General features: G+C 70.8%; 94 protein-coding genes. 37 read left to right on the top strand and 57 right to left on the bottom strand.

Going from position 1 to position 100,708, the window contains the following annotated elements; all coding sequences use genetic code 11:
• Positions 1-353 precede the first annotated feature (353 nt).
• Genes ABH927_RS14430 through ABH927_RS14420 form a run of 3 tightly spaced genes read right to left on the bottom strand, consistent with a single transcriptional unit; the run spans position 354 to position 2,680 of the window.
• A complete protein-coding gene (locus ABH927_RS14430) occupies positions 354-1,283 on the bottom strand; it encodes a RecB family exonuclease (protein WP_370021664.1) in 930 nt (309 codons plus the stop codon).
• Between the two features lie 6 nt (positions 1,284-1,289).
• Positions 1,290-1,997 (bottom strand): MBL fold metallo-hydrolase, encoded by a 708-nt coding sequence (locus ABH927_RS14425; protein WP_370021662.1) that lies wholly within the window; start codon positions 1,995-1,997, stop codon positions 1,290-1,292.
• A gap of 41 nt (positions 1,998-2,038) precedes the next feature.
• Entirely contained in the window at positions 2,039-2,680 is a 642-nt protein-coding gene (locus ABH927_RS14420; RefSeq protein WP_370021661.1) for a DUF6758 family protein, read from the bottom strand.
• Between the two features lie 71 nt (positions 2,681-2,751).
• Between ABH927_RS14420 and ABH927_RS14415 the strand changes: the two genes are divergently transcribed.
• The gene (locus tag ABH927_RS14415; protein ID WP_370021659.1) at positions 2,752-3,156 is read left to right on the top strand and encodes an NUDIX hydrolase; all 405 of its coding nucleotides are present in this window, start codon (positions 2,752-2,754) and stop codon (positions 3,154-3,156) included.
• Positions 3,157-3,427: 271 nt separating this feature from the next.
• On the opposite strand, the gene ABH927_RS14410 is transcribed toward ABH927_RS14415, so the two are convergent.
• Positions 3,428-6,043, bottom strand: coding sequence for a hypothetical protein (locus tag ABH927_RS14410; RefSeq protein WP_370021657.1), 2,616 nt, complete (start codon positions 6,041-6,043; stop codon positions 3,428-3,430).
• A gap of 1,194 nt (positions 6,044-7,237) precedes the next feature.
• The gene (locus ABH927_RS14405; RefSeq protein WP_370021656.1) at positions 7,238-8,449 is read right to left on the bottom strand and encodes a type II CAAX prenyl endopeptidase Rce1 family protein; all 1,212 of its coding nucleotides are present in this window, start codon (positions 8,447-8,449) and stop codon (positions 7,238-7,240) included.
• Between the two features lie 170 nt (positions 8,450-8,619).
• Here ABH927_RS14405 and ABH927_RS14400 point away from each other — a divergent pair, with 170 nt between their 5' ends.
• Together ABH927_RS14400 and ABH927_RS14395 are read left to right on the top strand one after the other, a co-directional pair.
• Complete coding sequence (locus ABH927_RS14400; protein WP_370021654.1) at positions 8,620-9,342, top strand: hypothetical protein; 723 nt, start codon at positions 8,620-8,622, stop codon at positions 9,340-9,342.
• A 16-nt stretch (positions 9,343-9,358) separates the two neighbouring features.
• A complete protein-coding gene (locus tag ABH927_RS14395; RefSeq protein WP_370021652.1) occupies positions 9,359-9,910 on the top strand; it encodes a DUF6529 family protein in 552 nt (183 codons plus the stop codon).
• Positions 9,911-9,935: 25 nt separating this feature from the next.
• Here the strand turns inward: ABH927_RS14395 and ABH927_RS14390 are convergent, their stop codons facing one another.
• The gene (locus ABH927_RS14390; protein WP_370021651.1) at positions 9,936-10,877 is read right to left on the bottom strand and encodes a CoA ester lyase; all 942 of its coding nucleotides are present in this window, start codon (positions 10,875-10,877) and stop codon (positions 9,936-9,938) included.
• 322 nt (positions 10,878-11,199) lie between these two features.
• Here ABH927_RS14390 and ABH927_RS14385 point away from each other — a divergent pair, with 322 nt between their 5' ends.
• On the top strand, positions 11,200-11,817 hold the full coding sequence (locus tag ABH927_RS14385) for a biotin transporter BioY (protein WP_370021650.1): 618 nt from the start codon (positions 11,200-11,202) through the stop codon (positions 11,815-11,817).
• Positions 11,818-11,998: 181 nt separating this feature from the next.
• Positions 11,999-12,367 carry a hypothetical protein gene (locus ABH927_RS14380; protein WP_370021649.1) on the top strand — a complete coding sequence of 123 codons (369 nt, stop codon included), beginning with the start codon at positions 11,999-12,001 and terminating at the stop codon, positions 12,365-12,367.
• On the opposite strand, the gene ABH927_RS14375 is transcribed toward ABH927_RS14380, so the two are convergent.
• Positions 12,312-13,268: a DMT family transporter gene (locus ABH927_RS14375; protein WP_370021647.1), complete on the bottom strand. Its 957-nt coding sequence runs from the start codon at positions 13,266-13,268 to the stop codon at positions 12,312-12,314. The genes ABH927_RS14380 and ABH927_RS14375 overlap by 56 nt on opposite strands.
• A gap of 87 nt (positions 13,269-13,355) precedes the next feature.
• Here ABH927_RS14375 and ABH927_RS14370 point away from each other — a divergent pair, with 87 nt between their 5' ends.
• The 3 genes from ABH927_RS14370 (at position 13,356) to ABH927_RS14360 (ending at position 16,230) form a co-directional block, all read left to right on the top strand.
• On the top strand, positions 13,356-14,561 hold the full coding sequence (locus ABH927_RS14370; protein ID WP_370021646.1) for a magnesium transporter MgtE N-terminal domain-containing protein: 1,206 nt from the start codon (positions 13,356-13,358) through the stop codon (positions 14,559-14,561).
• Positions 14,558-15,025 carry a DUF1003 domain-containing protein gene (locus tag ABH927_RS14365; protein WP_370021644.1) on the top strand — a complete coding sequence of 156 codons (468 nt, stop codon included), beginning with the start codon at positions 14,558-14,560 and terminating at the stop codon, positions 15,023-15,025. Before ABH927_RS14370 ends, ABH927_RS14365 begins: the two co-directional genes overlap by 4 nt.
• Before the next feature lie 65 nt (positions 15,026-15,090).
• Positions 15,091-16,230 carry an Mrp/NBP35 family ATP-binding protein gene (locus ABH927_RS14360; RefSeq protein WP_370021643.1) on the top strand — a complete coding sequence of 380 codons (1,140 nt, stop codon included), beginning with the start codon at positions 15,091-15,093 and terminating at the stop codon, positions 16,228-16,230.
• A 62-nt stretch (positions 16,231-16,292) separates the two neighbouring features.
• On the opposite strand, the gene ABH927_RS14355 is transcribed toward ABH927_RS14360, so the two are convergent.
• The 4 genes from ABH927_RS14355 to sigE form a co-directional block, all read right to left on the bottom strand.
• Positions 16,293-16,655: a sec-independent translocase gene (locus ABH927_RS14355; RefSeq protein ID WP_370021641.1), complete on the bottom strand. Its 363-nt coding sequence runs from the start codon at positions 16,653-16,655 to the stop codon at positions 16,293-16,295.
• A 42-nt stretch (positions 16,656-16,697) separates the two neighbouring features.
• The gene (locus tag ABH927_RS14350) at positions 16,698-17,948 is read right to left on the bottom strand and encodes a S1C family serine protease (protein WP_370021640.1); all 1,251 of its coding nucleotides are present in this window, start codon (positions 17,946-17,948) and stop codon (positions 16,698-16,700) included.
• Between the two features lie 61 nt (positions 17,949-18,009).
• The gene (locus ABH927_RS14345) at positions 18,010-18,552 is read right to left on the bottom strand and encodes an anti-sigma factor (RefSeq protein ID WP_370021639.1); all 543 of its coding nucleotides are present in this window, start codon (positions 18,550-18,552) and stop codon (positions 18,010-18,012) included.
• The gene (gene sigE / locus ABH927_RS14340; RefSeq protein ID WP_370021683.1) at positions 18,549-19,157 is read right to left on the bottom strand and encodes an RNA polymerase sigma factor SigE; all 609 of its coding nucleotides are present in this window, start codon (positions 19,155-19,157) and stop codon (positions 18,549-18,551) included. The genes ABH927_RS14345 and sigE overlap by 4 nt, the downstream gene beginning before the upstream one ends.
• Positions 19,158-19,342: 185 nt before the next feature.
• Between sigE and ABH927_RS14335 the strand changes: the two genes are divergently transcribed.
• Entirely contained in the window at positions 19,343-19,978 is a 636-nt protein-coding gene (locus ABH927_RS14335; protein ID WP_370021638.1) for an O-methyltransferase, read from the top strand.
• 14 nt (positions 19,979-19,992) lie between these two features.
• On the opposite strand, the gene ABH927_RS14330 is transcribed toward ABH927_RS14335, so the two are convergent.
• Together ABH927_RS14330 and ABH927_RS14325 are read right to left on the bottom strand one after the other, a co-directional pair.
• A complete protein-coding gene (locus tag ABH927_RS14330; RefSeq protein ID WP_370021637.1) occupies positions 19,993-21,432 on the bottom strand; it encodes a leucyl aminopeptidase in 1,440 nt (479 codons plus the stop codon).
• A gap of 75 nt (positions 21,433-21,507) precedes the next feature.
• Complete coding sequence (locus ABH927_RS14325) at positions 21,508-21,675, bottom strand: DUF3117 domain-containing protein (protein ID WP_076433904.1); 168 nt, start codon at positions 21,673-21,675, stop codon at positions 21,508-21,510.
• Between the two features lie 180 nt (positions 21,676-21,855).
• Between ABH927_RS14325 and ABH927_RS14320 the strand changes: the two genes are divergently transcribed.
• Complete coding sequence (locus ABH927_RS14320) at positions 21,856-22,629, top strand: PaaX family transcriptional regulator C-terminal domain-containing protein (protein ID WP_370021634.1); 774 nt, start codon at positions 21,856-21,858, stop codon at positions 22,627-22,629.
• Between the two features lie 67 nt (positions 22,630-22,696).
• Here ABH927_RS14320 and ABH927_RS14315 read toward each other — a convergent pair whose 3' ends face one another.
• Positions 22,697-23,296 carry a DNA-3-methyladenine glycosylase I gene (locus ABH927_RS14315; RefSeq protein WP_370021633.1) on the bottom strand — a complete coding sequence of 200 codons (600 nt, stop codon included), beginning with the start codon at positions 23,294-23,296 and terminating at the stop codon, positions 22,697-22,699.
• A 62-nt stretch (positions 23,297-23,358) separates the two neighbouring features.
• On the bottom strand, positions 23,359-23,784 hold the full coding sequence (locus tag ABH927_RS14310) for a hypothetical protein (protein WP_370021631.1): 426 nt from the start codon (positions 23,782-23,784) through the stop codon (positions 23,359-23,361).
• 44 nt (positions 23,785-23,828) lie between these two features.
• Between ABH927_RS14310 and ABH927_RS14305 the strand changes: the two genes are divergently transcribed.
• Positions 23,829-24,101 carry a hypothetical protein gene (locus ABH927_RS14305; protein ID WP_370021630.1) on the top strand — a complete coding sequence of 91 codons (273 nt, stop codon included), beginning with the start codon at positions 23,829-23,831 and terminating at the stop codon, positions 24,099-24,101.
• A gap of 244 nt (positions 24,102-24,345) precedes the next feature.
• Here ABH927_RS14305 and ABH927_RS14300 read toward each other — a convergent pair whose 3' ends face one another.
• Both ABH927_RS14300 and ABH927_RS14295 read right to left on the bottom strand, forming a co-directional pair.
• Entirely contained in the window at positions 24,346-24,924 is a 579-nt protein-coding gene (locus tag ABH927_RS14300) for a TIGR00730 family Rossman fold protein (RefSeq protein WP_370021629.1), read from the bottom strand.
• Positions 24,925-24,933: 9 nt separating this feature from the next.
• Positions 24,934-25,683, bottom strand: coding sequence for a TIGR00730 family Rossman fold protein (locus tag ABH927_RS14295; RefSeq protein WP_370021627.1), 750 nt, complete (start codon positions 25,681-25,683; stop codon positions 24,934-24,936).
• A gap of 173 nt (positions 25,684-25,856) precedes the next feature.
• On the opposite strand from ABH927_RS14295, the gene ABH927_RS14290 reads away from it, so the two are divergent.
• Positions 25,857-26,246 (top strand): pyridoxamine 5'-phosphate oxidase family protein, encoded by a 390-nt coding sequence (locus ABH927_RS14290; protein ID WP_370021626.1) that lies wholly within the window; start codon positions 25,857-25,859, stop codon positions 26,244-26,246.
• A 135-nt stretch (positions 26,247-26,381) separates the two neighbouring features.
• On the opposite strand, the gene ABH927_RS14285 is transcribed toward ABH927_RS14290, so the two are convergent.
• A complete protein-coding gene (locus ABH927_RS14285) occupies positions 26,382-27,290 on the bottom strand; it encodes an MBL fold metallo-hydrolase (RefSeq protein ID WP_370021625.1) in 909 nt (302 codons plus the stop codon).
• An 82-nt stretch (positions 27,291-27,372) separates the two neighbouring features.
• Between ABH927_RS14285 and ABH927_RS14280 the strand changes: the two genes are divergently transcribed.
• Positions 27,373-28,224: a LysR substrate-binding domain-containing protein gene (locus tag ABH927_RS14280; RefSeq protein WP_370021623.1), complete on the top strand. Its 852-nt coding sequence runs from the start codon at positions 27,373-27,375 to the stop codon at positions 28,222-28,224.
• Positions 28,225-28,632: 408 nt separating this feature from the next.
• Here the strand turns inward: ABH927_RS14280 and dapE are convergent, their stop codons facing one another.
• From dapE to fdxA, 6 genes are read right to left on the bottom strand one after another with little or no spacing between them, the layout of a single operon-like run.
• Positions 28,633-29,685 carry a succinyl-diaminopimelate desuccinylase gene (dapE, locus tag ABH927_RS14275; protein ID WP_370021621.1) on the bottom strand — a complete coding sequence of 351 codons (1,053 nt, stop codon included), beginning with the start codon at positions 29,683-29,685 and terminating at the stop codon, positions 28,633-28,635.
• Between the two features lie 11 nt (positions 29,686-29,696).
• Complete coding sequence (locus ABH927_RS14270) at positions 29,697-30,515, bottom strand: 2,3,4,5-tetrahydropyridine-2,6-dicarboxylate N-succinyltransferase (protein ID WP_370021619.1); 819 nt, start codon at positions 30,513-30,515, stop codon at positions 29,697-29,699.
• Between the two features lie 32 nt (positions 30,516-30,547).
• Entirely contained in the window at positions 30,548-31,348 is an 801-nt protein-coding gene (locus tag ABH927_RS14265; RefSeq protein WP_370021617.1) for a hypothetical protein, read from the bottom strand.
• A 21-nt stretch (positions 31,349-31,369) separates the two neighbouring features.
• The gene (locus ABH927_RS14260) at positions 31,370-32,017 is read right to left on the bottom strand and encodes a DUF4178 domain-containing protein (protein ID WP_370021615.1); all 648 of its coding nucleotides are present in this window, start codon (positions 32,015-32,017) and stop codon (positions 31,370-31,372) included.
• A gap of 11 nt (positions 32,018-32,028) precedes the next feature.
• A complete protein-coding gene (dapC, locus tag ABH927_RS14255; protein ID WP_370021614.1) occupies positions 32,029-33,108 on the bottom strand; it encodes a succinyldiaminopimelate transaminase in 1,080 nt (359 codons plus the stop codon).
• Between the two features lie 34 nt (positions 33,109-33,142).
• Positions 33,143-33,469, bottom strand: a complete 327-nt coding sequence (gene fdxA, locus ABH927_RS14250) for a ferredoxin (protein ID WP_261585591.1) — start codon at positions 33,467-33,469, stop codon at positions 33,143-33,145.
• 98 nt (positions 33,470-33,567) lie between these two features.
• Here fdxA and ABH927_RS14245 point away from each other — a divergent pair, with 98 nt between their 5' ends.
• From ABH927_RS14245 to cysS, 7 genes are all read left to right on the top strand, one after another.
• Entirely contained in the window at positions 33,568-33,822 is a 255-nt protein-coding gene (locus ABH927_RS14245; protein ID WP_370021613.1) for a hypothetical protein, read from the top strand.
• Positions 33,823-33,833: 11 nt separating this feature from the next.
• Complete coding sequence (locus ABH927_RS14240) at positions 33,834-34,925, top strand: ABC transporter substrate-binding protein (protein WP_370021611.1); 1,092 nt, start codon at positions 33,834-33,836, stop codon at positions 34,923-34,925.
• Between the two features lie 80 nt (positions 34,926-35,005).
• Positions 35,006-35,782: a trans-aconitate 2-methyltransferase gene (locus ABH927_RS14235; protein WP_370021610.1), complete on the top strand. Its 777-nt coding sequence runs from the start codon at positions 35,006-35,008 to the stop codon at positions 35,780-35,782.
• Between the two features lie 69 nt (positions 35,783-35,851).
• Positions 35,852-37,714 carry a hypothetical protein gene (locus tag ABH927_RS14230; RefSeq protein ID WP_370021608.1) on the top strand — a complete coding sequence of 621 codons (1,863 nt, stop codon included), beginning with the start codon at positions 35,852-35,854 and terminating at the stop codon, positions 37,712-37,714.
• Positions 37,715-37,718: 4 nt separating this feature from the next.
• Positions 37,719-39,779, top strand: a complete 2,061-nt coding sequence (locus ABH927_RS14225) for a UvrD-helicase domain-containing protein (RefSeq protein WP_370021607.1) — start codon at positions 37,719-37,721, stop codon at positions 39,777-39,779.
• A 49-nt stretch (positions 39,780-39,828) separates the two neighbouring features.
• On the top strand, positions 39,829-41,688 hold the full coding sequence (locus ABH927_RS14220; RefSeq protein WP_370021606.1) for a sigma factor-like helix-turn-helix DNA-binding protein: 1,860 nt from the start codon (positions 39,829-39,831) through the stop codon (positions 41,686-41,688).
• Between the two features lie 9 nt (positions 41,689-41,697).
• Positions 41,698-43,089, top strand: a complete 1,392-nt coding sequence (gene cysS / locus ABH927_RS14215; RefSeq protein ID WP_370021604.1) for a cysteine--tRNA ligase — start codon at positions 41,698-41,700, stop codon at positions 43,087-43,089.
• A gap of 196 nt (positions 43,090-43,285) precedes the next feature.
• Here the strand turns inward: cysS and rraA are convergent, their stop codons facing one another.
• From rraA to mshB, 4 genes are read right to left on the bottom strand one after another with little or no spacing between them, the layout of a single operon-like run.
• Positions 43,286-43,777: a ribonuclease E activity regulator RraA gene (gene rraA / locus ABH927_RS14210; RefSeq protein ID WP_370021602.1), complete on the bottom strand. Its 492-nt coding sequence runs from the start codon at positions 43,775-43,777 to the stop codon at positions 43,286-43,288.
• A gap of 43 nt (positions 43,778-43,820) precedes the next feature.
• Complete coding sequence (locus ABH927_RS14205) at positions 43,821-44,237, bottom strand: hypothetical protein (RefSeq protein WP_370021601.1); 417 nt, start codon at positions 44,235-44,237, stop codon at positions 43,821-43,823.
• Positions 44,238-44,265: 28 nt separating this feature from the next.
• On the bottom strand, positions 44,266-44,676 hold the full coding sequence (locus ABH927_RS14200; protein ID WP_370021600.1) for a DUF6113 family protein: 411 nt from the start codon (positions 44,674-44,676) through the stop codon (positions 44,266-44,268).
• Between the two features lie 10 nt (positions 44,677-44,686).
• A complete protein-coding gene (mshB, locus tag ABH927_RS14195; protein WP_370021598.1) occupies positions 44,687-45,607 on the bottom strand; it encodes an N-acetyl-1-D-myo-inositol-2-amino-2-deoxy-alpha-D-glucopyranoside deacetylase in 921 nt (306 codons plus the stop codon).
• Between the two features lie 58 nt (positions 45,608-45,665).
• On the opposite strand from mshB, the gene ABH927_RS14190 reads away from it, so the two are divergent.
• Entirely contained in the window at positions 45,666-47,756 is a 2,091-nt protein-coding gene (locus ABH927_RS14190) for a DPP IV N-terminal domain-containing protein (RefSeq protein ID WP_370021596.1), read from the top strand.
• Positions 47,757-48,752, top strand: a complete 996-nt coding sequence (locus tag ABH927_RS14185) for a 1-aminocyclopropane-1-carboxylate deaminase/D-cysteine desulfhydrase (protein ID WP_370021594.1) — start codon at positions 47,757-47,759, stop codon at positions 48,750-48,752.
• On the opposite strand, the gene ABH927_RS14180 is transcribed toward ABH927_RS14185, so the two are convergent.
• The 3 genes from ABH927_RS14180 to ABH927_RS14170 form a co-directional block, all read right to left on the bottom strand.
• On the bottom strand, positions 48,681-50,438 hold the full coding sequence (locus ABH927_RS14180; RefSeq protein ID WP_370021593.1) for an ABC transporter ATP-binding protein: 1,758 nt from the start codon (positions 50,436-50,438) through the stop codon (positions 48,681-48,683). The two genes, ABH927_RS14185 and ABH927_RS14180, sit on opposite strands and share 72 nt — an antisense overlap.
• 2 nt (positions 50,439-50,440) lie before the next feature.
• Positions 50,441-52,144, bottom strand: coding sequence for an ABC transporter ATP-binding protein (locus ABH927_RS14175; RefSeq protein WP_370021591.1), 1,704 nt, complete (start codon positions 52,142-52,144; stop codon positions 50,441-50,443).
• 156 nt (positions 52,145-52,300) lie between these two features.
• On the bottom strand, positions 52,301-53,173 hold the full coding sequence (locus tag ABH927_RS14170; RefSeq protein WP_370021590.1) for a hypothetical protein: 873 nt from the start codon (positions 53,171-53,173) through the stop codon (positions 52,301-52,303).
• Between the two features lie 407 nt (positions 53,174-53,580).
• Here ABH927_RS14170 and ABH927_RS14165 point away from each other — a divergent pair, with 407 nt between their 5' ends.
• Positions 53,581-54,126, top strand: coding sequence for a hypothetical protein (locus tag ABH927_RS14165; RefSeq protein WP_370021588.1), 546 nt, complete (start codon positions 53,581-53,583; stop codon positions 54,124-54,126).
• A gap of 306 nt (positions 54,127-54,432) precedes the next feature.
• Here the strand turns inward: ABH927_RS14165 and ABH927_RS14160 are convergent, their stop codons facing one another.
• The 3 genes from ABH927_RS14160 to ABH927_RS14150 are packed head-to-tail and all read right to left on the bottom strand — an operon-like array spanning position 54,433 to position 57,838.
• Entirely contained in the window at positions 54,433-55,176 is a 744-nt protein-coding gene (locus ABH927_RS14160) for a succinate dehydrogenase/fumarate reductase iron-sulfur subunit (RefSeq protein ID WP_370021586.1), read from the bottom strand.
• Positions 55,173-57,110, bottom strand: coding sequence for a fumarate reductase/succinate dehydrogenase flavoprotein subunit (locus ABH927_RS14155; RefSeq protein WP_370021584.1), 1,938 nt, complete (start codon positions 57,108-57,110; stop codon positions 55,173-55,175). The genes ABH927_RS14160 and ABH927_RS14155 overlap by 4 nt, the downstream gene beginning before the upstream one ends.
• Positions 57,107-57,838, bottom strand: a complete 732-nt coding sequence (locus ABH927_RS14150; protein ID WP_370021582.1) for a succinate dehydrogenase cytochrome b subunit — start codon at positions 57,836-57,838, stop codon at positions 57,107-57,109. The genes ABH927_RS14155 and ABH927_RS14150 overlap by 4 nt, the downstream gene beginning before the upstream one ends.
• Positions 57,839-58,013: 175 nt before the next feature.
• Between ABH927_RS14150 and ABH927_RS14145 the strand changes: the two genes are divergently transcribed.
• The 7 genes from ABH927_RS14145 to ABH927_RS14115 all read left to right on the top strand — a co-directional run bounded on the left by ABH927_RS14145 (position 58,014) and on the right by ABH927_RS14115 (position 65,695).
• Positions 58,014-58,931 (top strand): LysR family transcriptional regulator, encoded by a 918-nt coding sequence (locus ABH927_RS14145; RefSeq protein WP_370021681.1) that lies wholly within the window; start codon positions 58,014-58,016, stop codon positions 58,929-58,931.
• A gap of 47 nt (positions 58,932-58,978) precedes the next feature.
• The gene (locus ABH927_RS14140) at positions 58,979-60,133 is read left to right on the top strand and encodes a PP2C family protein-serine/threonine phosphatase (RefSeq protein ID WP_370021580.1); all 1,155 of its coding nucleotides are present in this window, start codon (positions 58,979-58,981) and stop codon (positions 60,131-60,133) included.
• Positions 60,130-61,707 carry an ATP-binding protein gene (locus ABH927_RS14135; protein WP_370021579.1) on the top strand — a complete coding sequence of 526 codons (1,578 nt, stop codon included), beginning with the start codon at positions 60,130-60,132 and terminating at the stop codon, positions 61,705-61,707. Before ABH927_RS14140 ends, ABH927_RS14135 begins: the two co-directional genes overlap by 4 nt.
• Positions 61,700-62,137, top strand: coding sequence for a response regulator (locus ABH927_RS14130; RefSeq protein ID WP_370021577.1), 438 nt, complete (start codon positions 61,700-61,702; stop codon positions 62,135-62,137). Before ABH927_RS14135 ends, ABH927_RS14130 begins: the two co-directional genes overlap by 8 nt.
• A gap of 96 nt (positions 62,138-62,233) precedes the next feature.
• Complete coding sequence (locus tag ABH927_RS14125) at positions 62,234-63,034, top strand: hypothetical protein (RefSeq protein ID WP_370021575.1); 801 nt, start codon at positions 62,234-62,236, stop codon at positions 63,032-63,034.
• 10 nt (positions 63,035-63,044) lie between these two features.
• Positions 63,045-64,943: a fumarate reductase/succinate dehydrogenase flavoprotein subunit gene (locus ABH927_RS14120; protein WP_370021573.1), complete on the top strand. Its 1,899-nt coding sequence runs from the start codon at positions 63,045-63,047 to the stop codon at positions 64,941-64,943.
• Complete coding sequence (locus ABH927_RS14115; RefSeq protein ID WP_370021571.1) at positions 64,943-65,695, top strand: succinate dehydrogenase/fumarate reductase iron-sulfur subunit; 753 nt, start codon at positions 64,943-64,945, stop codon at positions 65,693-65,695. Before ABH927_RS14120 ends, ABH927_RS14115 begins: the two co-directional genes overlap by 1 nt.
• Before the next feature lie 58 nt (positions 65,696-65,753).
• On the opposite strand, the gene ABH927_RS14110 is transcribed toward ABH927_RS14115, so the two are convergent.
• The 12 genes from ABH927_RS14110 to ychF all read right to left on the bottom strand — a co-directional run bounded on the left by ABH927_RS14110 (position 65,754) and on the right by ychF (position 82,052).
• A complete protein-coding gene (locus ABH927_RS14110) occupies positions 65,754-66,572 on the bottom strand; it encodes a hypothetical protein (RefSeq protein ID WP_370021569.1) in 819 nt (272 codons plus the stop codon).
• Between the two features lie 154 nt (positions 66,573-66,726).
• On the bottom strand, positions 66,727-67,140 hold the full coding sequence (locus ABH927_RS14105) for a (deoxy)nucleoside triphosphate pyrophosphohydrolase (protein ID WP_370021567.1): 414 nt from the start codon (positions 67,138-67,140) through the stop codon (positions 66,727-66,729).
• Positions 67,141-67,146: 6 nt separating this feature from the next.
• On the bottom strand, positions 67,147-68,277 hold the full coding sequence (locus ABH927_RS14100; protein ID WP_370021565.1) for an NlpC/P60 family protein: 1,131 nt from the start codon (positions 68,275-68,277) through the stop codon (positions 67,147-67,149).
• Positions 68,274-68,918 (bottom strand): hypothetical protein, encoded by a 645-nt coding sequence (locus tag ABH927_RS14095; RefSeq protein ID WP_370021563.1) that lies wholly within the window; start codon positions 68,916-68,918, stop codon positions 68,274-68,276. The genes ABH927_RS14100 and ABH927_RS14095 overlap by 4 nt, the downstream gene beginning before the upstream one ends.
• Positions 68,919-68,945: 27 nt before the next feature.
• Positions 68,946-71,327 (bottom strand): type IV secretion system protein, encoded by a 2,382-nt coding sequence (locus ABH927_RS14090; protein ID WP_370021561.1) that lies wholly within the window; start codon positions 71,325-71,327, stop codon positions 68,946-68,948.
• The gene (locus ABH927_RS14085) at positions 71,324-73,801 is read right to left on the bottom strand and encodes an ATP-binding protein (protein ID WP_370021559.1); all 2,478 of its coding nucleotides are present in this window, start codon (positions 73,799-73,801) and stop codon (positions 71,324-71,326) included. Before ABH927_RS14085 ends, ABH927_RS14090 begins: the two co-directional genes overlap by 4 nt.
• Complete coding sequence (locus tag ABH927_RS14080) at positions 73,801-76,440, bottom strand: TcpE family conjugal transfer membrane protein (RefSeq protein WP_370021557.1); 2,640 nt, start codon at positions 76,438-76,440, stop codon at positions 73,801-73,803. Before ABH927_RS14080 ends, ABH927_RS14085 begins: the two co-directional genes overlap by 1 nt.
• A gap of 21 nt (positions 76,441-76,461) precedes the next feature.
• Entirely contained in the window at positions 76,462-76,734 is a 273-nt protein-coding gene (locus tag ABH927_RS14075) for a hypothetical protein (RefSeq protein ID WP_370021679.1), read from the bottom strand.
• Between the two features lie 65 nt (positions 76,735-76,799).
• The gene (locus ABH927_RS14070) at positions 76,800-77,810 is read right to left on the bottom strand and encodes a conjugal transfer protein (RefSeq protein ID WP_370021555.1); all 1,011 of its coding nucleotides are present in this window, start codon (positions 77,808-77,810) and stop codon (positions 76,800-76,802) included.
• 575 nt (positions 77,811-78,385) lie between these two features.
• Complete coding sequence (locus ABH927_RS14065; protein ID WP_370021553.1) at positions 78,386-79,015, bottom strand: hypothetical protein; 630 nt, start codon at positions 79,013-79,015, stop codon at positions 78,386-78,388.
• A gap of 395 nt (positions 79,016-79,410) precedes the next feature.
• A complete protein-coding gene (locus ABH927_RS14060; RefSeq protein ID WP_370021551.1) occupies positions 79,411-80,820 on the bottom strand; it encodes a hypothetical protein in 1,410 nt (469 codons plus the stop codon).
• A gap of 143 nt (positions 80,821-80,963) precedes the next feature.
• Entirely contained in the window at positions 80,964-82,052 is a 1,089-nt protein-coding gene (ychF, locus tag ABH927_RS14055) for a redox-regulated ATPase YchF (RefSeq protein WP_370021549.1), read from the bottom strand.
• 120 nt (positions 82,053-82,172) lie between these two features.
• On the opposite strand from ychF, the gene ABH927_RS14050 reads away from it, so the two are divergent.
• Both ABH927_RS14050 and ABH927_RS14045 read left to right on the top strand, forming a co-directional pair.
• The gene (locus tag ABH927_RS14050) at positions 82,173-83,468 is read left to right on the top strand and encodes a DNA recombination protein RmuC (protein WP_370021677.1); all 1,296 of its coding nucleotides are present in this window, start codon (positions 82,173-82,175) and stop codon (positions 83,466-83,468) included.
• 10 nt (positions 83,469-83,478) lie between these two features.
• Positions 83,479-84,006 (top strand): DUF6542 domain-containing protein, encoded by a 528-nt coding sequence (locus tag ABH927_RS14045; RefSeq protein WP_370021547.1) that lies wholly within the window; start codon positions 83,479-83,481, stop codon positions 84,004-84,006.
• A 54-nt stretch (positions 84,007-84,060) separates the two neighbouring features.
• Here ABH927_RS14045 and ABH927_RS14040 read toward each other — a convergent pair whose 3' ends face one another.
• Positions 84,061-85,026 (bottom strand): 4-hydroxy-3-methylbut-2-enyl diphosphate reductase, encoded by a 966-nt coding sequence (locus ABH927_RS14040; RefSeq protein ID WP_370021545.1) that lies wholly within the window; start codon positions 85,024-85,026, stop codon positions 84,061-84,063.
• A gap of 89 nt (positions 85,027-85,115) precedes the next feature.
• On the opposite strand from ABH927_RS14040, the gene ABH927_RS14035 reads away from it, so the two are divergent.
• Together ABH927_RS14035 and xseA are read left to right on the top strand one after the other, a co-directional pair.
• Complete coding sequence (locus ABH927_RS14035) at positions 85,116-86,000, top strand: hypothetical protein (protein WP_370021543.1); 885 nt, start codon at positions 85,116-85,118, stop codon at positions 85,998-86,000.
• Positions 86,001-86,077: 77 nt separating this feature from the next.
• Positions 86,078-87,286, top strand: coding sequence for an exodeoxyribonuclease VII large subunit (gene xseA / locus ABH927_RS14030; RefSeq protein ID WP_370021541.1), 1,209 nt, complete (start codon positions 86,078-86,080; stop codon positions 87,284-87,286).
• 7 nt (positions 87,287-87,293) lie between these two features.
• Here the strand turns inward: xseA and asnB are convergent, their stop codons facing one another.
• Complete coding sequence (asnB, locus tag ABH927_RS14025; RefSeq protein ID WP_370021539.1) at positions 87,294-89,141, bottom strand: asparagine synthase (glutamine-hydrolyzing); 1,848 nt, start codon at positions 89,139-89,141, stop codon at positions 87,294-87,296.
• A 155-nt stretch (positions 89,142-89,296) separates the two neighbouring features.
• Here asnB and ABH927_RS14020 point away from each other — a divergent pair, with 155 nt between their 5' ends.
• Positions 89,297-89,536 carry an exodeoxyribonuclease VII small subunit gene (locus ABH927_RS14020; protein WP_370021675.1) on the top strand — a complete coding sequence of 80 codons (240 nt, stop codon included), beginning with the start codon at positions 89,297-89,299 and terminating at the stop codon, positions 89,534-89,536.
• Between the two features lie 51 nt (positions 89,537-89,587).
• On the opposite strand, the gene ABH927_RS14015 is transcribed toward ABH927_RS14020, so the two are convergent.
• Complete coding sequence (locus ABH927_RS14015) at positions 89,588-90,121, bottom strand: DUF4245 domain-containing protein (RefSeq protein ID WP_370021537.1); 534 nt, start codon at positions 90,119-90,121, stop codon at positions 89,588-89,590.
• Positions 90,122-90,158: 37 nt separating this feature from the next.
• The gene (locus ABH927_RS14010) at positions 90,159-90,752 is read right to left on the bottom strand and encodes a TetR/AcrR family transcriptional regulator (RefSeq protein ID WP_370021535.1); all 594 of its coding nucleotides are present in this window, start codon (positions 90,750-90,752) and stop codon (positions 90,159-90,161) included.
• Positions 90,753-90,890: 138 nt separating this feature from the next.
• On the opposite strand from ABH927_RS14010, the gene glpX reads away from it, so the two are divergent.
• Positions 90,891-91,919: a class II fructose-bisphosphatase gene (gene glpX, locus ABH927_RS14005; RefSeq protein WP_370021533.1), complete on the top strand. Its 1,029-nt coding sequence runs from the start codon at positions 90,891-90,893 to the stop codon at positions 91,917-91,919.
• 3 nt (positions 91,920-91,922) lie between these two features.
• Here glpX and ABH927_RS14000 read toward each other — a convergent pair whose 3' ends face one another.
• Positions 91,923-92,570, bottom strand: a complete 648-nt coding sequence (locus ABH927_RS14000) for a DUF1707 domain-containing protein (RefSeq protein ID WP_370021531.1) — start codon at positions 92,568-92,570, stop codon at positions 91,923-91,925.
• Positions 92,571-92,689: 119 nt separating this feature from the next.
• Here ABH927_RS14000 and ABH927_RS13995 point away from each other — a divergent pair, with 119 nt between their 5' ends.
• Positions 92,690-93,877 (top strand): MFS transporter, encoded by a 1,188-nt coding sequence (locus ABH927_RS13995; RefSeq protein ID WP_370021529.1) that lies wholly within the window; start codon positions 92,690-92,692, stop codon positions 93,875-93,877.
• Here the strand turns inward: ABH927_RS13995 and iolD are convergent.
• The 6 genes from iolD to ABH927_RS13965 all read right to left on the bottom strand — a co-directional run bounded on the left by iolD (position 93,855) and on the right by ABH927_RS13965 (position 100,705).
• Positions 93,855-95,702: a 3D-(3,5/4)-trihydroxycyclohexane-1,2-dione acylhydrolase (decyclizing) gene (iolD, locus tag ABH927_RS13990; RefSeq protein WP_370021527.1), complete on the bottom strand. Its 1,848-nt coding sequence runs from the start codon at positions 95,700-95,702 to the stop codon at positions 93,855-93,857. The two genes, ABH927_RS13995 and iolD, sit on opposite strands and share 23 nt — an antisense overlap.
• Before the next feature lie 14 nt (positions 95,703-95,716).
• Positions 95,717-96,532: a 5-deoxy-glucuronate isomerase gene (gene iolB, locus ABH927_RS13985; RefSeq protein WP_370021525.1), complete on the bottom strand. Its 816-nt coding sequence runs from the start codon at positions 96,530-96,532 to the stop codon at positions 95,717-95,719.
• On the bottom strand, positions 96,529-97,416 hold the full coding sequence (locus ABH927_RS13980) for a class I fructose-bisphosphate aldolase (RefSeq protein ID WP_370021523.1): 888 nt from the start codon (positions 97,414-97,416) through the stop codon (positions 96,529-96,531). The genes iolB and ABH927_RS13980 overlap by 4 nt, the downstream gene beginning before the upstream one ends.
• Complete coding sequence (iolC, locus tag ABH927_RS13975; protein WP_370021521.1) at positions 97,409-98,356, bottom strand: 5-dehydro-2-deoxygluconokinase; 948 nt, start codon at positions 98,354-98,356, stop codon at positions 97,409-97,411. The genes ABH927_RS13980 and iolC overlap by 8 nt, the downstream gene beginning before the upstream one ends.
• Complete coding sequence (locus ABH927_RS13970) at positions 98,349-99,218, bottom strand: sugar phosphate isomerase/epimerase family protein (protein ID WP_370021519.1); 870 nt, start codon at positions 99,216-99,218, stop codon at positions 98,349-98,351. The genes iolC and ABH927_RS13970 overlap by 8 nt, the downstream gene beginning before the upstream one ends.
• A 98-nt stretch (positions 99,219-99,316) precedes the next feature.
• A complete protein-coding gene (locus ABH927_RS13965) occupies positions 99,317-100,705 on the bottom strand; it encodes a PLP-dependent aminotransferase family protein (RefSeq protein WP_370021517.1) in 1,389 nt (462 codons plus the stop codon).
• Between the last annotated feature and the right edge of the window lie 3 nt (positions 100,706-100,708).

The following is a 100,708-nucleotide window of genomic DNA, read 5'->3' as shown; positions in this document are numbered from 1 at the left end:
AGACTTCTCCCGCAACGGGACTCCTGATGATCTTCTGGCTTGGTCGCAAGATGATCTATCAGAAGTCCCGTTGCTTCGTCATCAGGGCTTGACGGCCGGCCGATCAGTTAAATGCAACGGCGTTGTGGGGTTCCCCAGATCGTGATCATGCATGGATTCCGCCGTATGCGGTCTGATCAGGGCCGGCACCGTTTGTGATCATGCGGCGTCTGTCCGCCGGGCGCACCCTCGTCGTGCATGATCACGCCGCACAAAGCGCCAGGTAAGACGGCGCGCGCGGGAACACGTGCATGATCACGCGGCAAGGTTGGGGGGAAGGGGCTTATACCTTCTTTTCTTGCTTGACCGGCGCTCTAGACGGAGCCGGCCGTGTCGAGCTCGGCGGCGAGGCCGTCCCACGGGAGGCGGTCGGGGGCGGCCGCCCGCCCCTCCGGGCAGTGGCGCCGGAAGTCGCACCAGGAGCACACCGGCCCCGGGCTGGGCGGGAAGAGCGCGTCGATCTCCGGCGGGACCTGTGCCGGACCCTGTGCTGGATTCCGCTTCGGGACCTGCGCTGCCGTACGGCTTCCGCTGCGGCCGGCCCAGGCGCGGTAGGCCTCGTCGGCGGCGGACGCCTCCAGGGCGATCTCCTCGGCCCTGCGGAGATGGCGGCCGAGCGACTCGTCGGTGTGCTCCCACTCGATGACGGCCCCGGTGGGCAGGTGGTGGAGCTCCACCCGGTGGGAGGCCCGGTGCATCATGCGTGACGCCGCGATGGCGTAGATGGCGAGGGCGATCGAGGACCGGGCGTCGTCGGTCGTCAACGGCCGGCGGCCGGTCTTGTAGTCCACCACGACGAGCTCGTCGCCGCGCCGGTCGAGCCGGTCCACCCGGCCGGAGACCGCGATGACCGCCGTCCGCGTGGCCACCGTGCGCTCGACGCCGACCGGGTCGTCCGAGGGATCAAGAGTCTTGACATATCCGGACACCATCTCGCGGGCGCGGTCGCGCCATAAGGCCGACTGCTCCTCGTCCCGGTAACCCTCGGTGATCCAGCCGTTCGTCACCAGGATCGCCGCCATCAGCGGCGTGCGGCGCTCGTACGGCTCCCGCCACCATCCCGCCAGGGCGTTGTGAACCGACGCTCCAAGGCTGTTGTGGGCCCACGCGGGGCCCTTCTGCGGGGCCGGGCGGTCGAGGTAGGTGAAGCGATACCGCCGGGCGCAGTCGAGCCACGAGTTGAGGCGTGACGGCGTGCACGTGTAGAGCCGCCTCGGCATGCCGTCGAGGCCGAGCTGCTCCATCGTCCCCTACTCGTCGAGGTCCAGCTTGATGCCCGACACACCGGTGCCGTCCACCAGCGGCGGCGGCTCGGGCGTGACGGTCCCGGTGAGCGACCCGGCGAGCCAGCTGTCGAACTGCGGCTCCAGATCGCCGATGAGGCCCTCCTCGCCGTGGGCCGGCAGCACCCGGGTCTCGTGCGGCAGCGTGAACAGCCGCTCGCCGATGGAGGTGAGCTGGTCGGCGAGCGCGGGATACTCCCCGCCGAGCTTGCCGGGGCCGTCCATCAGCAGCGTCTTGCCGGTGAAGACCGCGCCGAGCTCCTCGCAGTAGAGGGAGACGCCGCCCTGGGTGACGCCCGGGGTCGCCAGGACCTCCAGCTCGACGTCGGCGACCGCGAACAGGCCCTCGTCCTCCATGTCGATGTCGGGCCAGGTGTCCTCCCAGGTCTGCCGCCACAGGCGCTTGTCCTTGGGGTGAACGGCGATCACGGCCTCGTCCTTGGCGGCCACCTCGATGGCGGCGCCCACGTGGTCGGGCAGGCCGTGGGTGCAGATGACGGCGAGGATCTCGCGGTCGCCCACCTTCTCCAGGATCTTCTCGGCGTCCCGCGCCGGGTCGATGACGATCACCTCGTCGTCGTCGCCCACGATCCAGGTGTTGTTCTCGACCTTGTGCTCGGCGTCGTCGATCTCGACGAGGCCGGAGGTCACCACTCGTTCGATACGCGCTGTCACGGCTCAGAACCCTACTATCCTCAGCGGATCAGCCGGGCCATCTAGCTCTCCCCGTTCAGGCGGGGGGAGAACGCGCCGAACGGCAGGTCCAGTGCCTGGTCCTGGTCGCGCAGGTCACGGAGCGAGAGATGGGCCAGTGCGATGAAGCACCCGGCCTCGGCGGGCCACGCGATCGTCCAGAGCCAGTTGCCGAGAGCCTCCCCGACGTAGACCGCCCGGTCGCCCGGCACGCTCCCCGCGCACCACAGGGCCGTCGGGTGGCCACGAGCGTCGATCTTCGCGTGCGGCGGTCCGGCGTCGAACCCGGCGCCGGGATCCGGGCCGTGAAGCCCCGCGAGGGCGGCTCCGAGCCCGACTCCGGGCTCCTCGGCGACGAGCAGCATGTCGGCGGGACCATGGGTGACCGACGGGCCGGTCAGGGCGACGACGCTGGCCCTGGCCCCGCTGCGCTCGTCCCCCACCTCGGCGAAGCCCGTCACCAGCCAGCCCGGCGGCAGCGGCCACGGGATCCACACGGGGACCCGGGCGGCCTGGCACAGGGCGTCGGCGGCGGCCTGGGAAGGGCGCCGGGGAGGCTGGAAGGGCAGGACGTCCCCGTGCTGGTCACAGCGCCAGGCACTCGACCAGACGCTCGGCTCGTGCAGCGGCCCGAAACACCGCGGACACGTGGGCGCGGTTCTCACAACTACTCACGGTGCTGCGGGGAGCCGCCCACGTCAAGGACATACTCGTTATCGAGCCGTAATCTTGGCATGTGCGGGTCATCAGATGTGTCGGGGCGATCGTCGCGGACGGGGACGGCAGGCTCCTGCTGGTCCGCCGGGGACGCCCTCCGGGAGAGGGGCTCTGGTCGCTGCCCGGCGGCAGAGTGGAGGCGGGCGAGACCGACGCGGAGGCCGTGCGCCGCGAGCTACGCGAGGAGACCGGGCTCGACGTGGCCGTCGGCCCCCTCGCGGGGACCGTCGAGCGTCCCGGGCCCGGCGGCGTGACCTACGAGATTCACGACTACCTGGCCACCGCCCCAGACGGGCCGCTCCGCGCCGGTGACGACGCCGCGGACGCCCGCTGGTGTCACCCCTCCGATCTCGTACGGCTCCCGCTGACCGACGGCCTCCTCGACGCCCTGTCGAGCTGGGGGATCATCGATCCCCCGGGCTAGCGAGCCGGCCAGCCAACCGTCGCCGTGATCATGCAGGGTTTCCCGGGAAGCCCAGGGACGTGGGATTTCCCAGGTCGTGATCATGTATCGATTCCGCGGCAGGCGGTCTGATCAGGGCCGACACTGTTTGCGATCATGCAGTGTCTGTCCGCCGGGCACACCCGACCTCGGCCGCGCGGATCGTCGTGCATGATCACGCTACACAAAGCGCCAGGTGGGACGGCACGCACGGGAACATGAATATGATCACGCGGCAGGTCTGGGCGAGGATTCATCGATCTCCGGTCGTGACCGAGCTGCGCCAGATCGTGAGGTGATCGTCGGCATAGGTCGTCGAGCGGCCGATCGCGAGCACGCGGCTCCCCGAGACGGCCACCGTGCCGAGCCACTGGGCGCCCGGGCCGCCCAGGCCGTCCTGGGTGAGCGTCTGCCGCGTCCAGTCGAGGCCGTCCTCGGAGATCCACGCGGCGCTGTCGCCCTCGCCCGCCGGCCCGTGGGACCCGACGGCGACCAGTCCCTGGCCCGTGACGGTCAGGTCCAGCACCACCGCGGCCTCCTCGGCGGGCAGCCAGCCGTACTCCCAGTGCGCGCCGTTGTCCGTGGAGACGGCGGAGAACGGACGGACGCCGTCGTCGGTCATGGCGGTGCCGACCGCCACGACGCCCGACTTGGTCGACACGACGTGCCGCAGGCCCGCCGAGCGCGCGTCCGCGGGGACGACCCGGCTCTTCGACGTCCAGTTGAGGCCGTCGGGCGAGACCCATACGACGCCGGTCTCCCGGTCGGCCGTGCCCGACCCGCCGACCGCCATGAAGCCGGACGGCGTGGCGGTGACATCGCTGATGCGCACGCCCGCTCCCCCGGCGGGCATGCTGCCGGGCGCCGAGCGGGTGAAGCGCTTGAGGTCCGGGCTGAACCAGAGGGCCGGCAGCGTTCCGGTCGCGCCGCGGTCCTCACCCGCGAGGACGTAGCCCTTCCGCCCGGCCGTGACGACATGGGGCGCCAGCAGGAAGTGCCCGGCGGGGACGTCCATGGCCGGGCCCGGCCTCCAGGTCCTGCCGTCCGCCGAGGTCACGAGCAGCGGCCGGGTGACCGCCGGGTCGGTCATCGTGCCGCCGACCGCCAGCCACCCCTTGGAGCCGTGCGCCACTCCGCTCAGCGCCTGCCGGCCGGGGCCGCCGAGCAGGTCGGGGAAACCGGCGTCCTTCCAGTTGGCCCCGTTGTTGCCGCTGGTCCAGATCGCGGCGTCGCCGTTGGCCGAGCCGACCGCGACGAACGCGCCATCCGCGGCCGCGACGTCGGCGGTGTCCCTGGCGAGGCGGTTCAGCCCCGCGATGGCCTCCAGTGGTACGGCCCTGGCCGACTTGCCCTTCTCCGCCGCCATGAGAACCGGCAGGTTCTCCACGTCACCCGGGCCGCGCTTGTCACCGCCCGCCACGAGCACGCCGGCGTCGGTGATGGTGAGCCCCCGCAACGTGCCCGGGATCTCGCCCAGGTCCGCGCTCTTGGTCCACTTGTGACCGTCGTCGCTGGTGAAGACGGCGTACTTCTCCCAGGCCGACTCGGTGACGGCCGCGATCCCCGCCGCCGACGACGCGAGCCCGCGGACGCCCGTGCCTTCCGTGCTGAGGTGCCCGATGACCCCGCACTGGCTCCAATGGGCGCCCTCGGGCGAGCAGTACACGCTCACATCCCCGGCCGCCGACTTCTGCCGCGTCGGGACCAGGACGAATCCGCTCTTGGTCGCCACGAGCGCGCCCGGCTCCGGCCGCACGTCAGCGAGCGCCGCGGCCGCGCGCAGCCAGCTCCGGCCTCCGTCGTCCGACCGCAGGATCACCGAGACCGTGTCGCCCGATCCGGGATCGGCCAGCGCCACCACCTGGTTTCCGCGCGCGACCACCGCCCGCATTCCCCGCACCTTGTCCGGCGTGCCGATCTGGTCGGTGTCCACCCTCGACCAGCTCTTGCCGTCGGGCGAGACCCAGGCCACCGGGCCCGCCGTGCCGTCCCCCAGAATCGTGGAGCCCACGGCGACGAAGCCGGTGGAGGTCCTGGCGAGATCGGCGATCCGGTCCTGGCTCCAGAAGGCGGTGAGCCCGGCCGGGTCGACCGCGGTCCATGATCTGCCGTCCGTGGACACCCACATCCCCCGGGCGGCCGGACCGGCCGACCCGGGTGCGTCGGTCCCGACGGCCAGCCAGCGTCCGCCGCCCCCGGTGACCCGGCCGACGGCGCCCGCGCTCGGCTCGTAGCCCGCCGGGCCCGCGACCCGGCCGAGCTGCCAGTCCTTGCCACCGTTCGGGGAGACGAGGAACAGCGGCCTCGGAAGAGGGCTTGTGGTGTCGCTTCCCACCGCGACGACCGTCGAGCCGACCGACGTGATCGCGTTGAGCACCTGGCTGGAGCCGTTGCCGGGCAGGCCGGGCGCGGCGAACGCGGCGTCGCCCGACTGGCCGTCCCCGGCCGCCAGCCGAAGGCCCGTCGTAGACGGGGTTTTGGCCCAGTTGACGACCCCCACGCCCAACAGGCCGGCCGCGACCAGCACCAGCGCGATGAGGACCGGCGTCACCAGCCTCCCCGGCCGGATGCGGCGCGGCGGGAGGACCCGCCGGTGGCGGCGCGTCCCGCCCGGCGGCCCAGTGGCCACCAGCACGTCGGGTTTGGCCGGCCTGCCTCCCGGTGGACGCCCGATCCGCTGCACCGGCTCCGGAAGGGGCTCTTCCAACTCCCCCGCGGCCGGCTGGTGCGCCGATCGATCCCCCGGCTGTCCCGGCCATCCCGCACCCGGCTCGTGCCCCGGCTGGTCCGGCTGGTCCGGCCACCCGGTGCCGGGATGGTGGCCCGGCCACAGTTCCTGTTCGGGCTCGGCCGGGATCTCCGGGCGCATCCGGATGCCGCCGGAAGAGTCCTCGGCACGGTGACGCGGCCCCTGCCCCGGCGGCGGGCTGATCCAGGACTGCTCACCCCCCGATGAGCCGTGCGATGCGTCCCGGGAGGGGCCGCGTGAAGGATCGCCCCAGGACTCACGGGAGGGATCACCTGCGGAGGTGTCTCCCGGGGAGCCGTGGGAGGGGCCACTCGAAGCGTCGTCGCGTAACGGGTCGCGCGAGGGGTCGCTCGAACCGTCGTCGCGTAACGGGTCGTGCGAGGGATCGCTCGGAGGATTGCGTAAGGGGTCGCGGGAGGGGTCACGCGGCGGGTACGGCGAGCGGCGCCCCCTTTTGGAGGGCACCGTCGCCTCGGGGTCTTCGCTCGGGGCACCGGACGGCGTTCCCGGCGGGCCGGAGGCGACGAGCTTGTCCGGCCGGTTCACCAGCCGCCGCGGTCTGCCGCCGGCCGATTCGCCGGCGCCCGGCTGAGCCTCCGAAGGGCCGCCGGGCTGCTGCGCACGGCTGTGGCGAGGCTCCGACGAGCCGTACGGCGCGGAGTAGGGCCGCCGCCCGCTGCGCGGGCCGTGCTCGGTCTCAGGCCCAGGCCCGGACGAAGATCCGGAAGCGGACCCACGCGCGGCCCCCTGCCCGGAGCCGGACGCGGCCCCGGGCGCAGAGCCAGGCACAGAGCCGGGCACAGAGCCGGGCACAGAGCCGGGCACAGAGCCGGGCGCGGCACCGCCGACAGGCCCGGACACGGGCTCGGGCGCAGGATGGGGCGCGGATCCGGGGGCAGAACCGGATGCGAGACCGGGGGCGCCATCTGGCTGGGATCCGGGGGCCGGGTCTGGCTGAGGCGACCAGGTGTGCCAGGGAGCCTCAGCGTCTTCCGGCTCTTCGGAGTCGTCTGGGACGGGCGCGCCGAACGGAGGCAGGGCCCATGGGGAGGGTCCCGGTGGGGAATGGTGCAGCGCCGGAGGCGACGCGTGCTGCGGCGGGGACTCCTCCTGGCTCTGGTCGTCGGCGGCGTGCCGGCGGTCGCGCTCGTGGGGGCCCGAGGACACGCCAGTACCTCCTACCTCTGGCCCAGAGGGGTTGTTCCGGACCGTTCCACCTCTTGTACGGCAAAGCGGACGCGATCATTTTGATACCCCATCACCATCCCAGAGCAACACGGGAACGCCGACGCGAACAGACCTCTCTAGTCAGATTTATCGGGAGACCGTCTGAATTGCCCTCTTTCGGGCGATTATTACTACGGCAAAGCCGTACACGGCGAACTGCACGACCGTCCCGGCGATGGACTGCCACGGCAGCGCGCCCTGCTGGAGGGCGCTCCCGAGATCGCCGGAAGCGGCGGTGAGGCCGAACGCCACCACGTTGTTGGTCACGTGCAGCGCTATGGGCGCCTCAAGTCCTCCGGTGCGGATCGCGAGCCAGCCCATCAGGACTCCGAATCCGAAGACGTATCCGATTCCCCAGTCGGTGTAGCCGTGCAGCGCGGCGAAAGCGGCCGAGCCCAGGAGGATGCCCGGCCACGGATTCCTCAGATAGGCCCCGAAGGCCTGGAGGATCCAGCCGCGGAAGATGTACTCCTCGGCCGCCGCCTGGAAGGGGACAAGCAGGAGGATGACCACGATCGCGGGCAGGAAGCGGTCCCACCCGCCCCAGCTGTACCCGGGGTCGGCCCCGGTCAGCACGAGCGTCACCGTCTCCGCGACCTGCGCCAGCGCGACCGCCACGACGGCGACCAGGACGCACGTGCCCAGCCAGCCCCAGCGGAGCCTGAAGGCGACCGACGAGAGCGTCCCCGGCGGTCGCCGCTGGATCAGCCACGCCGCGCCGTACACGAGAGGGATGGCGAGAGCGAGCAGTCCAAGCTGGAAGCCGAGGTCCAGGAGGGGGTCGGTGAAGAACCGCGTGCCGTCCCGCGCCAAGGACAGGCGGACGATCACGGAGAGGAGCGAGGCGGCCAAGACCACCGCGAGCGACACGACCACGAATCCCGCCACGATCGCCAGTGAGCCGACGATCGGCCGCCACCAGCGATGCACCGCCGTACGGGCCAGCCGGTCATAACGGGCCCCCGGAGGCGGCGGCACCGCCCACGGCAGCCGCGCCGGCGCCTGCCACGGGTAGGCCGCCCCCGGGTACGGCGCCGGCGGATAAGACGCCCCCGGGTACGGCGCTCCCGGATGGGGGGCCCATGGATACGGCGACTGCTCCGGATACGGCTGGCCCTGCTGAGGCTGCCCGGGATACGGCTCCCCCTGAGGGGATTGCGCCCCGTAGGGCTGGCCCTCATGGGACTGGCCCCCGTACGGCTGGCCCGGCTGGGGCTCGGCCGGGTGATGAGGCCGAGCCGGATGGTGCTCCGGCGCTTGCGGGTGCGGCCAGGCCCGGTCCGGCTGTGGTTCGCTCATGGGTCCATTGTTCGCAACGGCTCCTCGGCCCAGCGCGATGCCCCTGCCATGTGCGTGGCAGCACTCCCCTCCACGTCTCCTGTCGTGTGCGTAGAAGTTCACAGACGCCAGGCGGCGAAGGGAGTTCACTCGGGACAGCACCCACCGAAATCATCCCAGGAGCACGCGAAATGAGCCGGCTAGGACCCATGTACACGCTGGCCGCGGGCGCGGTGATCGCCGTCGCCCTCGGAGCGGCCAGCTTGAAGGCGGCCCCTGTCATCCAGCAGGTGGCGGCGCAGGAGGACACGTCGCAGACGGCGTCTCCCGCCGAGGCGTCCGCGAGCGCCGCCCCCGAGGCCTCCGCGACACCCGTTCCAACACCCACCGCGACCAAAGCCGACACCGCGACGGCCGTCGCGACGCCTGCCGACACGACGCCGAAGAAGGTCGACTACGCGGGAGTCGCCCAGGGCAACGGCGGCCTCGTCGCGATCGCCGTCCGGAACGGCAAGGCGGTCGCGTACTTCTGCGACGGCCACATCGAGGCGTGGCTGAAGGGCACCGCCGAGAACAACACGATCACCCTCGAAGGCAAGGACTCGCTGATCACGGCGGCGCTGGGCGGCGGCAAGGCGCAGGGCAGGCTGCAGGTCGGTCACGCGAAGTGGCGGTTCGTCGCCCCTGTGGTGAAGAAGCCGTCCGGCCTCTACCGGGCCACTGCGATCGTCCGCGGCGCGAAGATCGTCGGCGGCTGGATCGTCCTCCCGAACGGCCAGGAGGTCGGGCGTGTGGCGATCGGCGGCAACGGCGAGCCCGCTCCCCGGTTCACGCCGGGCAGCCCGCTCGACTACTACGGGATAGCGCTACGACCGCGGGACCCCGACTCCTTCATCGACGAAGTCACCCCCTGACCGCCTGGAGCCCCCCATGAACGACACCCACGTCACCCCCAAGCAGAGCGTCGCCCCGCTCCTCGTTCCGCTGCTGGTCGGCGGCCTGGTCGCCGTCGCGCTCGGCGTGTACGGCAAGGCGCACGCCCCCACCGGGTTCGCCATTGGCGTGGCCGGGTTCTCCGGGCCGCTGGCCATGAAGGCCTGGCTCACCACCGGCGCGGCCCTCCTCGCGATCGTCCAGGTGCTGTCCGCCATGGCGATGTGGGGCAAGATCAAGGTCAGCGGAGGCTGGGTCGCGCCCCTGCACCGCTGGTCGGGCCGGATCGCGTTCCTGCTGACGATCCCCGTGGCGTTCCACTGCCTGTACTCGCTGGGCGCCCAGTACGACGTGCCGCGCGTGATGATCCACTCGCTGCTCGGCTGCTTCTTCTATGGCGTCTTCACCGCGAAGATGCTGGCACTGCCCCGGCGCGGCCTGCCGGGCTGGACGCTGCCGGTCCTCGGCGGCCTGGCCTTCACCGCGCTGATCGGCCTCTGGCTGACCTCGTCGTTCTGGTTCTTCACCACGATCGGCGTGCGGTTCTGAGGCGCTCGTGCCAGATCACGCATGATCACGCCGAGGGTGGGGTGAAGGAGGTTGTCCGGGGGAGGGCGGCGGCGCGGCCCTTGGCGGCGACCACGAGCGCCATCTTGCGCGAGGCCTCGTCGATCATCTCGTCACCGAGCATGACGGCGCCCCGCTTCTCGACCGTCGTGTAGTACTCGTACGCGTCGAGGATGAGCTCGGCGTGGTCGTAGTCCTCCTGCGACGGCGAGAACACCTCGTTGGCCGCCTCCACCTGCGAGGGGTGCAGCACCCACTTGCCGTCGAACCCGAGGGCGGCGGCCCGGCGGGCCACCCTGCGAAAGCCGTCCAGGTCGCGGATCTGCAGGTACGGCCCGTCGATCGCCTGGAGGTCATGAGCGCGGGCGGCCATCAGGATCCGCATGAGGATGTAGTGATAGGCGTCGCCCTCGCCGTACCCGGGCGGCTGCTCCCCCACCACCAGCGTCCGCATGCCGATCGAGGCCATGAAGTCGGCGGGGCCGAAGACCAGCGTCTCCAGCCGCGGCGACGCGCCCGCTATGTCGTCCACGTTGACGAGCCCCCGGGCGTTCTCGATCTGGGCCTCGATCCCGATCCGGCCCTCGGGCAGCCCGGTGGCCCGCTCGATCTGGCCCAGCAGGGTGTCGAGCCAGGCCACGTGCGAGGCGTCCTGGACCTTCGGCAGCATGACGCAGTCGAGCCGGTCCCCCGCACCCTCGACGACCTCGATGACGTCGCGGTAGGTCCACTCGGTGGTCAGGTCGTTCACCCGGACGACGACGGTCTTGCCCGTCCAGTCGCCCTCGCGGAGCGCGCCGACGACGTTCTTGCGCGCGTCCTCCTTGGCGCCGGGGGCGACGGAGTCCTCCAGGTCGAGGAACACCTCGTCGGCCGCCAGGCCCTGGGCCTTCTCCAGGAACCGGGGGTTGCTTCCGGGCACCGCGAGGCAGGAACGTCGAGCACGCATGGCCACACGCTAGCGAGGCCCGCCCGCCCGCCGCATCCGGGGTCGCGCGCGACACCGCCGTCCGCAGGCGCCCGTTCGCAGGCGCCCGTTCGCAGGCGCCGGTCGCAGGCGCCGTTCGTAGGACCGCCACAAGCGCCGCACGCGGAGCGGCCGTCTTTCGTCTGTACGGCAGGCCAGCCCCTGTCGATTCGCTACAAATCAGGCCAAGTGTTCTTGGCTCCGCCCTCGTACGGCTTTCGCCCCAGCTGCCGAACAATGGACAGCGGCAAAGGATCCTCCGCGCTGGGACAGACGGAGGCAACGAGTGAAAAGGGAGCCAGCGATGGCCAACGCCGCCACGGGGGCCCGCCCCGCCGTACTGTCCGACCTCATTCCCGCCATCCCCGGAGCCATCCCCGGAGCCATCCCCAGAACGGCGCGGGCCCGCGTCCGTGACGCCGCCCTGATCGTCGCGGGCGCCGCGTTGACCGGCCTCGCCGCGCAGCTCAGCGTGCCGGTGCCCGGCTCCCCGGTTCCGGTGAGCGGCCAGACCTTCGCCGTCGTGCTGGTCGGGGCGGCGCTGGGCCTCAACCGGGCGGCGCTGAGCATGGCGTTCTACATGATCGTGGGCGTGGCCGGGGTGCCGTGGTTCGCCGGGGGCAGCCACGGCTTCGGCGGCGCGACCTTCGGGTACGTCGTCGGGTTCATCGCGGCCGCCGCCCTGGTGGGCTGGCTCGCCGAGCGCGGCGGCGACCGCACGGTGGCCCGCACGGTCGGCACCATGGTCCTCGGCAACCTGGTGATCTACGCCTTCGGGCTGCCCGTGCTGATCGCGGTGACGCACATGGACCTCGGGACCGCCCTCATCGAGGGTGCCGGGAAGTTCCTGGTCGGCGACGCCCTGAAGATCGCCATCGCGGCCGGCCTCCTGCCCGCCGCCTGGAGGCTGACCCGTCGCTAGATCTCGTCCGGGGAGGCCGGCACGCGGTCCCACATGAGATCCGCGGCGGCCTTGTCGTAGCCGGGCAGGCCGGGCTCGGCGAAGAGGTGACCGACCGGAGCCGGGGTAGGTGTGAACGTCGCACCTCGCCCCGGCTCGCCGTACGGCGTCCATGAACTCGGCCGTGTGAAAGGCTGTCATCATGAGCCTGCCGCTGATCGAAGAGGGCGCGAAGAAGTCCGGCATCCTGTGGATCGCGCTTCCCTCCGGCAGGCGGCTGGCCTGGCACGCGTGGCACGACGGCGCGATCTACGTCGTGACGGGCGGCGGCGAGCAGGACCTGCCCGGCCTGGCGGAGGCCGCCGAGGTCGAGATCATTCTTCGCAGCAAGGACAACGGGGCCGAGCTGGTCCGGTTCCCGGCCTCCGTCGAGGTCGTCGACCAGGCGGAGGCGGCCGAGGCGGTGGCCGTCCTGGCCAAGGAGCGCCTCAACGCCCCCGACGCGGCCGGCCTGCTCAGCCGCTGGGCCGCCCACTCGGCAGTCGTACGGCTGACGCCTCGGGAGCGGTAGCCGCGGCGGGCGAGAGCCGTACGGTCACGGACTGGGCGATCAGGGCGCCGGTGAGCACGATGACCCCTCCGGCGATCTGGGCGGCGCCGAGGTGCTCACCCAGGAGGACCCAGGCGATGACGGCGCCCGCGATGACCTCCACCGACGCGACCGTGGCCCCGACGGCCGCCGACAGGCGGCGGACGGCGGTGACCCCCGTGACATACGCCGCGACGGTGGCGATCAGGATCAGCCAAACCGTGGCGCCGAGCACCGGCAGGGTGTGGCCGCCGAGGGTGGCGGCCCCGGCGAACGCGGACCAGGGGATCTGCCACGGCCGGGAGATCGGCAGGAGGACGACCGCCGAGCCGGCCATGCCCCACGTGATGAGGCCCAGCGTGTCGACGTCGTCCGAGAACGAGTCGCTCAGCAGGAAGTAACCCGCGCAGCAGGCGGACGCGATCACGGCGAGCAGGAGCCCGAGGGCGTCCAGCCGCAGCCCCTCCCAGACCTGCACGACGATCGCCAGGCCGACCACCGCGATGAGCGCGCCGAGGTAGGCCGTTCGCGGCAGCCGTACCCGCCGGACGAACCGCACCCAGAGCGCCACCATCACCGGCGAGGTGTACTCGATGAGCAGCGTGACGCCGACCGGCAGCCGTGTGATGGCGAGGAAGAACAGCGCCTGCACGGCCGCCACCGCGACCACGGCGTAGGCCGCGAAGAACAGCAGGCGGTCGCGCGGGATGCGCAGGGCGCGCGGGCGGACGATCGCGAGCACGACGAGGAGGATCAGGCCCGCTCCGGCCATCCGGACCCAGACGGCCTCCAGCGGCGTGAGTCCGGCGGCTCCGAGATATTTCGCCATCGGACCCGAGAATCCGAAGCACAGGGCCGAAACGACCGCGATCCCCAGACCCACAGCCTTCACCGTCCATGTAATTACTGTTGAAGGCTTTTGATCCTGTCATATCAGCAAGTTGCTCGCATCTCCGCGTAACCTGACAGCGTGGATCGGATCTTCGTAGCCCGGCTGGCCGGGCTCGCGGTCTTCGATCCGGCCGGAGACAAGATCGGCCGGATCCGGGACGTCGTGGTCTCGCTGCGCGGCCCGCTGCCGCCGCGGGTCCATGGTTTCGTGGTCGAGGTCCAGCCACGCCGCCGGGTGTTCCTGCCGATCACGCGCATCACGAGCATCGAGGCCGGCGCGGTCATCTTCACCGGCAAGCTCAACATGCGCCGGTTCGAGCGGCGGGACGCCGAGACGCTCGCCATCGGGGAGATGCTCGACCTCGGCGTCGAGTACAAGGGCGAGCCGGTGACCGTGCACGACCTCGCCATGGAGCAGCCGCAGCCCTCCGAGTGGCTGATCTCCAGGGTGGCCGTCCGGCGCGGGTCCCGGCGCAGGGGCGAGACGCTCATCGTCGACTGGGACGAGGTCACCGGATTCGGGGTCACCCAGAAGGACCAGGGCGCGGCCAACCTGCTCGCCGCCTTCGAGACGCTGCGCCCGGCCGACCTGGCCAACATGCTGCACGAGCTGCCGCGCAAGCGGATGGCCGAGGTCGCCTCCGCGCTCGACGACGACCGGCTCGCGGACGTGCTCGAAGAGCTCCCCGAGCGCGACCAGGTGATCGTGCTCAGCCAGCTCCACCGGGAACGCGCCGCCGACGTGCTGGAGGAGATGGCCCCCGACGACGCCGCCGACCTGCTCCAGGAGCTCCCGAGCGACCAGGCGGAGTCGCTGCTGCGGCTGATGGTGCCCGAGGAGGCCGCCCCGGTGCGGCGGCTGCTGACGTACGACGAGGACACGGCCGGCGGCATGATGACCACCGAACCCGTGGTCCTGCCGCCCAACGCCACCGTGGCGGAGGCCCTGGCGCACATCCGGCAGCGGGAGCAGACCCCGGCGGTCGCCGCCCAGGTGTACGTCACCCGGCCGCCCACGGAGACCCCGACCGGGCGCTTCCTGGGCGTCGCCCATTTCCAGCGGCTGCTCAGAGAGCCGCCGTCGACGCTGCTCGGGGCCGTGATAGACATCAGCGTGGATCCGATCAGGCCCGAGCTGACCGTCACGGAGGTGGCGGCCTACCTCGCGACGTACAACCTGGTCGCGATCTCCGTCGTGGACGAGCTCGGGCGGCTGCTCGGCGCGGTGACCGTCGACGACGTGGTCGACCACATGCTGCCGGCGGACTGGCGGGAGAGACATTGACCGAGCGCCTCGACCAGCCCCGCGAGCTGACCACCCGCTTGCGGCCGTACTACGACCCGGAGGCGTTCGGGCGGCTGTCGGAGCGGATCGCACGGTTCCTCGGCACGGCCCGCTTCATCGTCTACATGACCGTGTTCGTCGGAACCTGGATCCTGTGGAACGCCCTGGCGCCCTACAAGTTCGACCCGTACCCGTTCATCTTCCTCACGCTCATGCTGTCGCTCCAGGCGTCGTACGCCGCGCCGCTGATCCTGCTCGCGCAGGGCCGGCAGGCCGACCGCGACCGGGTCCAGTACGAGCAGGACCGGATGACGGCCGAGCGCGACCAGGCGGAGATCGAATATCTCACCAGAGAGATCGCGGGCCTGCGCATCGCCCTCGGCGAGGTCGCCACCAGGGACTACATCCGATCCGAGCTCCAGCGGCTGCAGGACGAGCTCGGCGGGAAAGCCACCTCCCCGTAACCGGGCGCGGGAACGTGCCCCACCCAGTGGTCAGAGGACCTCGCCTGAGTCCATAGCATGGATCCATGGCACCATCCCCAGAACTGGTAACGGCTGCGCTGGCGACGGTCAACGATCCCGAGATCCGCAGGCCGATCACCGACCTTGACATGGTCAAGAGCGTCGACATCTCCCCAGACGGGGTGGTGCGCGTCGGCGTGTTCCTTACCGTCGCGGGCTGCCCCATGCGGGACACCATCACGCGCGACGTCACCGCCGCGGTCTCCAAGCTCGACGGCGTCACCCGTGTCCACGTGGACATGGACGTCATGAGCGCCGAGCAGCGCAAGACCCTGCAGACCAAGCTGCGCGGCGACAGGGGGCCGGAAAAGGAGATCCCGTTCGCCAAGCCGGGGTCGCTGACCCGCGTGTTCGCGGTCGCCAGTGGAAAGGGCGGCGTGGGCAAGTCGTCCGTCACCGTCAACCTCGCCGCCTCGATGGCCGCCTCCGGTCTGAAGGTCGGCATCGTGGACGCCGACATCTACGGCCACTCGGTGCCCCGCATGCTCGGCATCAGCGATCGGCCGACCAAGGTCGAGGACATGATCATGCCGCCGGTGGCGCATGACATCAAGGTCATCTCGGTCGGCATGTTCAAGCCCGAGGGCAACACGCCGGTGGTCTGGCGCGGCCCGATGCTCGACCGGGCGCTGCACCAGTTCCTGGCCGACGTCTACTGGGGCGACCTCGACGTCCTGCTCATGGACCTGCCCCCGGGCACCGGCGACATCGCGATCTCGGTGGCGCAGCGGATGCCGTCGGCGGAGATCCTGGTCGTCACGACCCCGCAGCAGGCGGCCGCCGAGGTCGCCGAGCGGGCCGGCTCGATCGCGGCGCAGACCCACCAGCAGATCGCGGGCGTCATCGAGAACATGGCGTGGCTGCCCTGCCCGCACTGCGACGAGCGGATCGCGGTCTTCGGCGAGGGCGGCGGCCAGACGGTGGCCGACGCGCTGACCCGCACGCTGGGATCCCGGGTGCCGCTGCTCGGCCAGGTGCCGATCGACCTGCGGCTCCGCGAGGGCTCGGACGAGGGCAAGCCGCTCGTCCTGACCGACCCCGACGCGCCGGCCGCGGCCGAGTTGCGCCGGATCGCGGCGGGCCTGAGCAAGAAGTCCACCAGCCTCAAGGGCCTGAAGCTGGACATCTCACCCGCCCGGCACTGAGGACTAAGCCGCCGCTGAGACCCGGCCCCGCTGAGACCCGGCTGCGCCGTACGCGGACCGGCTTACGTCGCCTCGCTGTCGTACGGCGGAATCTCGCCGAACGACAGCTCGGGCTCGGCGTCCGCCTCGGTGGTGTAGGACCCGGCGTACGGCTCAGCGGCGGCGGGTGCGTTCCAGTCGTTCTCGAGGTCGTCGAGCAGGTGCTTGCGCACGAAGGTCTTCGGGTTCAGGTCGGCCGGGTCGAAGTTGGAGAACTCCGGCCCGAGGTTGGCCTGAAGATCCGCCTTCGCGTTGTTGGCCATCTGCCGTAGCTGCCGCAGCGTCCGGCCCGCCTGCGACGCCGCCTGCGGCAGCTTGTCGGGGCCGAAGACGAGCAGGGCGATCACCACGAGCGCCAGAAGCTCCGGCCAGCCCAGTCCGAACACGGTGATCTCCTTCTGAGGCGATGACTACTTCAGCCTAATCGGTCACGACGGCTGGGCGGTCGGGGCGGGGGCCGCTCCGATGGTCACCGCGGCGATCTTCTCCTGGCCGTCGTGCTGGAACTTGATGGTCACCCTGTCCCCGGGGGCCTTGCTCCGGATCGTGACGATCAGCTCCCGGTTGTCGCTGACCGGGTGGCCGTCGACCTCCAGGATGATGTCCCCCGCCCGCAGGCCCGCCTGGTCGGCCGGGCCGCCGGGCGTGACCGGCGTGGCCCCGCCCTCGGCCTGCGTCGCGATCCGCACTCCCGTGCCCTGGTAGCCCTGGTCGATGGTGATCCCGATCCGGGAGGTCCTGGCCGTGCCGGTGCTGATCAGCTCCTGGGCGATCCGGCGGACGTGGTTGACGGGGATCGCGAAGCCGAGGCCGATGCTCCCGGCCTGCTGGCCCGCCGGCGCGCCGCCGACCGTGGCGATCGCCGAGTTGACGCCGATCACCTCGCCGGCCGCGTTGACCAGCGGCCCACCCGAGTTGCCGGGATTGATGGCGGCGTCGGTCTGGATCGCGTTGATCAGCGCGTAGTCCGAGCCGGTCGAGCCGCCCGCCTCGACGGGACGGTTGAGCGAGCTGATGATGCCCGTGGTGACGGTGCCGGACAGGCCGAGCGGCGAGCCGATGGCGATGACCGGGTCCCCCACGACCACGCTGTCGGAATTGCCGAGAGGAAGCTCCGGGGCGGTGACCGGCGCGTCGGGCTTGACGACGGCGATGTCCGAGTTCGGGTCCCGGCCGACGACTTTGGCGCCGGTCGAGCTGCGGTCGTTGTAGCGGATCCGGATCTCGCCGCCGTCCCCGGCGACCGCGACCACGTGATTGTTGGTCACGATGTAGCCGCCCTTGATGACGAACCCCGACCCCGTGCCCGCCTCCGCGCTGCTCTTGACTTCCAGGGAGACGACGCTGGGCAGGACCTTGGCGGCCACCCCGGCGACCGACTCCGGGGCGCGGCCCGTCGAGCCGCTCGGCGGCGCGCTGAGGGTGTATCCCGGGTCGGTGCCCGAGGGGGGCCGGGTCAGCAGGAACGTGCCCCAGCTCGCGACGCCGCCCGACACGAGCGCGATGACCACAGCCAGGGCCGCGTAGAGCCCCACCCGGCGCGGGGCGGGAGCCGTACCGGGCGGTGGCGGGGGAGGCGGCGCCCAGTCCGGGCCCATGCCGTACGCGCCCTGCGGTGGGTGCGCGGGGTAGAAGTTGGGCCGGTCCGACGCGTCGTAGGGACGCGTGTGGTCGGTCATCGGGGAAACTCCTCGCACGACGGGCTGGCTGTAAGGCCCGATCGTATGCGGTCTCCCCGTATCAGCGCGAAGGCCTCCGGGTGACGCCGTCTGACGGCGTGGGGGACGTCTTCACCAGCGGCACCTGGTTGAGCAGCACCCCCGGAGACGGGTCCTGGTGGGCGGCCGAGCCGGCGACCATGAACATCGTGCCGAGCGCCACGGCCGCGGAGGCCACTCCCACCGCGACGTAGCCCGCCCGTCTCGCCCGGGCCGAACGCCCGGGCCCGGATGAACCGGACACCCGCCGTGGCCGGTTGTCCAGCGGGGCGATGCCGTGCATTCCCGGCAGCCCGTTGGAGGCGAAGGCCGGGTGGTCGGGAAAGGGCCGCATCCGCGGCGGCAGCGGCCCTCCCGGCTCCGACATGCGGAGCAACGACATCGTCAGGTCCACCGGCATGGACGGCGGGTCCATCGACCGCAGGCGGTTCTTCAGCGCCCGCAGCGCGTCGACCTCGGCACGGCAGTCCGCGCAGAAGGTCAGGTGCGCCAGCGCCCGCTCCCGGTCGTTGTGACCCAGCTCCCCGTCGATGAGCGCGGAGACGCGCTCCCCAAGATGACTCATAGCCCCTCCCTGCTGAACGAAGGGGGGAATTGATCGCCGTTCCTGTTGGCGGAGGGCGACCGGTGCTCCAGCGCCTCCCGCAGGTGCGCCCGGCCGCGGTGGATGCGGCTGCGCACGGTGCCGAGCTTCACGCCGAGTGTCGCGGCGATCTCCTCGTAGGACAGCCCCTCGATGTCGCAGAGCACCACGGCCGCCCGGAACTCGGGCGCGAGCGCGTCGAGCGCCGCCTGGATGTCGGGCTCCAGATGCGCGTCGTCGTACGCCTGCGCCGGTGAGGGCTCGCGGCCGTGCAGCCGCTCGGCGGCGTCGTCCGCCAGGCCCTCGAAGCGGATGCGCTGCTTGCGCCGCGCCATGTCGAGGAAGAGGTTAGTCGTGATCCGGTGCAACCAGCCCTCGAAGGTGCCGGGCGTGTAGCTCGACAGGGACCGGAACACCCGGACGAAGACCTCCTGCGTGAGGTCCTCCGCATCGTGCACGTTGCCGGTCAGGCGGTACGCCAGCCGGTATACCCGTGCGGAATGCGTTCGGACGACCTCCTCCCAGGTGGGAGGCGTCCAGCCGGACACCGTAGTCTCCGCCTGGTGGTCGTGGTCGTCCACCGGCATTCCTCTCTGCAGGATCGTCGCTACAGCCATAGTGCCTGGTTTCGCCCCTTCCTGCGCACCGCGGGCCGAGCGGCCTTACACAAAGACCGTTCAAAGCGTGCAACGTCCCCGTTGTGGCGTGAGTTCCCGTTCCGGGCCGACTCCCCTAGGCTGCGACCAACATGAAGCAGGGGAGGGAGAGGCCGATGGCGACACCGGCCAGCCTGGAGTACGCGGAGGACTTCGTCCCGGAGGACGACATCCTGCGGACCGCACGCCAGCGTGGCATCGAGGTGGGAGCGCCCCCGATCCTGCCCGGGTGCGGGGCGGCGCTCTGCTTCCTCGCGACCGTGGTCAACGCCCGCTCGGTGGTCGAGGTCGGCACCGGCTGCGGCGTCTCCGGGCTGTGGCTGCTTCGCGGGATGCGCCCGGACGGCACACTGACGAGCGTGGACGTGGAGCCCGAGCACCAGCGCATGGCGCGGCAGACGTTCGCGGAGGCGGGATACTCCGGCAGCCGCATCCGCCTGATCGGCGGCCGGGCCCTGGACGTGCTCCCCCGCCTCGCCGACGGCGGCTACGACATGGTCTTCTGCGACGCCGCCACCCAGGAGTACCTCGACTACCTCACCGAGTCGGTGCGGCTGCTGCGCCCCGGCGGCGTCGTGGCCTTCGACAACGCCCTCTGGCGAGACCGGGTGGCCGACCCGACGCAGCGTGACCCCGACACCGTCGCCATCCGGGAGCTGGGCCGGATGGTCCGGGCCGACGAGCGGCTCCGGCCGCTCATGCTGCCCTTGGGCGACGGTCTCCTGGTCGCCGTCAAGCTCCCGGCGTCGTAGCCTCGGACAGCGCCTCAGTCTCGGGCAGCGGCCTCCGCCAGGTAGCGCAGGAGGACGCGGACGCCGAAGCCGGTGCCGCCCTTGGTCGTCTCCCCCTCGTCGGCGGTGGACCGCGCGGGCCCGGCGATGTCCAGATGGGCCCAGGGCCGCCCGCCGGTGAACTCCCGCAGGAACAGCGCCGCGATGATCGACCCGGCGGAGCCCGACATCTTCTTGTCGACGTTGGCCAGGTCGGCGACGTCGGAGTCCAGGTCGCCGCGGTAGTCCTCGATCAGCGGCATCCGCCACAGCCGCTCCCCGCTGGCCTCCCCCGCGGCGAGCAGCGCGCGGGCCAGCGGCTCGTCGTCGGCGTAGAGAGCGCCGAGGGACACGCCGAGTGCCACCTTGGCCGCGCCGGTCAGCGTGGCCAGGTCGATCAGCACGTCCGGGTCGAGCTCGGCGTCCGCGTAGGCCAGCGCGTCGGCCAGCACGAGCCGGCCCTCGGCGTCGGTGTTCAGCACCTCGACCGTGCGCCCGCCGTACTGGGTGATGACGTCGCTGGGCCGCTGCGCGGAGCCGGAGATGGCGTTCTCGGCGCAGGCGACCAGCCCGGTGACCCTGGCGGAGATGCCGAAGCCGGCGAGCGCGCTCATCGCCGCGATCACGGCCGCGCCGCCCGCCATGTCGGTCTTCATCGTCTTCATGCCCTCGGTGGGCTTGAGCGAGATGCCGCCGGTGTCGAACGTGATCCCCTTACCGATCAGCACGACGTGCGGAGCCCGCTCCACACCCTCCGGGGTGTAGGAGAGCCGCACGAGCCGGGGCGGGCTGGCCGAGCCCCGGCCGACCGCGCGGATCCCGCCGAACTCGGCGAGCTCGTCCCCCTCCCAGACCCGTACGGCCAGGCCGGAGCGGGCGGCGACCTTCTCGGCCTGCTCCGCCAGCCAGGCGGGAGTCTTCACGGACGCGGGGGTGTTGACCAGGTCGCGCGCCAGCGCGGTGGCATGGGCCACAGCCTCACCCCGGCGCAGCGCCGTCTCGTCTCCTCGGGAGAACACGATCTGCCCGACCGCGGCGGTCCTCGCCTTGCCGATCGTGAACGTGTAGGAGGCGAGAAGCGCCCCCTCGGCGAGAGCGGCGGCGTCGCCCTGGGGCGGGACGGCGACGGTGAGGGACGGACGGCCCTTGGCCTTGCGCGCGAGGGCCGCCCCGGCCTTGCGGAGGGCGGGAGCCGTACAGTCGCCGGTGCCGTAGAGGAGGACGCGGCCCACGCCGTCGCCTCGGGGAACGGGCACCTCGAAGACCTCGCCGGGCTCGCCTTTGGCCTCGTAGTGGGCCAGCAGCGCGCCGACCGGCACGGGCAGCTCAACGGTCAGCTCGAAGGGGGGAGCCAGGTCCGCCCCGAAGGGCACGGCCGCGAGCTCCGCCTCGGCGGCGGGCCGGGCGGTGAAAGCCAGCGTGGTCTCGATCGGCACGAACACCTCCAACAGGGCGGCCCCGGCGCGGGGAGATCCGTCGCCAGGGCCGAAATCGAACAGGTCGGCTGAAATTCAGCCGACCACCTTCTTGAGCGCGTCCCCGAGAGCGCTGGCCTCGTCCGCCGAGAGCTCGACGACGAGTCGGCCGCCACCCTCGAGGGGGACCCGCATGACGATGCCCCGTCCTTCCTTGGTGACCTCCAGCGGACCGTCGCCAGTCCGCGGCTTCATCGCCGCCATGCGTGTATCCCTTCCCGCGTTGTCGGCCACCCCGAAGGGTGACCGGCGCATTCACGTTTCTGTGATGTTCTATTATCCCGCCTCCAAGCTCAAATGGGTAACGTCCAGGATCCGTTCAGCCGATCAATGAGGCCTCGGGCGCATTGTCGAGGACCGATCCCGACCCTCACACTGGAGGGGATGAACGCCCGATCCGCGCTATTCGACCTTTACGGGGACCACCTTCGCACTCGCGGCGGCCGAGCCTCGGTGGCCGCGCTCGTCCGGCTGCTCGCGCCGCTCGACGTCGCCGCCCCCGCCGTCCGGACCGCGATCTCCCGCATGGTCCGCCAGGGCTGGCTCGACCCCGTACGGCTCCCGCAGGGCCCCGGCTACGCGGTCACGCCGAAATGCGAGAGCCGCCTGGACGACGCCGCCTCACGCGTCTACCGGATCGGGGCCGTCACCTGGTCGGGGCGCTGGCACGTGCTGGTCCTGGAACCGGTCAAGGACCGGACCAGACGCGAGCGGCTCCGCGCCGACCTCGCCTTTCTCGGCTACGCGCCGCTTACCGAGACCACCTGGATCGGGCCCCGGCCCTCCCCGGAGCTGGACGCCCTGCGGCTGGCGGCCCACCGGTTCGACGCCGCGCTGGAAGGCGACCCCCGCGATCTGGTCGCCCGCGCGTGGGACCTCGACGGCGTCGCCAGGGCGTACGAGGACTGGCTGGCCAGCGCCGTGGACCTGGTGGGATCGCTGCCGGGCGACGCCCCCGACGACCGGGTCTTCGCCGTCCGCAGCAGGCTGGTGCACGGCTGGCGGAACTTCCTGTTCCGCGACCCCGGCCTGCCGGTCGAGCTGCTCCCGCCCGGCTGGCCGGGAGAGAAGGCGCGGGCCTACTTCGAGCACGAGGCCGCCCGGCTGCTGCCTCCCGCCGCGGCGTTCGTCGACCGCAATCTCGATGGCGGATCGTGATGGGAGCGTGACCCCCGGGGCTGCCACGGTCTCTCAGGAAGGACCGGCTCTCAGGAAGGACGTGCTCTCAGGAAGGACCGGCCGCTGCGCGCAGGCCGGTGACCTCCTCGCGGACGTGGCAGTCGGCCATGTGGTCGTTGACCAGGCCGATCGCCTGCATCAGCGCGTAGGCCGTGGTGGGGCCGACGAACCGGAAGCCGTGCCGCTTCAGCTCCTTGGCCAGCGCCTTCGACCCCTCGGTCTGTGCCGGGATGTCGCCGGGGCCCTTCGGCGTCGGGCTGGACCAGTCCGCGTGCTTCCAGACCAGCTCGGAAAGCCCGCCGGGCAGCTCGGCCGCCGCCCGGGCGTTGGCGATGGCCGCCTCGATCTTCGCGCGGTTGCGGATGATGCCCGCGTCGGCCATCAGCCGTTCGACGTCGGACCCGTCGAAGGCCGCCACCGCCGGAATCGAGAACCCGGCGAAGGCCGCGCGGAAGTTCTCCCGCTTGCGCAGGATGGTCAGCCACGACAGGCCGGACTGGAAGGCCTCGAGCGTGACCCGCTCGTACACACGGTCGTCGCCGACGACCGGACGGCCCCACTCGTCGTCGTGGTAGGCGATGTAGTCCGGCGCCGAGGTGGCCCAGGAACAGCGGATCACCATGTCCGCCGGCATATCCGTCACCATGCCGTCACGATATCCGCCGCCATGCCCTGGGCATGCCGGTCACGACGTCGTCGCCCTGCCCGTCACCAGGTCTCCTCCGCGTCCGAACGGTCGCCCTCCCACCCGTTGGCGGCCGCCATGGGGACCTCGGGCTCGTGCTCCGTACGCGCCGGCTCGGCGGGCTTGGCGTAGACCTCCTGCCGCGCCTGCAGACGGGTGGACAACAACTCGGCGACACGCTGCTCCAGCACCGCGATCCGGGTGTCCCGCTCGCTGAGCGCGGTCGCCGCCCTGTGCAGGGTCTCGTCCACGATCTGCGTGTGGTATCCGACCAGGCTGATGGGCAGATGCAGCGCGATGAAATCGGCGGCGGTCAGGTGGCCCGCGTCAGGCAGCTCAAGCTGCGGCACGTCAGGGGGAAACTCGGCCAGCTCGCCGCCATGGCCCAGGGAGACCATCACCACGCAGACGAGAACGGCGAGCCCGGCGATGATGAGTACGACCAGCACATACGAATCGTGCCACAAGTCGCTTGCATGCGACCATTGAAGATATGACCGTTGTGATCGGCCCAGGTGACGAGATCGAGCCCGGCTGGGTGGAGGCCGCCTCCCTGTCCGAGGTGTCCCGGCTCGCCGCGGCCGGCCGTACGGTCGTCGTGACCCTGCCCGAGGACGAGACCGAGGCGCTCGCGTCGGCGGCCGTCTACGCGTGGGCGGGCGCGCGGGTCTTCCGCACGCCCCATTCCGTACGGCAGGCGCTCGACATGACGGAGTCACTGATCGGACGGCGGCCCCCCACACTCACCCGCCGCGGCCTGGCCTAGAGAGCCGGCCAGGTAACCCATCGCCGTGATCATGCAGGGTTTCCCGGGAAACTCGGGGGACGTGGGGTTCTCCGGATCGTGATCATGCATGGATTCCGCCGCACGCGGTCCGATCGGCGCCGACACCGTTTGTGATCATGCGGTGCCCGCCCGTCGGGCGCACCCTCGTCGTGCATGATCACGCCGCACAAAGCGCCAGGCAGGACGGTGCGCGCGGGAACACGTGCATGATCACGCGGGCGCTCTAGGACTCGCCGAGTTCCTCCGCCGTGGGACGCAAGTGCGGGGCCGCCTTCTCCAGCAGCTCGAAGGCCTCCTCGACCGTGGTCGTCCAGGAGATCGCGTCGAAGACGTTCGCCCGGGTGAAGCCCTGGTCGTACATCCCGTCGACGAGCTCGCGGAGCGGCGCGTAGAGGCCCCACGGGTCGAGCACGACCAGGGGCCTCTCGTGCAGGCCGAGCACGCGCGAGGTCCAGATCTCGAACAGCTCCTCCAGCGTGCCGATGCCGCCGGGCAGCACCAGGAACGCGTCCGACCGGGCGTCCATGACGCCCTTGCGCTCGCGCATGTCCGCGGTGACGATCAGCTCGCCGGAGTCGGTGTCGGCGATCTCGATGTCCACCAGCACCTGCGGGATCACCCCCACGGTGTGGCCGCCGCCGTCCCGGACGGCCCTGGCGACCTCCCCCATGCAGGAGACGATCGCGCCTCCGCTGACCAGGCCGTGACCCCGCCGGGCGAGCTCGGCACCCACCTCCCTCGCGAGGTCGAGGTACTTCGGATCGATCTTCTGGCTGGATGAGCAGAACACGCAGACGAGCACGCTGCCACCTTACTGAGCGGCCGTCCGCTGCTGATCGGCGGCGACGATGATCCGCACCGCCTCGTCGGGGTCGTCGGTGACCTGCATCAGGTCGACGTCCCCCGGGGAGACCTTGCCCGTGGAGACCAGTGTCGTACGGACCCAGTCGATCAGCGGCGTCCAGAACTCCGAACCCATCAGGATCACGGGGAAAGAGGTGACCTTGCGAGTCTGGACCAGGGTCAGCGCCTCGAACAGCTCGTCCAGCGTGCCGAACCCTCCGGGGAGCGCGATGAAGCCGCTGGCGTACTTGACGAACATGGTCTTGCGGACGAAGAAATAGCGGAACTCCACCCCGAGGTCGACGTACTCGTTCATGCGCTGCTCATGGGGCAACTCGATGCCGAGCCCGACCGAGATCCCTCCGGCCTCCAGGGCCCCCTTGTTGGCGGCCTCCATGATTCCCGGCCCGCCGCCGGTGATGACGGCGTAGCCCGCCCTGGCCAGGCCGCGGCCGATACATTCGCCCATCTCGTAATCAGGGCTGTCCTTGGGCGTCCGGGCCGACCCGAAGACCGTGACGGCGGGGGGCAGGTCCGCGAGGGCGCCGAAGCCCTCGACGAACTCGGACTGGATGCGCAGGACCCGCCAGGGATCCATGTGCAGCCACTCGGTCGGGCCCTTCCGGTCGAGCAGCCGCTGGTCATAAGTGGAGTCGGGGACGAGGTCCCCGCGGAGCACGGAGGGGCCCCGGCGACGTTCAGGTCGGGCGTGGTTCATGCGGGTCACGCTAGCCTCACCGGAACGCTCGCGCGCCCGCTCGGCCGTGCAGGACCCCCGTCGTGCCCACGGCCCGTACGGCATGCGCCGGCGCTCTCCGGGTTCGATAAATTCGCACACCAGGTCAACGGTGGTGAGGTGAGTCGATGGCGACAGGAGCCGGAGGGCCCGATATGGCAGGGCTGGGTGAGGGGTTCGCCGCCTTCTGGCGCGAACGGCACCTGTGCACGCTCACCACGGTCCGCCCGGACGGCACGCCGCACGTCGTGCCGGTAGGCGTGACACTCGACCTCCGCACCGGCATCGCCCGGGTGATCACTTCGCGCGGGTCGCACAAGGCCCGGCTGGTCGCGGGGGCCGGCCCCGAGGGCGCGGCGGTCGCCGTCTGCCAGGTCGACGGGCGCCGCTGGTCCACACTGGAGGGCCGCGCGGTGATCCGGGACGAGCCGGAGGAGGTCGCCGACGCCGAGCGCGGATACGCGGAGCGCTACCGCCCGCCACGCCCGAACCCGCAACGCGTGGTCATCGAGATCCGGGTCACCCGGGTCCTCGGCAACGCCTGAGAACAAGGGACGACGGCGCCGAGGGCGATGCCGCCCCAGACCCCGGGTCCGCCGTTCCACACCGCCAGTGCGCTGGTGTGGCGGTGACGACGGCCATCGCGGCAACCATCATTCAGGCGTGGCGGGACGAGGGGGTCATGCGGCGTGCTCGGTGCACAGGCACCCGACGCCCCGCTCGATCCACTCCTGGCCGTCCCACTCGGGGTGCCGCTCGATCAGCAACGCCCGGACCTCGGCGACGATCTCGGCCTCGCCCATCGCGGAGTCACGCCGCCGCCAGGTCTCGTCGCGCAGCTCGCGCAGGTAGTCGCTGACGCCGGTGAGCACCTGCGGGCCGCCGAGGTCACCGTGACCTGGAACCACCACCCGGGGTCCGGTGGCGGCCAGCCGCTCCATCACCGCCAGCCAGCGCACGCCGGAGACGTCCGTGTCGTACGGCGGAAACCACGGGAAGATGGCGAACTGCCCGGTCTCGGCAAGATCCCCGGTGAACAGCACGCCGGCGTCCGGCACCTCGACCACCTGATCGCCCTTCGTGTGACCCCGGCCTGTGGGCCGCAGCCGTACGGTCCGGCCGCCGAGGTCCAGGTCGTACCCGTCGTCGTAGACCACATCAGGGGTGGGCAACCGGACGCCGTCGAGGCGGCGGGCGATCGGGCCGCCGAAGGCCCGGAACATCTCCAGGTAGCCCTGCCCCTTCGTCTTCAGGTCGTCCGCCTGGGCGCGGTTGACCAGGTACGTGGCCTGGCCGGCGAACACCTGCGCGCCGAAAGCGTGCTCGGGGTGGAAGTGCGTCGTGGTCAGGTACAACCGGCGGCCCTTCGCCACCTCGGACGCGAAGGCGAGGACCTGCTCGGCGTTGGCGGTGCCGATGCCCGTCTCGACGACCAGTACGGCCTCCGTACCGCCGATGATGCCGATGTTGGGTACCAGCGCGACCCGGTGGTTCGGGATCACCAGCAGGTCGGGGGCGATCTCCTGGGCGCCGGCAACCCGCACGGCGGGGTCGGGCATCGGTTCGTCGGGCATCGATTCGTTGGTCATGCTCCGATTCCACTGCCCGGGCACGACGGCCGTCCAAGTCCGATTAAGTGGTGTCGATACCGTACGGGTATCGTCCCCGGTCATGGAGCTACGCACGCTGCGCTATTTCGTGGCCGTCGCCGAGGAACTCCACTTCGGCCGGGCCGCCGCCCGGCTGCACATGAGCCAGCCGCCGCTGAGCCGGGCGATCAAGCAGTTGGAGACCGACGTCGGTGCCGTTCTGCTGCACCGCTCCGCCGCAGGCGTCACGCTCACCCCGGCTGGGGCGGCGCTGCTGGACGAGGCGCGTGCCCTGCTCAACCAGGCCGACCGGGTACGCGTGCGCGTGGCAGCGGCGGCCGGCGCCGCGACCATCACCGTCGGCATCCTGGGCGGCAGCGCCGACCGGGGCGCGACGCGGCTGGCCGCCGCGTACCGCCGGCGGCACCCGGGCGTCGAGGTCCGCGTCCGCGAGACCGACCTGACCGATCCGACCTGCGGCCTGCGCGCCGGACTGGTCGACGTCGCCCTGACCCGCGGGCCGTTCGACGAGACCGGCCTGACGGTGCGCGAGCTGCGTGCCGACCCGGTGGGCGCGGTGCTGCGCGCCGACGATCCGCTGGCCCGCCGCGACCGCCTGAAGCTGGCCGACCTGACCGACCGGCGCTGGTTCCAGTTCCCGGACGGCACCGACCCGATCTGGCAGTCGTACTGGAACGGCGGCGAGCCTCGCGAGGGTCCGGTGGTGCGCGCCGTCCAGGAGTGCCTGCAGGCCGTGCTCTGGAACGGCACGGTCGGGATGACCCCGCTCGGGCACGACCCACCCGAGGAGCTGGCCGTGGTGCCGCTGATCGACATGGCGCCGAGCCGCGTGGTGGCGGCGTGGAACGAGGGCGACGCGAACCCGCTGATCCGGTCGCTCGTCCAGATCGCGACGGCCGCCTACCGCGACTGAGCGCCTCGCGGCCGGCGAATGCACCGCGCGGGCTTACACACGCCCTGAACGCGGAGACGATACCTGCCGGAGCCCGTTTCGATCTGAACAACGAGCAGTGGGAGGTGCTCGCCCCGCTCCCGCCGGTCGGCAAGAAGCGCGGGCGCCCGGCGCGATCCCGGCGCGCAGGCCGAGCCGGTGCGGCGGGCCGGCAGGCAAGCCGTTTCCGCAGGTCACCGCCCGAGACACCGGCGCGCGAAAAGATTTTGAAATTCTGCCGGGACTCGCGGAACCGGTTGTCGCGGAGGGCCCGTCTAAGAGACGAGGGTGCTGCTCGGGACTGAAAGTGGCTTTCCCCGCCAAATGGCCGGCGAGGAAAGCCACTTTCTTCTTTCCGTCCCTTTCCGGAGCGCCTTTCAGCTCGGCCTTTCAGCTCAGCCAGGTGAGCAGGCGGCGCTCGGTCTCCGCGATCATGGCGAGGCTCACGTTCTCACCGGCGGTGTGGGCCAGGTTGGGGTTGCCGGGGCCGCAGTTGACGGCCGGCATGCCGAGGGCGGAGAACCGCGCCACGTCGGTCCAGCCCAGCTTGGCGCGCGGCGTGCCGCCGATGGCCTCGGCGAAGGCCGCCGCCACCGGGTGGGTCAGGCCGGGCCGGGCTCCGGGGGCGCCGTCCATGAGCCGCACCTCGAAGCCGTCGAACAGCTCGCGGACGTGGTCGAACGCCGCCTCCACGGTCAGGTCCGGGGCGAACCGGTAATTGACGCTCACCACGCACTCGTCGGGGATCACGTTTCCCGCGACCCCGCCCCGCACGGCGATGGCGTTCAGCCCCTCGTGGTATCGCAGGCCGTCCACGACGGGACGCCGGGGCTCGTAGGCGCTCAGGATGTCGATGATCGGTTTGATGCCGTGGATGGCGTTCACGCCCTCCCACGACCTCGCGCTGTGCGCGCGAACTCCACGCGCCACGACTTCGGCGCGAAGCGTGCCCTGACAGCCGCCCTCGATCAGCCCGTCCGTCGGCTCCATGACGACCGCGAAGTCGCCCGCGAGCCAGTTCGGGTGGTCGCGGGTGAGCCGCAGCAGGCCGCTCCGCTCGGCCTCGATCTCCTCGCACTCGTAGAAGACGAAGGTGAGGTCGCGGTTGGGGTTCTCCAGCAGGCAGAGCTTGAGCTGGACGGCCACGCCGCTCTTCATGTCAGAGGTGCCGCAGCCGTAGAGCAGGTCGCCCTCGACCCGGCTGGGGAGGTTGCCCGCGACCGGGACGGTGTCGAGGTGCCCGGCGATCACCACGCGCTCCGGGCGCCCGAGGTTCGTCCGGGCCACGATGTTCTCGCCGGCGCGGTCCACGGTCAGGTGGGAGAGCGGGGTGAGCGCCTCCTCGATCGCGTCGGCGAGCGCCTTCTCGCCTCCGCTCACCGACTCGATGTCCACGAGCCGCGCCGTCAGCGCTCCGACGTCCTGTGCAAGGTCAAGCCACATGCCCCCTCACACTAGTGGTCACGCAGGAAGTCGCTCAGCTCGGCCTTGTCGTGCCGGGTGCCCTCTGCGAGGCGCCTCAGCACCAGCACGCACGGGAGGCCGAAGGTTCCGCCGGGGAACTCCCTGGGCCGGGTCCCGCCCACCGCCACGCACCAGTCCGGGACGCGGCCGCGGGCGATCTCGGCGCCGGTCTGGACGTCGATCACCGGCATGGAGGCCGACAGGATCGTGCCCGCGCCGACCACCGCGCCCTTGCCGACCCGGGCGCCCTCCACGATCATCGCGCGGCTGCCGATCAGCGCGCCGTCCTCGATGACGACCGGCACCGCGTTGGGAGGGTCCAGCACACCGCCGATGCCGGCGCCGCCGGACAGGTGGACGTCCTCGCCGATCTGGGCGCAGGACCCCACCGTGACCCAGGTGTCCACCATCGTCCCCGCGCCGACATGGGCCCCGATGTTGACGAAGGACGGCATGAGGACCACCCCGGGGGCGAGGTAGGAGCCCCAGCGAGCGATGGCGCCCGGCACCACGCGTACACCGTCGAGGGTCGTCTTGAGCGGCACGCGGTCGTGGTGCTGGAAGTCCCCCACCTGCGACCTGACCATCCCGAGGACCTTGAAGGCCAGCAGGATGGCCCGCTTGGCCCGCTCGTCGACGACCACGTCGCCGGTGCTCTCGTCGACGACGGCGACCCGGGCCCTCCCGGTGTCCAGCATGTCCACCGCGGCCACCACGACACCGCGGGCCTGCGCGTCCGCCGGGCTCAGCTCCGCCCGCCGCTCCCACAGCTCGTCGACGGCCGCGGGCAGGGGACTGGTGAACGTCATGGCAGGCGAGCTTAACCGGGCGGGGGCGCGTCCTACGTGATCCGCACGGATCCGGATGCCTTCGCGTCCTTCAGCCAGCCGTCGTGGCCCGCCACGGCCGTCCAGGACACCCCGTCATAGCGCACCTCGCGCAGGCCGTACTTCTGGGCGTGCGTGACGTACCAGGCGGCGACCAGCCAGCCACGCTTGGCCGCGGCGTCCTCGCCGAGGGCGCGGATGAGCTGCTTGCGCGCCTCGCCCGGCTGCGGTGTGACGGGCTTGTCCGGCGGGGGGTACCAGCAGTGGACCGCCTTGGGAACGCGGCCCGTGAACGCCGCCGAGAGGATCTTCGCGGACGACTCGTGCTCGGCGTACGCGGAGCCGTCGGCCGAGCGCTGCACGGCCTGCGCCGCCTGGTGCAGCGGCATGGTCTTGTAGTGCTTGACCTTCTCCAGGGCGACGAAGAACTTCCTGGTCGCGTAGACCGGGTCCTGGAGTTGCTTCACCGTGCCCCAGCCCTGCGAGGGCCGCTGCTGGAAGACCCCCACCGAGTCGAGGTCGCCGTACGGCAGGTTGGCCAGCTTGGACTCCTGGATGGCGGTGACGTAGGCGATCTGCAGCGCCCGCTCGGAGAGGCCGCGCCGCGCCGCGACGGCCGCGATGGTGGCGGCGATCTGCGCCTGGTCGATGTCGAGGTCGAGCGTGCCGTCAGGGGCCTTGATGAGGCAGTGTTCGCCGAGGGCGAACGGCTGTGCCTTCTTGAGCAAATGGTAGGCGCCGTAGAAGATGCCCGCCGTCAGCAGGGCGACGATGACCATGATGGTCAGTGCCGTTCGGGAGAGGCGCCATGTCACGTTCCGAACCTACCCGGCGCCTCAGGGCAGCCGCTCCACGCGGATCGAACCGGGAGTGAGAGCCTGGGCGTAGGCCGCCTGCCACTGGCCGCCCTGCACGCGCTCGAAGGACAGCAGGCGGCCGTCGTCGGCGCGGTAGTCGGCGAAGTCCAGAAGGCCCCTGTCGGGCTGGCCGGTCATCCCCTCGGAACGGAAGGCCGCCGTGCCCCGCTCGACGGGGGAGAACTCCACGCCTTCCATGATCAGCATGTGCCGGGCGGGGACCATGCCCTGTGTCGGGACCGAGGTCCACAGCAGGACCTCCAGGTGGCGCGGATCGGCGTCCGCCAGGCCGCGGCGCTCCTCGACCGACAGCCACTGGTAACGCCGGGTGCCGTCGTCGAGGAGGTACTCCGTCCATTGCGAGCCCTGCCAGGACAGGTGGAGCGCGCCGATCGCCCGGGAGCGAACTCCCTCGACGTGCACGGTGTCGCCCACCTTGATCGTCCTGGGGTCGAAGTAGTCGGCGCGGGTCACCGTGGCCCTGGCCGCCGGCTGCTGCTCCGGCTCCGCGGGCGGGGGTGGAGCCGCCGGAACGACGGTCCGGCCTTGCCGGGCGGTCGCCACGAACGCGCCCAGCACGACGACGAGTGTCGCGACACCCAGGATGAGCACGACCGCTGCCGTCATGCCGCGCGATCCTACTGGAGGCGGAGCACCGCCGCATCGATCCGCTCGTCGGTGGCCGTGACGGCGATCCGCACATGCTCCTGACCTGCGTATCCGTAGAAATCACCCGGCGCTACCAAAATCCCTTTTTCGGCCAGAGCGCGAACCTGATCCCAGCATCCGGTGCCGTCGGTGGCCCACAGGTAGAGCCCGGCCGCGGAGTGCTCGATCCGCCATCCGGCGCGCTCCAGCGCCGGGCGGAGCGCGGCCCTGCGCCGGGCGTACCGCTCTCGCTGCTCATCGGCGTGCTCGTCGTCGTCGAGCACGGCCGCCATGGCCGCCTGGATCGGGGCCGGCACCATCATCCCCGCGTGCTTGCGCACCTCCAGGAGCCGCCGCACGAGCGCGGGGTCGCCCGCGACGAACCCGGCGCGGTATCCGGCGAAGTTGGACCGCTTGGACAGTGAGTGCACCGCGAGGAGCCCTTCATGGGAGCCGCCGCACACGTCGGGGTGGAGGATCGAGACGGGATCGTCCTCCCAGCCGAGCTCGATGTAGCACTCGTCGGACGCCACCACGGCGCCGCGCTCCCGCGCCCACGAGACGACCTTGCGCAGGTGTTCCGCGGGCAGCACCTTGCCCGTGGGGTTCGACGGCGAGTTCACCCAGACCAGCGGCACCCGCTCGGGCCCGAGCGCGAGCAGCCCGTCCGCGGCGTACGGCTCGGCACCGGCCAGCCGGGCGCCCACGTCGTAGGTCGGGTAGGCCAGCTCGGGAAGGACGACCCGGTCGCCGGGGCCGGCGCCGAGGAGCAGGGGCAGCCAGGCCACCAGTTCCTTGGAGCCGATCGTGGGGAGGATGTCGGCGGGGTCGGCGATGACCCCGTGCCGGCGGCGCAGCCAGCCCGCGGCCGCTTCACGCAGCCGCGGGGTGCCGTACGTCTGGGGGTAACCAGGGCTGTCCGCGGCCTCGGCGAGGGCGTCCCTCGCGACCAAGGGCACGGGGTCGACCGGGGTGCCGACCGAGAGGTCGGCGATCCCGTCCGGATGCGCCTGCGCCAACTCCTTGTAAGGGGCGAGCCGATCCCACGGGAAGTCCGGCAACGCGATCAAGAAGTCCCCCCAGTCGTACGAATCCGCCTGATGCTCAGTGGTCCTCACCCTGCGGCGGGAGGGCGGCCACGACGGGGTGGTCCTTGTTGATCTTTCCGACCTTCGAGGCGCCGCCGGGCGAACCGAGGTCCTCGAAGAAATCGACGTTGGCCTTGTAGAAGTCCTTCCACTGGTCGGGAAGGTCGTCCTCGTAGAAGATCGCCTCTACCGGGCAGACCGGCTCGCACGCCCCGCAGTCCACGCACTCGTCGGGGTGGATGTAGAGCATGCGGTTGCCCTCGTAGATGCAATCGACGGGGCACTCCTCGATGCACGCCTTGTCCAGGACGTCCACGCAAGGCTGCGCGATGACGTACGTCACCTCGGGCTCCTTCTGGGTTGCACGACTCTGACCGCGGTTGCTACGACCTAGTATTGCGTTGCCCGCCCAGTAGCCGGAACAGGAGGGGGGCAATCAAGATGAGCCCTCATTTCGGAGCCCGGCTGGCGGTCACCATCACCCCCGATGACGTGGGACGACGCGTGACGGTGCGACGCGCGGACTCTGGCGTGTTCCGTGACGCCGTCGGCGTGTTGGAGTCCTGGCGCGACGGCGTGCTCACCGTACGGAAGCGGGACGGCACGCTGGTGGAGATCGCCGAGGAGACGGTCGTGGCGGCCAAGATCGTGCCTCCTCCCCGCGTGCCTCCTCGACCGGCGGCCGGAGAGCGCTGAATATACGTAGCGTGACCGTACGTGCCAGCGCTGTAATGGTGATGCTCGTCTCGGTGGCCGCGTGCTCCGCGCCCGCCGCCGACAAGAACGCCGAGAAGAAGGATCTGCCTCCGGTGAACCCGAAGGCGACCACCCTGCGGGACGGGTTCGCCACCATGGACAGGCTCGTGGAGGCGGCCCGCGCCGAGGGCGCCCTGACCGTCGTGGGGCTGCCGCGCGGCTGGGTGAACTACGGCGAGATCATCGACCGCTTCTCGGACAAGTACGGCGTCAAGGTCACCGGGGTCTCGCCGGACGCGAGCAGCCAGCAGGAGATCGACGCCGCCGGCGGCCCGCAGGGCGTCCCCGACGTGTTCGACCTGAGCCTCGACGTGGCCGTCGCCAACGCCAAGCGGTTCGCGCCCTACAAGGTCACGGACTGGACGGACATCCCGGATCGGCTGAAGGATCCGAAGGGCCTCTGGTACGCGGGGTACGGCGGCTACATGTCGATCGGCTACAACCCTCGCAAGATGACGGCCCCGGCCTCCTACGCCGCGCTGCTCAAGCCGGGCAACCTGGTGGCGCTGCCCGGCGACCCGCTGCGGACCGCCTCGGCGTTCAGCGGCGTCATGGCCGCCTCGCTCAGCGGCGGCAAGCCGGACGCCGCCCGTGGGGTGGATTTCTTCGCCCAGCTCAAGAAGGCCGGCATGCTGACCCAGCCCGACCGGGCCACCTCACTGCTCGACTGGGACTACCTCAACACGGCCAGGGCCGTTCATCAACAGGCCGCCGAGCACGACAAGCAGGCCTGGCAGGTGACGATCCCCCGCGACGCGGTCCTCGCCTCCTACTACGTGCAGGCCATCAACGTGAACGCCCCCCACCCGGCCGCCGCGCGGCTGTGGGAGGAGTTCCTGCTGTCCGACGAGGGCCAGAACCTCTATCTCAAAGGGTTCGCCCGCCCGAGCCGGATGGAGGCGATGGAGATGCGGGGGACCATCGACAAGGACGCCGCGGGCAAGCTCGCTCCGGTCACCGGCACACCCGTGGTTCTCACCATCCCCGAGCAGGATCAGGCCAAGTCCTACCTCAAAGCACATTGGCCACAGACAGTGGGCTAGTAGATACACCTCGCAAGCACCGCCGAAGCCGTAAAGTGTGTCGTTATCTCATCATGTCGGCATGAGGATGCGAGCTGACCTTGCGGTACGAAACGCCCAGTCTCACGAGGTGGAACCCCCGTGCGTACGACAGCTCCTTCGGCTACGTCTCCGCGCACGGGGCTCCGCTCGTGGACCTGCTCGATCCCCGGCCGGGTGAGCGCGTTCTCGATCTCGGCTGCGGCACGGGCGTGCTCACCGCCGGCATCGCCGCGCGCGGCAGCGAGGTCCTGGGGATCGACGGCTCGCACTCCATGATCGAGACGGCCATCGCCCAGCATCCCGGCCTGGACTTCACCGTCGGCGACGCCCACGACTTCACCGTCGCCCAGCCGTACGACGCGGTCTTCTCGAACGCGGCGCTGCACTGGATGAGCCGCGACCCGGACGCGGTGATCGGATGCGTCCGGATGGCCCTGCGGCCGGGCGGCCGGTTCGTCGCCGAGCTGGGCGGCGCCGGAAACTGCGCGGCCCTGACGTCCGCGATGCTGACCGCCTGGCGGGAGCACGGCCTGCGGGAGCCCGAGCTGCCCTGGTATTTCCCCACCCCCGCCGAATACGCCCTTCGCCTGGAGAAGTGCGGCTTCACGGTGCGGCTCCTCGAATACTTCGACCGGCCCACCCCGCTCGACGAGTGCCCGAACGGCGCGGCCGACTGGGTGCGGATGTTCGCCGGCTCGCTCCTGGACGGTGTGCCGCCCGCGAACGTGGAGCCGCTGCTCCGGCGGGTCAACGAGCTCGCCGCCCCCGCGCTGCGCCGGGAGTCCGGGTGGATGGCCGACTACGTGCGCCTGCGCTTCGCCGCCGTGCGTCACTGACGGAAATGCCCGCCGCGGCTGGGGGATTTGCCAGACTATGGTCTGGTCTTATGGAGTGATGGGGAAAGCATGAACTTCTGCCTGAGTGACCTCGTGCCACCGTTGCGCTGGAGTGACGCCGCCCGCATCGGCCTCCTGGGCGACCACGCCGACCTGCCCGACGCCTGGTGGCGGAGCCTGCCGATGGAGCGCGTCCTCGGCGCCATGGATCCCGACGCGCTCGGCGAACTGCTGACGGACCTGGCGCTGGAGCACTGGCCGGCCGCGGCGGTGGGCGATGTGCTGCCCGCGCTTCACGTGCTCGATCCCGACGAGGCGGACGACCCGCAGGTCGCTATCGCGCTCGACCGGGTGGGGTCGTGGCCCGGCCTGTTAGCCCTCTCCGGCCGCGAGCTCGCCGACCAGCCGTTCATCAAGGCCCGCCCCGTGCTGACCGCGCTCTTCACCGCCGTTTTCGTACGGCTCGCACCCCAACAGGCCACCCCCGCCGAGCCGGTGGAACCGATCGAGCCCGTAGAACCCATCGAGCCCGTAGAACCCATCGAGCCCGCGGAGCCCATCGAACCGGTCCCTCTGATCGAGCCGGTGGAGCCGATCGAGCCGATCGACCCCATCGAGCCCGTCCCGCCGGTGATCCCGGCCCCGGAGCCGGCCGAAGACCCGGCCGGAGATCCGGCCCCTGCGCCCACCCCCCCGCCGGACCCCGAGCCCACCCCAGCGCCCACCCCAGCGCCCACGCCGGGACCCATCCCGGAACCGGCGCCTGCGCCGGAGCCGTCCAGGCCCGTCGACCTCGACTTCCCCACGCTCATCGACGCCGCCTTCGCCGATCTGGACGACAGGACCTGGATGGTCGCCCAGAACCGGGTGTTCACCGACGTCCCCTCGGCCGTCGAGGAGCTCGCCAAGCTGCTGGCCGTCTCCCCCGATGTCATCCAGGCGCTGGAGACCGCCCTGCGGGCCCGGCTGGCGGAGTGGCTGGCCCGCCCGGAGGCGGAGCCGTACGGCCGGCACCTGAAGTGGGTGGCCGGGCTGCTGGGGGTGGCGGCGCCCAAGTCCCGGCTGGTCACGGCGGTCGAGTGGCACGAGCGCGAGCTGCGCTCGCTCGACGTGCCGGCCTGGCAGTTCGTCCTGACCACGCTGCCCGGTTACCGGGTCTCCGGCGACTGGCTGGTGGCCGGTGACCTCGGGGAACTGCACGGCAGGACGCGCCGCCTGATCCTCGACTCCGACCGGCCTCCGACGGTCTCGCGCGCCCTGGAGCTCGTCTCCAGCCTCGGCATCCATCCCGACGTGGCCAAGGAGTGGCTGGAGAACGTGCCCCAGCTGCGAATCCAGAGCGGCAACGGCAACGGCTCACGCCCGTCCGCCCAGAACCCCCTAAAAACACAGAATCCCCCGAAGACCCAGAGCGCTCAGGGCCCGCTCAAGGACGTGGCGCTCACCCGGAGGTGCTTCCGGCAGCCGGACGGGCGCTGGTGGCTCCGGGTGGACGTCACGGGCGAGCACCTCGACGGCGCCGAGGTGCCCCTGCCGACCGGCTTCGCCGCCTACCTGGGCCTCGCGCCGGGCGGCAGCCGTACGGTCAAGAGCGCGGCCGGGGACGTCCCCCTGGCGTGGAACGGCCGCCCGGCCCTCGGCTCGCTCCGGCGGATCCTCGGCGAGGTGGCCGCCAAGGAGGGGAGCCACATCTTCCTGACGCTCTCCGACGAGGGGATGCTGCGGGTGCGGCACCTCCCGGCGGCGAGCGGCGGCGACCCGACCACCTGGGCGCTGCGCCTGGTGGGGTACACCGCGCCCGGAGGCACCCAGGACCAGGCCGTCCGGGTCATCGCGACGAGGATCGGGCTCAGCGGGCCCGCCGGGAAGCCGGAGCTCCTCACGCGGCTGCGAGAACGCGGGGACCGCGACCTGCTGTCCCTGCTGGGATAGCGCGGTGCCCCGGCTCGCGATCTCCCCGGAGTTCACCCAGGAGCTCGGCGCGCTGTCCCGGCCGGTGCGGCGGGACGCGGTCGTCGCGGTACGCCGGTTCCTGAGCAACTCGCCGGCGGCCCCCCATCCGGAGAGGGTACGCAACAGCCGCGACCCGCGCGTGGCCACCCTGCGCCTCGCCGACCGCCATCGCGGCGTCACCGTACGGCAGGGCGACGTCTACTGGCTCCTCACCGTGCTGCCCGACGCCGAGGCGTGGTCCTACGCGCAGCGGCACCGGTTCGGGGTGAACCCCGCGATCGGCGTGATCGAGACCTGGGACGCCGAGGCGCTGGAACGGATCGAGCCCGCCCTGCGGAGGGCGGCGGCGAGCACGGACCTGCGGCTGTTCGCCCACATCTGCGACGCCGACCTCCTGGGCATCGGCATCGACCACCGGCTGCTCCCCCTGCTGCGGCTGATGACCTCCGAGACGCATCTGACCGCGGTGGAGCCGTTGCTGCCGGAGAGTCAGTTCGCCCCTCTGTGGGCCCTCGCCCGGGGCGGCTCGCTGGCGGCGGCCTGGCGGGAGCTGGACCACTGCCGGGCGTCGGCCGTCGACGCGGTCGATCCCGGCGACCTGGCGGCCGCGCTGTGGCGCAGCCCCGGCCAGGCCGTGTTCGCCGCCGACTGGCACGAGCTCGACCGTATCCTCACGCTGCCGCACTGGTGCACGTTCCTCCACCCGCCGCAGCACACCTACTCCCAGTGGAAGCGGTACGACTGGCCCGTGCTCGTGACCGGCGGCGCGGGCACCGGAAAGACGATCATCGCCCTGCACCGGGCGGCCTACCTCGCGCGCGCCGGCAACGGGCCGGTCCTGCTGGTGACCTTCTCCCAGGGCCTCGCCACCGAGCTCGCCTCGCGGCTGGACATGCTCCTCGACGACGAGATGGTCCGAAAGCGCGTCGAGGTCGGCAACGTGGACCGGCTCGCCCATCGCATCGTCTCCGAGGCGGAGGGGCGCTCGCCCGCCCTCGTCGGCGCCGGAGACCTGGCCGCCTTGTGGCGGGAGGTGGCGGGCAGCCGGTTCGGGGCCGCGTTCCTGCTGCGCGAGTGGGAGCAGGTCATCCTGGCCCAGAACCTCCGCACGCTGGAGGAGTATCAGGCCGCCCACCGTCCCGGCCGGAGCGTCGAGCTGAGCGCGGAGAGCCGCGCCGGCGTGTGGGAGGCCGTCCAGCACGTCGTAAGGCGGCTGAGGGAGGGCGGCCGCCGGACGCTCCTGCAACTGGCCTCCGACGCGGCCGCGCTGCTCGGGCAGGCCACCGGCGACCTGCTCGGCGACGAGGCCCCGGGGCGGGAGCCGTACCGGCACATCGTGGTGGACGAGGGGCAGGACCTGCACCCGGCCCAGTGGCGCCTGCTGCGGGCGGCCGTGCCCACCGCCCCGAACGACCTCTTCGTGGTCGGCGACCCGCACCAGCGCATGTTCGACACCAGGGTCGCGCTGGCCGCGCTCGGCATCCCGGCCCGCAGGTTCCACCTCAAGATCTCCTACCGGCTGCCGCAGGAGATCCTGTCGTGGGGCGTGCGGCTGCGTGGCGGCGGGCCGGCCGACGGCCTCGTCGAGGGCAACGCCGAGCTGTACGGCTACCGCGCGGTGCGGCACGGGCCCCGTCCGATCGTCCTGGGATACGTCACCCCTGAAGCCGAAATTTCCGGACTCGTATCTCACATCGCCGGGTGGCTGAAGGAAGGTGTGCCCACGCGGGAGATCGCCGTCGCCGCACGCACCGCCGACCTGGTCAAGACGGCCCGTACGGCACTGCGCGAGGCGGGCATAACGGTCAAGGTGACCATGCTCCACGGAATGAAGGGGCTGGAATTCCGCCGGGTGGCCGTGATAGGCGTGGCTGACGGAATCGTGCCGGCGCCCGACGCGCTGACCCCGGCCGCGGAGGATCCGGCGGCCCGGGCGCACGATCTGCAAAGGGAACGGGGGCTGCTGTACGTGGCGTGCACGCGGGCCGGCGAGCTGCTCTACGTGTCCTATTCCGGCCGGGCGAGTCCCTTCCTGCCCGCCTGATCCCATAGTCTGAACTGCGGATATATTCCCCTTGCCGGTTGGACCTGCATTGAATCTGAGCCTGAGCGACATCGTGCCTCCGCTGCGCTGGACCGCACCCAGCCAAGTAGAGCCGATCGCGAGCGACCCCGGTCTCCCCGACGCGTGGTGGCAGGCACTCCCGCTCGACCGGGCGTGCGCGATGGTGGGCACGGCCCAAGTCGCGTCCCGGCTTGCCGACCTCACGACCGCCTGCTGGGGGCATCTGGTCCTCGGCGACATCCTGCCGCTGCTCAGGTTCACCGATCCTGAGGAGAGCCTCCAGACGCCGGGCCCGCGCGAGAGCGTGCACAAGCTGTTCATCGGGGTGATCGACAAGCTGCTGGCGACGGAGCCCTCGGAGGGCGCCTCGGACGCCCCCGTCCCGCCCGCGCTGCCCGAGCGGCCGCTGCCCGAGATCATCGACGAGGTCTTCGCCCGCCTGGACGACCGGCAGCGGGCCATCGCCAGGGACCGCCTCTACTTCGACGCCTCGGAGGAGGCCGGGCAGCGGGCCACCCTCGACGACCTGGCCCAGCGCTTCTCCGTCACCCGCGAACGCATCCGGCAGATCGAGCGCGATCTCCGCGACCACGTCGTCGCGTGGCTGGCGAGCCCCGAGGCCGCCCCTCTCACCGCCCACCTGGCCTGGCTGCGCACCCGGCTCGGCTCCGCCGTACCGGCGGACGACCTGGCCGCGGCGGTGCCCTGGCACCGCACCGAGCTGGCCACCCTCACCATCCCGGCGTGGCGCTTCGTCCGCACGCTCCTGACGGGCTACGAGCAGGTGGACGGCTGGCTGGTCGCCGGAGGGGCCGACGAGCTGAGGGAGAAGACGCGGCAGCTCTTCACGGACGGGCCGCGGCCGCTGGAGGAGGCCGTGTCCATGGTGTCCCAGCTCGGGATCCGGGAGGACATGGCCGAGCGGTGGCTCGCCTTCGTGCCGCACCTGCGGCTCCTGGAGGGACACGTCGTCCCGTGGCCGCGCAGCGTCAACGACAAGGCCGAGGCCGTGCTGGCCGTCGCCGGGACCCCGCTGACGCCCGAGGAGATCCAGACGCGGATCGGCGAGGACTACAGCCTCGTGGGGATCCGCAACCAGCTCACGGCCGACGAGCGGTTCCTCCGCCTCGACCGCAACAAGTACGGCCTGCGGCGCTGGGGCGGCGAGGAGTACCTGGGCATCCGCGAGATGATCACCCGGGAGATCGAGCGGGCCGGGGGCGAGGCCTCGGTCAGCACGGTCGTGGGCAACCTGACCTCCCGCTACGAGGTGAGCGAGAGCTCGGTCCGGGCGTACGCCGGCGGCCCCGGCTTCGAGCGCACGCAGCGGGGCTGGATCAGGGTCGCCGGGCAGGAGCACGCCGAGCCGTACCAGCCGCGCCGGGACGTGTCGATGACCCGCCGCTGCTTCCGCAGCCGCGACGGCCGCTGGTGGCACCGCGTGGACGTCAACGCCGAGCACCTGCGCGGCTCCGGCTCGCCGCTCCCGACCGGGTTCGCCGCCCACCTCGGGATGGCCCCGGGCGGGCAGCTCACCGCCTCCACGGCGTCGGGCGAGGTGGTGATCAGCTGGCACAACCAGCCGACGATGGGGTCCATCCGGCCGGTGCTCGCCGAGTACAACGCCGCGGAGGGCGACCACGTCTTCCTGACCGTCTCCGACGGCGGCGAGCTGCTCACCCGCTTCCTGCCGGCCGCGGCGGCGAGCGTTCCGGCGCTCAACCAGGCCCTGCACCTCATCGGCTACACGGCTCCCGTGGCGTCCGAGGCGGAGGGGCTGCGGCTCATCGGCGCCCGCATCGGCCTGCCGGACGGCGCTCCCCGCGAAGAGATCCTCGAGCGTCTCCGCGAAAGGGGCGATCGCGACATCCTGGGGTTCCTCTCGTAGGCTCGGAGCATGTTACGGCTCTACGACACACGCGCCAGGCAGGTGGAGCCGATCGTCCCCGCGGGGTCGCGGATCCTGCGGATGTACACCTGCGGCCCGACCGTCTACCGGCACGCCCACGTGGGGAACCTGCGGTCGTACCTGCTGTCCGACCTGATCAGGCGGGTGGCGGAGCGGCACGGGCTGCGGGCCGTCGTCTGCCAGAACATCACCGATGTGGGCCACCTGGTGGACGACGCCGAGATCGACCCCACCGGCGAGGACAAGGTCCTGGCCCAGGCCCGGCGGGAGGGCCGCTCCGCGCCGGAGATCGCGCGGTTCTACGAGGACGCGTTCCGGCGTGACACGCTGGCGCTCAACATCCACACGCCGCAGCACACGCCACGGGCCACCGAGACGATCGACCTGATGATCGAGCTGATCGCCCGGCTGATCGAGAAGGGCCACGCCTACGCCGTGGCGGACGGCTCGGTGTTCTTCGATGCGGCATCGTTTCCGACTTACGGTGAAATTTCCGGGAATCGGCTTGATCAGCTCAAGCCCGGCCACCGGGTCGAGGGCGTTGACTCGCGCAAGCGGTTCCACGCCGACTGGGCCCTCTGGAAGGCCTCCGGCCGCGAGATGACCTGGGACGCTCCCTGGGGCCGCGGCTTCCCCGGCTGGCACGTCGAGTGCTCGGCCATGTCGCTGCGCTTCCTCGGGGACCGCTTCGACGTCCACACGGGCGGCATCGACCTGCGCTTCCCCCACCACGAGGACGAGCGGGCCCAGTCGAACGCGGCCACCGGCCACGAGGTCGTCGGCCACTGGGTCCACGGCGAGCACCTGCTCTTCGACGGCCGCAAGATGGCCAAGTCGACCGGCAACGTCGTGCTCCTGTCCGACGTCGCCGAGGCAGGTCTCGACCCGCTGGCCGTACGGCTGGCCCTGATGGAGCACCGCTACCGGCAGCAGATGAACCTGACGTGGGACACCCTCCGGGCGGCCGACCGCACGCTCAGACGGTGGCGGCTGCGGGTGGCCGAGTGGGCGGAGTCACCGAGCCGCCCGATCGACGCCGGGCACTCCGCGCGGATCCAGCAGGCGCTCGACGACGACCTCGACACGCCGCTGGCCCTGCGCCTGCTGCGGGACCTCGAACGGAACGAGTCGGTGGCGCCCGGATCCCGCTTCGAGACGTTCCTCCACTTCGACCACATCCTGGGCCTGGACCTGTCCACCGAGATCGGCAAGGTCCCCGTGCTGCCGCCCGGCGCGTCCGAGCTGCTCGAACGGCGCGAGCGCGCACGGGCGGACGGCGACTGGGCCGCCTCCGACCGGCTCCGCGACGAGCTGGCCGATCTCGGAGTGCAGGTCTCGGACACCCCCGAAGGCCAAACCGCCACCCCACTCCAGCCGTGATCATGCATGGATTCCTCGGGATACCGCTTGACCTGGCGGAATGCAATTGGTGATCATGCAAGGGAGCTGCTGCGGAGCGGTGATGCATGATCACGGTCGAGATTCGCCCAGCTCGGACACCCTGCTCGGGAGCCTGTGCATGATCACGGTTGAGATATGTCCAGTTCAGGCGCCCTGCTCGGGAGCCTGTGCATGATCACGGCTCAGATTTCAGGAGGCTTTGAGCGCTGACGACCACACCGTCCTCGTCGCTGTAGAGCCACTCCCCCGGTGTGAAGGTCACGCCGCCGAAGCTCACCGGGACGCCCACCTCTCCCAGGCCGTGCTTGGCGCTCTTGCGCGGGTTCGAGCCGAGCGCCTTGACGCCGAGATCGAGCGCCGCCAGCGCGACCGTGTCCCGCACCGCGCCGTTGATGATCACACCGGACCAGCCGTTCTTCACGGCGGAGGCGGCGATCAGGTCGCCCATCAGGGCCGTCCGCAGCGAGCCGCCGCCGTCGACGACGAGCACCCGGCCCTGTCCCGGGGTCGCGAGCACCTGCTTCACGAGCGCGTTGTCCTCCAGGCAGCGGACCGTGGCGATCTGCCCGGAGAACCGGGTGCGGGAGCCGTACGAGCGGAACTGGGTGACGCAGCTGCTCAGCGCGTCGCCGTGAGCATCGAAGAGATCAGCGGTGGCGAACGTCATGGCCGCATTCTGTCAGGGCGGCCGAGAGCGTCGGCGGCATGCCTCATTCTCGCGGCCGGCGCCAGCGGGCGGACTGGCGGGCGTAGCCGCCGTCCTCCAGGTCGGCCAGCCGTTCGAAGGGGTTCCAGGAGGCGTGGTCACCGCAGACGGCGTACGACAGGCCCACTGCCAGCACGTACAGCACGAGCATCGGCAGGCCGACGCAGGCGGCCCACTGGGTGGCGTGCCGCGACTCGTGGTCGAGCAGCCGGCCCGTCAGGTAACCCTCGTCGTGCCTGGTCAGGATCACGTTGCCGACGGTGAACGCCCCCGCGACGGGGAACGGGATCCGGTAGCCGTGCGCGAGGATCAGCCCCCGCCCTCCCCTGCGCGGGCGGGCCCCGCCGATCAGGGCGATGAGCAGCCCGAGAGGCGTCGAGAGGTTGACATAGTTGATCACCTGCCGGGCCCGGTGCCACATGCTCCCAGAATCGGCGATGCGTCGCCCCCTAGGAAGACCTCAGCAGCCACGAACCCGTTGACCGGGTGGCCAGGATGGCGGCCGCGACGGCGAAGGCCCCGCCGTACAGGTACCAGAACCCCGACGAGTCGCCGGCGATGGCCAGATCGCCCGCGGGCTGCCGGGTGGCGAGCATGAACGACGAGACGAGCCAGCCCAGGGCGGGAGCGACCGCGGCCAGCTTGCCGCCCATGAGCCTGCCCATGCCGTACGGCACGGCGAACAGGACCAGGAGCCAGCCCAGCGCCGCGATCGGGACCGGCCCGGCGTACCACGAGTGCTCGAACGCGCCGACGATGCCCAGCACGAGGCCGAGCAGGAACAGCATCCCGTAGGCCGCGCCGGCCAGTGCGCCGGTCAGGGCGCCGGGCTGGGTGCTCGGGGTCTCTTCCTCCGTCATGCGGCTGAGGTTAGCCGATCGCCTGACCGACACCGGAGAACAGGTCACTCTCCCGGTTGTACGGCTCACCGATCCCACCGGCCTCGTAGGGGGCGCCGATACCGGGCCGCCCAGGCACCCCGGCCCTGAGGATGAAGTGCTCGACACCGAGCACCTGCTGGCCGACGTTGTTCGAGAGCGCGAACCAGGGGGCGTCCACGGCGATCTGGGTGACGTGCGCCCGCATCGCGTCGATCTTGGCCTCCACGTAGGCGCGGGCGTCGATCTCCGTGGTGACCGCCTCGTCGGAGCACCCGAACGGCAGGTCGTCGGCCGACTCCGGGACCCAGAACTCCACGTCCGCCTCGCGCAGGGCCTCGGTGGCCCGTCTCATCACCGACTTCGGCAACGCGGTGAGGTAGAACTTGGCGATCCGCCACGGCTCGCCGCCCGGGTGCGCGGGGTCGGCGGCCAGCGCGAAGGCCCGCCAGGCCACCCGGTGCGCCTGGATGTGGTCGGGGTGCCCGTAGAAGCCGTTCTCGTCGTAGGTGACCAGGACCTGCGGCCGGACCTCGCGGATCACCTTGACCAGCTCACCGGCCGCCTCGTCGAGGTCGGCCCGCCAGAAGCAGCCGGGACGGTCGTTGGTCAGCGCGCCCATCATCCCGGAGTCGCGCCAGCGGCCCGCACCGCCGAGGAACCGGTGGTCGGTCACGCCCAGCGCCTTGCAGGCGGCGGCCAGTTCGCCGATGCGGTACTGGCCGAGGGTGTCGTCCCGGCCGGCCGCGAGGTGGGCCAGCTCCGCCGGGATGACCTCGCCCTCCTCGCCGAGTGTGCAGGTCACCAGGGTCACGTGGGCTCCCTCGGCCACGTATTTGGCCATGGTCGCCCCGGTCCCGATCGACTCGTCGTCGGGGTGGGCGTGCACGAGCAGCAGACGCCGATCAGTCATGTCTCCGAGACTAGTGCGGAGCGGCGGAAGGCCGTGTGTCCTGGCAGTATGGGGGGCTATGACTGAGAGCTTTTCCCGGTTGAGCTTCCCGCGGTTGCATGCCAGGACCCGGCGGTTCACGCTCGGGGTTCCGCGTGGCTTCACGATTTCCCCGGACGGCGGCCGCGTCGTCTTCCTGCGGACGAAGTCCGGCACGGACCCCGTGACGTGCCTGTGGGAGTTCGACGTCGAGTCCAGGACCGAGCGGCTCGTCGTCGACCCGCTGGCGCTGGGCGTCGGTGGGGGCGCGGCCGACGAGGACCTGCCGCCGGAGGAGCGGGCACGCCGCGAGCGGTCGCGGGAGTCGGCGGGCGGCGTGGTCGCGTACGCGACGGACGCCAACGTCCACCAGGCCGTCTTCGCTCTGTCGGGTGAGCTCCACCTCGTCGATCTGGCGACGGGAGCGGTGCGGAGCCTGCCGACGCCGGGGCCGGTCATCGACCCCCGGCTGAACCCGGCCGGCACCCACGTGGCCTACGTCACCGGCGGTCACATGTACGTCCAGGACGTCGCGACGGGCGAGCAGTTCACGCTGGCCACGCCGGAGGACCAGCTGGTCGCCTACGGTCTGGCCGAGTTCATCGCCGCCGAGGAGATGGACCGCATGCGCGGCTACTGGTGGGCCCCCTCAGGCGACCGCCTCCTGGTCGCCCGGGTGGACGAGTCGCCGGTCGGGCTGTGGCACATCGCCGACCCGGCCAATCCGGACCGTCCACCGGTGCCGCAGCGCTATCCCGCGGCCGGCACGGACAACGCCGAGGTCTCGCTGTTCGTCTTGGGACTCGACGGCTCGCGCGTCGCCGTGCCGTACGAGCACGAGTATCTGGTCACCGCCTCCTGGAGCGAGCACGGCCTGAACATCGTGACGCTCTCCCGAGACCAGCGGACCATGCGCCTGCTGGACGTCGATCCCTCAACGGGGGCGGCGACGACGCTCCGCGAGGACACCGACGCCGCGTGGGTGGAGATCGTGCCCGGCGTGCCGGGACGCCTGTCCGGCGGAACCCTCGTGTGGGTGGCCGACGCCGAGGGCGGACGCCGCCTCTTCGTCGGCGACCAGCCCGTGACGCCGCCCTCATTGCAGGTCAGGGCCGTGCTGGACATCGACGGCGACACGGTCCTGTTCCAGGCCAGCGCCGAACCCACCGAGGTCCAGGTGTGGACGTTCTCCGGCGGGACCCTGAGCAAGGTCGGCCCCGAGGAGGGCGGCGTCTACACCGGCACCACGGCCGGCGGGACGACTGTGATCGTCGGCAGCACGCTGGAGAGCGAGACGCCGGTCACCCGCGTCTCGCGGGCCGACAAACCGCGCGGCCACATCGCCTCCCTCGCCGCCCGGCCGGGGCTGGACGTGCGGGTCTCGCTCGTCCGGGCCGGATCGCGGGGGCTGTCCACCGCCGTCCTGTTCCCCTCGTGGCACGTGCCGGGCTCGGCGCGGCTGCCCGTCCTCATGGACCCGTACGGCGGGCCGCACGCGCAGCGGGTCCTCACGACCCGGCGCGTCTTCCTGGAGTCCCAGTGGTGGGCCGAGCAGGGCTTCGCGGTCGTCGTCGCCGACGGGCGGGGCACCCCGGGCCGCGGTCCGGCGTTCGAGCGTGAGGTGCTGCACGACCTGTCGCTGACGCTGGAGGACCAGGTGGACGCCCTCCAGGGGGCCGCGGCGCTCTACCCCGGCGACCTCGACCTCTCGCGGGTGGGTATCCGCGGCTGGTCGTTCGGCGGCTACCTGGCCGCGCTCGCCGTCCTCCGGCGCCCCGACGTGTTCCACGCGGCCATCGCCGGCGCGCCCGTCACCGACTGGCGTCTCTACGACACGTGCTACACCGAGCGCTACCTGGGCCACCCGGACGAGGGCCACTACGAGGGGTCCTCGCTCCTGGCCGACGCCGAGAAGCTGGAGCGGCCGCTGCTGCTCGTGCACGGCCTGGCCGACGACAACGTGGTGGCCGCGCACACGCTGCGGCTGTCGTCCGCCCTGCTGGCGGCGGGCCGCCCGCACACTGTGCTGCCGCTGTCGGGGGTCACCCACATGACCCCTCAGGAGGTCGTCGCCGAGAACCTGCTGCTCCTCCAGGTGGACTTCCTCAAGAAGGCTCTCGGGGTCGAGTGAGTGCCGGTCTCGCCTCTCCAGGAGATTCACGATGAGCGCCTGAGCCGGCAAGGCGTCCAGCTCTGGCTCAAGCGCGACGATCTCATCGGGACGCACATCACCGGGACGCACATCACCGGGAACAAGTGGCGGAAGCTCAAATACAACCTCGCGGCGGCCGCCGAAGCCGGGCATGACACCCTGCTCACCTTCGGCGGCGCCTACTCCAACCACATCCGCGCGGTGGCGGCGGCCGGGCACCGTTTCGGCTTCGCGACGATCGGCGTGATCCGCGGCGAGGAACGCCTGCCGTTGAATCCGTCGCTCGCCTATGCGGCGGATCACGGCATGCGCCTCACCTACCTCGACCGGGCAACCTACCGGCGGAAGACGGACCCCCAGGTCGTGGACGCGCTTGAACGGGAGTGGGGCGGCTTCTACCTCATCCCGGAAGGAGGCAGCAACGCTCTCGCCGTTCGCGGGTGCGCGGAGCTGCCCCGTGAGATCGACCTCGATTTCGACCTGATCTGCTGCCCTTCCGGGACCGGGGGAACCCTGGCCGGCATCGCCGCAGGTCTGGCCCCAGGGCAACGTGCTGTGGGCTTCTCCGCGCTCAAGGGAGTCGATTTCCTCAGCGAGGATGTCGCCGACCTGCAAGTCAAGGCCTTCGGATGTTCGTCGGAGAATTGGGCGATCCAGACCGGCTTCCACTTCGGCGGTTTCGCGAAGAGGCCGCCGGAGCTCACCGCCTTCATCGGCGACTTCGCCGCCGGGCACGGGCTCGTTCTGGAGTGGGTCTACGTCGCCAAGATGATGTACGGGATCTTCGCGCTCGTCGAGAGCGGCGCCATTGAGCGCGGAACGCGATGCGTCGCCGTCATCACCGGACCGCCCGGCCCGGAGCAGGCGGCGTGGGAGGGGATGGGTGTGGACCCACCCATCCCCTCAGCCCTTGCCGTGCCAGCTGTCCCACAACGCGGCGTAGGCCCCGCCCGTGGCGACGAGCTGGTCGTGTGAGCCCAGCTCGCTGATGCGGCCGTCCTCCACGACGGCCACCCGGTCGGCGTCGTGCGCCGTGTAGAGCCGGTGCGCGATCGCGATAACCGTGCGGCCCTCCAGGACCGCCCCGAGCGAGCGCTCCAGATGCCGGGCCGCGCGCGGGTCGATCAGCGACGTGGCCTCGTCGAGCACCAGCGTGTGGGGGTCGGCCAGCACGAGCCTGGCCAGCGCGAGCTGCTGCGCCTGGGCCGGTGAGATGGTCGTGCCGCCCGACCCGACGGTCGTGTCCAGCCCCTCTCCGGGTTCCTCGCCGAGCGCCTCGACCCACTCCCACGCGTCCACGGCCTCCAGGGCCCGGCGGATGTCGGCGTCGGCGGCGTCCGGCCGCGCGATCAGCATGTTGTCGCGCAGGGTTCCCCGGAACACGTGGTGCTCCTGGGTGACCAGGGCGACATGCCCCCGGAGGTCGTCGAGCGGCAGTTCTACGAGCTGGACGCCGCCGACCGTGACGGAGCCCGTCCTCGGGCCGTGGATGCCCGCGAGCAGCCGTCCGAGCGTCGACTTGCCGGCGCCCGAGGGACCCACCATGGCCAGCCGCTCACCCGGACGCACGTCGAGATCGATGCCGTGCAGGACGTCATGGCCCTCGCGGTAGGCGTACCGCACGTCCGACGCCTTGAGGTCCTCGCCCTCCGGCCGGGCGCCGCCGGTGACACGGTCCTCCGGCACGTTGGCCACGCCGAGCAGCCTCGCCATCGAGGCCCCGCCGACCTGCAGCTCGTCCACCCACGAGAGCAGCCGGTCGAGCGGGTCGATGAGCTGCTGCACGTACAGCGTGGCCGCGGTCACCTGGGCCAGGGACACCCAGCCCTCGACGTAGAACAGGCCGCCCAGCGCGACCGTCGCCACGACGGGGATCACGTAGCCGATCTCCACGGCGGGAAACCACACCATCCGGAGGCCGAGGGTGTAGCGCTCCGCGGCGAAGGATCGCGAGATATCGCGATCCGTCCGCTCGCCGCGGCGCTGCTGGAGCCCCAGGGCCTCCACAGTGCGCGCGCCTTCGACGGTCTCGGCCAGCCCTTCGGTCATGTCCGCGTACGCGGCGTTCTCCCTCAGGTAGCCGTCCCTGGCCCGGCTGAGGTACCACTTCGTGGAGATCCACAGCAGCGGCACGGCGATCAGCGACGGCACGGCCATCACCGGGCCGACGAGCATCAGCGCCCCCACCATGAAGGCCCCGGTGACCACCGCGATCAGGGTCTCCGGCACGGCGTGCCGTACCGACCGGGAGAGGGCGTCGACGTCTCGGGAGGTCCGGGTGATGAGGTCACCGGAACCGGCCCGCTCGACCGTCGACAGCGGCAGGGCGAGCACCTGGTCGACGAACTCCTCCCGGAGCTCGGCCAGCACCTTTTCGCCCAGCCGTGACGAGGCGTAGATCGCGAACCGGATGAGCACGGCCTGTGCGACCACGAAGCCGCCCAGGATCAGCGCGACCGTGTCGACGTCGACGTCGCGGGACCCGTCGGCCACGGCCTGGACCAGCTCACCGAGCAGGCGCGGGGCCGCCAGCCCCGCGATCGCCGCGAGGGCGTGCAGGGACAGGGCCAGCCCCAGCTCCCGGGGATATTTCAGCGTCAGCCGCCGCGCGTAGGCGCGGACCTGCGCCGGGTCCGCGACCGGCAGGATCTGGCGGGCCATGCTCAGCCTTCCCCTCGAGTGACCGTCAACGTGTAACCGGGCTCCACCCGGAGCAACTCCCGGTGGGTGCCCTCGGCCCGGACCTTGCCGTCCTCGACGAAGAGGACCAGATCCGCCCGGTCGAGGACGAGCGGGCTGGTCGTGCAGACCAGGGTCGTACGGCCGGCCCGCGCCTTGCCGAGCCGGTCCGCGATGCGCGCCTCGGTGTGGGCGTCCACCGCGCTCGTCGGCTCGACCAGAATGAGGACCTCCGGATCCGCGGCCAGCGCCCTGACCAGGCGGAGCCGTTGCTGCTGACCGCCGGAGAACTCCCGGCCGGACTCGGCCACGTGCGCCTCCAGTCCCTCCGGCAGCGCCTCGACGATGTCCTCGGCGCAGGCCGTCTGCAGCGCGAGCCGCAGGTCGTCGTCGGTGGCCGTACCCGTGACGTCCAACTCGTCGCGGAGACGTCCGGTGAACAGCCTCGCGGCGTTGTCGGCGACCAGGATGTGTCGTCTCACCTCGGCTACCGGCAGGTCGGCGAGCGGTGCGCCGTCCAGCGTCACGTCGCCGAGGGCATACCTGCCGAGCCGGTCCGCGATGGCGATCGCCTCCTCGGGGACCGCCGCCGCCAGCGCGGTCAGCCTGCCGGGCCGTACCGCGACGCCGGACTCGCCGTCCAGCAGCAGGCCGCCGGACAGGTCGGCGTCGGCGCGGCGGAGCGGGCCGTCCCGGAACTCGGGCTCCAGCGACAGAATCCGGCACACGCGGCGGGCCGCCACGTGGCCCTTGGTGATTCTGTCGGCGGCCTCCGTGAGCGTCCTCAGCGGCGCGATCAGGAAGACCGCGTAGCCGTAGAACGTCACGAGCTGGCCCGCGCTGATGCGCCCGTCCAGCGCGAAGTGCGCCCCGAGCCACGTGACGCACGCGATGAGCACCCCGGGCAGCAGGATTTGGGCGCCTTCCAGCATCGACTCGACCGAGGCCACCCGCACGCCCGCGTGCCGGACGCGCTGCGACTCCTCGCGGTAGCGCGCCGCGAAGACGTGCTCGCCGCCGATGCCGCGCAGGACCCGCAGGCCCCCGACGATGTCCGCCGCACGCGTCGCCAGGTCGCCCTGGAGGTCACGCTGCACGTGCTGCCTGCTGTGCAGCGGCTTGAGCAACGGCCCGACGGCGGCCGCCATCAGCGGCACACCGATGAGCACGACGAGCCCGAGAGTCGGCGACGTGGTGAGGAGGATCACCGTCACGGTGGCGATGGCGAAGACGGCCCCGGCGCCGCGCAGGAGGACCTCCATCGCGCCACCGATGTTCGCGATGTCGGAGTTTCCGACGCTGACCACCTCACCGGTGGACAGGCGTTTGGGCAGCGTCGCGCCCAGCCGGGTCGCCTGCCGCGAGGTGAGCTGCACCGTGCGGTAGGCCGCCGCCAGCCAGGCGAGGACGGCGCACCGGTGCCGCAGCACACCCGCGACGGCCTGCACGACGCCCAGGGCCAGCAGTGCGGCCGACCACCGGAGGAGCAGGGGCACGTCCTTCGCGGTCAGCGCGTCGATCGCCCTTCCGATGGCCGCCGGCACCAGTGCCTGCCCCAGCCACCACAAAATGGCCAGCCCGATGCCGATCAGCATCGGGCCCTTCTGGGCACGCGCCACCCACCACAGGTACCGGAGCGGGCTGCGGGCGTCAGGAGTGCCGGGATCGGCGACAGGCAAAGAGAGCATGGTTACCCCAGGCTCGCAAGATCCCAGGTCACGGGGCAAACCATTTTCCCGCCAACCGCATCGCGTTGACCCCCGTGAGCCGGGCACACCGGCTCCACGCGACGGCGCCATGCGACGGCGCCGCGCGGGTTGTACGCCGGCTCCAGAACACGCGCACTAGTCCGAGCTGTCATCGCCGCACATGGACAGGGCGGCGCGGTCCCGCCAGCGCGCCTCTCCTCCGGAGAGCCCGGCAGGCGGGAGGACCGTCAGGTAGCCCGCGTCCGCGTCGAGTCGCAACCGCACCGTGGCCTGTCCGAAGGTTTCCGCCTCCTCCTCCCACCCGTGGGCCACCGCCACGTCGGCGGTCGAGACCACGACGTGCGCGGGCAGCGCGTGGACGCCGCCCTGTGGTCTCAAGCGGGCGTCGTCGAAGATCCGCCTGACGAGCACGCCGGCGAGACCGTTGAACAGATGCCACCATCCATGCACCTGATGTCGCTGGAGCCTCTGGGTCCGCAGCTCCGGCAGCCCGAATCTCGACAGGCCCGTCGTCCGCATGCCGTACAGACCGTCGTCGTCGGGTCCTTGGCTGACGAGCATCCAATGCACGATGGGAAAGGCCTCCGGTGCGGCCACCGGCCTCGACTGCACGGGATCCGGCAGAAGCCTGAGCGCCTGCGGGTCAAGCCGGATCCCGCCGGTCAATTCGGCGACCTCATCGGTCACCTGGGCACAGGCCTGAAGATGGGCCGGTGGCCAGCCCGGCGGTGCCGTACAGGTGATGGACAGATGGCCATCGGTGCGCTCGATGAGCACGGCGATGAGCGGATCCACGCCGGGCGAGCAGTCGGGACACGAGAGCCGGGAGACGGCCGGAGCGAGATACGGGTCGCCGCCGCCTATCTCTTCGACCCGGAGGTCGATCCCGGCGGGAAGCGAGTCCCGAAGCCGGGCGGCGACCGCCGGTGACAGCGGACGCTCAGGCGCCGCCACAACGAACGTGACACTCACCGATCCGGGGATCGGCAGGAGGATCTTGCCGGCCATCGTCTGCCTTCCGTACGAGGAAGGCACACGCTGTCAGCCGAGCCACCCCGCCAAGTGGCCCGAACTCCGTTCTGTGGATAACGCTCAAGCAGCCATTCCGGGATGACCGGGGGTCTGTCGAACGGCCAGAGCCGGGCATACGCCCAGGGAGCCAGGAGTGGCCGAGAGCGCCGAGCAGGCGGACCGGCTCGCGATGCGGTCGCCCGGGCCCGATGGCGGGGAGAGTTGCGGTATGCGCAGGATGCCCCGACGTCGCTCTGAACCCTGCTGGCAGTCGGTCACCGTGATCGTCTGAAGCTACAGTGGCAAAACTTTCGGATCCCAGCTCAGGCCGCCCCTTCGCACGTTAGCCTGCGCGGGTGTCTTCGGCGGCATTGACAGCGTGGGCCGGCCCTCGACTCCAGCGCGTGAAAATTCTGTGGGCCATATCCGGTGGACTTCAGGCCACCCCACAACGTCAGGAGAGTCAGGACGAAGTTCTGGCGATGATCGTGATGAGGCTCGCAGCGGAGTTCCAAGGCTTCTCTCGTGATCTCCATGATGAAGCCGTTGACTGCTTCGTGAGTCAAGTTGCGGGGCGAACACAGAGCGTGCAATCGATCCTTCTGGAACGCATGACAAGCGGCCGCGACCTGGGCAAGGGCAACGCTCACGCGGACGCTTTGGACCGTGACTTCGCTCGCCTCGGCTTGGCCCTCTGGCCGGCTTTGGAACAGGCGGATCCCAATGCCATCCGTTGGAGGCAAGAGCTGACCAAGCTCAACCAGATGCGGAACGCGATCGCGCACGATGATCGGTCTCGTCTGCAAGCCCTGCGACAGAGTGGGTACATGCTGACGACGGGCCTTGTTGAGACGTGGGAACAGACTCTCAACTCGCTGGCGGGCACAATGGACGATGTGGTGAGCGCGAACCTGAGCAATCTGCTGGGGTGTCAAGACCTTGGTGACTAGCGACAACCCGACCGAGATATTCAAAGTCGGAGATCGTGTAGCTGTTCCCTGGGGGTTGGACATCCTCGAAGGAACCGTGGTAAGTACGTACGGCTCTGGTGGGACTCTTCGGGTCGTCGTTAACGTTCATGCCCCCGGTGGTTGCGAGTCACCACTTGACACGGTGACGCTTCCCGCCCGCCTGTCTCCACGGACGCACGACACACAGCCTGTCATCGGGGCAGGCCCGGCCCGGCACTATGAACGGACGGGCCGTTCCCGGAGTCGCCTCGGGTCCGCCGGCCTGTCCGGCGGACCCGCGCACCGTCATTTCGCCGAGGAGGCCTTGAGGAACTCGGCGTTCATCCGGGCGATGGTGTCGAGCGGGATGCCCTTGGGGCAGACCGCGGTGCACTCGCCGGTGTTGGTGCAGCCGCCGAAGCCCTCGGCGTCCATCTGCTCCACCATGGCCTTGGCGCGGGAGGCGCGCTCCGGCTGACCCTGGGGCAGCAGGCTCAGGTGAGTGATCTTGGCGGCGGTGAACAGCGAGGCCGAGCCGTTCGGGCAGGCCGCCACGCAGGCGCCGCAGCCGATGCAGGTGGCCGCGTCGAACGCCGCGTCCGCGTCGTCCTTGGGCACCGGGATGGCGTGGGCGTCGGGGGCCGACCCGGCGGGAACGGAGATGAAGCCGCCGGCCTGGATGATCCGGTCGAAGGACGACCTGTCGACCACGAGGTCCTTCACCACCGGGAACGGCGCGGCACGCCACGGCTCGATGGTGACGACAGCGCCGTCCTCGAAGTGCCGCATGTGCAGCTGACAGGTCGTCGTCGCGCGCTGCTCGCCGTGGGCGACGCCGTTGATGACCATGCCACACATGCCGCAGATGCCCTCGCGGCAGTCGTGGTCGAAGGCGACGGGGTCGTCGCCCTCAAGGATCAGCCGCTCGTTGAGGACGTCCAGCATCTCCAGGAACGACATGTCCGGCGAGACGTCCTCGACGCGATAAGTCACCATACGTCCGCGATCCGCCGGGCCGTTCTGACGCCAGATCTTGAGGGTCAGGTTCACTTGTAGCTCCGCTGGGTCATCTTGACGTAGTCGTAGTTGAGGTCTTCCTTGTGCAGGACGGGCCCGTCGGGGCCCCACTCCCAGGCGGCGACGTAGGCGAAGTGCTCGTCGTCGCGCAGCGCCTCGCCGTCCGCGTCCTGCGACTCGGCCCGGAAGTGGCCGCCGCAGGACTCCGTACGGTGCAGCGCGTCGATGCACATGAGCTCGGCGAGGTCGAAGAAGTCGGCGACCCGGCCGGCCCGCTCCAGCGCCTGGTTGAGGCCCTCGCCGTCACCCGGCACCTTCACGTTGTTCCAGAACTCCTCGCGGAGCTCGGGGATCCGCTCCAGCGCCTTGCGCAGCGACTCGTCGGTGCGCTCCATGCCGCAGTAGTCCCACATGAGCCGGCCCAGCTCGCGGTGGTAGGAGTCGGCCGTACGGGTGCCGTTGACACAGAGCAGCTTCTCGATCTTCTCGCGGACCGTGATCTCGGCCTCGGCCACGGCCTCCTCGTCCACCTCGCCGAAGCCCCCTGCGCCCGCGAGATAGTCGCCGAGCGTTGTGGGCAGCACGAAGTACCCGTCCGCCAGGCCCTGCATCAGCGCGGACGCGCCGAGACGGTTGGCGCCGTGGTCGGAGAAGTTGGCCTCACCGATCACGAAGAGCCCCGGGATGGTGGACTGCAGGTCGTAGTCGACCCACAGGCCGCCCATCGTGTAGTGAACGGCGGGGTAGATGCGCATCGGCGTCTCGTACGGGTTCTCGCCGGTGATGCGCTCGTACATCTCGAAGAGGTTGCCGTACTTCTCCTCGACGGCGTCACGGCCGAGCCGCCCGATGGCGTCGGCGAAGTCGAGGTAGACGCCCAGGCCGCCGGGGCCGACGCCGCGGCCCTCGTCACAGACGTTCTTGGCGGCACGGCTGGCGATGTCGCGGGGCACGAGGTTTCCGAAAGCCGGATAAATCCGCTCAAGGTAGTAATCGCGCTCGTCCTCGGGGATGTCCGCCGGCCTGCGGTCGTCGCCTCCACGGGCTGGCACCCAGACCCGGCCGTCGTTGCGCAGCGACTCCGACATCAGCGTGAGCTTGGACTGGTAGTCGCCGCTGACCGGGATGCAGGTCGGGTGGATCTGCGTGAAGCACGGGTTGGCGAACAGCGCGCCGCGCCGGTGCGCCCGCCAGATCGCCGTGGTGTTGCAGCCCTTGGCGTTGGTGGACAGGAAGAACACGTTGCCGTAGCCGCCGGTCGCGAGGACCACGGCGTCGGCGAGGTGGGTCTCGATCTCTCCGGTGACCATGTCCCGGACCACGACGCCGCGCGCCCGGCCGCCGCTGACGACGAGTTCGAGCATCTCGTGGCGGGTGTGCATCTCCACGGTCCCGGCCGCGATCTGCCGCTCCAGCGCGGAGTAGGCCCCGAGCAGCAGTTGCTGGCCCGTCTGGCCGCGGGCGTAGAAGGTCCGCGACACCTGGGCGCCGCCGAAGGAGCGGGTGTCGAGCAGCCCGCCGTACTCCCGCGCGAACGGCACGCCCTGCGCCACCGCCTGGTCGATGATGTTCACGCTGACCTGCGCGAGCCGGTAGACGTTCGACTCGCGGGCGCGGAAGTCGCCGCCCTTCACCGTGTCGTAGAAGAGCCGGTAGACGCTGTCGCCGTCGCCGCGGTAGTTCTTCGCGGCGTTGATCCCACCCTGCGCGGCGATCGAGTGGGCGCGCCGCGGCGAGTCCTGGTAACAGAACGACTTGACCTTGTAGCCCAGCTCGCCCAGGGTCGCCGCCGCCGAGCCGCCGGCCAGGCCGGTGCCGACGACGATGACGGTCAGCTTGCGCTTGTTGGCCGGGTTGACCAGCTTGGCCTGGAAGCGCCGCGTGTCCCAGCGGTCCTCGATCGGCCCCTCCGGCGCCTTCGTGTCCCGGATGGGCTGGCCAACGGTGTAGTTCACGTTGTCCTTCACTTGACCGCTCCGATCATCACGGCGATGGGCACGGCGACGAATCCCAGCACCAGGACGGTGGCTATCACTGCCGAGCCCGCCTTCAGCGCCGCGTACCGGTGGGCGAGCCCCAGGGTCTGGAGCGCGCTCCACAGGCCGTGCCGCAGGTGCAGGCCGGCCATCACCATGGCCACGAGGTAGAACACCGTCACCCACCAGCGCGAGGGCTCGAAGCCCGCGACGACCCGGTCGTACGGCGTGGCGTCCCCGCCCTTGGGGTTCACGACGCCGAAGGTCAGGTCGAGCAGGTGCCAGATCACGAACAGCAGGATGATGACCCCGCCATACCGCATGGTGTGCGTCGCGTAGCCGCCGGCCTGCGACTTCCGCTTCGCGGCGTACTTGACCGGCCGCGCCTTCGCCGCGCGCCTGGCCAGCGACACGGCCGACCACATGTGCAGCACGACGGCGACGGCGAGCACGATCTCGGCGATGGTCAGCAGTGTGCGGTTCGGCAGCGCGGGCGACCCGACCGTCCGCAGCCATTCCGCGTAGTGGTTGAACGAGCCGGCGCCCAGGAAGATCTTGAGGTTGCCGAGCATGTGGCCGACGAGGAACAGCACCAGGACGGCGCCCGTTACGGCCATGACGGCCTTCTTGCCGTTGGAGGAGGCGTAGAAGCCCCCTCTGTGGGCGTCGTGAGGAAGAGCGGGCGCGGTGGCCATCCCGCGGTTAACAGTCGCTGTCACAACTGCTCACGCTAGGTACGGGCGTGCGCGGGAGTCCAAGTCATCAGGGGTCTGGATCTGATAGCCAACGGCTATGCGCTCTGTCCGGAGGGGCTGCCTCGTCCTCACGGCGGTGGCTCGTGCGAGGAATGTCACACAACGTCGCATATCGAGGCGATAGCCGTAGGCTATGAAAGTGCAGCTCCAGCAACTCGCCTACTTCGTCGCGGTGGCGGAGACGCGGCACTTCACCCATGCCGCCGAGCGGACACAGGTGGCCCAGCCGTCCCTGAGCAAGCAGATCAAGGCCCTGGAGACCGAGCTGGGAGCCCCGCTGTTCAGCCGCGCCCGCGGCAACGTGACGCTGACCCCCGCCGGGGAGGCGCTGCTCCCGCTCGCCCGCCGCATGCTGGCCGACGCGGAGACCGCCCGCCGGGAGGTGGCCGAGCTCGCCGGGCTGCGCAGAGGGAGGGTACGGCTCGGCGCCACGCCGTCGCTGTGCGCGGGGCTGCTCGGCGACGCGCTGGCCCGCTACCACCGTGACTATCCCGGCGTGGAGCTCCAGGTGGAGGAGGGAGGGTCCCGCGACCTCGTCCGCGACCTCGCGAGGGGCCAGCTCGACCTGGCGCTGATCATCCTGCCGCTGCACAGCAGCGACCCCGCCCTGGTGACCGAGGAGATCCTGCGCGAGGACCTCGTCGTGGCCTCCGCCGCGGGGCAGGGGCGCAGGGCGAACATGCGGATCGAGGACCTGCGCGGACGGTCGCTGGTGATGTTCCGCCGGGGATACGACCTCCGGGAGGCGACCCTCGCGGCGTGCCGGCAGGCCGGGTTCGAGCCGCGGTTCTCCGTGGAGGGCGGCGAGATGGACGCGGTCCTGCGGTTCGTCGAGGCCGGGCTGGGGATCGCCGTGGTCCCGTCGATGGTCCTCGACGGCAGGCCGGGACTGGTGGGGACGCCGCTCGTTCCGGGGCTTCGCCGTACGGTCGCCCTCGCCCACCGCAAGGACGTCGAGCCCACCAGGGCGGCCAGGGCTTTCCGCGCCACCCTCCTGGCGTTCCTGGCCGAGGAGGGGACCCTGCCCCGGGGAATCGACGCCCTCGCTCACGGATAGCCCGTTATATTGGCGATAACCCTTCCGCGACTCTACGAGAGGCGTATGTGACCACGCCCTCGCCCGACCTTCCTGATCTCCTCACCCTGCTGCTCATCGAGGACGACGCCGCCGACGCGTTCCTCGTCGAGGAGTTGCTGGCGAACGCCGACAGGCCACCGAAGATCACGTGGGCCCGGACCCTGGCCGAGGGACGTGAGCGGCTGACCGACGACGTGCGGTGCGTGCTGGTCGATCTCTCCCTGCCCGACGCGTCGGGACTCGAGGCCCTGGAACAGGTGCTGGCCATGGCCCCGGACACCGCCGTCCTCGTGCTCACGGGCCTCAACGACGCCCACGTCGGGATCGAGGCGGTCGCGGCCGGCGCGCAGGACTTCCTGGTCAAGCAGGACGTGGACGACCGGCTGCTGACCCGTGCGATCCGTTACGCCATCGAGCGCAAGCGCGCCGACGTCGCCATGCGGGAGCTGGTCGAGGAGCGGATCGTCAGCAAGGAGAACGCGCGCCTGGAGCGCGGCCTGCTGCCGGTGCCGCTGCTCGACTCGGCGCTCCTGCACCACCAGTCCCGATACCTCCCCGGACGGGTGCGGGGCCTGCTGGCGGGCGACTTCTGGGACACCGTGCAGACCGGCGACGGCGCGGTCCACGTTCTGATCGGCGACGTGTGCGGCCACGGGCCCGACGAGGCCGCGCTCGGAACGGCGCTGCGGATCGCCTGGCGCGCCCTCGTCCTCGCCGGCCACACGGGCGACTCGCTCCTCGGCACGCTCGACACGCTGCTCAGGCACGAGCGGAAGTCACCGGAGATCTTCACCACCTTGTGCACCGCGACCATCGCCCCCGACCTGCGGAGCGCCCGGATGCACGTGGTCGGCCACCCGCCGCCGCTGATGATCAGGGACGGTGTGATCGACGTGGTCACCGACACCCCGTCGGGACCGCCTCTGGGCATCTTCAGCGACGTCACGTGGAAGCCCGTCGACGTCGAGCTCGGCGACCGGTGGTCGCTGCTGCTCTACACGGACGGCCTGATCGAGGCCACCATCGGCGACCAGCGGGACCTGCTCGGCACCGAGGGCCTGCTGCGCATCGTCCACGAGCAGGCCGGCATCGACCTCGACCGGATCATCGCCCAGGTCGGGGACACGATCAACGACGACGTCGCCGCCGTCCTGGTCTCGCGGGGATTGGATCACCCGTGAACAGGCCCGAGCCGCTGCCCCCGCTCGCTCCCCCGGCCGGGATGGGACCGCTTCCCGTCGGCCGCTGGTTCCTGCTCGCCGGTACGGCTGTCGCGCTCGTCTTCGCCCTGGGCGTCACCGCGATCCTCATTGCGCTCACCCAGACTCAGGGTGCGAGGGAGACGCTGGTCGACGTCATCGACCCCACCGCGCTGCACACCCTGGAGATCTCCACGGCCCTGCAGGCGCAGGAAGGCGCGATCCGCGGCTACGGGCTCACCACCGAGCAGCAGTACTTCCAGGACTACCGGCAGGGGATGGCCGACGAGCGGGCCGCGACCGGGCAGATCGCGGCGCTGCTGCCGCGGCTCCCCGACCCCTCCGCCCTCCGCTCCCGGATGGACCGCCTCACCGCCGCGGCGGCGGCGTGGCGACGGGACTACGCGGAGAAGATCGCCGCGGCGGTGCCCAAGGTCGGCGCCAACGCCGTGAACCGCGATCTCGGCAAGGTCAACGTCGAGCGGTTCAACGACGTCCGCGCGGCCCTGGCCGACCAGCAGGATCTACTGAACCGGCTGCACGATCTCGGCCGCGACCGGCTGCAGAAGGGCTGGCGGACGATCTACGTCGCGGTCGCCGTGCTCGTCGGCTCCCTGGCGCTCGCGGTCATCGGCTGCACGCTCATCGTTCGCTATGTCGTGGTCCTTCCGGTCGCGCGGCTCGCCCGGCAGGTCCGGGCGGTCGCCACCGGCGACTTCGACCGCGAGCTTGGCGTGGAGCGCCCCGCCGAGCTGCGGGAGCTGTCCGGGCATGTCGACGGCATGCGCCGCCGCATCGTCTCGGAGTGGCGGGCGTCGGAGGAGGCGCGGCAGCAGTTCGCCGAGCAGGCCAAGGAGCTCAGACGGTCCAACGGCGAGTTGGAGCAGTTCGCCTACGTGGCGAGCCACGACCTGCAGGAGCCGCTGAGGAAGGTGGCGAGCTTCAGCCAGATGCTGGAGCAGCGCTACGCCGACCAGCTCGACGACCGGGCCAGGCAGTACATCGCCTTCGCCGTGGACGGCGCGAAGCGCATGCAACTGCTGATCAACGACCTGCTCGACTTCTCCCGGGTCGGCCGCGTGGGTGGCGAGCTCGCGCCCGTGGCCTCGGAAGACGCCCTGGACCGGGCGCTGCGGAACCTGGACGCCCTGCTGACGGACGTGGACGCCACCGTCACGCGTGACGACGACCTGCCGGAGGTCGTCGGCAGCACGCTGCTGCTGAGCCAGCTCTTCCAGAACCTCGTCGGCAACGCTGTGAAATTCCGCGGCTCGGAGCCGCCGCGGATCCACATCGGCGCCGAGCGGGACGGCGGCATGTGGGAGTTCCACTGCTCGGACAACGGGATCGGCGTGGACGCCAAGTACGCTGACCGAATTTTCCTGATTTTTCAGCGTTTGCACCCACGGGACGTGTATCCGGGAAGCGGCATCGGACTGGCGTTGTGCCGGAAGATCGTCGAATATCATGGCGGCCGGATCTGGCTCGACGGCGGTGAGGGAGCCGGAGCCACGTTCCGCTGGACGCTACCCGTTGTGGGAGATCCCGATGACTAGATATCACCCGATAGAGGTCCTCCTCGTGGAGGACGACCCGGGTGACGTGCTGCTGACCCAGGAGGCGTTCGCGTACAACAAGGTCGGCAACAGGCTCCATGTCGTGAACGACGGCGAGCAGGCGCTGGCCTTCCTGCGCGGCGAAGGCCTGTACGGCTCGGCACCCCGGCCGGACCTGATCCTCCTCGACCTCAACCTGCCCCGCGTTGACGGCTTCGAGGTGCTCCAGGAGATCAAGAACGACCCCGCGTTACGGGGCATCCCGGTGGTCATCCTCACCACCTCGGAGGCCGAGCAGGACGTCCTCCGGGGCTACGACCTGCACGCCAACGCGTACGTCTCCAAACCGGTGGACTTCGACCAGTTCATCCGCGTCGTACGGCAAATCGACGACTTCTGGGTGACAGTGGTCAAACTGCCGAGGAAGTGACGGGAATCACAGACGCTAGGAGTGACCCTCCTCACACTTCGTGATGTGCTCGTCGTAATGTTTCCCCCACCAATAGCGCGAGGTGGGAGGTCTCCATTGAGCCAGACAACGGCCGAGAGCCCAGCAAGAAAACAACGCGCGCAACTCCGGGTGCGCACGCTTCGCACCGACAGGTGGTGGCTGGCGCCCGCGCTGACGTTCGCCGCGCTCCTGTCATTTCTGATCTACGGTTTTTGGGCGATTTTCGACAAAAGCTACTTTGTCGAACCGTACATCGCGCCCTTCGCGTCGCCGTGCCTGGCGACCTCATGTCCGCCAGGGGCCCGCTTCCTGGGGTTCGCGCCTTTCGGCGACTGGTACGCGCTGCCGCCGGGGCTGCTGATCCTCGGCCTGCCCGCGGGCTTCCGGCTGACGTGCTACTACTACCGGAAGGCCTACTACCGGTCGTTCTGGCTGTCGCCGCCGGCGTGCGCCGTGGCCGAGCCGCACGGCAAGTACACCGGTGAGACCCGGTTCCCGCTGATCCTCCAGAACATCCACCGCTACTTCTTCTACGGTGCCCTGGTGATCGGCGCGATCCTGGCGTACGACGCGGTCCTGGCCTTCCGCGACGAGCACGGCAACTGGGGCCACATCGGCCTCGGCACGGTGATCCTGGTGGTCAACGCGATTCTGATCAACGCCTACTCGCTGTCGTGCCACTCGTGCCGGCACATCACCGCGGGGCGCCTGAACCACTTTTCCAGGCACCCGTTGCGTTACAAGGCGTGGACGTTCGTCTCCAAGCTCAACGCCAAGCACCAGCAGCTCGCCCTGGCCTCGATGTACTCGGTCATGATCGCCGACCTCTACGTGCGACTGGTCGCCAAGGGCGTCATCAACTTCCCGTTCGCTTAAGGATCTCAAGGTGGAGCGTCACGAATACGACGTCGTCGTCATCGGAGCCGGTGGAGCAGGGCTCCGCGCGGCGATCGAGGCGCGGCAGCAGGGCAAGCGGACGGCGATCGTCTGCAAATCGCTCTTCGGCAAGGCCCACACGGTCATGGCCGAGGGCGGCGCCGCCGCCGCGATGGGGAACGTCAACCCCGACGACAACTGGATGGTGCACTTCCGCGACACGATGCGCGGAGGCAAGTTCCTGAACAACTGGCGGATGGCCGAGCTGCACGCCAAGGAGGCCCCGGACCGGGTCTGGGAGCTGGAGGCGTGGGGTGCGCTTTTCGACCGCACCAAGGACGGCAAGATCAGCCAGCGGAACTTCGGCGGCCACGAGTACCCTCGCCTGGCCCACGTCGGCGACCGTACCGGCCTGGAGCTGATCCGCACGCTGCAGCAGCGAGTCGTCGCGCTCCAGCAGGAGGACGAGAAGCTGCACGGCGACCCCGAGGCGTACATCAAGGTCTTCGCCGAGTGCACGATCACCCGCCTGCTCAAGGACTCCAGCTCCGAGAACGGCGCCATCGCCGGGGCCTTCGGCTACTGGCGCGAGACGGGCAACTTCATCGTCTTCGACGCACCCGCCGTGGTCCTGGCGACGGGCGGCATCGGCAAGTCCTACGTCGTCACCTCGAACTCCTGGGAGTACACGGGCGACGGGCACGCGCTGGCCCTGCTCGCGGGCGCCCAGCTGATCAACATGGAGTTCATCCAGTTCCACCCGACGGGCATGGTCTGGCCGCCGTCGGTGCGCGGCATCCTCGTCACCGAGTCGGTCCGCGGCGACGGCGGCGTCCTGCGCAACTCCGAGGGCCGCCGGTTCATGTTCGACTACGTGCCGGACGTGTTCAAGGACAAGTACGCCACGACCGAGGAGGAGGCCGACCGCTGGTACACCGACCAGACCAACAACCGGCGCCCTCCGGAGCTGCTGCCCCGTGACGAGGTGGCGAGGGCCATCAACGCCGAGGTGAAGGCCGGACGCGGGTCACCCCAGGGCGGCGTATTCCTCGACGTCTCCACCCGGCTCCCTGCAGCCGAGATCATCAAGCGGCTGCCGTCGATGCACCACCAGTTCAAGGAGCTGGCCGACGTCGACATCACCGCCGAGCCCATGCAGGTCGGCCCGACGTGCCACTACATCATGGGCGGCGTGGAGGTCGACGCCGACACGGCCGCCGCCTCGGTGCCGGGCCTGTTCGCGGCCGGGGAGGTGTCCGGCGGCATGCACGGCTCCAACCGTCTCGGCGGCAACTCGCTGTCCGACCTGCTCGTCTTCGGCCGCCGGGCCGGCGCGGGAGCGGCCGCCTACATCGACGGCCTGCCCAGGCGCCCCGTGGCGACCGGCCTGGAGGAGGCCATGGCCGAGGCCGTCGCCCCGCTGGAGCGGTCGGGCGGCGAGAACCCGTACGAGGTGCACCACGAGCTCCAGCGCACGATGAACGACCTGGTCGGCATCATCCGCAAGGCCGAGGAGATCAGCGAGGCCCTCCAGGTCGTCGAGAAGCTCAAGGAGCGGGCGAAGAACACGGCGTCCGCCGGCAGCCGGATCTACAACCCCGGGTGGCACCTCGCGATCGACCTGCGCAACATGCTCCTGGTGAGCGAGTGCGTCGCCCGCGCGGCGCTGCTGCGCGAGGAGAGCCGCGGCGGCCACACCCGCGACGACTACCCCGGCATGTCGCCCGAGTGGCGCCGCAAGCTGCTGGTCTGCTCCGCCATGCCGGACGGCTCGGGAGTTACGGTCGAAGAAAAGGACCAGGTGTCCATGCGCGGCGACCTGATCACCCTGTTCGAGCGGTCCGAGCTGGAGAAATACCTCACCGAGCAAGAGCTGGCGGACTACGACGCCGCGGTCAAGGAGTCGTGATGGGATACAAGGCGAAGTTCCGCATCTGGCGCGGCGAGGGCGGCGAGGGACAGCTGGAGGACTTCACCGTCGAGGTGAACGAGGGCGAGGTCGTCCTCGACGTCATCCACCGGCTGCAGGCCACGCAGGCCCCCGACCTGGCGGTCCGGTGGAACTGCAAGGCCGGCAAGTGCGGCTCCTGCTCGATGGAGATCAACGGCAAGCCGCGTCTGGGCTGCATGACCCGGATGTCCACGTTCGAGGAGACCGAGACCATCACGGTCACGCCGATGCGGACGTTCCCGGTCATCAAGGACCTGGTCTGCGACGTCTCGTTCAACTACCAGAAGGCGCGGGAGATCCCGTCGTTCACCCCGCCCAAGGACGTCAAGCCGGGCGAGTACCGCATGAAGCAGATCGACGTCGAGCGGTCCCAGGAGTTCCGCAAGTGCATCGAGTGCTTCATGTGCAACAACGTCTGCCACGTCATCCGCGACCACGACGAGAACAAGCCGGCCTTCGCGGGCCCGCGCTTCCTCATGCGGATCGCCGAGCTGGACATGCACCCCTATGACGTGCTCGACCGCAAGGACTCCGCCCAGGAGGACCACGGCCTCGGCTACTGCAACATCACCAAGTGTTGTACGGAGGTCTGCCCCGAGCACATCAAGATCACCGACAACGCGCTGATCCCGATGAAGGAGCGCGTGGTCGACCGGAAGTACGACCCGCTCGTGTGGCTGGGCTCCAAGATTTTCAAGCGTCCCAGCTGAACAGGCGAAAAAGCGCCGACCGGATATTTCCAGTCGGCGCTTTTCGGCTTTTCAGACCCTATTTCCGCTCGTCGTCGGGCTGGTCCTCATGGATGACCTCGCCCTGCTCGATGGCCGGGTACGGCGGCGGGTAGCCATAGACCTGCGGATATCCGTAGGGCTGCTGCGGGTAGCCGTACGGCGGCTGCATGGGGTAGGCCTGGATCGGCACGAAGCCGACCATCGGCGCGTATCCCGCCCCGGCCGGGTAGCCGGCGAAGTCCTCCGGCATTCCCTGGGGCCGTCCCGCCCTGGGTCCGGCCTTCCGCACGGCCGCCGCGTGCGCCATCCGCCGCAGCCGGCCCTCGAAGACCAGCCAGGCGAGCAGGGCGAGCAGCACGAGCAGCGCCGCGGGGGCCGCGAGCTTGCGGCTCAGCGTCACCTGGTCGAAGTCGGGCGTCGCGTTGCGGATCTCGTACTGCACCGCCTCGGAGGCGGGCTCCTCGAACGACACCGACGGCGTGGGCACCACACTCGGCTGCTGCGACGCCGGGGCCAGCGAGACCGGCGGCTCCGTGGTGGTCGGCGTGTTCCCCTGCGGCGGCGGGATGATGGCCGTGGTGGTCGGCAGGACCGGCGGCTGCTCGGGGTGCTCCTGCGGCGGGGGCGGGTTGGTGGTCTTGGTGTGCTTCGGAGTCGGCGTGACCGTGACGGTCGCCGTGACCACCGGATCGCCCGTCGGGGTCGGCGACTTCGTCGGCGTCGGCGTCTCGGTGATGGTCACGGTGACGACCGGGTCACAGTTCTGGTTCTGGCCCGGGTCACAGGGGTCGACCGGGTCGGCCGCCGCGCTGGCGCCCAGCACCGGACCGGCCAGGATGAGAGCTGCCGTGACCATGGCGAGCGAAGCGGCAACCGAGGACGCGGCTCTCTTCTGTGCCCGTCCTACCACCGCTGGCCTCCAACTGTGTCACGCCTACTTTGGTCAAGGCTAATTGTAGTTGGGTAAAAGTTATAACAAAGCACTTCCGCGACGATTCCCGCGCCGGAATCTAATCGGCCGCCGGACCCCACAGCAGCTTCTCGACGGCCGCGACGATGGGCAGATCAGCGGGCAGCCAGGAGACGTCGTAAAGCTCATGCGACTCCAGCCAGCGCAGCGCCAGGTGTTCGTGGGGATACGGCACCCCCCTGACGATGCCGGCAAGCCAGACGCGCATCACGTAGCCGTTCGGAAGCGGCCACTCCTCGCCCACCCGGCGCCCGGCGACGATCTCGATCCCGAGCTCCTCCACGCACTCGCGGATCAGCGCCTCGTGGTCGCTCTCTCCCGGATCGACCTTCCCGCCGGGGAACTCCCACCCACCCCTGAGCTCGGGGGGCTCGGCACGCTGCGCGGCGAGGAGCCTGCCGTTCTCGACGATCGCGGCCCCCACGACGACCTTCTCCATGGCCGGCTTCTCCATGGCCGACTAGATTAGGGCTCTCTTGAGCTGCTCCGCCACATCGGCGTTCTCCAGCGGGCGGGTGAAGCCGACGATGTTCGGCCTGTCCTTGTACGTCGTGACCTTGATGGGTCCGCAGAGGGTGCATCGGGCCTCGACCATCTTCCCCGGTGAGACCACGAGCCCGACGTGCCCCGGATGGTCGGCCGACGTGCCGGGGCCGGCGTTGAAGAACACCAGGTCACCCGGCTGTTCGCTGCCCTCCTGCACCGGCTCGCCGAACGGCCACTGGCCGAAGGTCGTCCGGGGGATCGTCAGCCCGGCGTTGCGGTAGGCCATGTAGATGATGCCCGAGCAGTCGAAGGCGTCGGGCCCCGTCCCGCCCCATCGGTACGGCTTGCCGCGCTGGGCCAGCGCGTACTCGAGGATCTTCCGGACGACCTCGCTGGACGCCGTGGCGACATAGGTGGAGTCGCAGGCCGGGTCGGCCTCGGCCGGGACGCCGATGTCGCCCGTGGCGTCGTAGCGCTTGGCGATCTCCAGGACCTGGTCGACGTACCACGTCGCCCGGTTGTAGACGAAGATGGCCCTCCGGAGGTCGTCGGGGGCGCCGTTGCGTTTGAGCATCTTCGCCGCCCCGAGGATGGCGTCGGCGGGGTTGTAGATGTCGCCGTAGCCGTCACCATCGCCGTCCGAGGCGTAGCCGTTGACCCCTGAGCCGATCTTTATTTTGGCCTTGCCGCCCCAGGTGCTGACCAGGAACTGCATCGGCCCGGCCGCGCCCGCGTAGTTGGTGCCGCTCTGGACACCGGGCAGCTTCGACCGGCCGTGGTCGGTCTCCCGCTTCCCGATCGCGGCGAGCACGTTCCACTGGACGCCGATCTTCTCGCCGAACTTCTTGTAGAGCTGGAGATATTCGGAGGGGATGTCCGAACGGGCGGTCTCGGAGAGGTCGACGGCGGTGGCCGCCTCCGCGCAGTCCTCCCCGGAGCGGCCGCCCAGGATGATCGACGGAGACGGGGTCATCAGGATGATCGACCCGAACAGCGTCATCGGGACGATGAAGGCCAGTGCGACGGCGATTCCGCGCCAGGAGAGGCTCTTGGCCGCGGCCCGCCCCCACAACCCCCGAAACGGCGTGCGTGGCGGCGCTGTCACGGCGACGAGTCCCCGTCCTGCCCGGCGTCGGCCGGCTCCAGGTCGTAGATCCGCCAGTCGGTGCCGACCTTGACCACGGTCACGGCGTACTGGTCGCTCTGCGTCTTGCCGCCGCTCCTGGCCGTCACCTGCCGGACCGAGTCGACGACGAAGACCACCATGTTGGCGGACATGTCACGGATCGACGCCACCTTGGCCGTCCCCTGGGAGACCACCTGGTCGGCACGGTTCTGCGACACCAGCCCCGGGTCGGTCATGGCCTTGGTGAGCTGCGCGCCGAAGTCATCGGTCGCGAACGCCTTGAGCCGCCCGGCGAAGGCCGCCGGGTCCTCGCCGTACTGGAACGTGCCGTACGACTCCGTGAACCGCCGGGCGAAGTCCGCCGCCGCGCCGAGCTCCTGCCGCGACAGCGGCAGGTACTGGTAGACGTCGAACGCGCCCGGCGTGCTGGCGACCTGGGTCGGCTGCCGCGTGGGAGCGGCCGCCGCGGTCGACGGGGCGACGGCCTGTTCCCTGGTCGGACCGCTGCCGCCTCCGGACGGCGGGCTCATCGTCAGGTAGACGCCGACGGCGGCCAGCACCACCACGGCGCCGGCGAAGGCGAGCCCTTTCCTCCGGTCGCTTCCCGGGGTCGTCGTCATGGGTGACTCCGCGTCGTCACGAGTCCCTCACGAGTCGCTGTCGGCGGGCCGCGCCCAGAACGGCGCGGGGGCGCCGTCGGCCCCTCGTCCGCTGTCCCCCCTGCTCGGGAGCCACAGCGGGGGCGCCTCGGACGACCGTGACCTGCTCTCCCGCGGAGGTGCGGGACGCGGCCGGGCGCCCGAACCGCCAGAGCCGGAACCGGAACCGGAACCGGAGCCAGAGCCGGAGCCAGAGCCGGAGCCGCCACCGAACAGGCCGCCGCCCCCGCCGGACGAACGGCCACTCGACGAGCGGCCTCCGGCTGAACGGCCGCCGGACGAAGGGCCTCCCGACCCGCGGGAACCGCTCGGCGTGGAGGGCCGCGAGGCCCAGCCTCCGGACCGGCCGCTGAACCAGCCCCCGCCGCCGCCGGATCCCGAACTTGGCGAACCGGAGCCGGAGGATCCCCGAGAACCCGCACCTGAAGGCGGGGAGCCCGAGCCCGTGCTGGGACCCGCGGGTGAGGGAACCCGGGTCGGCCCGGCGGGCCGTACGGGACTTGACGGCCTGACTCCGGTGAGGTTGAGCGGCGGCGCCGAGCCGGTGCGGGGAACCGCTCCGCCGGCCTTGCGCCGGCCGGCGGCCTGCGCCTCGGTCTCCAGAGGCACGGGCTGCGCCCCGGCCCTCGCGCCGGCCTGCCCGGCGGCGGCGCCCGCGGCGGCGCCCTCCTCGCCCCGGACTCGGCCCTGGGCCACCGCGGACGCGGCGGCGGCCGCCGTGCCGGCCCCGCTCGCCATCGCGGCGGCGCCGATGACCGGCTCGGCCTTGCGCAGCCCCCAGCGGGCCGCCCGCGTGGCGGCCACCGGAGGCAGGGCGTTGGCGGCCCGCGACAGGGTGGGCGCGGCGGCGGCCTCCCCGAGCATCCGCGTCGCGATCGTGTGGCCGTCCATGGAGGCGAACAGGTGCTGGAACGGCCGCCGGTAGAAGAACACCGCGATCGTCAGCAGCGCCATGAACATGATCTGCATGCCCCACGGCAGGTTCGTGGAGATGATCAGCGAATAGCCGTAGATGAGGATGCCCAGCACGAGCGCCAGGACGGCCTGCCGGAGCAGCGTGCCTACCAGCATCTCGACCCAGCGCATCGCGATGATCCGCCCCGAGCCGGGATGCACGCCGAGCAGCAGGAACACCGGCCCGAGCATCAGCAGCAGCAGGAAGCCGACCTTCAGCACCAGCAACGACACCGCGACCAGGAAGATCAGCACCCCGGCCACCATGGCCGCGATGAACGCGCCGATCGCGATGCCGAGACGGCCGGTCCAGTCCTTGCCCTGGAGGAGGAAGAACACCGAGGTGTTCTCAAGGGGTTTGACGACCTCGTCCTCATAGCGCTTCTGGTGGGCGTCGCTGCCGGGCATCTGCTTGGCGGCCTGCTCGTCGGCGTCGATCGCCTGGATGTCGAGGATCTTGGAGCCGAAGTCGCGCACCACCGGAGCGTTGGCGTCGGCAGTGCCGAGCTCGCCCATCAGCCACGGCTTGCAGACCAGCGTGGACCACAGCGCGTCGGCGTTCTGGTCGACGCCGGGCGTGCCCGTGTGGCCGTATCCGCCCGCCTGGGCCTGCGCGGTGGTGTCGCCCTTCGCCGGAAGGCACGAGGCTCCGCCCGCGCCGGGAAGCCCGGAGAACGCGGAGTTGATCACCTCACCGGTCTTGTCGGTCACCGTCTTCCCCAGCCCGGTGAAGTCGCCGGGGCGGCTGAAGAACCAGATCGCCACGGTGACCGCCAGGACCATCCAGATGACGCCCTCGGTGGTCGTGGTCGCCCGCTTGCGGATCAGGCCGAACCAGGCCAGCCAGATCGCGCCGAGGATGACGATCGGCCGCAGATAGGGCCAGTACATGGCGTTGGCCAGATTGGTGACGATGTCGTCGGCCACGTCCTTGATCGGCTGGAGCGGTCCTTCCGTGGCCGCCGCCTGGTAGGTCGTGATCGTCAGCCGGTCGACGGCCTTGGCCCAGGCGAAGACGGTGTTCGCCCAGGCGTTGCCGATCACCGCGGTCACGTCCGAGCAGCCGAGCCCGTAGGTGTGCCAGAACTGCCCGGCCATGCCGTACCGGCCGTAGTTGGTGGCAGCCGTCTTCGGGGCTGTCGGCGTCACGCCGGTCAGCGTTCCCGCTCCCACGCTCGCGCCGGTGACGGCTCCCGTGTCGCCGGTGTCGGGCGCCGGAGCCTCGACCAGGCCGTCGACTCCCCCGCCCACGATCTCGGGCGCGAGGGCGGGCGACAGATCACACGGCCCGATCGCGCTCGCCGTGTCGACAGGGAAGACGAGTGGCAGCGTCACGAACGCCGCGAAGACCACGAGGAGCAGGGCGAGCCTGCGCCGAACTCTGGACCGACCGCGACCGTTCCTGCGCAATCTCAAGACCGCACCTCCTGCGCGACCCCCGACCGACCGGAGCCCCCGTCAAGAAGATCATGCCCGTTCTCGCTTGGTTTGTCGTGCGTCGGATTGGTGTCGAGCCATCGCAGCAGCTCCTCCGAGATCAGGTCCACCCCGATACGGCCCGCCCGGCCGTCCAGATCCCGGAACACGCACTCGCCATTGCCGAGCGAGCGAAGCACGCCCTTGTGCTCCTCCGACGGGTCCACGCCGAGCAACTCCATCACGTGCTCGACCTCCACCCGCTCTGTGGAGCGGAACGCGAAGACCGACGACAGGCAGTTGGTCACCTGCTCGCTCAGCAGGTCACCGGCGTTCTGCGACACCAGGACGAGCGCCGTGTTGCGGGACCGGCCCATCCTGGAGACCTCGGGCACCAGCTTGGCGCCCTCCGGCGTGGACGTGATCGCCCACGCCTCGTCAAGGAAGATCGCCTTGGGAGTCCGCCGGTCAAGGCCGTTCATCAGCCGCCGGGCGAACTGCGAGACGAGATAGAGCAGGGCGACCGACAGCCGCTGCTCGTAGGAGTAGTCGTCGCGGACTGTCGCGACGTCCGGCAGGGTGAGCCCGCCCAGCGTGAAGACCGTCGTCCACCCCTCGGTGTCGATCTGGTCGCCGCCCGAGGGGTCGAAGCAGAGCCTGGCCAGGTGCATCTCGGACATCGAGCGCAGCACGGCCCCGAGGTTCTTCGACGCCGGGTCCGCCGACTTCTCCAGATGGGCGACCACCTTGCCGAGGGACGGGTCGGGCTCGTTGGAGACCGCCGCCACCGCCTGGATCATCGCCGACTCGCGCTCCTCCGACATGCGCGGGAGCAGCAGGCGCAGCGTCTCGCTGGCCATCGTCTTCTTGGCCGCGATGTCGTCGCCGAAGGAGAATGGGTCGAGCAGGCCGGGCGCGGCCGAGCCGAGCGGGATGATCCGCGCCCTCCGGCCGCGCCGGTGGAGGAGCTGCACGAGCGACTCGGCGTCGCCCTTGGGGTCGATGACCGCGACCGTCACGCCGCGCAGGGCCATCTGGTAGATGAGCAGCAGGGCGAGGGTCGTCTTGCCGCCGCCGGGCTCACCCGTGATCGCGATGGCCGTCGGGCGGTTGCGCGTCGCCGCCACCAGCGGGTCGAAGTGGACGATGCTGCGGGCCCGCCCCAAGGTCTCCCCGATGTACGGCCCGGCCCACCCGGCGTTCGACTCGTCGACGCGGTCGCCGAGCTCGACGGTCGCGGTGGCCATGCCTCCGGCGATCGTGCGGAGCGGCTGCCTCTGCGCGTACGCGTTGACCCGGATCTTCTCCCCCGGAAGGGCCTCGCAGAACAGCGAGAACTGGTCGCCCGTGGAGTTGACCACGTCGATGCCCAGGTCGCGGTAGTGCTCGACGACCGCCTCGACCCGCTGCACGCAGATCTCCTCCGTGGGCGCGCTCACGCTCAACCGGTGCCAGCCGTACACGAAGGGGAGGCGCTCCTTGGTGATCCCGTGCTCCAGCATCCGGGCGGCGTCGATCTGCTCCGCCAGCGCGAGCGGCGCCTCCGCTCCCGCCTCGCGGATGTGGATGTCCATGTCGCGGGCGTGGGCGAGCTTGCGCGCCACGTCCTTGCTGGCCCGGACCGGCGAGATCAGCCGCATCCTGCTGGAGATCTCCACCGGGAACGGAAGCTGGTCGGCGAAGTGCAGCCACGGCTCCCCGTCGGGAAAGGCCATGAGGTCGGGGAAGCGGGCGAACGACAGGTGGGCCGTGTACGAGTCGCCCGACGGCTGCTCGATCCGCAGCAGCGACCGGCCGTTGTGGATCTGCCCCTCGACCAGCGACTCGATCTCGCCCTTGCCCCATTTGCGGCGCGGCGAGGCCGACGGCAGCGGCTCGCCGAGCGCCCCGGCGGCGGCGTGCTGGAACAGCCAGGCGATCTCGGTGGAGGTGGCGTGGCGGGCGTAGAGGGCGCTGGAGGCGAGGGCGCGGCCGAGCCGTTCCGCGTTGTCCGTCCACCGCTCGATCTCCCGCTCGGGGACGTGGTCGTCGTCGATCCCGAGGGCCTTCTCGCTCCGCTGGTAGAAGCCGAAGAGCTGGGCCAGCACACCCGAGCCGAGCTGGGCGCCACGCGGGCCGAGCCGTACGCCGAGGTAGACCTCCTTGCTCCAGAAGTCTTTCGCCCAGACGTGCCGGTACATCTCCTCCAGATACTCACGCCAGCCCGGGCCCTCGTCCGACGTGTTGTTGAGCGCCATCGCCCACTCGGCGGCCGGATAGGCCCGATGGGCGATGCGCAGGTGCACCTCGGCGTCGGGCATCCTGATGGCCGCCAGCGCGATCGTGATGTTGTTCGCGAGCGCCTCGCGCTCCTCGGGGGTGAGGAACTCGTAGCTCACCGTCGGCAGCCGGAAGTAGGCCCACGCCGCCGAGTCGGTCAGAAGGACGCGATCGTCGAAATACCGCACCGCGAGGCGGCTTCGCGCCCTGCTCATTATCTCGCCACCTCCTGCTTGGCCTGGATCGCCGCCAGGCCACTCACGATCACTCCCGCAAGTGCAACGTACGCCCTGCGGCCGCCGGTCCGAAGGTGGTTGACGTCAACCGGTCCAGGACGCCCGGGAGCGAGCTCGTCCTCCCACGGGACGCGGACGATCGCCCTGCACCGGCCGCTGGCCACCGCCTCGGCCTGCTCGACGTCCGGAAGGCTCCGGCGGCTCACGCCGTTGATCACCATCACCGCCCTGCGCCGCAGGTCCGAGCAGCCATGGCCGTCGAGCCACTCGTACGTCATCGCGATCGCGTCCGGCGCGTCCTCACTCGCCGGGGCGACCAGCACTAACTGGTCGGCGTACGGCAGCAGCCGCGCCGCGAGCGAAGCCGCTGGGTCCACCACGATCAGGCGGTAGTGCCGGTCGAGCGTGCTGAGAGTCCGCCGCCAGTCGGCCAGGTGCGCGCGGTCCGCCAGCCGCTGGGCGGCCCCGTCGTCGGTGTCGGCGCCGACGACCTCCAGGCCCGACTCGCACCGGGTCGTGTACGCCCGCATGCCGAGGTAGCCGCTCACCGTGCCCGAGCCTTCGAGGAGAGAGCTCAGCGTCTCGGGCGACTCGGCCTGGATCCTGCTCGTCAGCGTGTTGTCGCCGGTGTTCGCGTCGAGGGCCAGCACCCGGTCTTCGCGGTAGCGGGCCAGCGTGTGCCCCAGCATCAGCGCCGTCGTCGTCTGCCCCGCGCCGCCGGTGCAGCCCAGCACCATGATCCGCCTGCTGCTCGTGAGCATCGTGCGGGCCCGCGCCTCGTCGATCTCCATCCCGTCGGTACGGCTTCCGCCGACGACGACCTGGGCGAGCCTGCGCCAGCCGCCCGAGGGGTCACGCCCCACGACGGACTCCACGCGGCGGACCCTGGGCGGCTCGTCCGCCGGACCGGCGGGCGTGGGAGCGGTTCTCGGAGCCGGAGGCACAGCCGGGCTGGCCGGCCCCCCGGGCCTGCCGCTCAGCGGTCCCGCCGGGACAGCCCGGATCGACACCCCCGCAGCCCCCGCGAACGCACCGCCCTGTTCTCCAGCATCCGGCCGGGAAGCCGGTCCGGCTCCCGGGTGCGCGTCGCGCTGAGCCGGCTGAGCGGTGTGCCCGGATGGCTGGGCTCCGGATGGCTGGGCTCCGGGCGGCTGGGCTTCGGGCGGCTGGGCTTCGGACGGAGCCCTCGGGGGCTCAGGCCGCCGGACCAGACGCGGAGGCTGCCCCTTCCTGTGCTGCTCCCGAGCGTCCCCGCGCTCCTCGGGAACGGCCGTCGCGACGGGCTGCTCCACAACGGCCTGGTCGGGCACGGCGGCCGGTGAACTGGCCGCCGTGCTGGGCGAGCCGGCCGCCGCTTCCTGGCCTGCGCGCTCCGCATCCGGGCCACTGGGCTGCTCACGATCGGGGCCGCCCGGCCGTACGGCATCGCGAGCGCTGTACCGCACGGCGTCCCGGCCGCCGGGCTGCTTGATGGCGCCGGGAGCAGCGGGCGAAACGGTGTCGTCGGCGCCGCCGGGCCGTACCGGATCCAAGGCGGGCCGTGCGGCGGGAGGCTCAGCGGAGGCGGCCAGCCTGCGGAGCCGCCGGAGCGCCTCCGTGCCGATGGGCGGGACGGCGGCGGCCGGTTCCCCGGAGGCCGCTCCAGCGGATCCTGAATGCTCCGCCGAGCTTGTTGACTGCTCCGCCACGCCGGACCGCTCGGCGGATGCGGCTTCGGGTTCCGCGGTGGGCGAAGGCCCTCTCACGGCACGTTGGGACGGCTCCGGCATGTAGAACACCGGCTGGCCCGGAGCGACCTCCGTGTGGCTGTGCCTCGGCGGGAGCCCCCTCGCGGGGGCGGTTGCCGTACTCCACGAGGCCGCAGCCGAGGTGTCGACCACCGGGGTCGCGGCGGCGGCAGCGGCGGCGACCGCCGGGTGGACGGTGCCGGGAGAGCCCGGCGCAGCGGGGTCGGCGACCGTGGGAGGGACGGCGGCGAGGCCGGGCACGGAACGGGCGGGAGCTGAGCGCTCGGGGGACCACGGCTCGACGGCCCTGGCCCGGCCCCTCCCCCCTGCCGGGGCGGATGGCGTGGCCATGACGGCGGCGGGAGCCTTGGCCGGTGCCGTACGGCCGGCCTTGCCAGGCTTGTTCGCCGCCTTGCCCGCGGCCATGTTCGCCGCCTTCCTGGCCGCTTTGCCGGCCGCTTTGCCGGCCGACTTGCGTGCCTCCTTGGCGGTTACCGTCTCCTCCGTGGCGAGCGACGCCAGTGGAGCGGTCCGCCAGACACGCGCGGTGAAGGTGATCTCATCGGGCTCGTTCACAGGGGCCATGCGGCACCAGGTGCGCGGCTCGGCCATGTAGCGGACCTGCGACTGCATGAGCTCCGTCAGCCGCTTGCTCTCGATGACGGGCCGGGTCGACAGCCAGGTCAGAACCCCTGGAGGGACCAGGTAGAGGACATGCCAGGGGGCCGCGAACGGCAGGCCGATGAGGTAGAGGAACAGCGACCACGGGGCGAGCACGCCCACGAACACACCGATCCAGACGATGGGAAGCGGCATCGGCAGCCGTAGGTCGTACAGCTTGTACAGCCGCTTCTCAATTCGCCAAATATTGGTATATGTGGGCAGATCCACCCGTTCCTCCTCTCCGCCGGATCACTTGATGCCGAGCGCGCCCGCGATCGCCTTCGCCGTCACCTCGATGATGTTGGGAACATAGAAGATCACGCCGATTGCGATCGCCAGGATGATGAACTGCACAAATCTGGTGATCTCTCGGGTGAAGAGGAAGAAAATGGCCACGACGGAGACGACCGCGAGGAAAAGCGGGGCGAAGAAGGTGCGGAGGAAATCCGCCAGGCCCGCGGTGTTGATTCCCGTCGTCGTCGGCGGCGACGGACTGGCCAGTGCGAAGACACCGTCCACCATGGTTTTCAGGATCAATTCTCGCCCTCCCGGGGGTATGGATCAGCGATGTCATGGCCGGGCATGCGCTACCCCACGGACCGGCTCGCACCCTGGATCTGCCTGACGAACCACTTGCCGCCCTGCTTCTCCATGGTCAGCTGGTAGGCCTGTTCCAGACCGGCGGGCTGGGTGGCCGGGTCGTTCGACCCGGGGGTCGGGACGGCTTCCGCCCCGCCCGGCGACACGGCCCACACGACCACGGCGGTGACCTCCCTGCTGTTCGCCGTGCCCTGCGGCACGACGACGTCCTTGAGCTGCGCCAGGGTGAACTGCCCGGTGAAGCCCTCGATCGTCACCCCGCTCGCGACATACCGCTGCAGGTCCACCTGGTTGCCCGCGGCGAACGCCTTGAAGAAGCCCTCCAGCTGCGGTTGCAACTCGGCTTCCACGGTCTGGTCGCGGTCGGGGTCGGGGAGCTGCGGAAGCCCGGCCGGCCCGCCCGCGGGCAGCAGCCCCGGCTGCGCGGCGACCACGAACCGGCTGCCGTCGTAGTAGACCGGCACGGAGAGCAGGCCACGGCTGCCGCCGGACTGGTAGGTCACCGTGACGACCGCGTTGTCCGGGCCGTTCACCTTGATCCCGGCGAACTGGAAGGCCCCCGCGGACATCCGGCCGTAGCCGTTCCAGCCGAACTGCTCCCCGCCTGTGGGAACGAACGCCCTCAGCCGTTCCGCCCGTTGCTGCGGATTGGCGGCGTCGAAGTTCAGGTAGACCGCGGCGAACTGGTTGGCGAAGGCGGCGGCCTGCGTCACCGGGAACCCCGAATCGGTGGGGCCGGCCGTCGCGCCGGTCGTGCCGGCGTCCTGGCTCAGCCGCTCGAACGGCGCCCGGACGCCGTTGACGACGATCACGATGATGAGCGCCCAGAGAACGACGCGGCCGGCCCAGACGAGCCAGCGGCCCCCGCCGCCACCCCAGCCCCCGCGCCGGGGCGAAGCCCTGCCCGCGACAGGCACCCGATCAAAACCGTCCGGAGGGTACGACTCGGGGTCGCCAGCGATCCGAGGATCCTGCTGGACGGTTGACCTGCGAGCCATCACGCCTCCGCTCGCGCCGATCCCCCCGGCTGGCGCGGTGTCGTCTTACTCTCGATCCGGTTAGCCGCATTGAAGTATTCACCTTAGCGGTCTCGCCAATTCTTCCAGGTAAGCCACGCCCATGGTGCAAGCATCGCCGCGACCGAGCAAACCAGGTCTACATCCCGATGAGACGCCCCACACCTATCCGCTCTGCGGAAAAGCACGTTACGCCTGGCCAGCGGGGACATCGATTACCTAACCGCCACGAATTGCTGTCCCCGCAGCTCAGAGAGGTATCGGCGGGGACGATGTAAGGGCTGGACCCGACCCCTCCGCACAGGACAACCCTCACATATCCAGCCATAAGCAGGGCCGACCTGCGGTTTCTCGGGTTCGCCCTGGACGGCGAGACGACACGCCAGGAGATGGGACGCCCGGCGCGCCTTCGGGGCACTCACGTGGCCCGATCCAGACCGTGATTCTATGATCATCGACCTGCCGCGACAACCCGAGCGTGACCCGGACGCGTACGGGTGGCCCCGCACCTCCGTGAAGGAAGTGCGGGGCCTACCCTCATCCGGCTGTTCTCCCTCCTAGCCGCGCAGCACCACTACCTGGGGCATGATCTGCGCTGCCAGCTGGCCGGGCGCCGCCGCCTTGCCAGGCGTCGTGGTTTCGACCTTCTGCTTGAACCCGAGCTCTTCCTTCGCGATCTTCTGCTCGAGTTGCTGCCCCTCACTCGCGAGCCGCTGCTGGATGTCGAACTCCTGCTGCGCGATCTGCTGCTTGGCCTTGAACGCCTCCTGCTCGAACTTCTGCTTGAGGGCGAGTTGCGCGCTCTCATGGCTCTGGGACAGCCCGAGCTGTTCGGTCGCGAACTGCTGCCGGACCTGGATCGGGATGTTCTCCGGGATGACTATGGGAACGAGGCCTGCCGGAGCGGTGCCCGCCGGAACCGTGACCGTCGGCATGCCGGCGGGAATGCCGACCGCCGGCGCGGTGCCCCTGTAGCCGGTCTGGGAGACCTGAGAATCACAGACTCTCTGCATCTGCGCGCCCGTGGCCAGCGAGCCCGTCTGCTCCCACCTGCACGGTTGGCTTGCTGACGCTGGCGCGGACGCGTGAGTGCCGGCGAATGCGGGTGCGCTCGCGAGCGCGACACCACCTGCCGTGATCGTGGCGGAGATCGCCACAAGAGCCAGCCGTCTGGTCTTCTGGTGCATGATGCCTCCTTTGGCCGGTCAGGCTGGGCAGCCGGGTCGTATGTGAACCGAATTGGCCGGCACAATTTCGCTGTACGGAAGCCGAATTACGGCGACCGTTCATTGAATGAATTGACGGCCGGATATTCGGAACCCATCGTGCCGGGCGGCCATATCTCGATCCTCAATGCGGCCGCCCAAATGCGTCTAGGCCATTTGACGGAAGCATTTCCGCTGACCTTCGAGGATGTGACCTGCCGGAGACGGGTTCCACAGGTCCTCCGTACCGGACTTTCCGGCCCCTTGGCCGGTGGAGCAGTCCCGGGTTGCACGCGCGGGGGAAGACGCCGAAAACAACGCGGCAACATACCTGGAGAAGTTGAGTATGCCTTTGCCGAGGCGGCCTCACCGAGCCCCTACTGCGACCCCCGAGGCCCGTCCGAAGAAGCTACCCGGGCAGTCATACCGGGCAACGCGAGACCAGCGACAGCCGCGGCAAGAACGGGCAGACCGATGACCAGAGCGGAGATCAACGGCCACGGGGTATCGAAGGCTACCCGTGGTACCGCGTCCCACTCGATCGAGGCCGTCATCGGCCATGCCAGGAGCAGACCGATGGCACACCCAGCGGCCGCGCCCAGCGCCGTGCCGCAGGCTGCGCCGAATCCCACACGGCACGCGGCGAACAACCGCAGGATCGCGGTCGAGCCGCCGCTGACCCGTAGCAGTACACGTCCCGATCGGGAGCCGCCGACCCGGCCGGTCACGGCCAATGCGCTGCCGAGGGCGACGACGACCGCCGCCACAACGAAGAGTCGCCAGCCTGTCGAAGCCTGGAACCCCCGCTCGACGTAAGTGGTCGCGGTGTCACCCAGCCGACGGTCGAGCCGCTCCTGCTCGATCAACGTGGTGCGATGAATGGAGGGATCGATGATCAGCCCCTCCGGCTCCAGGTTATAGCCGAGGTCTCGCATGACCTTCGCCGGGAGGAAGAGCTCCTTCACGTGAGGGTCGGCGGGCTTGGCGACGATGGCCGGAACGCTCTTGGTCAACAGCGACTCGTCGTTCCTGGTGGAGTCGAAGTCGTAATAGATCGTCACCTTGTCGGCTTCTACGTCGTCGGACGTGACCACTACGGCAGTGTTCTCGTCGTAGGGCGTCGACGGGTCTCCCGTGAGATAGCGGAGCAGCGCCTGGTCACCGATAAGACCGGCCGGAGCGACCATCTCCAGGTCCGGCAGCTCTACGTTCCCCACATCCAGGCTGAAGTGCCCGTTCTCGCGCTGGCGATCGATCTGCGCGATGGGCACTCCGGGTAACTCCTGTTGGACAGCCGTACGTACGGCAGCCACCTCTTCCGCTGAGAACCCCCGCACCATGAGGGTGCCCGGCCTGGCCTGTGGCTGGTATTCCGCCCTGTTCTGCGCTGTTATGGCGACCGCGATGATCATTACCGCGACTGCGAGGGCCGTCGCGACCATCGTCGCCGCGACTGCGGGAGCCGTCCGGGCTCGATTACCGGCCACGTCGCGGGCCGCCAGGCGCATCGGCAGCGGCAGCCGTACGGCGCACCGCCCGAGGATTCCCAGCAGCCATGAGGGAAACGGGCCCAAACCGAACAGGAACAGCGCCCCGCCCATCACAGCAGCCAGGACGGTCAGCGCCGATCCGAAGTCGTCATAGTGCTGGTCTTCGTGCGTGGACCACGCGGTGAGCGCCATCACCACGATGCCGATCGTCGACAGAGCCGATCCCCAGACCAGGTGACGTCGGCTTACGCGGGCGTGGAGACCGGCTGGGGCGGATCGCGTCGCGAACTCGACCATGGGGAAATGGTAAGCAGTGTCGAACGATGTTGTACGGAAGAAGGCCTGGATAACTCAGGCGTCGTGATCCGGATCGGCGCTGTGCGTTCCGGCTCTTCGATTCGCCCTGACCCACGCTCCCCCGTGTCGTGAGCAGGGCCGATTTAGACGTTGAAGCGGAACTCCACGACGTCGCCGTCGCGCATGACGTAGTCCTTGCCCTCGATGCGGGCCTTGCCGGCGGACCTCGCGGCGGTCATCGAGCCGGCCTCGATGAGGTCGTCGAACGAGATGACCTCGGCCTTGATGAACCCACGCTGGAAGTCGGTGTGGATGACCCCGGCGGCCTCGGGAGCCGTGGCGCCCTTGCGGATCGTCCAGGCCCGAGTCTCCTTCGGACCGGCGGTCAGGTAGGTCTGCAGGCCGAGCGTCTCGAAACCCACCCGGGCCAGCTGCGCCAGGCCGGACTCCTCCTGGCCCACCGACTGCAGCAGTTCGAGCGCCTCGTCGTCCGGCAGCTCGACCAGCTCGGACTCGATCTTGGCGTCGAGGAACACGGCCTCGGCCGGAGCGACGATGGCCGACAGCTTCGCCCGGAGGTCGGTGTCCACCAGCTCGTCCGCGTCCAGATTGAAGACGTACAGGAACGGCTTGGCCGTCAGGAGATGAAGCTCGCGCAGGTCGGCGGGGTCGATCCCGGCCGACCTGCCCCCGGCGTACAGCGTCGTGCCGGTGTCGAGGAGCTTGGCGGCGGCCTCGGCGGCCTCCAGCAGGACCTTGCGGTCCTTGTTGGTCCTGGCCTCCTTCTGGAGCCGGGGAAGCGCCTTCTCGATCGTCTGCAGGTCGGCGAGGATCAGCTCGGTGTTGATCGTCTCGATGTCCCGCTCCGGCGCGACATCGCCGTCGACGTGCGTGACGTCGGGATCGGTGAACACCCGGATGACCTGGCAGATGGCGTCGGTCTCGCGGATGTTGGCGAGGAACTGGTTGCCTCGCCCCTGGCCTTCGGAAGCCCCCTTGACCAGGCCCGCGATGTCCACGAACTCCACCTTGGCGGGCAGGATGCGCGCGGATCCGTAGATCTCGGCCAGCTTCTCCAGCCGCGGGTCGGGCACGCCCACGATGCCCACGTTGGGCTCGATCGTGGCGAACGGATAGTTCGCCGCCAGGGCGTTGCCACTCTTGGTCAACGCGTTGAAAAGCGTTGACTTGCCGACGTTGGGCAGGCCGACGATGCCGATGCTCAGGCTCACGTAGGCCGAGTTTACGGGCCCGAGGCCAGTGCGCCGGACATCAGCCGCGTCATCGGCGGCGCGTGCGCGCGCCTCCCCCTCCGAGAACGGACGACCTGGGATCATCCAGGCGTGGACGTCATGGCTCTCGTACTCGTGCTCGCCGTGGGGCTGGCCGCCGGGCTGGCGATCGGCTTCGCGCTCGGACGGGCCAGAGCGGCCACGGAGGTCGCCGTCAGGCTGGCGGAGGCGGAGGCGAGGATGAGAGCGGCCGAGGACAAGGTCGTCTACGTCGAGAACCAGCTCTCCGAGAGATTCCAGGCCATCTCCGCCCGTGTCCTCGACGTCGCCAACCTGCGCTTTCTGGAGCTCGCCGAGAACCGGCTGAACACCACGCGGGCGGAGGCCGCGGGAGACCTCGACCAGCGGAGGCTGGCCGTGGAGAACCTGGTCGGGCCGCTCAAGGACACCCTCGCCAAGGTCGAATCCCAGCTCCGCGAGAGCGAGCTCGGCGCCCGGGCCGCCCGCGCCGAGCTCAGCCAGCAGATGGAGTTCGTACGGCAGAGCTCGGAGCAGCTCAAGACCCAGACGACAGCGCTGGTCAGGGCGCTCCAGCGGCCCGAGGCACGCGGCCGGTGGGGCGAGCTCCAGCTCCGCCGGGTGGCCGAGATAGCCGGCATGGCCCGGTTCTGCGACTTCGACGAGCAGGTCAGCGCCGTGACCCGCGACGGTGTGGTGCGCCCCGACATGGTCGTACGGCTCAGCGGCGGCAAGAACATCATCGTGGACTCCAAGGTGTCGCTGGCGGCGTACCTGGAGGCCGCCGAGGCGACCGACCCCGACCTGATCTCGGCGCGGCTCGACGCCCATGCCCGTCATGTCCGCGAGCACGTCGACCGGCTGGCCGCGAAGTCCTACTGGCAGGCGTTCAGCCCGGCGCCCGAGTTCATGGTGCTGTTCATCCCCGGCGAGGCGTTCCTGGCGCCCGCGCTGGAGCGCGATCCGGGCCTGCTGGAGTACGCCATGAACAGGCGGGTGCACATCGCCACCCCGACCACGCTGATCACCATGCTCCGCACGGCTCAGTACGCCTGGCAGCAGGCCGCGCTCAGCGAGAACGCCCGCGCGGTCTTCGACCTCGGCAAGGAGCTGTACGAGAGGCTCGGCGGCCTTGGCCGTCACGTCGACGGGCTCGGCCGGGCACTGACGAAGGCGGTCGTGGCCTACAACCGGACGGTGGGCTCCTTAGAGAGCCGGGTCCTGGTGAGCGCCCGCAAGATGAACGACCTCGGCATCGTGGACTCACCGCTCACTTCACCGGAGCTGGTTGAGGAGGTCCCGCGCCTCGTGGGAATGCCGGAAGCCGACGGTGAAGAGCAGGTAAGCCCCCCTCCTTTCCATCGTCAGAACGGTAAATTGACGCGAGACTTGTCGTAAGGGGGGCTCGATGACAAGGACCGGTGGGACAAGGACCAGTGAGACAGGGCTCAGGCTGACAGCCCGGGGCGCCATCGCCCTGCTCTTTGTGATCACGCTGCTGGGCCAGGTCTTTCTCCCCGGCCCGGCCTTCGTGGCCGGATGCGTGGCCGCGGCTCTGCTCGTGCAGCCGCGCGACCTGCTGCCTCTGGTGGTCACTCCGCCGCTGGTGTTCTTCGCCGCCACGGCGTTCGTCGAGCTGGTGCGGTCGATGGGTTCCGGCTCCATGCTCCAGACGCTCGGCCTCGGACTCCTCACCGCGCTCTCGGCGGGTGCTCCGTGGCTGTTCGGCGGCTCCGCGCTGATGCTGGCCATCGCCTGGCCCCGCGGCTTGCCCGCCAACGTGCGGGAGCTCCGCCAGGACCTCGGAGCCGACGGCTCCCGAGGCTCTCGCGGCGCTCCTGTCCCCCGGCCTCGCCAGAGCGGCGAGGCCGCCTTCGACCCCGAGCCCGAGGGTTACTTCGAGCCCCGCGTGTACGGCAAGGCGCCCGACGAGTGACCCCGGTCGACGGCCTGAGGAGCCACCCCGGCGCCAGACGGGCCAGACGTACGGCTAGACCCCGCGGAGGTCGCGCCTGAGCTCGTGGGGCAGCGCGAAACGCATGCTCTCCTTGACGGACTCGATCTCCTGGACGTCGGTGAAGCCGAGCCCCGCGAGCCTGCGCAGGACCCCTTCGACGAGCTCCTCGGGGACGGAGGCGCCGCTGGTGAGGCCGACCGTGGTCACGCCCTCCAGCCATTCGTCGCGGATGAGGGAGGCGTCGTCCACCAGGTAGGAGGCGTCGGCCCCGTAGTCCTTGGCCACCTCCACCAGGCGCTTGGAGTTGGACGAGTTGGCCGAGCCGACGACGATGACCAGCTCGGACTCCGCCGCGATCTCCTTCACGGCCGCCTGACGGTTCGACGTGGCGTAGCAGATGTCGTCGCTCGGCGGGTCGATCAGGTTGGGGAAGCGCTCACGGAGCCGGGCGACGGTCTCGGTGGTCTCGTCGACCGACAGCGTGGTCTGGGAGAGCCAGACGACCTTCTCCGGATCGCGGACCTCGACCCTGCCGACGCCGTCGAGCCCGTCCACGAGCTGGATGTGCTGCGGTGCCTCGCCCGCCGTGCCCTCGACCTCCTCGTGCCCCTCGTGGCCGATGAGAAGGATGTCGTAGTCCTTCGCGGCGAACCGCTTGGCCTCGTTGTGCACCTTGGTCACCAGCGGGCAGGTCGCGTCGATCGTCTTGAGCCGGCGTCCGGCCGCCTCCTCGTGGACGCTCGGCGCCACGCCGTGGGCCGAGAAGACCACGATGGCCCCTTCGGGGACCTGCTCGGTCTCCTCGACGAAGACGGCCCCCCTGGCTTCGAGCGTCTTGACCACGTGGGTGTTGTGAACGATCTGCTTCCGCACGTAGATCGGCGCGCCGTACTGATCCAGGGCCTTCTCGACCGCTTCGACGGCACGGTCCACGCCCGCGCAGTAACCGCGCGGCTTGGCGACGAGTACGCGGCGGGTCGCGGGGCTCTGTGAATCCATGTTCCTATGCTATGTGGAACGCCAGCCGCATCTTGACTGTGGTCTTTGCGAGACTGGATGTCCGAAAACATATCTCCCCAGGAGCCGCGATGTCCGTCCTGAGAGCCATCACCAAACCTCTGCGTGACGTCTTGGGCCACCGCGACCATTTGCGGGAAAAGGCCAAGGACCTGCCCGTATACGTGCTTCAGACCGCGCTGAGCAGCGTGGGGCACGCCCTGCTGATCGGTGACCGCGTGCGGACCACGATCAAGCGTCTGACCGGCTCGGAGGAAGAGACACCATACGCCCCGCGCCCGGCCGCGACCGAGCCGGCGGAGGAGGAGGCGCGGCCGGCCCGCCGCGAGCCGGTCATCTTCGCCCCCCGCCCCGAAAAGGAGGCCGCCGCTCCCGCGGCGCCTGCCGCCGCCAAGCCGGAGCCGGTCATCTTCGCCCCCGGCCGGAAGCCCGAGGCCGCTGCGCCCGAGGCCGCTCCGCCCGGCGAAGCCGAGAAGCTCGACCTGCCCGCCGTACCGGTCGAGGCGGAGCCGCCGGAGGTGGCGGCCGCGCTGGACCGCCAGGCCGAAGCGCCGTCGGCGCCCAAGCCCCGCCGGGCTCCCGCCAAGCCGCGTGCGCGGAAGGCCGCCGAGAAGCCGTCCGCCCCGCCGGTCCCGGAGGCCGCCCCCGCCAAACCGGCCGCCAAGGCTCCGGCGAAGGCGCCCGCCAAAGCACCTGCCAAGCCCGCCCCGAGGCCGGCCGCCGAGGCCGCTGGGGAGGGTCTCGCCGAGCCGCTGCCGGGCTATGGCGGCCTGACGGTCGCGTCGCTGCGGGCGAGGCTGCGGGGCAAGACCGTCGAGCAGGTGCGCGAGCTGCTCGCCTACGAGAGGGCGCACGCGGGCCGCGCCGAGGTGATCCGCCTGTTCGAGAACCGCGTGACCAAGCTCGCAGCCGGAGCCCCGCCCACCGACGTCCCGGGTGGGCCGCTCGGCCGATAGTGGAATGTCGGCGGGTACGGCTAGCCTGCGGGGGCTGGTAGTGGAGGCATCTAGTAAGGGCTCGGCGAGGAGGGCATGTGAGCGCGAAGACGTCACCGGAAGCGCCGCTGCCGATCAGGTCGGTGCTGCAGATGGTCGCGCAGTGGATCGGCAAGCTGGGCACCATCTGGGTGGAAGGGCAGATCACCGACCTCACCGCCCGTGGTGGCACGGTCTTCCTGACCCTCCGTGACCCGGTGGCCAACGTCTCGGCCCGGATCACCTGCGCGCGTGCCGTCTACGAGGCGAGCGTGCCCCGCCCGATGGACGGCGCGCGGGTCGTCATGCACGTGAAGCCCGACTTCTGGGTCAACAAGGGGTCCTTCGCGTTCACCGCCATGGAGATCCGGCCGGTCGGCGTCGGCGAGTTACTGGCCCGGCTGGAGCGGCTCCGCCAGGTGCTGGCCGGTGAGGGCCTGTTCAACGTGGACCGCAAGCGGCGGCTGCCGTTCCTGCCCGGCACGATCGGGCTCATCTGCGGGCGCGACTCGGCGGCCGAGCGCGACGTCCTGGAAAACGCGCGCCGCCGCTGGCCCGCCGTCCGGTTCAAGGTGGAGGCGGTAGCCGTACAGGGCCCTTATGCGGTCGGTGAGGTCACCGAGGCGTTGAGCAGGCTCGACGCGGACCGCGAGGTCGACGTCATCATCGTCACCCGGGGCGGCGGCTCCCTGGAGGATCTGCTGCCGTTCTCCGACGAATCGCTGGTCCGGGCCGTCGCGGCATGCCGTACGCCTGTGGTGAGCGCGATCGGCCACGAGCAGGACAGCCCGCTTCTCGACCTCGTGGCCGACGTGCGGGCCTCGACGCCGACCGACGCGGCGAAGAAGGTCGTGCCGGACGTCGGTGAGCAGCTCACGCTGGTCCGCCAGCTCAGGGACCGGGGCCGCAGGGTGGTGGGCGGCTGGCTCGACCGGGAGCTCTCCTGGCTCGCGTCGGTCCGCTCGCGGCCCTCGCTCGCCGATCCCGTCCGCGAGCTGGACCGCCGCGCCGAGCAGGTCGACGCGCTGCGGGACCGGTCCCGGCGGTGCCTCACGGCATCTCTGGACCGGTCGGCCGACTCGCTCGGACACCTTCGCGCCCGGCTCGTGGCCCTCTCACCCGCCGCCACGCTGGAGCGCGGCTACGCGATCGCCCAGCGCCCTTCCGGCGAGGTCGTACGGCTCGCCCGCGACGTGAAGCCGGGCGACGAGCTCACCATCCGGTTCTCCGACGACCGCGTCACCGTGACGGCCCAGCCGGACGAGTAGGGGGCTCTCAGACGACGATCCGCGTGCCGTAGTGCTCCAGCCAGGCGTTGAACTGGAGCAGCCCTTCCAGCGACATCCGGGCGGGGCTCTGGGTGCTGGTGGCGCCGAGCGGCTGGTCGATGACGGTCCGCATCGTCTTCAGGTCGATGAGCGGCGCGGCGGCGAGGTCCCCGCGGTCGAGCAGCCGCGCCACCTCGGTGCGCAGGCCCTGCTCGTACGAGGGATCCTGCGTCGAGGGATACGGGCTCTTGCGGCGCTCGATCACCGAGCGCGGCAGCAGGTCGGCCGTGGCGGCCCGCAGCAGGCTCTTCTCGTACCCGTCGAAGGTCTTCATCGCCCACGGCGTGTTGAAGACGTACTCAACCACCCGGTGGTCGCAGAACGGCACGCGGACCTCGAGCCCGACGGCCATGCTCATGCGGTCCTTGCGGTCGAGCAGGATCTGCACGAACCGGGTGAGATGCAGGTAGCTGATCTCTCGCATGCGCCTTTCCAGGCCGCTCTCGCCCGGCAGGCGCGGCACCTCCGCCAGGGCCTGCTGGTAGCTGTGGGCCCGGTACGCCGGTATGTCGAGCTTGCGCAGCAGCTGCTCGTCGAGGAAGTGGCCCGGTGTCGACATGCCCCGCATGGCCGGTGTGGCCAGCCACGGGAAGGTGTGGGCGTTCACCGCCTCGGGATCGTGGAACCAGCGGTACCCGCCGAAGACCTCGTCGGCCGACTCGCCCGACAGCGCCACCGTGGAGTGGCTGCGGATCGCCTTGAAGAGCAGGTAGAGCGACGTGTCCATGTCGCCGATGCCAACCGGCAGGTCACGTGCCCGCAGGACGGCCGCGCGCACGGCCGGGTCCATGAGATCGGCCGAGTTGAGCACGATGTCCGCGTGCTCGGAGCCGACGTGCCGTACGACGTCGTGGACGTACGGCGTGTCCGGTGTGTCGCGTGCCTCGTCGGGCTGGAAGTTCTCCTCGTATCCGGCGAAGTCCACCGAGAACGACCGGACCTTGCCCTGGCCCTCCAGCGCCCGCGCGGCCAGCGCCGTGACGGCACTGGAGTCGAGGCCCCCGGACAGGAGCGTGCAGAGGGGCACATCGGAGATGAGCTGCCGCGTGACGATGTCCTCCAGCAGCTCGCGGACGGTCCGTATGGTCGTCTGGAGATCGTCGGTGTGCTCGCGGGCTTCGAGCCGCCAGTAACGCCGCTTACTCAGGCCCTCTCGGCGTACCTTGACGATCTGGCCGGGGCGCACCTCGTACATCCCGCGGAAGATCGCCTTCTCCGGCGTCTTGACGAAGGCGAGCACCTCGCGGAGGCCGTCGGCGTCCACCACCCGCTGCGCGAGCGGGTTGGCGAGGATGGCCTTGGGCTCGGAGCCGAAGAGCACGCCGTCGGGCGTCGGGTAGTAGTAGAGCGGCTTGATCCCCATCCGGTCGCGGACGAGCAGCAGCTCCTCGCGCCGGGCGTCCCAGATGGCGAAGGCGTACATGCCGTTGAGCCGGGCGACGAAGTCCTCGCCCCACTCCAGATACGCCTGGAGGACGACCTCGGTGTCGCTGTGGGTCCGGAAGCGGCGCCCCCGCTGGGTCAGCTCGGCGCGGAGCTCTCGGAAGTTGTACGCCTCACCGCTGTAGGTGAGCACGGCGAGCACCCGGCCGTCGTCCTCGGCGACCATGGGCTGGCGGCCGCCCTCGATGTCGATGATGGCGAGCCTCCGGTGGCCCAGTGCCGCGTGCGGAGCGAGCCACAATCCCTCGGCGTCCGGTCCCCTGCAGGCCATCGTGTCAACCATCGCCTGCGCGGTCCTCCGCTCCTGCCGAAGATCGCGCCCGTAGTCCACCCAGCCACTGATGCCACACATTCGACGACCCCCCGGTTCATCGGTCTGTCTGGTATACCCCGTTAAAACGTTCAAACGGATGCATATACGACTATAGTAGGACAAATAATGCGAGCTTCATGATCATCTGGGATCCGCGGCAAGGAGTGTCGGTGGCGGCCTCTATCGTGGGTGCCGTGGCCGAGGAGAAGCAGACGCCGTCGTACGAGCAGGCTCGCGAGGAGCTGACCGACGTGGTCCGCCGCCTGGAGACGGGCGGGCTGACGCTGGAGCAGTCCATCGAGCTGTGGGAGCGGGGAGAGAAGCTCGCCGCGGTCTGCGAGGAGTGGCTGCAGGGCGCCCGGGTGAAGCTGGCCGCCGCGATGGCCCAGCGCCAGGAGCCCCAGCCCACCAACTCCGACGAGGCGCCTTTCTAGGCGCGTGGACGGTCTGGGTCAGTCTCCTGAGGCAGCGACTCCCAGGCTCGGTCACGCGGCGGGGGTGGACTGGGGGGCGAGCGAGGCCGCGAGGGCGGTCAGCTCCTGCCAGTCGGCCGAGCCCGTGACGACCACGGCGTGATCGGGGAGGATCCGGACGAGCGACCGCTGGTTCTTGTCCGAGCGGAACCGCTCCTCCCAGGTCGCGCCGTTGATCTGGCGGCTGCCCGTGGCCTTGTCGGTGTTGGCCATCCGGTTCGCGAAAGCGGCGGCCGGCTGCTCGTTGCTCTGCGCGAGCATGGCGTGCATCCGCTTGCCGGTCGCGAAGCCCAGGCGCCAGGTGACGGTGCCGCCGTTCTGGGTCAGCGTCGAGCTGTTGGGGATCCAGTTCGGGAGGACCTGGCGGGGCGCCTCGATCTCGTACGGCGCGGACCGGGCGGCGTTGGCCAGGTCGATCTTGTAGTCCACGGCAGGGATGTGCTCGGTCCTGCTCTGAGGCGTGATGAGCAGAAAAAGAGCGACGCCCGCGAGGCAGATGGCCAGCGCGACGGCGTAGCCGTAGAAACCCTGCGTGAATCGTCCCACGTCAGAGGAGATTACCCGGTGCGGGGCGGGGCAGCCGCTAAGGATGCCGGATTTGGCCGATGATGAGAAGAGCGTCCTCTGTCATCTTCCGGGCGGCCTCGGGATCCTCCGAGAGGGTCACCTCCTGGACGACGGCGGCGAGCGCGCCGGTGACCACGACCACCAGGGCGTCCTCGTGCTCGAAGAGGGCGGCGGTCCTCCTGGCCCACTGGCGGAGCCGGTCCCGCATGATCACCTCGAAGCCGGGAGGGGCGTCCCCCCGGAGGAACAGCGCGGCGAGATCCCGCTCGGCCAGGCAGCCCTCCAGATACGCCCGGGCGGCCGCGAGGAACACGGGCATCGGGTCGGTCTCCCCCGCGGCCCGCGCCGTCTGGACGGCCTGCCTGGTCCGCTGGGTCTGCCGCTTCTGGAACTCTTCGAACAGCGTCAGGTAGAGGTCGGCCTTGCCGGAGAAGTGGTGGTAGAGGCTGCCGACGCTCGCCCCGGCTCGGGCCACGACCTCGGTCACCCCGGCTTCCGCGAAGCCGCTTGTGACGAAAATCTCCTTCGCCGCTTCGAGGAGCGCGCCGCGCGTGGCGGCGCCACGCTCCGACGTGCGCACTGTTACCGGTCGCTCGGTGTCGCTGCTCATGACCGCGACGATATCCCGACCTGTCCGTCCTGGGGCGTCCCCTGACCAAATGGCCTCCTACCTGCTGTGACAGGTCCAGACCAATCAGACAAAGCCAGGGGTCTCGGCCTACGATCTCTGTAGAGAGGAAGGGGATCGATGTCTGAACACGTACCGGCCGCTCTGGCGACGGGGGAACACGCGCCCGACCGCAACCTGGCTCTCGAGCTGGTGCGCGTGACCGAGGCGGCGGCCATGGCCGCCGCCCGCTGGGTGGGCCGTGGCGACAAGAACGGGGCGGACGGCGCAGCGGTCAACGCCATGCGCCAGCTGATCAACACGGTCTCCATGCGGGGCGCGGTCGTGATCGGCGAGGGCGAGAAGGACAACGCCCCCATGCTCTACAACGGGGAGGAGGTGGGCGACGGCACCGGCCCCGACTGCGACGTGGCCGTCGACCCGATCGACGGCACCCGCCTGTGCGCCCTCGGCATGAACAACGCCATCTCCGTCATCGCGGTCAGCGAGCGCGGCTCGATGTACGACCCGTCCGCCGTCTTCTACATGGAGAAGCTGGTCACGGGTCCGGAGGCCGCCGACCAGGTGGACATCGAGGCGCCGGTCGCCGACAACATCCGGGCGGTGGCCAGGGCCAAGGGCGCCAAGCCGTCGGACGTGACGGTGGTCATCCTCGACCGCCCCCGGCACGAGGGCATCGTGAAGGAGATCAGGGAGACCGGGGCGCGGATCAAGTTCATCACCGACGGCGACGTGGCCGGCGCGATCATGGCGGCCCGCGCCGGGACCGGCGTCGACCTCCTGCTCGGCATCGGCGGGACGCCTGAGGGCATCATCGCGGCCTGCGCGATGAAGTGCCTGGGCGGCGTCATCCAGGGCAAGCTCTGGCCGCGCGACGAGCAGGAGCGGCGCAAGGCCCTCGACGCCGGGCTCGACCTCGGCCAGGTGCTCACGACCGACGATCTGGTCCGCTCCGACGACGTGTTCTTCGCGGCGACGGGGATCACCGACGGGGAGCTCATGTACGGCGTGCGGTTCCAGGGTGGGGCCGCCGTCACGCACTCCCTCGTCATGCGGGGCCGTTCCGGCACGATCCGCAAGATCGAGAGCGAGCACCAGCTGTGGAAGCTGGGCGCCTACAGCGCGATCAACTTCGACACGGCGGTGTGAGGCTCAGGGCCTGCGGAACAGGCCCTTGCGGGGACGCCGGGGCGACCGGGCGATCACCTTGCCGCCGAAGACGAATCCCGCCAGCTCGATGACGGGCGCGTCCGGACCGTATCCGGTCGCGCCCGGCGGGAGCCGCACCTCGTTCCGCAGCGATCCCACGCGCGCCGACGGCGCGGTGACGATCCGTACGCCCTCCGGCACGATGAGCGTGACCGTGCCCGCCATGACCGCGAGCTGGACCACCACCCGGCGCGACTGGAGCAGCGCCTCACAGAGGTCCATGGTGACCCGGCCGCCGAGCGAGGTGACGGGCACCTGAGAGGGCACGACCCACCGGCCCGCCCGGCTCTCGGTGCGGAAGAAGGCCGTGACCGGGCGGCCGTCCATGTTGAAAGGCTGGCTTTCCGGGGGGAGCAGGTCCGTGGTGAGGGCGGCGAGCTCGCCCAGCGTCCGGGCGGCGTAGGCCCGCTCCACCCGCTCCTCGTGTTCGGGAGGGGTGAGCCTGCCGTCGGTCACCGCGTCGGCCAGAACCTTGATCACGCGCTCCCGGTCCGCGTCGGACGCCCGCAGCTCGGCCGCGCCGGGCGCGTCCGGGGCTCGCGGGGCGAGGAACGCGGAGACGGCGGACAGCCACTTGGACTCGGTGCTCACACCATCGAGACTAAGGCCCTCGATCGCGAGCGAGGACCCTCCACGAGGCATTGACCGCGTGCGGCGCGGCTCCTACGCTGGCCAAAACTTGAACTCTCCTCATGTTCCCCGGAGGCCGCGTGCCGACCCCATCCTCACGCGACCGGCAGGCGCGGCTCGCCACCTTCGCGGTCTTCTTCGTCCAGGGCCTCACGTTCGCCACGCTGCTCACCCAGGTGGCCGCGCTGCAGAAGAAGCACGGCCTCAGCGACGACCAGCTCACCCTGCTGCTGCTCGTCGTGCCGGTGATCGCCGGGGTCGGGAGCGTGCTCGCGGGCGTGCTCGCCTCCCGGTTCGGCAGCCGCCTGATCCTCCGCGTGGTCCAGCCACTCGCGTGCGTGGCGGTCGTCCTGGCCGGGCTGGCCTCCAGCGTCCCGCTGCTCGTGGCGGCCAACGTGCTGTTCGGCCTCGGTCTCGGCGGCGTGGACGCGGGGATGAACATGCAGGGCGTCGCGGTCGAGCGACGGTACGGCAGGGCGGTCATGACCGGCTTCCACGCCCTGTGGAGCGCGGCGGCGGTGATCGGCGCGGGATGGGCCTCCGTGGCGGGCGGCCTCGGCCTGAGCCTCCCGGCCATGTTCGCGACGGCCATGGCCCCCGCCGTGGTGATCTCGCTGATCGCCTCCACCTGGCTGTGCGTGCCGCACGAGGAGCATGTGGCGGCGGACGCCGCACAGACCGCGTCGAGAGTCCCCTGGAAGGCGATCATCCCGCTCTGCCTGGCGATGTGCTTCCTCTACGTGGGCGACGCCTCGATCTCCAACTACGGCTCCGTCTTCATGGACAAGATCATCCACGCGACCGCCGCCGTGGCGCCCTGGGCGCTGGGGGCCTACCAGGCGACCACGTTCGCCGTCCGGGTCGGCGGCGACTTCGCGGTCCGCCGGTACGGCCCGGCCATGATCGTCCGGATCGGCGGCGCGATCGCCACGCTCGGCTTCGCCGCGATCGTCGCGGCGCCGAACGAAGTGCTGGCCGTCGCGGGCTTCGCCCTGACCGGCGTCGGCCTGTCCGTCGTCGCCCCGCAGTCGTTCTCCGCGGCGGGCCGCCTCGACCCGGCCGGGACCGGCGTGGCGATCGCCCGGGTCAACATGTTCAACTACCTCGGCTTCATCGTCGGCGCGGCCCTCGTAGGCGGCATCGCGAACTCGGCCGACTACCGGATCGCGTTCGCCGCGCCGCTCGTGCTCGCCGCCGTGATCGTCGTGCTGGCCCGCGGCTTCCAACCCGCTCCCGCCGCCACCGTCACCGTGCCCGCCACGTCCTGAGGTAGGGCTCCTGGGCCCGCTTGGCCTGGTCGTACCGTTCGCGGATTTCCGGAACGCCCACCTCGGCCACCGGGACGTCCCACCACGCCTCGGAGTCCGGCGTTCCCCCGGGCACGGTCTCGACGTAGACCACGGTGGTCCGGGTCGCCTCCATGGCCTTGGCGAGGGCGCTCCGCAGGGAGCCGGGATCGCTCGCCTTGAGCACGTCGGCCCCGAGGCTCGCCGCGTTGGCCGCCAGGTCGACCGGGAGGGGGCCCCCGTCGAGCTCTCCCGAGCCGCCGCGCAGGCGGTAGGCCGTGCCGAGCCGCTCCGCGCCGACCGACTCCGACAGGTTGCCGATGGACGCGAACCCCTGGTTGTCCACCAGGACGATCACGAGCTTGACGCCCTCCTGGACGGCCGTGGCGATCTCCTGGGCCATCATCAGATACGACCCGTCGCCGACCAGCACGAACACCTCGCGCTCAGGGTCGGCGAGCTTCACGCCGAGGCCCCCGGCGATCTCGTAGCCCATGCAGGAGAAGCCGTACTCGACGTGGTATTCCGTCGGGTCGGACGCGCGCCAGAGCTTGTGCAGGTCGCCCGGCATCGACCCGGCCGCGTTGACGACGACGCCTCCGGCGGCGACCTCGTTGAGGATGCCGAGCGCGACCGGCTGAGTCAGCGCGTCGCCCTCGTACGCTCGGGAGATCACCGCCTGCCAGTCCCCTGCCAGCGAGGCCGCCCGCGCCGTCCACTCCTCATCGGCCCGCCAGTCGCCCGCGTCCAGCGCCTCGATCGCGGCCCTGGCGTCGGACACGAGCGGGATCCCGGCGTGCTTGGCCGCGTCGAAGGCGGCGACGTTGACGTTCACGAACCCGGCCGCGTCGCCGAACAGCGTCCGGGAGGCCGTGGTGAAGTCGCTGTAGCGGGTCCCGATGCCGATCACCAGGTCGGCGTCGCGGGCGAGCGCGTTGGCGGCCGCCGAGCCGGTGTGGCCGATCGCGCCCACGGCCTGCGGATGGTCGTACGGCAGGGCGCCCTTGCCGGCCTGGGTCTCCCCGACCGGGATGCCGTACCGCTCGGCGAACTCCCGCAACTCGTCCCACGCCTCGCTGTACCGGACCCCGCCGCCCGCGACGATCAGCGGTCTCCGCGACTCCCTGATGGCCCGTACGGCTCTCGCCAGCGCGGCCGGCTCGGACACCGGGCGGCCGACATGCCAGACGCGCTTCTCGAAGAGCTCGTCCGGCCAGTCGAACGCCTCGGCCTGGACGTCCTGGGGCAGCGCCAGCGTCACCGCGCCGGTCTCGGCCGGGTCGGTCAGCACGCGCATCGCGGCCAGCAGCGCGGACGGAAGCTGTTCAGGCCGGTTGATCCGGTCCCAGAAACGGCTGACGGGCTTGAAGGCGTCGTTCACGCTGATGTCGTACGACCGGGGATCCTCGAGCTCCTGAAGCACGGGCGAGGCCACCCGGGTGGCGAAGACGTCACCGGGCAGCAGCAGCACCGGCAGCCGGTTCACAGTCGCGAGGGCCGCCCCGGTGACCATGTTGGTCGCGCCCGGCCCGACCGACGTCGTGCAGGCGAAGGTGGACAGCCGGTTCGCCGTCTTGGCGTAGCCCGCCGCCGTGTGGACCATGGCCTGCTCGTTGCGGGCCAGATAGTACGGCAGGGCCGACCGGGTGCCCGCGCCCTGCTCGGCGAGCGCCTGACCGATCCCGGCGACGTTGCCGTGGCCGAAGATGCCGAAGCAGCCCTGGATGAGCCGCCGTTCGACGCCGTCCCGCTCGCTCCACTGTTGTCCGAGGAACCGCACGAGCGCCTGCGCCACCGTGAGTCGCATGGTCCGCATGGTGGTCAGTCCTTCCCGAAGGGCACGCGCGGGTCGATCGGCTGGCCGGCCCAGGACGAGCGGATCCAGGCGTGCCTGGGGTCGTCGCAGAAGGCCATGGACCGCTTCTCGGCGGGCCCGGCCAGCACGTTGAGGTAGTAGAGGTCGTAGCCCGGAGCCGCCATCGAGGGCCCGTGGTAACCGTGCGGCACCAGGACCACGTCACCGGGCGACACCTCGGCGAGGACGTCGTGCGTGCCGTACACCCGCTGATACCCGGGGCCGCCCTCGAAGTAGTAGATCTCCTCCAGGACGGCCTCGCCCTCGCCCTCGGTGTCGTGCTTGTGGGGCGGGTAGGACGACCAGTTGCCGCCGGGCGTGAGCACCTCGACGGCCACGAGCTTGTCGCACTCGAAGGTCTCCGGCGCGCAGAAGTTGTTGACCTGCCGCGTCGCCTGCCCGGCTCCCCGGATCTCCACCGGCACATCGGACGCCGGGCCGTACCGGACGGGGAGCCTGCGGGTGGCCCTGGCCGACGGCAGGGCGATCCGGCCCCGGCCGCTGATCCGCGCCGTCGTCCCGATGGGCAGGTACGCGAAGTCGGTCGGCGCCGCGAACACCGACTCGCGCCCGTCGAGCGAGAGCCGTACACCGTCGGCCTCGACCTCGCACGCGCCGGACAGCGGGAGGACCAGCATCTCCTCGGAGCCGGTGGCGAGCTCCACCGGCTCTCCGGCCAGGTCGACGATCCGCAGGCCGGAGTAGGTCCATCCGGCCGACTCGGGGGTGACCTGCACCGCCCACGGACCCGACGCCGCCGCGCCGAACGGGATATACGTCATCGGGCCGCCCCTTCCAGCAGTCCCGCCGCGATGTCCACGGCGGCCGCCACGTCGTCGTCCGGCGGGTAGAGCAGCGCCCGGCCCACCACCAGGCCGCGCACGCCGGGGTTGCGCAGGGCCTTGGCCCACGACGCGTAGACCTCGTCGGGCGCGCCGGAGGGGTCCCCCCCGAGCAGCAGCGTCGGCAGCGTGGTGGCCTCCATCACGCGCTCCATGTCGTCGATCACCGGGAGCTTCAGCCACGTCCGGGCGGAGGAAGCCCCGAGGGCCTGGCCCACGTGGATGGCGTGGATCATCGCGTCGGCCGACAGGTCGTTCCTGACCACGCCGCCGGACCGCTTCGACCAGAACGGCTCGACCATCGCGGCCAGCCCCTCCCTGGACAGCTCGGTCACGGCGCGGGCGCAGCTCTCCAGCGTGGCGGCCGTCCGCTCGTCCTCCAGGCCGATGCGGCAGAGCATCTTCCCGCCGTCGAGCCGCATCGCGACGATCGACTCGGTGTCGTAGGCCGTGAAACGGTCGTCGAACTCGAAGACCGCACCCTGCAGGCCGCCCCGGTTCATCGACCCGATCACGATCTTGTCGTCGAGCGCGCCGAGCAGAAGGAGATCCTCGATGATGTCGGGGGTCCCCAGCACTCCGTCCACGCCGGGCCGCGACAGGGCGACCACGAGCCGGTCCAGCAGCTCGACCCGGCTGGCCATGGCCATCGGCCGCCCCGACACGCCGAGGGCGCCACGGGCCGGATGGTCGGCCGCGATGATCAGGATCTGCTCGCGGTCGGCCAGCAGGGGCCTGCGCCGCCGTACCGCCGCCGCCTGGGCGATCCGCTCGGGGTGGCGGGCGCGGTCGTCGAGCAGCCGCCGGTAGTCGTCGTCACGCATGAGCGCCGCTCCCCGACAGCATCGCGTCGACCTCCTCGGCGGTCGGCATGTCGGGGGCGCAGGCGAGCCGCCCGGCCACGATGGCGCCCGCGGCGTTCGCGAACTCGAGCGTCCGCTCCAGCGACCACCCCGACAGCAGCGCGTGGCACAGCGCGCCGCCGAACGCGTCGCCCGCACCGAGCCCGTTGACGACCTCGACCTTCCGCGGCGGGACGACCACGGTCTCGTCCCTCGTCATGCCGAGCACGCCCTTGGAGCCCTGCTTGACCACCGCCAGCTCCAGACCGGCGTCCAGGAGCGCCTTCGCCGCGTCGTACGGCTCCCGCGTCCCGGTGGCCACCTCGACCTCGTCGAGGTTGCCGACCGCCACGGTGACATGGCGGAGGGCCTGCCGTACGAGATCGGGGGCCTCTGCCACGTCCGGCCAGAGCATGGGGCGGTAGTCGAGGTCCAGCACGGTGAACCGGCGGCGGCCGCGCGCCTCCAGGGCCGCGAAGTGGGCGCTCCGCGACGGCTCCTGGGACAGGCCGGTCACGGTCGCCCAGAACAGGTCCGCGCCGGCGATCGCGCCGAGGTCCAGCTCGTCGGCGTGGATCTCCAGATCGGGAGCCTTGGGGTAGCGGTAGAAGTAGATCGGGAAGTCCTCGGGCGGCCGGATCTCGCAGAAGGTCACGGGCGTCGGCAGGCCCTCGACCGGCGTGACGTAACGGTCGTCCACCCTGTATTCGGCCAGCGCGTCGTGGAGGAACTCGCCGAAGGGGTCCGCGCCCGTCCGGGTGATCACCGCGGCCGATCGCCCGTACCGCGCCGCGGCGACCGCCACGTTGGCCGGGCTGCCGCCGAGGTACTTACCGAACGTCTCGACCTCCCGGAGGGACACCCCCACCTGCAGCGGGTAGATGTCCACCCCGATGCGGCCGATGGTCAGCACCTCAGTCATTGGAGAGGCCCTTGAGATAGTCCATGCTCGCCCTGACGTCGCCGATCGGGCCCTCGCCCGCCGGGGGCTCGCCGTCCAGCACGACGTCCTGCTCCATGACATACCACCCGTCGTATCCGGCCATGCCGAGGCCGGAGACGATTCCCGCGACGTCGACGTCACCCGTGCCGAGCGGGCGGTAGATCCCCTTGCCGACGGCCTCCGTGTAGGTCAGCCGGCCCTCGCGGACCTGCTCCGCCATCGCGGCGTCCACGTCCTTGAGGTGCGCGTGCGCCACTCGTCCCGGCGCCTCCCTGACGATCTCCAGCGGGTCGGTGCCGCCGATCAGCAGGTGCCCGGTGTCCAGGCAGAGGGGTACGGCACAGCCGTCGATCACCCGGCGGACCTCGTCACGGGTCTCCACCATCGTCCCGACGTGCGGGTGCAGCGTGACCAGGGGGCCGCCCGAGTCGGCGGCCTCCTTGAGGATCCGGTCGAGGTTGCCGAGGAGCGTCTCCCAGCCGGTGGCGTCGAGCGCCGGACGTCCGTCGTAGCCGTCCACGCCGGTCGCGGCGGCCAGCACCATCACCTCGACGGACCCCTCGCGGAACGAGCCGAGAAGCTCGCGGACGCCGGTCAGCGGGTCATGCCCCGGGTCGTGCAGCACGACCGGGACGAACCCACCGATGGCCCGCAGGCCGTACCCGTCAAGGAGGGACCGGCGGCTCTCGGGCGACGACGGGAGGAACCCGTCGGGGCCCAGCTCCGTGGCCGCCAGGCCGAGGTCCCGCATCTCCTGGAGGACTCGGTCGGGGCCGAGCTGGTAACCCCAACCGGGCACTTCGCACACCCCCCACGAGATCGGGGCTCCAGCGATCTTCACTTCGATACCTCCATGGTGGAAACCCGGCCTCCAGACCATCCAGTTGTAGGTGGAGGGGCAACCGAGAGTCAAGACTTTGTCCTGACATTCTGACGAAGTCAGGCTACGCCATCCGCCAGGTCCCGTACGGCACGCGTGATCCTGTGCGGGGGGACGCGGGCGAAGCCGATCACCAGTCCGGGACGCCGGTGCGCGGGGACGACCGGCTCGGCCGCCAGACCCGCCGCCCGCGCGGCGGCGGCGAGCGCGGCCTCGTCCCAGCCCTCGGGGAGCCGCGCGTAGAGGTGGAGACCGGCGGAGACTCCTTGGACGGCGATGGCGGGCAGATGCTCGGCCAGGGCGCCGACGAGGGCGTCCCGGCGGGCCCGATACTCGCGGCGCATCCGGCGCAGGTGCCGGTCGTAGCGGCCCGTCCTGATGAGATGGGCGAGGGCGTGCTGGTCGATGACCGGCGAGCCGAGATCCAGCTCGGCCCGCGCGAGCCGTACGGACCTCGCGATGTGCGGCGGCGCGACCACCCAGCCGAGCCGCATGCCCGGAGCGAGCGACTTGCTGACGCTGCCCGCCAGCACCACACGGTCGGGGGCGAGCCCCTGCAGGCAGCCGACCGGGTCACGGTCGAACCGGAACTCGGCGTCGTAGTCGTCCTCCAGCACGATCGCGCCGGTCCCGGCCGCCCAGGCCATGAGCTCGGCTCGGCGGCGCGGCGAGAGCACGACCCCGGTCGGATACTGATGGGCCGGGGTCAGCAGCACGGCGTCCGCTTCGGTTTCGGCGAGCCGCTCGACGACGATTCCCTCCTCGTCCACCGGCACCCGGACCAGGCTCGCGCCCGCCCGCTGAAGCAGCGGAAGCTGGTGGGGGCTGGTGGGGTCCTCCACCGCGAGGACGATCCCGCGCCCCCTGCTCGCGGCGAGCGCCTGGATGGTCAGGCTGAGCCCCTGCGCCACGCCCGTGACGACGACAAGGTGCTCCGGCGCAGCGTCGGCCGCCCGCACCCGGCGCAGGTAGGGGGCCAGCTCCTCGCGCAGCTCGGGCACGCCGCCCGGGTCGCCGTAGTCCAGCGCGTCGTTGGGCAGCGTCGTCAGGACATGCCGGACAGCCGCCATCCACGCCTGCCGCGGAAACGCCCCGAGATCCGGAGAGGTGGGCCGGTCTCTGTCCCTTTCCGGCAAGCCCCCCGCCGGCCCCACCACCGCCGCGACGCCGGCCCCTCTCTCAGCCGACGCCCCGCCGGTCCTCGGCCCTGCGGCGACGTAGGTCCCCGCACCGGTCCTGGCCGCGAGGAAGCCTTCCGCCACCAGTTGCTCGTACGCCTCGACCACGGCGCCGCGGGACAGGCCGAGGTCCTTCGCGAGGTCACGGCTGGGCGGCAGGCGGGTGCCGTGGGCCAGCCGCCCGGACCGGATCGCGTCCCTCAGCTCCCGGGCCACCTGGCCGGCGAGGCCCCCCGCGTCGCGATCGACCGCGATATGCAGATCCGTCATTGG

It is taken from the genome of Planotetraspora sp. GP83 (assembly GCF_041262585.1).
Classification (GTDB): Bacteria; Actinomycetota; Actinomycetes; order Streptosporangiales; family Streptosporangiaceae; genus JAOEGB01.
This window is presented reverse-complemented; position numbering and strand designations above follow the sequence as displayed.

Coding starts and splice junctions, on each gene's coding strand:
- ABH927_RS14315 (WP_370021633.1), bottom strand. CDS start 23,296: ATGGTGACGGATATGCCGGCGGACATGGTGATCCGCTGTTCCTGGGCC.
- ABH927_RS14380 (WP_370021649.1), top strand. CDS start 11,999: ATGAGCCTGCCGCTGATCGAAGAGGGCGCGAAGAAGTCCGGCATCCTG.
- ABH927_RS13980 (WP_370021523.1), bottom strand. CDS start 97,416: ATGCGTGACGACGACTACCGGCGGCTGCTCGACGACCGCGCCCGCCAC.
- ABH927_RS14130 (WP_370021577.1), top strand. CDS start 61,700: ATGACTAGATATCACCCGATAGAGGTCCTCCTCGTGGAGGACGACCCG.
- ABH927_RS14350 (WP_370021640.1), bottom strand. CDS start 17,948: ATGACCGACCACACGCGTCCCTACGACGCGTCGGACCGGCCCAACTTC.
- ABH927_RS14010 (WP_370021535.1), bottom strand. CDS start 90,752: ATGAGCAGCGACACCGAGCGACCGGTAACAGTGCGCACGTCGGAGCGT.
- ABH927_RS14170 (WP_370021590.1), bottom strand. CDS start 53,173: ATGGCCGGCAAGATCCTCCTGCCGATCCCCGGATCGGTGAGTGTCACG.
- ABH927_RS14360 (WP_370021643.1), top strand. CDS start 15,091: ATGGCACCATCCCCAGAACTGGTAACGGCTGCGCTGGCGACGGTCAAC.
- cysS (WP_370021604.1), top strand. CDS start 41,698: ATGTTACGGCTCTACGACACACGCGCCAGGCAGGTGGAGCCGATCGTC.
- ABH927_RS13965 (WP_370021517.1), bottom strand. CDS start 100,705: ATGACGGATCTGCATATCGCGGTCGATCGCGACGCGGGGGGCCTCGCC.
- ABH927_RS14175 (WP_370021591.1), bottom strand. CDS start 52,144: ATGCTCTCTTTGCCTGTCGCCGATCCCGGCACTCCTGACGCCCGCAGC.
- glpX (WP_370021533.1), top strand. CDS start 90,891: ATGTCTGAACACGTACCGGCCGCTCTGGCGACGGGGGAACACGCGCCC.
- ABH927_RS14050 (WP_370021677.1), top strand. CDS start 82,173: ATGGCTCTCGTACTCGTGCTCGCCGTGGGGCTGGCCGCCGGGCTGGCG.
- ABH927_RS14075 (WP_370021679.1), bottom strand. CDS start 76,734: ATGGTGGACGGTGTCTTCGCACTGGCCAGTCCGTCGCCGCCGACGACG.
- ABH927_RS14405 (WP_370021656.1), bottom strand. CDS start 8,449: ATGAGCGAACCACAGCCGGACCGGGCCTGGCCGCACCCGCAAGCGCCG.
- ABH927_RS14035 (WP_370021543.1), top strand. CDS start 85,116: ATGTCCGTCCTGAGAGCCATCACCAAACCTCTGCGTGACGTCTTGGGC.
- ABH927_RS14060 (WP_370021551.1), bottom strand. CDS start 80,820: ATGGTCGAGTTCGCGACGCGATCCGCCCCAGCCGGTCTCCACGCCCGC.
- ABH927_RS14095 (WP_370021563.1), bottom strand. CDS start 68,918: ATGACGACGACCCCGGGAAGCGACCGGAGGAAAGGGCTCGCCTTCGCC.
- rraA (WP_370021602.1), bottom strand. CDS start 43,777: ATGACGTTCGCCACCGCTGATCTCTTCGATGCTCACGGCGACGCGCTG.
- ABH927_RS14390 (WP_370021651.1), bottom strand. CDS start 10,877: ATGCGTGCTCGACGTTCCTGCCTCGCGGTGCCCGGAAGCAACCCCCGG.
- ABH927_RS14295 (WP_370021627.1), bottom strand. CDS start 25,683: ATGAACCACGCCCGACCTGAACGTCGCCGGGGCCCCTCCGTGCTCCGC.
- ABH927_RS14290 (WP_370021626.1), top strand. CDS start 25,857: ATGGCAGGGCTGGGTGAGGGGTTCGCCGCCTTCTGGCGCGAACGGCAC.
- ABH927_RS14285 (WP_370021625.1), bottom strand. CDS start 27,290: ATGACCAACGAATCGATGCCCGACGAACCGATGCCCGACCCCGCCGTG.
- ABH927_RS14260 (WP_370021615.1), bottom strand. CDS start 32,017: ATGACGGCAGCGGTCGTGCTCATCCTGGGTGTCGCGACACTCGTCGTC.
- ABH927_RS14110 (WP_370021569.1), bottom strand. CDS start 66,572: ATGGTCACGGCAGCTCTCATCCTGGCCGGTCCGGTGCTGGGCGCCAGC.
- ABH927_RS14085 (WP_370021559.1), bottom strand. CDS start 73,801: ATGAGCAGGGCGCGAAGCCGCCTCGCGGTGCGGTATTTCGACGATCGC.
- mshB (WP_370021598.1), bottom strand. CDS start 45,607: ATGACTGATCGGCGTCTGCTGCTCGTGCACGCCCACCCCGACGACGAG.
- ABH927_RS14070 (WP_370021555.1), bottom strand. CDS start 77,810: ATGGCTCGCAGGTCAACCGTCCAGCAGGATCCTCGGATCGCTGGCGAC.
- ABH927_RS14200 (WP_370021600.1), bottom strand. CDS start 44,676: ATGACGGAGGAAGAGACCCCGAGCACCCAGCCCGGCGCCCTGACCGGC.
- iolC (WP_370021521.1), bottom strand. CDS start 98,356: ATGACTGAGGTGCTGACCATCGGCCGCATCGGGGTGGACATCTACCCG.
- ABH927_RS14270 (WP_370021619.1), bottom strand. CDS start 30,515: ATGACGTTCACCAGTCCCCTGCCCGCGGCCGTCGACGAGCTGTGGGAG.
- ABH927_RS14335 (WP_370021638.1), top strand. CDS start 19,343: ATGGCGACACCGGCCAGCCTGGAGTACGCGGAGGACTTCGTCCCGGAG.
- ABH927_RS14395 (WP_370021652.1), top strand. CDS start 9,359: ATGAACGACACCCACGTCACCCCCAAGCAGAGCGTCGCCCCGCTCCTC.
- asnB (WP_370021539.1), bottom strand. CDS start 89,141: ATGTGTGGCATCAGTGGCTGGGTGGACTACGGGCGCGATCTTCGGCAG.
- ABH927_RS14105 (WP_370021567.1), bottom strand. CDS start 67,140: ATGGAGAAGCCGGCCATGGAGAAGGTCGTCGTGGGGGCCGCGATCGTC.
- ABH927_RS14040 (WP_370021545.1), bottom strand. CDS start 85,026: ATGGATTCACAGAGCCCCGCGACCCGCCGCGTACTCGTCGCCAAGCCG.
- ABH927_RS14045 (WP_370021547.1), top strand. CDS start 83,479: ATGACAAGGACCGGTGGGACAAGGACCAGTGAGACAGGGCTCAGGCTG.
- ABH927_RS14065 (WP_370021553.1), bottom strand. CDS start 79,015: ATGCACCAGAAGACCAGACGGCTGGCTCTTGTGGCGATCTCCGCCACG.
- sigE (WP_370021683.1), bottom strand. CDS start 19,157: ATGCCGGTGGACGACCACGACCACCAGGCGGAGACTACGGTGTCCGGC.
- iolB (WP_370021525.1), bottom strand. CDS start 96,532: ATGACGTATATCCCGTTCGGCGCGGCGGCGTCGGGTCCGTGGGCGGTG.
- dapE (WP_370021621.1), bottom strand. CDS start 29,685: ATGTGGCTTGACCTTGCACAGGACGTCGGAGCGCTGACGGCGCGGCTC.
- iolD (WP_370021527.1), bottom strand. CDS start 95,702: ATGCGACTCACGGTGGCGCAGGCGCTCGTGCGGTTCCTCGGACAACAG.
- ABH927_RS14400 (WP_370021654.1), top strand. CDS start 8,620: ATGAGCCGGCTAGGACCCATGTACACGCTGGCCGCGGGCGCGGTGATC.
- ABH927_RS14230 (WP_370021608.1), top strand. CDS start 35,852: ATGAACTTCTGCCTGAGTGACCTCGTGCCACCGTTGCGCTGGAGTGAC.
- ABH927_RS14115 (WP_370021571.1), top strand. CDS start 64,943: ATGGGATACAAGGCGAAGTTCCGCATCTGGCGCGGCGAGGGCGGCGAG.
- ABH927_RS14245 (WP_370021613.1), top strand. CDS start 33,568: ATGAGCCCTCATTTCGGAGCCCGGCTGGCGGTCACCATCACCCCCGAT.
- ABH927_RS14305 (WP_370021630.1), top strand. CDS start 23,829: ATGACCGTTGTGATCGGCCCAGGTGACGAGATCGAGCCCGGCTGGGTG.
- ABH927_RS14410 (WP_370021657.1), bottom strand. CDS start 6,043: ATGCGCCCGGAGATCCCGGCCGAGCCCGAACAGGAACTGTGGCCGGGC.
- ABH927_RS14205 (WP_370021601.1), bottom strand. CDS start 44,237: ATGTGGCACCGGGCCCGGCAGGTGATCAACTATGTCAACCTCTCGACG.
- ABH927_RS14345 (WP_370021639.1), bottom strand. CDS start 18,552: ATGAGTCATCTTGGGGAGCGCGTCTCCGCGCTCATCGACGGGGAGCTG.
- ABH927_RS14180 (WP_370021593.1), bottom strand. CDS start 50,438: ATGGCCCGCCAGATCCTGCCGGTCGCGGACCCGGCGCAGGTCCGCGCC.
- ABH927_RS14280 (WP_370021623.1), top strand. CDS start 27,373: ATGGAGCTACGCACGCTGCGCTATTTCGTGGCCGTCGCCGAGGAACTC.
- ABH927_RS14320 (WP_370021634.1), top strand. CDS start 21,856: ATGAACGCCCGATCCGCGCTATTCGACCTTTACGGGGACCACCTTCGC.
- ABH927_RS14430 (WP_370021664.1), bottom strand. CDS start 1,283: ATGGAGCAGCTCGGCCTCGACGGCATGCCGAGGCGGCTCTACACGTGC.
- ABH927_RS14325 (WP_076433904.1), bottom strand. CDS start 21,675: ATGGCGGCGATGAAGCCGCGGACTGGCGACGGTCCGCTGGAGGTCACC.
- ABH927_RS14385 (WP_370021650.1), top strand. CDS start 11,200: ATGGCCAACGCCGCCACGGGGGCCCGCCCCGCCGTACTGTCCGACCTC.
- ABH927_RS14190 (WP_370021596.1), top strand. CDS start 45,666: ATGACTGAGAGCTTTTCCCGGTTGAGCTTCCCGCGGTTGCATGCCAGG.